Consider the following 115,343-nt stretch of genomic DNA (forward strand, 5'->3'; position numbering starts at 1 on the left):
GACATATCTTTCGTAGTTAACATTTATTAAAGCAATATTCTGCGGAAACATTTGGTTTTAATAGAGTATACGAGGAAAATATGGAATTTTTAATGTATTGATACTGAGTTATTTGTAATCTTTGATATTTGTCTTTATATTTCAATGTTAAACACTCTTGTTTTGTCTTTTTTATGTGTGTTTTAGGGTATCGAATATTTACAATAGAAAGGGCTGTTTTACGCTATTGTATATTTATTGCTATCAGTTTTGAATATAGTTCACCATAGAATGCAATAAACACAGGCTTCTATTATTTTAGAATCAGTCAGATAATAACTCGGTGTCCTTTGTGGTGAACTTATTTATTTTTAGTTTCATTTGCCGGAGAGAATAAAAACTCTCTGGCTATTGAAATTAAAATAAGGAGTTTTTGTTGCAAAGTTCAGAAATAACCATTACTTTTGCTGCCCGAAACCCTAAGGAGAGGTGCTCGAGTGGTTGAAGAGGCACGCCTGGAAAGCGTGTATACGCCAAAAGTGTATCACGAGTTCGAATCTCGTTCTCTCCGCAACAAATGAAGCCCTGCATACATGATTGTATTGCAGGGCTTTCTGCATTTTTTGTAATATTTGTTATCCGGATTAGCATTTGGCCCTTCTCAGTTGTATTAGTTAAAACGCAGATTTACTCAGATTGATTAATTTTATTACAGCGCAGCCATTTTATTAGCAAAAGTCTGCGCTCATCAATGTTTCAGTCCTAAACAATAAATCAGCATGATACAAAATAATTTTGCACATTACTCATTAAAATAAATAGTCTTTATGTTGAAGAAACTTTGCTTCTCTTTGCTGGCTATGTCAGCATACATCCTTTCTTCTTGTTCGGGCCCATCTGCCAGACAAGAGGTTGCTGTGCTTCCCACGCCCGTTCAGTTAACAACACAGTCCGGTATGTTTGTATTAAAGAACGGACTTAAGATTGGTGTCTCCGATGAGTCGTTGTTACCAGCTGCGCAGTATTTACAAACTATATTGCAAAATGCAGTAATTTCTACTGCGGAAGTAGGCGGACAGCCTGCTGATATCTTTTTGAAATTGACCGATACCAAAGGGAAAGAGGGAGCGTATAAGTTGAATGTCACTTCCGGTAATATAGTAGCGGAAGCTGCTGATTATTCCGGTATCATTTCTGCTATTTCTACTCTCCGACAGTTATTACCGGCAGCTATTGAACAATCTTCCCAGGATGCTTCTCATTCTATCCCCGCCGTAAGTATAGAAGATGCACCGCGTTTGGCATGGCGCGGGATGATGCTCGATGCTTCACGTCACTTCTGGAACAAAGAGGAGGTGAAGCACGTGCTCGATATGATGGCTCTTTACAAATTGAATAAATTTCACTGGCATCTGACCGATGATCAGGGATGGCGTATTGAAATCAAACAATATCCGCTACTTACCGCAAAAGGAGCGTGGCGTAAATTCAATTCCCACGACAGAGAGTGTATGCATCGTATGGTAGAAGAAGATAATCTGGATTTCCGGATCCCTGAAGATAAGATGGAAATAGTAGAGGGAGATACGTTGTATGGCGGATATTATACACAGGATGACATTAAAGAGATTGTGGCTTATGCCGCTCAGCGTGGCATTGATGTAATACCGGAGATTGATATGCCGGGACACTTCCTGGCAGCTATTAATCAATATCCGGAGATTGCCTGTACGGGGCTGATCGGCTGGGGAAGTGTGTTCTCATCTCCCATTTGTCCGGGAAAGGATTCTACTTTGGAGTTCTGTAAGAATGTTTATAAAGAGGTGTTTCAGCTCTTTCCTTATATGTATGTACATATGGGAGGTGATGAGGTGGATATGGCCAACTGGAAAAAATGTGCTGATTGTCAGCGCCGCATGAAGCGGGAGGGGATACAATCAGAAAATGGATTGCAGGCATGGTTTGTGCGCCAAATGGAGACGTTCTTTATGGAGAACGGAAAGAAGTTTATTGGTTGGGACGAAGTTATTGCAGATGGTCTTTCTGACAATGCTACTATTATGTGGTGGAGAAGCTGGGCACCTAAAGCTATTCCCACTGCTACTTCCGAAGGCAAGCAGGTGATTAATACGGAGAATAATTATTTCTATTTCGATTATCTACAGGATAAAACGACACTGCCTAAGTTATTGGCTTATGAACCCATACCTGCAGAACTTACTCCCGAACAGCAAAAACGGGTGTTAGGTGTACAGGCCAATTTCTGGTGCGAATGGATTCCTTCTATGAAGCGTCTGGAATATATGATGATGCCGCGCTTGCTTGCACTGAGTGAAATAGCTTGGGTAGAACCTTCTGCCAAGCCTAATATAGATGACTTTTACAAAGCCCTTATTCCTCAGTTTAAACGGCTGGATGCTATGAATATTAATTATCGTATCCCCGATTTGGAAGGCTTTTATAATACGAATGCTTTTGTGGATGAAGCCACCCTGGATATCAAATGTCCGCTTCCTGATGCTGAAATACGTTATACTACAGATGGTAAATTTCCGACAAAGGCATCTCAACTATACGAGGGGCCGCTGAAGGTGACAGAAACCACAGAGTTTACATTGCGCACATTCCGTCCTGATGGTTCGGCTTGTGATATGGTGAAAACTAAGTTTGTGAAAGCTCCTTATGCAGAGGCAGATGGTACGGCAACTGTTTCAGGAGACGGGTTGAATGTTGTATGGCATGATTTTAAGGGAGAGAAGTGTGCTGATATTGATGCTGCTCCGGTGAAGGATGCATATGTGGTTGAAACGGTGTCTATCCCTGAGGGAGTGAAAGGAGATATCGGACTGGTGTTGAAAGGCTACTTGCAGGTCCCGGTCGATGGAATATATACACTGGCTTTGCTTTCGGATGATGGCAGTACGCTGTTGATTGACGGAAAACTGCTCATTGATAATGACGGACCTCATTCACCGCGTGAAGTAATAGCTCAGGTGACTTTGAAGGAGGGACTTCATCCGATTGAAATTCGTTACTTCGACAATAATGGCGGTACGTTGGAGATGTCTTTAATCAATGAAAAAGGAGAAAAACAAATACTTGGTAAAGATTGGTTGAAGCATTAAGAAAGTATTATATATATTATCACAGAATAGCATGGCGTTTCAGAAAATGCTATTTCTCTGATTTCTAGCAATAAAACTCTGCTCCACTCTGTGGTGAGTTCAACTCAAAAGGGAGAAGTCCTGTTGTATTTAAAAATATAGCGGGACTTCTTCCTTTTTGTTAATGAACATGAAAAAGAATCCTTCCGGTTTAACTTTCCCCTTCATCTGAGTTCTAACCTATAAAGCCCAGAAGAACAGATGATAAACGAAAATAAAATCAGGGAGACTTGTGCTTCCAATCCTGAAAAGGGGTTCAGAATGCTGGTAGACAGTTTTCAGGAACCGATATATTGGCACATACGGCGTCTTGTTGTGTCCCATGAGGATGCGGAAGATATTATTCAGGAAGTTTTTATCCGTATTTTCCGGCATTTGGAACAATTTCGTGAAGAGAGTTCGCTTATTACCTGGATTTATAAGATAGCCACTAACGAGAGCCTTCGCTTCTTGAAAACCCGCAAAGCAGAGGTTGTTTCTGCTGAAGAGATACAGGAGGAATTGCTCGATAAGTTGAAAACTTCCGATTACGTAGACTATGAAAATGAGTTGGCTGTGAAGTTTCAGACGGCTATTCTGAAATTGCCGGAAAAGCAACGGGTGGTGTTTAACCTCCGTTATTATGACGAACTGGACTACGAGGCCATTAGCCAGATAACGGGTGACCGTGCGGAGACACTCAAAGTGAATTATCACTATGCGAAAGAAAGAATAAAGGAATACATTGTAAATAGTTAGAGTTATGAACAGAGATTTTGATTTTGATGACATTGGGAAGCGGATGCCTTATAAAACGCCTGAATCTTTCTTTGAAGACAACCGGCGTAGGATACTAAAGCATACGTGTGGAGAGGAACGCCGTGTGAAGAATCGGTTGCACATTATCATTCCGACTGTATTGGCTGCCGCTGCGCTATTGGCCGGATTGTTATTCATGCCACTGGAACCGGGGGGGGGGGAGGTACCTACTGCATCACCGACTCTTGTACTGATGGCTGAAACGGAGTCTGCTAACTCGGATGCGATGGATCATTTTATAGAGAATCTGTCGGATGAAGAACTACAGGAACTTGCCGAACTTTCGGAAACTGATATATTTTTATTTTAATAGATAATTAAAAAAGAAGGAGAACAAATGATGAAAACAAGAATTATTATTATGCTTTTGGCTGTTGTTGCTATGTGTAACCAGTCCGCTTTTGCACAAGAGAAAAAACGTCCGGATAGAGAACAGATTCAGGCCATGCAATGTAATCAGGTAGTGAAGGCGTTGATGCTCGATGATGCTACTGCTGCTAAATTCGTTCCTGTGTATCAGAAATATCTGAAGGAGTTGAGTGAGGTACGTATGGAGAATGCCCGCAAACCCAGAGTGAAGGATGCAGCTGCTACACAGCCAGCTCCGAAGGCTATCCCTACGGATGCGGAAGTAGAAAAAGCGATTAAAGATCGTTTTACACAGAGCCGTAAATTGCTGGATATACGTGAGAAGTATTATAATGAATTTCGTAAGATACTTTCCCCTAAACAGATAATGAAGATTTATCAATTAGAGAAAGGGAATGCACATAAATTTCAGAAAGAATGGAAAAAACGCCAAGGACAAAAACAGGGACAACGGGCGGAAGCAAAGAAGGGTAATATGCAACGTGGCAACAACAATGTGAAGTCGCAGAAATAAGCTCAATTTGTGATGAATAATAAGAATGTACACTTTTGTCATACAAGAATGTACATTCTTGCTATATATAAGTGTACACTCTTGTATGACAAAAGTGTACATTCTGATATTTGTTGATTATCAGTGTGTTATGTTTTTGTATTGAAACGCATATAGCTTTGTTTTTATTGCATGCAGGCGAGGCGTAGTCTCCAGGCAGGATGAACCATTTCTTTATTTGTTGGTTCATTCAGTATAATATTAAGTATCAATTTATGACTCAGATAAAAATTAAGCGGGTATATGAAGAACCTGCCGATACAGATGGATATCGCGTTTTGGTAGATCGCCTATGGCCTCGGGGGATGAAAAAAGAGTATTTGAAATATGATGTCTGGGAAAAAGACATCACTCCTTCTCCGGATCTGCGTAAATGGTTTCACGGAGATATTGCCGGACATTGGAAAGAGTTTGCAGCAATGTATGAAAAAGAACTGGAAGGCTCTGCTGCTGTAAAGGAGTTTCTTACAAAAATAGCGTCTTATAAAGTTGTTACTCTACTGTATGCTTCCAAAGAACCTGTATATAATCATGCTCGTATTTTGCAACAATATTTAGAGATACACCTTAAGTAATAGTTACTTATTATCGTTTTTTTGCTACTTTTGCCCTCCGGGGCGTTAGTGTTTTTTGCTTTTCAGTTGTATTATATACTGTAAGAGGCCACACTTTTGTCTTCTTAAAACTAATATGTATTGAAACATTTCAAAAAAACGAATAGATATGAGACTTATTTCTGCACTAATCGGATGCTCTTTGTTACTGGGAATGGCCGCTTGTACTCAGACATCTACATCGCAAGACTACACGGATTTTGTAAATCCTTTCATCGGTACCGGAGGACACGGACACACTTATCCGGGAGCGGTGGTTCCCAATGGTATGATTCAACCGAGTCCGGATACACGTATTTATCAGTGGGATGCCTGTTCGGGCTATTACTACAATGATTCTACCATCAATGGATTTTCGCACACTCATCTTAGCGGTACAGGGTGTGGCGATTATGGTGATGTACTACTGATGCCTACTGTTGGCAAACAGGATTATCAGGCTATGGGTTCGAAAAGCCAGCAGATGGCTTATGCATCCGCTTTTTCACATCAGAATGAAATGGCTCAACCGGGGTATTATTCTGTAGTGCTGGACCGGTACAATGTGAAAGCAGAACTTACGGCAACTAAACGCGCAGCCATTCATCGTTATACTTTTCCACAATCTGATGAATCGGGTTTTATTCTCGATTTAGACTATAGCCTGCAACGCCAGAAGAATGAAGAAATGGAATTGGAGGTAATCAGCGATACAGAAATATGCGGACGTAAGAAAACGGTTTACTGGGCTTTTGATCAGTATATCAATTTCTATGCAAAATTCTCTAAACCATTTACTTATACAATGGTGACTGATTCTATGGTGCTCGACGAAGGTGGTCCTTTGTTGCCTACTGCTAAAGTTTTGCTGCATTTTAATACCAAAGCCGGTGAAGAGGTGTATGTGAAAGTGGGTATTTCGGCTGTTGATATAGATGGAGCACGCAAGAATGTAGAAGCTGAGATTCCCGAATGGGATTTTAATGGCGTTCGTAAAGCGGCACGTGCTTCATGGAATGACTATCTGGCAAAAATAGATATTGATACTGATGATAAGGATCAGAAAACGATGTTCTATACCGCTCTTTATCATACTGGTATGCAGCCCAATCTCTTCACTGACGTAGACGGTCGTTATTTGGGTATGGATCTGAAAGCTCATCAGGGTAGTGTGAATGAACCGATGTATACTATATTCTCTTTGTGGGATACGTTCCGTGCTTATCATCCGTTGATGACCATTATTGATCCCGATTTGAATGAAGCATTCATTCGCTCTCTTATCCAAAAGCAACGTGAAGGTGGTGTATTCCCCATGTGGGAACTGGCTGGTAACTATACCGGTACAATGATTGGTTACCATGCAGTGCCGGTCATTGTAGATGCTTATATGAAAGGGTATCATAACTTTAATGTAAATGAGGCTTATAAAGCCTGTTTACGTGTGGCTGAGTATGATACGACAGGGATTAAGTGTCCTCCGTTGGTACTGCCTCATCTGATGCCACAAGCCAAATACTGGAAAAATAAAATAGGTTATGTACCTTGCGATAAAGACAATGAGGCTGTAGCCAAGGCGTTGGAATACGCCTACAATGACTGGTGTATCTCTGCATTTGCCGAGAGCCTTGGAGATGCTGCCAATCATGAGAAGTATGCCAAATTTGCCGAAGGGTATAAAACTTATTTTGATCCGTCCACACGTTTTATGCGTGGACTTGACAGTAAGGGTAATTGGCGTACACCGTTTAATCCCCGCTCTTCTACACATCGCAACGATGATTATTGTGAAGGAACAGCCTGGCAATGGACTTGGTTTGTACCTCACCAGATTGACGGACTGGTTGAACTGATGGGGGGCCGCGAAGGGTTCATTAGCAAACTCGATTCATTGTTTACTGTAAGCTCTGTTTTGGAAGGTGAAAATACTTCAGCTGATATCTCCGGTCTGATCGGACAATATGCTCATGGCAATGAACCCAGTCATCACATTATTCATATGTATAATTACGTGGATAAGCCTTACAGAACACAGGAACTTGTAGACAGCGTATTGCAAACGTTGTATTTCAATGATCCGGATGGGCTTTCGGGCAATGAAGACTGTGGTCAGATGTCTGCATGGTATATACTCAATGCGATGGGATTCTATCAGGTATGTCCCGGAAAACCAGTGTATTCTATCGGTCGCCCTCTTTTCAACAAAGCTACGGTGAATCTGAAAGATGGTAAGAAATTTACGGTTATAGCTAAAAATAATAGTCGTGAGAATAAGTACATCCAGTCTATGGTGTTGAATGGAAAACCGCTGGATAAACCTTTCTTTACACATCAAGACATTGTAGATGGGGGTACATTGGAATTAACAATGGGGAAGGTAATTAAAAAATAAAAATTAAAAAATAAAAGAGGAGCTGCGCTGTAGGTTGAGAGAACAACTACAGTGCAGCTTTTTTTTCCTCCCCTCTCTTTCCAATTAATATTTAATTTTCAACTTTCAACTTTCAATTTTCAATTAAATAATCCTACCTTTGCTGTCGGAACCCCAAAACCAATAAGTTATGAAGTATAAATTATTAGTTCTTGATGTAGACGGAACGTTGCTCAATAGTGAAAAGGAAATCAGTAAACGTACCCTTGCCGCTTTATTGAAAGTGCAGCAGATGGGAGTACGTATCGTATTGGCTTCCGGCAGACCTACATATGGCCTTATGCCCCTTGCCATGAAGCTGGAACTTGGAAACTATGGAGGCTTTATTCTGTCTTATAATGGTGGGCAGATTATCAATGCGCAAAATGGTGAACTCCTGTTTGAGCGTAGGATAAACCCTGAGATGTTGCCTTATCTGGAAAAGAAAGCCCGTAAAAACGGTTTTGCTATCTTTACCTATCATGACGACACTATTATTACCGATTCACCCGAAAATGAACATATACGCCAGGAAGCTGAGCTTAATGGTCTGAAGATAATCCCTGAAACGGAATTTTCAATTGCAATAGACTTTGCTCCTTGCAAATGTATGCTTGTCAGTGATGATGAAGAAGCCCTTGTGGGACTTGAAGAGCACTGGCGCAAACGACTGAACGGTGCGTTGGACGTATTCCGTTCCGAACCCTACTTCCTCGAAGTGGTCCCTTGTTCTATTGATAAAGCGAATACCTTGGGAGCTTTGCTCGAAACACTGAATATCAGTTCAGAAGAAGTTATCGCTATTGGTGATGGTGTTTGTGATGTTTCTATGATACAGTCTGCCGGGCTGGGCATTGCTATGGGTAATGCGCAGGATTCAGTAAAGGTATGTGCTGACAGAATCACCACTTCTAATGATGAGGATGGAGTAGCGATAGCTGTAGAGAAAGCTATTCTCTCAGAAATACGTCCGGCAGAAGTTCCTTTGGACGAACTTAATCAACGGGCTCGCCATGCCTTGATGGGAAACCTGGGCATTCAATATACTTATGCTTCTGAGGATAGGGTAGAAGCTACTATGCCGGTAGACGAACGTACCCGTCAGCCATTCGGTATCCTTCATGGAGGGGCAACGCTGGCACTGGCCGAAACAGTGGCAGGACTCGGTTCGATGATACTCTGCAACCCCGACGAAATAGTAGTAGGTATGCAAGTCAGTGGAAATCATATATCCTCTGCTCACGAAGGAGATACGGTGAGAGCTGTGGGAACAATTGTTCATAAAGGACGCTCTTCGCATGTCTGGAACGTGGATGTGTTTACTTCTACAGCCAAGCTGGTGTCTTCAATACGGGTAGTAAATAGTGTATTGAAAAAAGGATGATTAATACAGGAGAACAGGAAGCCTATATCCTCGTGGATCGTTTTATTGAGACTGGAATGCCTTTTGCCATGTATCGTATACCGGGAGAAAAGGTTATCCATTTGATGGTACAACTCAACAGTGAAGTAAGTCTGTTTAATGATATAGAAGAGTTGAATGGACGGAGTGGCTTTGTGATAGCCCCTTTTCGGATAGGGAAGGATGCACCGATTGTGTTGCTGAGGCCGGATGAAGTATGTGAAATAGAGTTTGACTCAACGAAAGAGTGTTCGGATGACATAAAGCCGGATTATTATAGTCCGGTAGCGGAACGGGCGCCAAAGTCTGTTCATTATGCGCCATGTACGGACAAATATGCCGGTTGTTTTGGCATTTTCATCAAGGCATTGCGTCAAAAGCAGTTCGATAAGTTGGTACTTTCCCGTGATCAGAAACTGGACGTTCCATCGAAATTTTCACCGGCAGCAGCTTTTCATGAGGCTTGTAGGAGGTATCTGTATTCCTATGTCTATTTATGCTATACTCCACAAACCGGGGTATGGTTGGGTAGTACTCCGGAAATTATTCTTGCAGGAGAAAAAAATGAATGGAGCACGGTAGCACTGGCTGGTACACAGTCTCTTCAAAATGGAAAATTACCACAAGAATGGGATGATAAGAACCGTGAAGAACAGGAGTACGTTGCTTCGTATATTCGGAGCCAGCTTCTTTCTTTTAATATCCATCCTGAGGAAAACGGTCCTTATCCGGCATTTGCCGGGGCACTGTCTCATTTGAAGACTGATTTTCATTTCTCATTGCCGGATAGCAATAAACTGGGAAATTTGCTGAATTTGTTGCATCCCACACCTGCCGTTTGCGGACTTCCCAAAGAAGAGGCATATCGGTTTATTCAGGATAATGAGAAGTACGATCGTCGATATTACTCTGGTTTCATTGGTACATTGAATCCCAGTGGAAAGACTGATTTATATGTTAATTTGCGTTGTATGAATATAAGTTCTGAACAATTGACTCTCTATGCCGGTGGCGGATTGCTCGCTTCTTCCGAATTGGAGGACGAATGGTTGGAGACGGAAAAGAAAATGCAAACAATGCTTAATCTAATTGAAAGTTGAAAATTGAAAATTGAAAGTTGGCTGCACTATCACGCTGCATAGCAACTTTCAATTTTCAACTTTCAATTTTCAATTTCAACTAAATAAAGTGTATACAGATAAGAAGAATATTCTCCAATTAGTGGCGTTGCTCGAAGCACATGGAGTGACGAAGATTGTATTGTGTCCGGGGAGTCGTAATATTCCCCTTGTTCATACCCTGTCCACCCATCCTTCCTTTAAGTGTTATTCTGTAACGGATGAGCGTAGCGCCGGGTTTTTTGCTATTGGGTTAGCTCTGAATGGTGGAGCACCTGCTGCCATATGTTGTACTTCCGGTACAGCTTTGCTCAATCTACATCCGGCTGTAGCCGAAGCTTTTTATCAGAATGTTCCTTTGGTTGTCATCTCTGCTGACAGACCTGCTGCCTGGATAGGGCAGATGGATGGGCAGACTTTACCGCAACCGGGTGTTTTTGGCACGCTGGTGAAGAAATCAGTAAACCTTCCGGAAATCTATACGGATGAAGACGAATGGTATTGTAATCGTCTGGTTAATGAAGCTTTGCTGGAGACACATCATCATGGCAAAGGACCGGTACATATCAATGTCCCTGTCACCGAGCCGATATTCCGTTTCACTACTGAGACACTTCCTGAAGTACGGGTTATTACCCGTTATCAGGGTTTGAATATTTATGACCGGGATTATAACGATCTTATCCAACGGCTCAATCAATATCAAAAGCGTATGATTATTGTCGGACAGATGAATCTGATTTATTTGTTTGAAAAAAAATATTCGAAGCTACTTTACAAGCATTTTGCCTGGTTGACAGAGCATATTGGAAACCAGACCATTCCAGGTATTCCTGTGAAGAATTTCGATGTGGCAATTTATGCAATGGACGGAGAGATGCAAGGAAAAATGGCACCGGAACTATTGATTACTTACGGTGGACACGTTGTATCCAAACGTCTGAAGAAGTTTTTGCGGAATAATCCTCCAAAAGAACATTGGCATGTATCTCCCGATGGAGAGATAGTCGATCTTTATGGTTCATTGACAACTGTGATAGAAATGGACCCCTTTGAATTTCTTGAAAAAATTGCATTTTTACTTGAGAACAAAACACCTCAGTATCCTTTGTTGTGGGAGAACTTCTGTAAAACATTGCCACAACCCGAGTTACCTTATTCGGAGATGTCTGCAATCGGAGCATTGATACAAGCATTACCCCAACAGTGTGCGCTTCATTTAGCTAACAGTTCGGCGGTGCGTTATGCCCAGTTGTTCACTGTTCCTGCAACGGTAGAAGTTTGTTGTAATCGGGGGACGAGTGGTATTGAAGGTTCTTTATCCACTGCTGTTGGCTATGCTGCGGCTTCGGACAAATTGAACTTTGTAGTCATTGGCGATCTTAGTTTTTTCTATGATATGAATGCTTTGTGGAATGGAAATTTTGGTGCGAATCTGCGTATTCTGCTGTTGAATAATGGAGGAGGGGAAATTTTCCATACGCTGCCGGGATTGGAAATGTCGGGTACATCGCACAAATTTATTACTGCTGTTCATAAAGCATCTGCCAAAGGATGGGCGGAAGACCGCGGTTTTCTTTACCAGAAAGTGGAAGATGAGGTGCAATTAGAAGAAGCAATGCAATTGTTTACACAACCGGAGCCTATGACGCAACCGGTATTGGTAGAGGTCTTTACCAATAAGAATAAAGATGCAAGAATTCTGAAAGACTTCTATCATCAGGCTGCCGGACGTGAAAGTGCACCGAATAAAGAGAAGAAATAAATAGTACTTCAAATTTCATTCATAGTTATGGCAGCGTTTTATTGAAACGCAAATAATCGCATATTAGATGGTTTGCTGTATTTGAGGGGATGATATTCTTTGCGTGAATTTGCGATAATCTGCGTTTCAATGATACGGTTATTTAATTAGGATACAGTACTTAAATTTATAAAAAAGAAGAATATGTCAGAAAGAAAATGGGAAACAATCAAAGAATACGAAGATATTCTTTTTGATTACTATAACGGCATTGCCCGTATTACTATCAATCGCGAACGGTATCGTAACGCATTCACGCCTACTACTACCGGTGAAATGAGTGATGCGATGCGTATTTGCCGTGAAGAGGCCTGTATCAGTGTAGTTGTTATTACCGGAGCAGGCGATAAGGCTTTTTGTAGTGGTGGCGATCAGAATGTAAAAGGTCGCGGAGGTTATATTGGAAAGGATGGGGTACCTCGTCTGAGTGTATTGGATGTACAGAAGCAAATTAGAAGCATTCCTAAACCTGTTATTGCTGCTGTAAATGGTTTTGCTATTGGTGGCGGACATGTGCTCCATGTGGTTTGTGATCTTAGTATTGCGTCAGAGAATGCCATCTTCGGACAGACGGGGCCTCGTGTAGGTAGCTTCGATGCTGGTTTTGGATCCTCATATCTTGCCCGTGTGGTAGGACAGAAAAAGGCACGTGAAATTTGGTTCCTTTGCCGTAAGTATAATGCACAGGAAGCACTTGATATGGGATTGGTGAATAAAGTGGTACCTTTAGAGCAACTCGAAGATGAATATGTTCAGTGGGCAGAAGAGATGATGCAACTCAGTCCGCTTGCTCTTCGTATGATTAAAGCCGGATTGAATGCTGAGCTTGACGGACAGGCAGGCATTCAGGAGTTGGCGGGTGATGCAACGATGCTGTATTATATGACTGATGAGGCTCAGGAAGGAAAAAATGCTTTTCTTGAAAAGCGTAAACCAGATTTTAAACAATTTCCCAAATTGCCATAATAAAGAAGATCGGCTTTCTTTAAGAGTATAAATGCTATGTACGATATAAAGATTCATCCTCATAAGCTCTATTTTAAGCAGCCGGCGGGTACATCACGAGGTACTTACGTCACTCGTGATGTATGGTATCTTCATCTTACTTCTGATATGTATCCCGATAGGATAGGTATTGGTGAGTGTGCTCCGCTCCCTAAACTGAGTTGCGATGATATTCCTGATTATGAATCAGTCTTATCCCGAATCTGTAACCGTGTGGCTGCCGAAGGGACTTTTTCGGTAGAAGAACTTCGGGAGTATCCTTCTATTCTCTTTGGACTCGAAACTGCTTTCCGTCATCTGGAGGTAGGGAGTTTTGCACTTTGGAATACGCCTTTTTCACATGGAGAAGTTGGAATTCCTATTAATGGTCTTATCTGGATGGGCGATTACAAAAAAATGCTTGAACAGATTGAAATGAAGATGCAAACAGGATTCCGTTGTATCAAATTAAAAATAGGTGCTATCAATTTTGAGGAGGAACTGACTTTATTACGTTTTATTCGTTCTCATTTCTCTGCAAAGGAAATAGAGCTTCGTGTGGATGCTAACGGTGCTTTTTCTCCGGTTGATGCAATGGATAAGTTAAGCCGTTTGGCGGAGCTTGACCTGCATTCCATAGAACAACCTATTCGTGCCGGACAGTGGGAGGAAATGGCACGTCTTACTGAGGTAAGCCCTTTGCCTATCGCATTGGATGAAGAGTTAATCGGAATCAATACTTCAGAAAATAAGCGGCGTTTGCTTGAACAGATCCGTCCTCAGTATATTATCTTGAAACCATCCCTTCATGGAGGTATTGCCGGTGGTGACGAATGGATTCGTTTGGCTGAGGAGCTGACAATCGGCTGGTGGATTACTTCTGCTCTCGAATCTAATATTGGATTGAATGCTATTGCTCATTGGTGTGCTACATTTAATAATCCTTTGCCACAGGGACTTGGTACCGGTGCCTTGTTCACTAATAATATAGAGATGCCTCTTGAAGTAAGGAAAGATTGCTTGTGGTATTCTGTAACACATTAATTATTGATTTGTCATGCAACTGAATAGATGTGAGCAGAGTTTGACATTAGAAGGCAAAAAGTACTCCCGGGAAGAAATAGTGCATCTGATTAGTAATGTTTCAGAAGTGACTTCTCCTTTTTTGCTCGATTTATATCATTTTCTTGCTGATTGGTTTAATGACTCCCCTTTTATAGAAGTCCATACTTCGGGCTCTACTGGGGCACCCAAAGTGTTGATGGTCCGTAAAGAACAGATGATGCAAAGTGCCCGTTTGACTTGTGAGTTTTTGAATCTTCGTATAAATGACACTGTTTTACTCTGCATGCCTTTACAGTATATTGCTGGTAAAATGGTAGTGGTTCGCGCATTGGTGGCTGGCTTAAATCTTATATTACGTACTCCCTCCGGGCATCCGCTTGCCGATGTGGATATGCCACTTCGTTTTGCGGCAATGGTACCTTTACAGGTTTTTAATACTTTGCAGGTACCACAAGAGAAAGAGCGTCTTAGTCACACAGATATACTTATTATAGGTGGAGGTGCTATTGATGCAGCTCTTGAGGCAGAGATACGTTCATTACCCGGAGAAATTTATTCTACTTATGGCATGACAGAAACACTTTCACATATCGCTTTGCGCAGGTTAAATGGTATTTCTGCCTCTTTATATTACCGGCCGTTCCCTTCAGTCGAGCTTTCATTATCTCCTGAAAGTACATTAATGATAAAGGCACCCTTGGTTTGTGACGAAGTGTTGGTTACAAATGATGTGGCACAACTTTATCCGGATGGTAGTTTTATCATCATTGGAAGAAAGGACAATATTATTAATAGTGGAGGAATTAAGATACAGGCAGAAGTAGTGGAGGAATTATTGAAATCTCTTATAACAGTTCCTTTTGCAATAACCTCCATTCCGGATTTAAAGTTAGGACAGGCGGTTGTACTTCTGTTGGAAGAAGGAATGAATACAGATATGCTAAAAGAAAAGATTCATTCTGTATTACCTAAATATCAATGCCCCAGGCAAATACTTGTAATTTCTCATCTCCCTCTTACAGGTAGTGGAAAAATAGATCGGGCTAACTGTAGATTGTTTGCGGAAAAAATGGTACAAATATGATCCTTTTTTTATCTATTACTTTATAAGGATCGAATATAATATATGAAAATTAAAAATGGTAGATAATCCTTTAATTCTACACGTAAAATTTTAAGAGCCTGACCGATTCGGTAATTAACAGTCTGTGGAGAAACTTTTAATTTGAGGGCAATTTCTTTATGGGTGAGATGATACTTCCTGTTTAATTCATAAGCCTCCCGAAATTCAACAGGTAGTTTTGCTAATGCTTTGTCATAAAGTCTGAATAGTTCGTTTTCTAAATAAAAGTCAGGACTTATGAACTCTTTCTCGTATTTATCGGCTATTTCTTGGTGGACTTTTCGTTTAATTTCATGATGAGTTATACGATTTAATGCCTTGTTTTTTACTATGGTAAAAAGCAGAGTTTTTAGTGTAAGTTCTGCAATCAGACTTGAACGGTTTTCCCATAACCACATCATGGTATCTTGTACGATTTCTTCTGATTCAATTTGGGAAACATATTGAGAACAAAACGCACATAATCCTCGAAAATAATAACGGTATACTTCTTCGAAAGCCTGTACATCGCTGTCCTTTAATGCGGCGATTACGGTACTATTATCATTTATATCTAAAGGTTTAGTAAAGTTCCCCATTCTTTTTAATTAAATATACAACAAACATACTTATAATTTCTCCATTCTCAAAATGAATCATTAAATAATATTTTTTTTTCTATTTCATTTAGTATCTTTGCTGCCACAATTGTATTACCTACGACAATAGTATATATTAGGTATAAAGATTGAACATGATGGATGAAATGAAATTACTGAGCTACTTCAATGGAGAACTCAGTGAAGAGGAAGTTTTACAAGTAGAGACTTGGTCCAAAGCTTCTGAAGAAAACCGGAAGCTACTTGAACAAATATATTATACAGCATTTGTCGGGGATCGCGTTGCTGTGATGAACTCAGTTGATGTAGAAGGTTCTCTGAAGAAGTTGAAAGTTGCAATGAAGCCCAAAGAGAGTGCAGTAAAGAAGCGTCGCTCTATTGGTTGGAAGCGTTATGCTATTCCATTGGCTGCTTTTCTCACTGGAATTGTATTTACTATCGGCTTTTCTTATTTGGCATTAAATAAAACATCGAATTATATTGTGGCAACAACAGCTGGACAGCGTGCGCAGTTTGTGTTGCCGGATGGTTCTAAGGTATGGTTGAATGCCTCTACTCAGTTAGCTTATAAATCTTCTTTATGGAGTCGGGAACGTCAGGTAAATCTTACGGGTGAAGCTTATTTTGAGGTGGCACGTGATGAACATGCTCCTTTTATTGTAAACAGCAAAAACATAAAAACGCAGGTGTTGGGTACGAAGTTTAATGTACGTGCTCGTGCTGCAGAAGAGAAAGTTGTTGCTACTTTGCTGAAAGGTTCTATTCGTGTTGATTTACCTCGGGAAAATAATGAGGGTTTCATTTTAAAACCAGGACAGATTCTTAATGTGAATACTTCAACTCTGCAGGCAGAACTTACAGAATCTTCTTCACCCCGGGATGTACTTTTATGGATACAAGGAAAACTTGCTTTTGAGCAAGCTACGTGTTTAGAAATGACGCGATGTCTTGAACAGCACTTTGACGTTCATTTCTATTTTAAAGATGAACAATTAAAAAAAAGAACGTTTTACTTGTGAGTTCCGTACGGATGATAATATAGAAGATATTCTCTCTGTATTATCATTAACCAAACGTTTCCAGTATAAAATAGACGGAAATAAGATCTATTTATCTGCCGGGAAATAAAAATAGATAAATTCTAAGTACTCATCAACTAATAAATTAGAGAGAGTATATCAAAGAAGAGTTTGCATGTGATGTATGTGTCTCTCTTTGATATACTCTCTTTGTTTTTTTATCTATCTTTTATTCATATCTTTTTTAGACTATTGGGGTTTTTAACGTCCTTTTTTTCTCTTTTCTTTTAAATTTTTCTTTTTTCTTTTAGTAACTATGCTTTGTTAACTGTATTATTTTAGTAAAAGCGAAATAACAACCAATATAATAACCTAAAATAATTATAGATAATGAAAGATATTCCATAAAAAAGATTTCCTGTATTGGATTTTATATTGAGATGGTTTCTTAATCTGTTAATGTTAAAAGAATACGAAATGAAAAAAATTACAAAGTACAAAATTAAATTCTTGTTGGGGTTCCTTTTCCTTTTTATTCCAGCCTTTTTAAGTGCATCTGCACAAAATGTACTGTTAAATCTGGATTTTACTAATGTCCCTTTGAGTAAGGTGCTGAACGAAATTGGTCGGCAAACTTCTCTGTCAGTTGTATATAATACTAAAGATATTAATCCTGATAGAGTAGTGACGATTAAAGCTAATCGTGAGAAATTAGGGACTGTTATGAATCGCTTACTTAAAAATACTAGTGCCTCTTTTTCAGTACGGGATAAGTATTTGGTGCTCTTTACAAAAGAAGTGGATGAAGTGAGAAACGTGACACAGCAGAACAAACGTATAATAAAAGGAGTAGTAACGGATGAAAACGGTGAGCCTTTGATTGGAGTAAGCGTACTGGTTAAGGGAACTACTACAGGAACTATTACTGATATGGACGGAATTTATTCCCTTGAAGTGCCTGAAGATGGTGTATTGGAATTTTCCTATATTGGTTATCAAAAAATATCATTATCGATTGCAGGGCGTACCTCTTTCAATGTAACAATGAAAGAAGATGCACTACAATTAAATGAAGTGGTAGTTACTGCTATGGGTATCGAACGCAAAGAAAAGTCCTTGACGTATGCAACTCAAAAAGTGAGCGGTGAGGAGCTAATGAAAGTGCAAGATGCCAATTTTGTTAACTCACTGCAGGGAAAGGCGTCTGGTATTACAATTACTCCAAGTGCCGGTGGCGCCGGTGGTGCATCAAAGATTTTATTAAGAGGAAACAAGTCAGTTTTAGGAAACAATAGCCCTTTAGTAGTGGTAGATGGGATTCCTATGACCAACAATATTAGTGGACAAAAAGGCTGGGGGGATGGTTCTGGTATTAATTACTCAGGTACATCTGAAGGTTCTGATCCTCTTTCAACCATTAATCCTGATGATATTGAGAGTCTTAACATTCTAAAAGGCGCTAATGCAGCTGCTCTTTATGGTAGTGCAGCTGCGAATGGTGTCATTATGATCACTACTAAGAAAGGTAAAGAGGGACGTATCGATGTCAATATTTCTTCTAATGTTACATTTGAAAAACCATTATTAACTCCTGAAATACAAAATATCTATGGTGCGTCTCTTAATCTGTCTGCGAATACATTAGCTCTTGATAGTTGGGGCAAAAAGTTGACGGATATGACATCAGAAGAGCTTGCTTATGAAGGAGCTCATTTACGCAATTATGCAAATGATGATGTTGATGATTTTTTTCAAACAGGTGTTACTGTGAATAACTCAATATCATTGAGTGGAGGATCGGAAAAGATACGTTCTTATTTTTCATTTGCTAATTCTCATTCGGATGGTATGGTTCCCAGGAATAATTACAATAGAAATACGCTTTCTTTTAGACAGAGTTATGCGCTATTTAATAAGAAATTGAATATTGATGTATCTGTGAATTATGTACATACTGTTCTGCGTAATCGACCTGGTGGTGGTACGGCATTAAATCCGTTGTATGACCTTTATACAACTCCTCGTAATATCGATATGCAGTATTATAAAGACAACTATATGATAGAAAAGGGGCAATGGTTATCTAATCCGCAGGGATACTATAAGAAAAACGGTAACTCTTATGAGTGGATTTCTGACGTTCAGGTACCCTTGGAAGGCAAGCAACAACAATGGGCTTATACCTCTAAAGGTCATAATAATCCTTATTGGTTGGTAAATGAATGTACGGGAAAAACGGAAGAAGAGCGATTATATGGATACGTAACTGCTAAATATGAATTACTTGCAGGGTTGAATGTACAAGGACGTTTGAGTATGGATCGTACCCGTACTAAAGGAACATCCAAGCGTTCAGCTACAACATGGACTCCTGCTGCAATGGAAGATTATGGTATATTTGGACAAGATATCAACCGCAGTAACGAGATTTATGTAGATTACTTGTTGAGTTATAATAAAGATATTAAAGATTTTTCTGTATCTGCTACAGCCGGATGGGTAGGACATACTATTAAAGGAGAGATTCAGAAAATATGGACTCAAGCTACTGTTGCAGATCCTCAAAAAAGGATATTGCCAACCCAGGTTAACTTTTTTGAGCCTACAGCTTCAGACGGATCTTTGGGTAGTAGAAGTTTTTCAAAATCTTCAGATTGGGATAAAGCTGCGTTATTTACTGCACAGTTAGGATATAAAGAGAAAGTTTATATTGACGGTAGTTATCGTAGAGACTGGTATCGTGCTTTCAAACAATTTGAAGGTCGTGGTACTCCTACTAATTATGGTTATTTTGCTGTGGGTGCAAATGCTTTGTTGAGTAAAATTTTCTCCTTACCAGAAGTTATAACTAACTTAAAGTTGAGAACCTCGTATAGTGAAGTGGGTAATTCTATTCCTAATATAATATTTTCTAAGAGTACAGAAAATAAACTGACAGGATCAGTAACAACCTCTAATTATGGATATTTTGCTAATCCTATACCTGAAAAAACGAAATCATTTGAAGCAGGTTTTGATCTTTCATTATTTGGCAATTCTTTAGATATGGATTTTACCTATTATAATACAGCTCTGCATAATGGTTATTTGTTGAATGCAAGTGGTAGTGGAAAAGCCATTCCTGTTAATACCGGATTAATTCGAAATTCAGGTATTGAAACTACTGTAGGTTACTCTTTAAATTTGGCTAAAAATTTATTGTGGAGAACAACTGTGAATTTCTCTTACAACAATAATAAAATAGTAAAAACCTATCATAATGAAAATGGTGGTGAAGTCTTGATTGAGCAAAAGATAGCAGGTGGAAAAGTTCAAGTTAAATATGTTGAAGGCGGATCTTATGGAGATATGTATGCTACTGACTTTTTACGTGACGAAGATGGAAACATTTTGTTAACAGATGAAGGTAAACCACAACTATCTGGTGAGCAATTTGGTGTTTATATTGGAAATATGAACTCAAAATTTCAATTGGGATGGAGTAATACTTTCACGTATAAGGATTTCTCTCTTTATTTCTTGATTAATGGTAAAATTGGCGGTAAAGTGATTTCCTTCACTGAAGCGGAATTGGATAAGTTAGGAGTTTCTCAACGTACTGCCGATGCACGCCTGGCTGCTGAAAACAATAATGATTTAATATGGAATGGAAAACCTGCTATGTATATGCCAGATGGAAATCTCGCACCGATAAATGCTTATTACCAAGGAATTGGCGGTGATGTAAATGCAACACAATATGTTTATGATGCTACAAACTTCCGTTTGAGAGAATTGTCTTTGGGATATACATTCCGTAATTTGTTGGGTGCCTCCAAGAATGTGTCATTGTCTTTGATAGCGCGCAATCTGTTCTTTATCTATAAAGATGCACCTGTAGATCCGGATATCTCTCTTTCTACTCAAAATGGTTTAGGAGCTTTTGAAATATTTAATATGCCTTCTGCCCGTTCGTTTGGTATTTCACTGAAAGCTAATTTTTAATTAGTATATATCGTTAAAAATGACAATTATGAAAAAATATATATTATCAGTTGCGTGTGCAGTATTTGCCACGTTTGGACTACAATCTTGTTTGGATTTTGATATTCCGGGAGATGAATTTACCGGAAATGATGAACTTAAAGATGATGTCGTATATCATGGTCAGGCAGATTTGATTGATTATCATAAAGAAATCAGTGAGGAAGGATTTGCAAAAGCTGAAACTGCATTAAGTAGAACATTTGGACAATTATTGACTGCTCAATATAGTATGCGTGGAGGAAAAGAGGGGAATATGCCCGGTGGCCATGCGTATCAATATCAATTCAGTCTGGGAGTTGATAATTACGCAGGATATTTATGTCTTCCACATAATTTCGATGGTCGCATAGCGTCTACTTATTACGTAAACAGAGATTTTAATTCCGGTCCTAATGGTTCGTTTACAATTACCAAAAATAATCTGACACCTATGCTGAATCATCCGGATATTGATTCTATTCCTGAGATAAAAGCAATTGCACTTTTATTATACGATTATGCTTCCCAAGAAATGGCTGATATATACGGACCTTTTCCATATATAAATTATAAAGAGAACAAGGAGGAGCATCCGTTTACTTATAATACATTATCTGAAATTTACGCAACAATCGTTGATAATATTGACACCATATCTGCTTGCTTTAAGCACTATCCACAGCGTCCGGAATGGTATAAGAAAAAGGTGGATAAGTTATTGATGAGTTATGATGCAATAACAACCGATTGGAAAATTGATACATGGGATCGTTTTGCCAATTCATTAAAGCTGAGAATGGCTATGCGTACAGTAAAAGTTAATCCTGAAAGATCAAGAAAATGGGCAGAAGAAGCCATAGAAGCTGGTGTTGTTGAAAAGTTGTCACAAGAAATAGCTTTGGATCCTATGTTTGTCGGATTTTCGAATCCTTTGCTTGAGATTTCTCAGACATGGGGGGATACTCGTCTGAACGCTTCTTTTGAGAGCCTGTTGATGAGCCTGAAACACCCATATACAACTTATTTGTTTGAGAAGAACTCTAATCCGTTAGTCAATCGTGATGATAATAATAAAATACTTGCAGCAAATACGCGCGTTGTAGGTTTACGTGCGGGTGTGCGTATGATACCCGGACAATCTTATGATAATAATCCTCGTATTGCATATTCTCGTATTGGCAGTTCTTACATAGCTATGGCTCCACTTTATTTTATGAAACTTTCAGAAGTTGATTTTTTAAGAGCTGAAGGAGCGATACGTGGCTGGAATATGGGAGAAAGTGCACAAGTACTTTATGAACGTGGTATTGATAATGCCGATGTAGAAAACAGGGCATTGGGGAGTCGGTACGCTACAAAACTACCTGAATATAAATCTTTAGATACACCGGTTGCTTATGTGTATGAAGATCCGATGGATGATGCTAATAATATGGTTAGTGTCACAAAAATAGGTGTGAAGTGGAATGAAGGCGATGACCTTGAAACGAAGTTGGAAAAAATTATAACTCAAAAATATATTTCTCTTTTCCCATATTCATATGAAGCATGGAGTGAATTACGTCGTACAGGGTATCCTAAGTTATTTCCTGTGTTGAATGTTGAAGATGGTGATAGAAGCTTAAAACAAGGAGATTTACTTCGCAGAATGCCTTATCCGGGAGATACGGACGCTATTAAACAGGATATAAATGATACCGGATTGAAAGCATTGGGAGGTAGTGATGTACAGGCTACGCGTTTATGGTGGGATATTGATAAACCCAATTTTTAATATGGAGTGATTTTAAAGTAAAAGGATGGTACTATGAAAAGTACCATCCGGATACCGATTGTATAATTTAAATTTTTTTATTATGAAAAGAATTACATTGGCATGTATGGCAGCTGTGTGCTGTTTATCGTGGGGAACGCCGGTAATGGCTGAAGGAGATATACCACCTTCTGCTTCAACGGAATTATTTGATTTTACCCCTTTCAATGATAGGGAAATGTTGGAGCTGTTTTTGACTGCTCAGGAAAATGGACGTAAATATCCAACCGAGGCGGAATTTGAAGCAGCAGGATTCAATTTGATTGATTTAGAGTTTGCACGTTCTCATGTACGTCCACGAGCTATTTTGAAAGATAAAAGTAAAAACTTATATCCGAATATATACGAAAACCGTAATTTGTGGATGAATATTCCAATGGGAGTTGGTAAAGCAATTGGTGGGTATCCAAGTTCTACATTCAGTGATGATACATATTCTATGTGGAATTATACAAATTTATTCGGATCATGGAACCATGGTTTATTTCAGGCACCAGGTTCGTGGGTAGATGCTGCTCATAAGAACGGTACGGATATTTTTAGTGGAATTAAGTTCTTTGAAAGTTGGACACCCGGAAGTGAGTCTGCGAAGTACAGAGAAATGATAACCGCGAAAAATCCAGACGGATCTTTTAAATATGCCGAAGCATTTATTAACTGTTTAATGTTTTTTGGAACAGATGGTATCAATTATAACTGGGAAGATACCGGTTATGCTGATGCTGATGTAATGGCTTTCCATAAAGAATTGTATAAAATAGCTGAGCGGGAAGGATTTAAAAATTTCCATATTGGTATTTATACATCTAATTCTACACTTAGCCAACGCTATGTTGACGCATTGTATGGAACAAAAGAGACAGGCAAAACCGCTGATTTGATGCTTAATTATGCTGGTGGTGACTTTTCTTATGGAATTGGGTCCTCGGTTGATATTGCCGAAGCAAATTATGGGAATGCCGATGGAGTATATACTGGAGTTTGGATTGTTAGCATGGATAGACGCTGGAGCGCTTTGAACGAAAATGAATCAGCCAAAAAAGCTGGAGTATGCTTATGGGGCGAACACGGTCAGAGTCGTTTTATGAGTTATAATGTGGGTGCTACATCTATGGAATTTCAGTCTAATTATCAGAAATTATTAGAAAGAACTTTTTCCGGAGGTAACAGAAATCCGGCCAATTTATTGCCAGTTTCCAATACAGGAAATAATTGGGAACAGGATGGAGACAAAGAGCCCTTAGAAAGTTTTTGTGGATTAGCAACTTTTATTCCTGAACGTACGGCTATTCAGGGAGATCTTCCTTTCAATACATTCTTCTCTTTAGGTAATGGAGAACGTTATAACTATAAAGGAAAGAAAACTTTTGCCAGTTGGTATAATATAGGGGCACAGGACGTAGTTCCTACTTATCGTTGGTTGGTGTATGATGCGGGTACTACAACTGTTTCTACAAAAATTCAACCTTCATTTACTCATGAAGATGCTTATATTGGTGGGTCTGCCTTACGTTTGGAAGGTTCTTCAACGGACAACGGTACGGATATTGTTCTCTATCGTTCTAAGTTAAAAGTGTCAGGTACAGATCCTGTAGTCAAAGTTGCTTTGAAATCAGGTGCAACAGGTACAGAACCTTCACGTTTATATGTGATATTAAAGAAAGAAAATAATGACCAATGGTTTGAGTATGCAGTTGGTGAAACTAATGGCCCAACATGGGAAGAGAAACAGATCGCTTTAGCAGGTTTTTCTTCTAATGATGTTATAGAATACATAGGATTCCGTGTGAAAGGTGCATATGCTGGTAATTATAACATGTTGGTTGGTAAGTTAGAATTGAGTGATAGTCGTATTGCTACTCCTGCTAATATAAAATCTAACAGTTTAGTTGTTGAGGTAAAAGAAGAAACGACCAAGTCTCTTTCATTGAAATTGAATTGGGCGGTAGATCCTACAGGTCTTAATTTCAGCCGTGCAAACTGGGGATTACTTTATAATGATGAAGCTAATATAGATCATTTTGAGATCATGTATAAAAATGGCGAAAACGGTAAGATCTCAGAGATAGCACGTACAACCGGATGGTCTGGATTTGCTGGTAATATTGTTTTTGAAGGAGATAGTGATGAACCTTATGTTGGAGTACGCTCAGCATCTGTTGACTTCAAGACCTATTCTCCAATACAGTGGGTGAAAGTAGAACGCTCTACATCTCCTAATTTGCCTGCACCAAAAGATAATACATATTGTGAATCTGTTGTAAATCCTGCGGCCGAAGGAGTTGATATTGCCCGTGAACAACGTTATGTTGAATCATTTACTACAACTGGTGCTGACCAGAATTTAGATTACCATGCAAGTGCTCCTCAACCGGACGGAACTCAATATGTGAATGCTACTGATCATGTATTAAAAGTAAAACAAGGACAAACCATTACATTGTCTTTCAAAGCTTACGATACAAGTACATTGTCTAAAGTTGACGGGTTACGCTTCTGTTTTGCAAAAGGTTATATGGATTTGGATAAGAGTGATTCATTTGAACCGGATGGTGATGAATTATTGTTTGACTTAGGTACTGTAAGGAAGGGTACGCCCGAATTCGAAACTGTTGGATACACAAAAGAATTTACGATTCCTGCTGATGCTGCTGTTGGAAAGAGTCGTCTTCGTGTTGTATTCTCTGATGCATGGTTTGCACACCCTGGTCCTTGCGGACAAACTGCTAAAGGATTTTCTATTGACTTCGGTGTAGAAATTACAGGTGATAATCCTCAACGTCCTGTTGCTCCTGATTTGCATGATCAGGGAGAAGCTGACGAACCGGATCGTGTAAGAGATGAAGATCCGACTACTCCTCCTTCAGGTGTTGAGAATATAAAAGAAGGATATGCTGGTTTCTCAAAATGCTGGATGGATCCTGCAGAGAATGTAATATTCTTCCAGGATGTAGAAAGAGCTTGGATTTATACAACTACAGGACAATTGGTTAAATATGTGATTGGTAATCCGGAGAGTTTGAATGTGGCAGAACTGACATCTGGTGTTTATATTGTAAAAATGGAATATAACAATGTAATTCGCAGTCAGAAGTTACTTAAACAGTAAAGGTCTTTTTTATATTAAATATAAGAATCTATAATTGATAGATTGCCCGAAAATACAGTGAACGTAAAAGTTCGCTGTGTGGAATATTCCACTTCGGGCAATCTTTTTTTTATTTTATGAATATACTAATTATGAGAAAAGTAAAAAACATATTTATAATTGGGCTATTTCTCTTTCTGGTTGTTCTTCCTTGTAACGGTTTTACTTTCAACCCTTCTATCCCCTTGGAGGAACGTGTTCTTTTATTTGATATGGGAGATGGCGGCTCCCGCTTTTATCGCATTCCGGGAATTGTAACGGCAGCTGATGGTTCTTTGGTAGTAGTGGCAGACAGGCGTTGGGATAAAATAAATGACCTTCCGGCACATATAGATGTAGTGTCCCGCCGGAGTGAGGATAATGGTAAAACATGGTCAGAAACTGTGACAATAGCAGGTGAAGGAACGACTGTTGGTTGCGGAGATCCGGCTATTGTATTGGATAGGAGGACCGGACATTTACTTTGTATTTTTGCTTCCGGTAATGGATTATGGCAATCGGGGGAGAATAATCTGATGAGAATTAATATTTCTAAAAGTGTTGATAATGGTAAAACGTGGAATGCTCCTGTGGATATCACTTCGCAAATTTATGGAAAAGACTGCCCTGATAAAATTAGAAGATACTGGTATGGGGCTTTTGCCTCTTCCGGAAGAGCTTTACAGTTACAGGATGGCCGGATTATGTTTTGTATAGCTGTAAGAACTACATCTGATTGGGGAGGGCCATTAAGTAATTATGTCTGTTATTCTGATGATGGTGGAAGTACCTGGAAGGTTTCAGAGAATGCAGCCGATAATAATGGTGATGAAGCCAAACTAATAGAACTGAATAATGGTGATATTTTAATGAGTATTCGTAATAGGGAAAAAGGAGTCCGTAAATTTTGTATATCTCAGGATAGAGGAATGACATGGGGAAAATCATACTTGCAGTCAGATATTCAGGATCCGGCTTGTAATGGCGATATTATGCGATACTCTACCACAAAAGAAGGTGCCCTTAAAAATATAATTCTTCATTCTATCCCCGATGATAACCGCATCCGACAAAATGTTTCTGTTCTTTTAAGTTATGATGAAGGAAGAACCTGGCCGGTAAAGAAAACAATATTATCCGGATTATCAGCTTATTCATCAATGACGGTGTTGCCGGACGGAACTATTGGCATTGTAGTGGAAGAAGGTAAATGGGATGATTCATTACCGGGCGCTGATGGCTTTAAACTTTGGTTTGTTCGTTTTACATTGAGTTGGCTTATGAGTGAAAACTGATTTAAATCGTTACAAACCTGGATATAAAAACAGGATATACTTTAAGGTGAGATTATCTTATGGATTTCTTTGATTGTAAAATTAGTATTTTAACAGTGACTTAAAATACATATTAACAGTGCGTTAAATACGTATTTTAGCAACACAAAAGTACGTACTTTTGTGTTGCTTGATTATCATTATTTTATGATCGTTCTATAATCATAAAAGAACATTTATTCTACTATAACTTCATCTATAAACATGTGTGCCTTCTCCGTGTGTGCACCATGCCAATCAGGGATAGAGGAAGTTGTATTTACCAATATCCGTATACGGTCAGCTTCTACTTCCTTAAACTGACAACTATACTCTGCCAGTCCATCTTTAACATCAGTTGTAGCAACGGGAATATCTGTCTCTCCCTGCTTGATAAATTCACCATTTTTTCCGGTGGCTGTCCATACGGTAATCTTTGTGGGCGGGAAGATATATTCACCAAATTGTATCATAGCTCCCACTTTGACAGAAGATACAGGAGTTGCTTTTCCCAAATCAATGGTAATATCCATTGGTTCATCCATGAATCCCATCCAATAACCTGTGCTGTAGTTGAAATCTCCACGTAGGCCGTCTGTAAGGATGGAAGCTCCGGCAAATGTATATTTCTCTGTTGGAGTAGTTGCCAGAGTTGCCAGTTTACCGGTTGCTTTGTTGAAATTGAATTCTTTCTTGAATGTACGGGTTTTCACATTGTCTCTTACTACGATTGCCTGTAACACACAGCTTTTGGAAATTGCTATTGGTTGGGTATAACGGGTACTTTCTTCTGTAGGCTGACTTCCGTCCAGTGTATAATACATAGGTGAGTCTCCCAGTGTCGATAGAGTTACTACTACTTTGCCTTCAGAAGCAGTAGGTACATCATATTTTGCTGCTATTTCATAAATATGCTTTCCATAATTCACACCCATTACATTATAAATAGATATAATGTGGCTGAGGCTGTTTTGAAAACGTTCCCAGCTTTTATTTGCAGGTTGTGTCCATTGTACTTCACTTAACGCAGCCAGGCGGGGGAGTAGCATGTATTCCAACTGTTCATTGCTCAATATATATTCTGTCCACAGATTACCTTGTGCTCCGATAATGTAAGCACGCTCCTGTTCGTTGAGTACGGCAGGAACCGGTTCCAATGAATATACCTTTTCGACAGGGTTGTATCCGCCGATGGCTAAAGGCTCATCCTGTGTATTCATGGTCGGATAGTAATCCAGGTATACATAGTTGTTAGGAGTCATGATGACAGGGTGTTTCAAACGGGCTGCTTCGATACCGCCATCCATTCCACGCCATGACATAACAGTGGCGTTAGGTGCCAGTTCACCTTCTAAGATTTCATCCCAACCGATAATTTTCCGTCCATGATCATTCAAAAACTTCTCAACACGGGCAGTAACATAACTTTGCAGGAAGAACTCGGCTTTATGTTTTTCATTGGCTTTCAATCCTTCAGCTTTGATGCGTGCTTGACATCTGGGACATTTTTCCCAACGTGCTTTGGGACATTCATCCCCGCCGATGTGTATGTATTCCGAAGGGAATAGTTCCATGACTTCTGTTAAGACATTTTCAATGAAAGTAAAGGTCTCTTCTTTGCCCGGACATAATACATCATCGCGTACACCCCATTGGCCGGATACTTCATACGGTCCACCTGTACATCCTAAATTGGGGTAAGCTGCCAATGCTGCCATCATATGGCCGGGTAGGTCTATTTCCGGAATAACATTGATGCAACGTTCATTGGCATATTCTACAACCTCTTTTATATCTTCCTGTGTATAAAATCCGCCATATGGAGTAGTGTCATAGTTTTCCCATTCTTTGCGTATCATCGTTTTATTACGGATACTGCCTATCTCTGTCAGAAGGGGATATTTCTTTATTTCAATGCGCCATCCCTGGTCGTCCGTAAGGTGCCAGTGCAATTGGTTTTGTTTGTGAAGAGCCATAAGGTCGAGTATCTTTTTCATCTCTTCTTTAGGAAAGAAATGACGGGCTACGTCAATGTGCAAACCTCTATAGCCGAAGCGTGGGGCATCTTTTATTTCTACACAAGGCAATGTCCACTGAGTATCAGCAACAGGCTCGTTTCCGTAAATGGCTACTGGTAATAATTGCTTTAATGTCTGAAGGGCATAGAATACTCCGCTGCGGTCAGACGCTTGTATCATTATTTCGTCGGGTTGTATATTGAGTTCATAACCTTCGGGAGCTATTTTTTCATTGGTTTTGAAAACAATGCTTTGTTTGGAAAGTGTTTCGGTCTCATTGAGAGGTTGAACTGCTGTTTGAAATCCGGATACTGTGTTCAGGTTTTCACTGAAGGATTCGATAATGGGAGTGCTGTTTTTATCTAATTCCGGAGATACATAGAAAACAGTTGAATTGTTGAATGCGAAATGTCCTGTATTTGTTTTTAATTCATTAGGTTGGGGAATGAGAGAACATTGCTCTTTGTTTCCTTTTTCCTGACAAGAGGTCATGCTTAGCATGAGGGTACATAACGATGCGGACAGTATTCCGCAAAAGTGTTTCGATAAACTCATAAGTAGTAATTTAATGGGTTATTGATAATTCCTTTATTATATAATACAATTATAAAGCGGGTAGTGCTAACCTAAAAGTCATTAATTTCTTTGTTGGCTTTAAAATAATTGATTTCTACTATTTTATGAGTTTTAAATTAGGATTGTTGAGTTAGTTTTCTATATATTTGTCTACCCTAAAACAGCTTTTATTTTTTACATTTAATTAAAATACCATGAAGAAACCTTTATTTACTACTATGCTGGCACTATTTTTTTTAACACACGGCCAAATGATATGGGCGGTTGATAAAACAGCATCAGTACATACCCGTTATACCTTTGAAAGAGGGTGGAAGTTTATTCGTTCGGATGATGCGAATTTTAGTCTCTTTGATTATGATGATAGTAGTTGGCAACAGGTGACGGTTCCGCATGACTGGGCTATTTATGGCCCTTTTAGTATTCAGAATGATCGCCAGAAGGTAGCAATAGCACAAGATGGACAGAAAGAAGCTATGGAGCACGCCGGCCGTACGGGAGGACTACCTTTTGTCGGTGTGGGTTGGTATCGGTTGGATTTTGAAGCACCTGCGTTTGCGAAGGGTAAAAAGGCTACATTGGTCTTTGACGGTGCTATGAGCCATGCACGTGTTTATGTGAATGGAAAAGAAGCAGGTTATTGGCCATATGGTTATAATACATTTTATTTAGATGTTACTCCTTATCTGAATGCTGAAGGTAAAAACACCCTGGCTGTTCGTCTGGAGAATGAAGTGGAGTCATCCCGTTGGTATCCGGGTGCCGGGCTCTATAGAAATGTACATTTGATAGTAAATGAAGAGGCACATATCCCTATGTGGGGTACGCAGTTGACTACTCCGGTGGTAGAAGATAACTTTGCACGGGTACATTTGAATACATCATGGGTAATGCCGGAAGGCAAATCTCCTTCATCCTACCGTATTGTTACTGAAATAAAAGATGCAGATGGAAAGGTGGTCAGTAAAGAGAGTAAACAGCTTACTGATTTCGATAATCAGATATTCAGTCAGGAGTTTGTGGTTGAAAAACCGATGCTTTGGACCCCGGATACTCCCTATTTGTATATTGCCGAATCAAAGGTATATGAGGGTAATACATTGAAAGATGAATCTGTTACTCCGTTTGGTATTCGTTCTATTGAAGTGATTCCCGATAAAGGTTTTTTCCTGAACGGAAAGAAAACAGTGTTTAAAGGCGTCTGCAACCACCATGATTTAGGTCCATTAGGTGCTGCTGTGAATGACGCTGCTATCCGTCGTCAGATACGTATTCTGAAAGATATGGGGTGTAATGCTATTCGTACTTCCCACAACATGCCGGCTCCTGAACTGGTGAAAGCTTGTGACGAAATGGGAATGATGCTCATGGTAGAAACTTTTGATGAATGGAAGACTGCTAAATGTGAAAATGGTTATCATAAAGAGTTTGATCAGTGGGTAGAGAAGGATCTTGTGAATGTGTTGCGCCACTATCGCAACAATCCCAGTGTAGTGATGTGGTGTGTTGGTAATGAAGTACCCGACCAGTGGAATGGTGACAGAGGTCCGAAGCTCTCCCGTTATTTGCAGGATATTTGCCATCGTGAAGATCCTACCCGTCCTGTGACGCAGGGAATGGATGCTCCGGATGCTGTGATAAATAATAATATGGCAGCGGTGATGGATGTGGCGGGCTTTAACTATCGTCCCCATAAATATCAGGAGGCTTACAAGAAATTACCTCAGCAGATCATTTTAGGAAGCGAAACGGCTTCTACTGTAAGTTCAAGGGGAATTTATAAATTTCCGGTTACCCGTGCCTGGATGAAGAAATACGATGATCATCAATCTTCATCCTATGATGTGGAACATTGCGGATGGTCTAATTTGCCGGAAGATGATTTTATACAACACGAAGATTTACCCTATTGTATTGGCGAATTTGTGTGGACCGGTTTCGATTATTTAGGTGAACCCACTCCTTATTATACGGATTGGCCCAGTCATTCTTCTTTGTTTGGTATAATTGACCTGGCAGGATTGCCCAAAGATCGCTATTATCTTTATCGTAGCCATTGGAATAAAGAGAAAGAAACATTGCATATCCTTCCCCATTGGAACTGGAAAGGACGTGAGGGAGAGGTGACTCCGGTTTTTGTTTATACCAATTATCCTTCGGCCGAACTGTTTATTAATGGCAAAAGTCAGGGTAAACGCACAAAAGATTTATCGGTTACAGTATACAATAGTGCCGATTCTGTTTCGATGATGAGTTTGAAACGCCAGCAGCGTTACCGTCTGATGTGGATGGACACTAAATATGAACCGGGCACAGTAAAAGTAGTTGCCTACGATGAGAATGGGAAGGCTGTGGCTGAGAAAGAAATACACACAGCCGGTAAGCCGCATCACATAGAGCTGGTCCCGGATCGCCGGATGTTGCAGGCAGATGGAAAAGACCTTTGCTTTGTAACGGTAAAAGTGGTGGATAAAGATGGAAATCTATGCCCGGAAGCTACTGATGAAATTCGTTTCAAAGTGAAAGGATCTGGCGTGTATTGTGCCGGTGCCAATGGAAATCCGGCTTCTTTGGAGTCTTTCCAAATCCCCCGGATGAAAGTATTTAGTGGAATGATGACAGCGGTTATTCAAACTACCGATAAAGCCGGAGCCATTGTTCTTGAAGCTACAGGAAGTGGACTTAAGAAAGCAACTCTTACGGTTGAAAGTAAATAATTTGCGTTGGAATTAAAAAAAAGTAGTATATACAAGTTAGTATTTTATCGGTTTCGGTTGTATTATATACAAATGCATTATAATCGTTAACCGATAAAATACTTATTGATGAATAAAAAAGCCTTTAACCCTGTTTCATGGGTTCCTACTGTGTACTTTGCCATGGGGTTGCCTTTTGTCGTATTGAATATGGTATCCGTTCTGATGTTTAAAGGACTGGAAATCTCCGACGCACAAATAGCCCTTTGGACTTCGTTGATTATGTTACCATGGACTTTAAAGTTTCTCTGGAGTCCTTTTCTTGAAATGTTTAAGACGAAAAAGTACTTTGTTGTCCTCACCCAGATTGTTTCCGGAATAGGTTTTGGGCTTGTTGCCTTATCGTTACAGCTTCCTCATTTCTTTGCTTGTTCCATAGCCCTGTTGGCTGTAGTGGCTTTCAGTGGTGCTACACACGATATTGCTACTGATGGTGTTTATATGACTGAGCTCAGTAAACCGGATCAGGCTAAATATATCGGTTGGCAGGGTGCTTTTTATAATATAGCCAAGATTGTCGCTTCCGGTGGATTGGTTTACCTGGCCGGATGGTTAGTGAAACACTTTGGAGGGGTGGAAGGAGCTTCCGGAGAAGTGATGTATGAAGCCAACGTACATGCCTGGATGATTGTCATGTTCATTATGGCGGCTGTGATGATATTGTTAGGACTCTATCATACCCGGATGCTTCCTTCCGGTGGAGCTGCTGTTACCGAAGCGACCTCATTTGCTGAAACGTTTAATAAACTGGTAGAAGTCATCCTTGATTTCTTTAAGAAGAAGCATATCTGGTATTACATCGCTTTTATTATTCTCTATCGTTTTGCTGAGGGATTTGTGATGAAGATTGTACCGTTGTTTCTGAAAGCAGGTAGAGAGATAGGTGGATTAGGATTAAGCGAACAGGAGATTGGCATTTATTATGGCACATATGGAGCAGCAGCTTTTGTATTAGGTTCTTTACTGGCCGGTTACTATATTTCGCACCGTGGTTTGAAGAGAACACTGTTTTCTCTTTGTTGCATCTTCAACCTGCCTTTTATGGCTTATACGTTGCTGGCTATTTATCAACCTACCAATGGAATGCTGATAGGTGGTGCTATTGTATTAGAATATTTTGGATATGGGTTTGGATTTGTGGGGCTCACCTTGTTTATGATGCAACAAGTGGCTCCCGGAAAACATCAAATGGCCCACTATGCTTTTGCTTCCGGCATTATGAATCTGGGAGTGATGCTTCCGGGAATGGTCAGCGGGTTTGTCAGTGACTGGTTGGGTTACCGTGATTTCTTTATTTTTATCCTGTTTGCTACTATTCCGGCTTTCCTGATTACCTATTTTGTGCCGTTTACATATCCGGACGCCAAGAAATAAGTAAATGTTCTAAATTATATGATATTATTATTGAAACGCAGAAACTCATAGATTCACGCAAAGTATATCATCGCTCAAGTATAGCGCAGCCATTTAATCTGCGAAAATCTGCGATCATCTGCGTTTCAATAAAACGCTGTCATAGTATGAACTAAATTTGAAATGCTACTTAAACATTAATATATTAATATAAAGAAAAGTATGAACGAGAAAATTAATATGCCCTGGGAAGAACGTCCCGCTGGTTGCACAGATGCCATGTGGCGTTATTCAAAAAATCCTGTTATCGGACGTTATCACATTCCGTCATCAAACAGTATTTTTAATAGTGCCGTAGTGCCGTTTGAAGATGGATTTGCCGGAGTATTTCGTTGTGACAACAAGGCAGTACAAATGAATATCTTTGCCGGTTTCAGTAAGGACGGCATCAATTGGGATATCAATCACGAACCTATAAAGTTCAAGGCAGGCAATACGGATATGATTGAGTCGGAGTATAAATATGATCCGCGTGTAACCTGGATTGAGGATCGTTACTGGATTACCTGGTGCAATGGCTATCATGGTCCTACTATCGGCATTGCCTATACGTTCGACTTCAAAGAGTTTTTCCAGTGCGAGAATGCTTTCCTTCCGTTCAATCGCAACGGGGTACTTTTCCCGCAGAAGGTAAATGGAAAATACGCCATGTTGAGTCGTCCCAGCGATAATGGACATACTCCGTTCGGTGATATCTATATCAGCTATAGCCCGGATATGAAATATTGGGGAGAACATCGCAATGTGATGAAAGTGACTCCATTTCCTGAAAGTGCATGGCAGTGTACAAAGATCGGTGCAGGTTCGGTTCCTTTCCTGGTTGATGAAGGCTGGCTGATGTTTTATCATGGAGTAATTACCACCTGCAATGGTTTCCGTTATTCCATGGGAGCGGCTATCTTGGATAAAGATAATCCGGATAAAGTGCTATACCGTACCCGTGATTATCTGCTTGCACCTGCTGCACCTTATGAGCTACAGGGAGATGTACCTAATGTTGTATTCCCTTGTGCAGCATTGCAGGATGGCGAGAGAGTTGCCGTATACTACGGAGCAGCCGATACTGTAACGGGACTTGCTTTTGGCTATATTTCCGAAATCATTGAATTTATAAAAAGAACAAACATTGGATGATTTACGATTTTACGATTGATGTTAGAGTAGAAGTTAGAGTTAGAGAGAATATAATAGAGAGAGTTCCTTCAATCGTAAATCGTAAATTGTCTAATCGTCAATCTTTCTTGATCCTTTCAACTTTCAATTAAATAAATGAAACGACTTTTATTGACTTACACATTGGCTGTCTTTCTGCTTCCGGCTTTTGCCGGAGGTGGAGAGAAGCTTTCCCCTGTTGATTATGTGAATCCTTTTATTGGTACCACCAACTTTGGTACAACAAATCCCGGAGCGGTTTGTCCGAATGGGATGATGTCTGTTGTACCTTTCAATGTGATGGGTTCCGCCGATAACAAGTATGATAAAGACGCCCGTTGGTGGTCTACTCCTTATGAGTATCATAACTGTTTTTTTACCGGATACTCCCATGTAAATTTGAGTGGAGTGGGTTGTCCGGAGTTGGGCTCTCTTTTGTTAATGCCTACCACAGGAGAGTTGAATGTGGATTACAAGGAATATGGAAGCCGTTATAAAGACGAGCAGGCTTCGCCGGGTTACTACACAAATTATCTGACTAAATACAATGTGAAGACTGAAGTAACTGCCACCCCCCGTACGGGCGTTACCCGTTTTACATTTCCGGAAGGAAAGAGTCATATATTACTCAATTTGGGTGAAGGGCTTACCAACGAATCGGGTGCCATGCTTCGCCGGGTGAACGCCCAGGAGATAGAAGGAGTTAAACTCTTAGGCACTTTCTGTTATAATCCTCAGGCGGTATTTCCTATCTATTTTGTGATGCGTGTCAACAAACTCCCTTCGCAAACAGGGTATTGGAAGAAACAGCGTCCGATGACCGGCGTTGAAGCCGAGTGGGATCCGGATAATGGTAAATATAAACTTTATACCAAATATGGAAAAGAGATCGCCGGAGATGATATCGGTGCCTTTTTTTCATTCGACACCGAAGACGGTGAACAGGTAGAAGTAGAAATGGGTGTTTCCTTTGTAAGTATAGAAAACGCCCGTCTCAATCTGAACAAGGAGCAGGAAGGCCGGGATTTTGAGAAAGTACATGCAGAAGCCCGTGCTCGCTGGAATGATGATTTATCCCGTATTCTTGTAGAGGGAGGGACAGAAGATCAGAAAACCGTTTTCTATACAGCCATGTATCATTTGCTGATTCATCCCAATGTTTTGCAGGATGTCAACGGAGAATATCCGGCTATGGAAAGCGATAAAATAATGACTGCCAGTGGCAATCGTTACACGGTATTCTCTTTGTGGGATACGTATCGGAATGTGCATCAGTTGCTTACGCTGGTTTATCCGGAGCGGCAGATAGACATGGTACGTACCATGCTTGATATGTATCGTGAACACGGCTGGCTTCCGAAATGGGAGTTGTATGGTCGTGAGACGCTGACAATGGAGGGAGATCCCAGTATTCCTGTGATTGTAGATACCTGGATGAAAGGTTTACGCGATTTTGACATTAATCTGGCTTATGAAGCCATGTACAAATCGGCCACTCTGCCCGGTGCTGAGAATCTGATGCGCCCGGACAATGACGATTATATGTCTAAAGGTTATGTGCCTCTGCGCGAACAGTATGATAATTCGGTTTCTCATGCATTGGAGTATTACATAGCAGACTTCGCTCTTTCCCGGCTTGCCGGTGCTTTGGGAAAGAAAGAGGATGCCAAACTGTTCTACAATCGCTCATTAGGATATAAACATTATTACAGTAAAGAGTTTGGCACGCTTCGTCCCATACTTCCTGACGGAACTTTTTATTCTCCCTTCAATCCGAAAGAAGGTGAAAACTTTGAACCCAGTCCCGGATTTCATGAAGGTAATTCGTGGAATTATACATTCTATGTGCCCCATGATGTATATGGACTGGCGCGGTTGATGGGAGGGAAGAAGTCTTTCATCAACAAACTGCAGATGATATTTGATGAAGGTCTTTATGATCCTGCCAATGAACCCGATATTGCCTATCCTTATTTATTCTCTTATTTTAAAGGAGAAGAATGGCGCACGCAGAAGGAGACACAACGTTTATTGGCTAAGTATTTTACTACTCAGCCGGACGGTATTCCCGGGAATGATGATACGGGAACGATGTCTGCCTGGGCCATCTTTAATATGATAGGTTTCTACCCGGATTGCCCGGGATTGCCGGAATATACTCTTACCACTCCTGTTTTTGATAAAGTGACCATCCGGCTTGATCCGAAATGGTACAAAGAACGTGAGCTTGTGATAGAGTCTACCCGTCAGAAACCCGATGCTTTGTATATTCATAATGTAAAAATAGGTGGTAAAAAGATAAACCGCTTCCGTATCACTCATGAGGAGTTGGTACACGGCGGGTTGTTAGAGTTTTCTATCAGGTAAATGTTTTTCCCCAATTAGTTTAGTAATGAAGGTAAAAAGGAGAGACTGTCCAGACATTGTTTGTTAGGGCAGTCTTGTTTTTATTAGCACTTTTGTTTTCTCAATTGTATTATTAGTACGAACCGGGGGCACCACCACAGAGGACACAGAGAACACTGAGTTTTAAATTTCTGATGAAACGCGGATGATCGCAGATTAAAAGCTGTAGTTCTTTATTTTAGATTAATTTTTCTTTGAGAAGCTCTGTATCCACTGTGTACTTTGTGGTGAAATACATTCACATTATTAGTACGAGTATTTATTTATTATATTTGATAGTATGAAAAAAGGATTTGTTTCATGTTTATTGTTTATGTGTCTTGGGATGGCAGGATGTCAGCAGAAGGATGTTGAGAAACGGATCATTCCGCAACCACAATCGGTTGAAACTACTTCCGGAACTTACCGGTTACAAAAACAAGCTACGTTTACTTCTAATCTGCCGGAGACAGAGGGAAAAGAGTTTGCAGAATATGTGCAGGCTTCTCCTTTGGGTTTACAATTGAGTACAGAAGAGTCCGAAAAAGCGGCTGTTCAGTTTGTGATAATTGCTCCCGGCAACGAACATGATTCGACAGAGAGCTACCAGTTAGAAATAACTTCAAAAGGTATTGTTGTGTCTGCTCCTTCCGGTGCCGGGCTGTTTTATGGCTTTCAAACATTGTTACAATTGGCAGATGCCGATACAGACGGTACCTATACCTTGCCATTGGTTGATATCAAAGATGCTCCTCGTTTTGCTTACAGAGGTTTGCACCAGGACGTATCCCGTCATTTCCGAACCAAAGAATTTATAAAGAAACAGTTGGATGCCATGGCACGCTATAAGCTGAACACCCTTCATTGGCATCTGACAGATGGTGCTGGCTGGCGTCTGGAAATTAAACGCTATCCGGAACTGACGGAGCAGGCAGCTTATCGTCCTTATCCTAACTGGAAAGCATGGTGGAAGGGGGGCCGTAAGTATTGTACAAAAGATGCTCCGGGCGCAGACGGAGGATATTATACACAGGATGATGCACGGGAGATTGTGGAATATGCGCGGCAACGTCATATCACCGTTATTCCCGAGATAGAAATGCCGGGACACTCGGAAGAAGTGTTAGCTGTTTTTCCTCAGTTGTCTTGTTCCGGCAAACCCTATGTAAATTCGGAATTCTGTATCGGCAATGAAGACACCTTTACTTTTTTGCAAAATGTATTGTCGGAGGTGATGGATATCTTTCCTTCTGAATATATTCATGTGGGCGGTGATGAGGCGAATATGGAAAGCTGGAAAAAGTGTCCTTTGTGCCAGAAGAGAATGAAGGCGGAGGGATTGTCTGATGTGAAAGAACTGCAAAGCTATCTCATTCATCGAATGGAGAAATTCCTCAATGACCACAACCGTCAGTTATTGGGATGGGATGAAATCTTGGAAGGTGGACTGGCTCCCCGTGCCACTGTGATGTCATGGCGTGGAGAAGAGGGAGGAATTACTGCTGCCCGTGCAGCGCACGATGTGATAATGACTCCGGGAGAGTTTTGTTATCTGGACGCTTACCAGGATGACCCGACCAGTCAGCCCGAAGCTATCGGAGGCTATCTGACTTTGGAGAAGGTATACTCTTACAATCCTGTACCTAAAGTACTGACAAAGCAGGAGGCCGCTTATATAAAGGGGGTACAGGCAAACGTATGGGCAGAATATATATCTACTCCCGAACATATGGAATACATGATTTATCCCCGCTTGCTGGCATTGGCAGAAGTAGCATGGACACAGCCGGAACAGAAAAATTGGGAACACTTCCGGCAGTCTGCCCTGAAAGAGGTTAACTGGTTGCAGGCTCACGGATATCATCCTTTCGATCTGAGTAAAGAAGTAGGAGAGCGTCCGCAGGCAGCCACACGCATTGAACACTTAGGGCTGATGAAACCGATTCATTACACAACTCCGTATGCACCTCAATATACAGCCGGAGGTGACTCGGCATTGGTAGACGGGGTTCGCGGCGGATGGACGTATGGAGATAAGCGCTGGCAGGGATTCCTGAATACAGATATGGATGTTACGATTGATCTGGAGAAGGTGACGGAAATTACTTCGGTAGCTGCCGAGTTTATGCAACTGTCCGGCCCTTATGTATGGTTGCCGCGTGAGGTGATAATTTCTACATCAGAAGACGGAAAGACGTTTACAGAAGTGCAGCGTTTATTTACCGATGTTCCTACTACTGAAGACCGATTGGTTTTCCGGACTTACCAATGGGAAGGAAAAGCATCAGCCCGTTACGTTCGCTACCAGGCTTTATCCAATGGGATAGAAGGAGGATGGCTTTTCACAGATGAGATTGTGATTAAATAGGGATGACTGAATGTATGTATTTGACAAACAATAGGATAATTTGATGCATTACCTTGTTGTCATACAATAAAAAGAGCCACAATAACCGTAAATTGTGGCTCTCTCGATTTAGAAACAGTTTTGTTTTAAAAAAAGGAATCAAAACTTGCTGTGGGGGACTTACTTGTTGTTATAAGCTGTCAGCATCCAAACCATTTTCTCTTGTTCTTTCAGGTAATCGCTCATCAAAGCTACTGTTACTTCGTCACCGGCTTGTGAAGCGATGGACAACAGTTTGCGTTCTTCGCCGATCAGATGGCTGTAAGTCTCCAGAATATTCTCTAAAGCTTTCTCACCATTACTCACCCGGTCTACTTCGTTGATGTTGGACATCTTGAGGTAATCACTGAATTTATTGGCAGGAGTTCCACCCAGCATCAGGATACGTTCGGCTATTTCGTCAACTTTCTCGGCTGCATCGTTATAGAGATCTTCGAACTTGCTGTGGAGTACAAAGAAATCATGTCCTTTAATGTTCCAGTGGAAGCCGCGAAGGTTGGTGTAATATACCTGGAAATCTGCTAATAATTGTTGCAAAGATGCTACTACATTGTTCACTCCCGATTCGTTCAACTTGATGTAATCTAATGTTTTCATAACTTGTTTTATTTAATTTGTTTATACTATTTTTCTTTTTCGTATTGCAAAGATAGGGCGAAAATGTATGCGTGTCAAACTGATAATTTCTATCTTTGCATAGACAGAATCTATAACCTATAAAACTTTGATAGATGACAATACAACAGTTAGAGTATATACTTGCTGTAGATCAGTTCCGGCATTTTGCCAAGGCGGCAGAATATTGCCGGGTGACGCAACCTACTTTGAGTGCCATGATTCAGAAACTCGAGGATGAGTTAGGAGTTAAGCTCTTCGACCGTGCAATGCAGCCGGTATGCCCCACGCGGGTGGGAGAGAAGGTAATTGCTCAGGCCCGTGCCGTACTTGCCCAGGCTTCACAGGTAAAAGAGATTATCAGTGAAGAGAAACGTTCGCTGTCCGGTACTTTCCGTTTGGCGGTATTACCTACTATCGCTCCTTATCTGTTGCCACGTTTTTTTCCGCAACTGATGGAAAAGTATCCGGAGCTGGATGTACGGGTGACGGAGATGAAAACGAAAGATATCCGCCAGGCATTACGCGACGGAGAAGTTGATGCTGCTATTTTAGCAAGTCTGCTCGAAGATACTGCGTTGTCAGAAGAGATTCTTTTCTATGAACAGTTTTATGGATATGTATCCCGCAAGGAGCCGTTGTTCAAGCATGACGTGATCCGTACGTCCGATATTACGGGAGAACGGTTATGGTTGCTCGATGAAGGGCATTGCTTCCGCGATCAGCTGGTGCGTTTCTGCCAGATGGAAGCTGTGAAACTGCATCAGATGGCATATCACCTGGGAAGTATGGAGACATTTATGCGTATGGTAGAGGGCGGGAAAGGAATTACATTCGTCCCGGAACTGGCAGTGTCTCAACTCTCCAATGAACAAAAAGAGTTGGTGCGTCCGTTTGCCATTCCCCGTCCTACAAGGCCCATTGTGCTGACCACCAATAAAGACTTTATCCGTGGTAGCTTGCTTTCTGTACTGAAAGATGAGATACGTGCAGCTGTGCCTAAGGAGATGCTTAGTTTGCAGGCTGTACAGTGCTTGGTTTAATGGACAGTGGACAATTGACCGTGGGCGGTGTAACTAAACGGAAGTACCTATATAAACGGCATCATTACCCTTATCCGGTGTTGTATTTTGTCCTTCTCAGAAAGGAACGCTCTTTTCCCCGGTGCACAGTCTTGTTTTACATGTACATGTAAAGCTGCATAAGATGTACATGTCGTACTGTCCCACATGCACATGTCGTACTGCTTTACATGTACATCTAAAACAGCGTTACACACCGGGGCTTCCTACGTTACTCTACGAGATAGAGCTTTATCGATACCGGAGAAAGAGATAGATGGTAATGGCAGACAGCACTTAGCACAAAACTGAATAGCTTTAGTCCAAATGATAAGATAAAAAAAGAACGATGACAATCATGGGAAGTTGTCATCGTTCGTCACATTTTATTATATCAGAATTAGTAGTTCGTTTTAGCCGTGTATGCAGAAATATTTAGTTGTTGTGCAGTAGGTATTTGACTGCTGCTTTTGGATTCTTTGAAATCCATCTTTATAAACTGTATATTGTCGTATATCGTCTTTACACGAACTTTCAGTCCTTTGGCTGTTTTCATCTCTTCGGCTACTTTATCGAGATTGAAGGAGACGATGCCTTCACCCAAGCTACCGCCGTTATCATCAAATGCATTGTGGCGGAATTCTAAATTGATGTAACCCTCTTCGTCCACAAGCTCCATGTCTTCGTTGTGAACCAGATTGAGCATGTGTTTCTTGTTGGGGTTCCGTGTACCGTAATACTGGAATTCCATTGTAAGATATCCCTGTGCAATCCAATGGTAAGTGACGTTTATCTTATTATCACCGATGCTATCTGCTGTAGCTTTCGTAAGCGGGATGATATCTTTGGTCAGGATAGAGTCCATTTGTACTACTTGAATGTTATAATCATATCCCGGAACTTGCTCTTCGAGCTGGTGAAACCATACAAATACACGTTTTCCATCTACAATCGGATAGTTGCGAACTGCAGAGTCATCACCCGGATACATCTTTCTGCCACTATCCAGACCAAAATAATAACTGTCGGCATCAGTGGCTTTGAGGGTGGCAATGGTCAAATCAGAATAGCTTGGTCCGTCATCGTCCAGACATGACTGGAGGAAAGGAGTAAGGACCAGAATCATTGTTGCTGCAATAAAATTTAATTTCTTCATAAGTTTGTTTGGTTTTCTTTTTACAGTTACACTTAATTAATGGCTATCATCGCCCGGCGTACCTCTCCGTGTGGGAGGCACACTGTATGAAAAATACAGGATATAAAAGAATATTGCACGACAGACTGTTAAAGAAATAAAAGCAATAAAAGACTTGCTCTCTCTATGCAGTATTTCTATCTTTGCTGCATTTATAAGATAAACACGTGTTAAAGAGAATGGAAGAACAGGAGCTGACAGAGCTATGCAGGCAGGGAAACAACCGTGCCCGCAAAGAACTTTATGAGCAGTATTCAGGGAGGATGCTTGGCATCTGTCTCCGGTATGCCGGAGACAGGGACACAGCACAAGACCTGGTACATGACGGTTTCCTGAAAATCTTTGCTTCTTTTGATAAGTTCACCTGGCGGGGCGAAGGTTCTCTCAGAGCATGGATGGAGCGTGTAATGGTAAATGTGGCATTACAGTATTTGCGTAAAAATGATGTGATGAATCAGGCAATGGCGCTTGATGAAGCCCCCGAAACTTATGAAGAGCCGGATATTGCGGCAGTGGAGGCTATACCGCAAAAAGTACTGATGCAGTTTATTGAAGAGTTACCCGCAGGCTATCGTACCGTGTTCAACTTATACACGTTTGAAGATAAGTCGCATAAAGAGATTGCTCAGTTACTGGGTATAAATGAAAAGTCCTCGGCTTCGCAGTTGTTTCGTGCAAAGAGTGTATTGGCCAGGAGAGTGAAAGAATGGTTAATGGTGAATGACAGATGAAAGATGAGAAGATGAAAGATAAAGAAATGTGGATGGACAAGCTGAAGGAGAAGTTGCAGGACTACTCCGAGCCTATGCCCGCTTCCGGTTGGGAACAACTGGAGAAGGAATTGGTGCCGCCTGTTGAAAAGCGGATACTGTATCCTTATCGCAAATGGGTAGCAACAGCAGCGGCGGTATTGCTGGTGGCTGCTACATCCTTGAGCATTTACTTCCTGAATACTCCTACTGCTGAAGAGATTCGTCGTACAGCTACCCCGATGTTGGCTGCTGATCCGGATATATTGCCTCAAACGGATGCGCCCGATGTACAGGTGGTGAAAGTAGAGCCGGCACGTGCTATCCGTCCGATAGTTGCACAAGCGAAGAAAATAGCGGAGAGACAGGGAACCGAACCCTCGGTACCTGTTGAGGTTGTTCGTGAAATAGCCGATGGAAAGGAGGCTGTGCAGCAGATAGTCAACGAGAAAGAGGAAATTGAAAAAAAAGAACCGGTAGTAGCGAAAGAAGAATCACCTGTGGTAAAATCACATAAAAGATCCGGACAGGATAAACTGCATATCCCGGTAGAAAAGCCGGAATCTAATAAAGGACGTTGGTCACTTGGTGCAGCGGTAGGCAACGCAGGAGGAGTCTCTCTTACAGGCAATGACCTGGCGGGTGGTGGTATACCTAATGAACAACGGCTCAACCTGGTATCCAATGCCGCTGAGGGAGAGATTATTCGCATCCCCGACAATCAAATGGTGGTATTTAAAGAAGGGGTACCTTACTTGAAACGTATGGATGAAATTGTGGACATCAAACATCATCAGCCTATCTCTTTTGGCTTGTCGGTACGTAAAGGGTTGGTAAAAGGGTTTTCGGTGGAAACCGGGTTGACGTATACATTACTTTCTTCGGATGTCGAGATGAGTGGTGGTAATGCCATGATCGATCAGAAATTGCATTATATAGGTATTCCTGTCCGGGCTAACTGGAACTTTTTCGATAAGGACCGTTTCACATTGTATGTGGCTGCCGGCGGAATGATAGAGAAGTGCGTATATGGAAAATTAGGGAGTGAAAAGCAAACAGTGAAGCCGGTGCAGCTTTCGGTAGCCGGTGCAGTGGGCGCACAATTCAATGCGACAAAGCATGTGGGTATTTACGTGGAACCCGGAGTGGCATATTTCTTCGATGATGGTTCCAATGTGCAAACCATTCGTAAGGAAACGCCGTGTAACTTCAATATACAGGCAGGTATTCGCTTCACCTATTAAAAATAGCATTAAATATAAAATGAAACGGAGGCTTTTTTAAGTCTCCGTTTTTTTTGTGAATTACACCGCTTGGCGTACTTCCCCGTGCGGGAAGCACCTAATTTATTTGTACTGTTTTGAAGTATTTTTTGAACAGGTTGGCAGCCTGTTCGATTTGTTCCGGTGTATTTTCTTTTATTCCTTTTAGCAGATACTCTTGTTTCATTGCCTCATATTTGTGTACACCTAATGTGTGATAGGGGAGTATTTCTACTTTTTGGATCATCTGGTAACTACCCAGTTGTTGTCCCATTGCACGGATATCTTCTTCAAAATCACTGTATCCCGGCACCAACACATAGCGTAACCAAAAGGGACGTTTATGCTCTTCCAGCCAGGCAGCTGTATGTAGCGTTTGTTCATTACTTCGTCCGGTAAGCTTTTGGTGATGTGGAAGATTGAATTCTTTAATATCCAGCAAAACGAGGTCTGTCAGTTTCAAAAGTTTCTCTACATGTTCGTTCCATAATCCGCCGTTGCTGTCGAGACAGATATGGATACCCTCTTCTTTCAATCGGTGAAACAGGGGTAACAGCGCTTCTGCTTGTAGCGTTGGTTCACCTCCGGAGAAAGTAATCCCTCCACGCTTTCCGAAAAAAGGTTTCTGATTGATAGCCATGCGGACAATTTCTTCCGGGTCAGTGGCTGTTCCGCCTTTTACAGCAATTGTATCCGGATTGGCACAATAAAGACAACGGAAATTACAGCCTTGAAGAAAAACAACGAGCCGTAGTCCCGGCCCGTCGAATGTTCCCATACTTTCATAAGAATGAACTTTGATTAATTGACAGTTGACAGTTGACAGTTGACAGTTCATGGCTATTTATTGAGTGATGTTTTAGTGGTTCTTACAATGCTGATTAATAATTTTATGATTTCACTACAATCTTCATGGATCGAAGTAAAGGAGCAATTAGTGATGAATTCGCTGTCTCTTAAAAGCATAAGCCAATATTCTGTTTCATTGGCTTCTTTCAGAGCTATATTCATCTTATTTAAAAAATCAGCTTTGCTTTGAGCATGTTCTGCTTCACGACATAGTGCTCCTATCGCCGTACCACTTCGCAATATTTGTTTAGATAATGTATATTCCTTTTTGTCATTATATAAATACTTATATAATTTAATGATCCGAAGTGCAAAACTGTAAGACCTGTCCCCAATAATACCTTGTCCCATAACTGTCAATTGTCAATTGTCCACTGTCAATTAAAAACGTTCATGGAACGAACGGCTCAAAACCTCCAGTTGATGTTCGCGGCTCAGCTTGATGAAGTTCACTGCATAACCTGATACACGAATAGTCAGTTGCGGATATTTCTCCGGATGCTCCATGGCATCTTCAAGCATTTCGCGGTTCAATACATTGACATTCAGGTGGTGTGCACCTTTGGTGAAGTAGCCATCCATCATTGTTATTAGGTTCTCTATACGATCTTCGGCAGAAGCTCCGAGTGATTTCGGTACGATGGAGAATGTATTACTGATACCATCCTGCGAGTCACGGTAGCGTAACTTTGCAACAGAACTGAGGGAGGCGATAGCACCATTCTTGTCGCGTCCGTGCATCGGGTTGGCTCCCGGAGCAAAAGCAATACCTTTGGCACGTCCGTCCGGAGTGGCACCTGTCTTTTTGCCGTACATCACATTGGAAGTGATTGTCAGCAATGAAAGGGTAGGACGGGCATTCTTGTAAACCGGCAGCTTTTTCAGCTCTTCGCTAAAGTAGTAAACGAGGTCTACACCTAAGTGATCTACTTTATCGTTGTCATTACCGAAGCAAGGGAATTCGCCGTTGATATCAAAACCTTCTGTCAGGCCGATGTCATTTCGGCGGGCTTTTACCGTTGCATATTTAATGGCAGACAGAGAGTCGATAGCAATAGAAAGTCCGGCTACGCCATATGCCAGGTTGATGCGGGGATTGGTATCGATAAGTGCCATCTGTGCCTTCTCGTAGTAATACTTATCGTGCATGTAGTGGATGATATTCATTGCATCATTATACACGCGGGCAATTTCAGTCAACACCTTCTTATAGTTGGCCATTACTTCTTCGAACTTCAGTACATCACCTGTCAGCACAGGAATATCTTTCACCATAACAGTACCCGTGTTTTCGCAACGTCCGCCATTAATAGCAAGTAACAGAGCCTTTGCCAGGTTGGCGCGTGCACCAAAGAACTGTATCTGTTTTCCTATTTCCTGATAAGATACGCAGCAGGCAATACCATAGTCGTCCGATTGGCGTACTTCACGCATCAGATCATCATTTTCGTATTGTACAGAAGAGGTGTCGATAGAAACTTTTGCACAGAATTCCTTGAAACCTTCTGGTAGATCGGGACTCCACAATACAGTCATATTAGGTTCCGGAGATGCTCCCAGGTTGTATAGTGTTTGTAAGAAACGGAAAGAAGTCTTAGTCACCTTTGTACGTCCGTCGTTGAAACGTCCGCCTATGGATTCGGTTACCCAGGTGGGGTCTCCGGCAAAAATATCGTTATAAGATTGCATGCGTAAGTGACGTACCATACGCAACTTGATAACAAACTGGTCAATTAGTTCCTGTGCAAATGTCTCGTCGATATTACCATGAGCTAAATCGTATTCAATATAAATATCAAGGAAAGACGATACGTTACCCAATGACATAGCAGCTCCGTCCTGTTCTTTTACAGCTGCTAAATAAGCCATATATACCCACTGAACTGCTTCCTGTGCGTTGTATGCCGGGCGGCTGAGGTCGAGTCCGTAGTATTCACCCATTATTTTCATTTCCTTCAGTGCCTTGATCTGTTCGGCCACCTCTTCGCGAAGCCGGATACGTGCTTCGGTCATGGGACCGGTTAATCCTTTCAGGTCTTCAAGTTTGGCTTCAATCAGACGGTTGATACCATAAAGGGCCAGACGACGATAGTCACCAATGATACGTCCGCGGGCATAATTATCGGGAAGTCCGGTAAGGAATCCCAATGAACGGAATGAACGGATCTCTTCGGTATATACATCAAATACTCCGTCGTTGTGAGTTTTGCGATAATGAGTAAATATATCTTTTACGCGTTCGTCTACCTCTACACCATTTTCATGGCAGGCTTTTGCTACTACATTGATACCACCGAACGGCTTGATGGCGCGTCTTAACAGTTCATCTGTCTGTAATCCGACGATAAGCTCGTTTTCTTTATCAATGTATCCGGCTTTATGAGAGGAGATGGTTGAAACGGTCTGGTAGTCAAGAGAGCGCACACCATTGTTGGCTCTTTCTTCTTCAAGTGCTTTGAGGCAACAGTTCCACACTGCCTTTGTACGTTCTGTAGGTCCTTGCAGGAAGGATGCATCTCCATAATAAGGAGTAATGTTATTACTGACGAAATCTCTTACGTTGATTTCTTTGCTCCAAAGTCCGTCATTAAAGGTTTTATTCAATTCCATACTTAAATATTAGTTAGTGGTTGGGTTATCCATTCTTCTTTAGAGCACGCAAAGTTACAAGCATTTTTTCATATTATAAGTATAAATATCCTCTATTTTGTGTTTAATAGCATAAAATACCTATAAATAAGGAGAGAAAATAAAAAGACTTATTCTTTTTTTTATAAAATCGTTTGGAGGTTTAAAATCTCTTTGTATCTTTGCACCGCTTTTAACAACAAGCACCTTTATACGAGTCTTGGTAGGCTGATAATGTAAGCCTTGATAGAGGAATAAAAGAGGACATTTTGGAGAGGTGGCAGAGTGGTCGATTGCGGCGGTCTTGAAAACCGTTGTACTGCGAGGTACCCGGGGTTCGAATCCCTGTCTCTCCGCAATAAATGCTGAAAATCAGCAAATTGTGAAATAAACACCCAATTTTACACCCAAGAATGTAAAATTGGGTGTTTTTGCATTATTTAAGATTAGCTTTATTGCAGTTATATAAAGGTAATCAAATGGAGTTTAGTATACTATCATTTGACTACCTTTTTTGATTTATTCTATGATGCCGGGTTTAGGGATTATGTGCATAACGAATCGTTGGTTATCTTTATTCCCTCTAATATCAGGTTGAACTCTAAATTTACTTGATTGTCCACTTCCTGAAATTAGAACCTCACAATTGCCAAGTGAATCGAACTCAATACCATTACTTGACCAGAATTTAATTAAAGCTAATGCTCTTTCATAGCTAAGCTCATAATTTCTTGTATAATAATCTTTTGATGATTGTCCTTCTATGATAAGCATATATTGAGCTTCTGGAATTTTGCTTTTGGCACTATTCATAAAATGGGCGATTGCCAGACCTGCTTTTAGTAATTTATCAAGTTGCTCTTGCTCTATATCATAAATATTAGAACTATAGGTATTAAAAGATACTTCAATGTCTTTTAATGTATGCCTCTTAAATTGCTCATCGTATGCGAAATACTTATTATCTATCTCTTTAATAGAGTTATTTAGTTCTTCGATTTTTCTGAGCTGTTCTTCTTTAGCATTTACCTCTTTATCTAATTGGTCATTAATGCCTTTCATTTTAACAACGCACACTATAAATAAAACAAGCATAATAAAAAATAAGCTTGTCATGAGGTCAGAATAACTTAACCAGAAAGTGTTACTTCTGTTTCTTGGCATAATTACTTTTCTTCTTTTAAGTCCTTAATAGATTTTGTCATTGTTTCTATTGCCTTAAGAATAGATTTGTTCAATTCTATGCTATCAAGTTGAGCGTTATGATAATCTGTTCTAAGGTTTAAGATTTCGCCTTTCATATCCTTATAACATTCCGCTTGAACTTGCGTATATTGTACCATTGTATCAAGCACTTCTTTCAATTTATCAAATGTATCAAAGAACTCTTTATTATTAGCCACAAAATTTTGTATATGTTCTGTTGAAGCCGTAAGTTGGGTAGATAAGCTTTCAGATACTTGCTTCCCTTCAGATATAAACAAGTCAAATTCCTTTCTCCAAATATCCCTTGCTTCTGCTCCTGTTGGAAAATGAGTCGTTATGGCTTCTTGAAATTCGCGTTGAAGTTCTGTTGTCTTGTTTTGATTACTGACCACCACAGACAATCCTGTAGAAAAGTCCTTGAACTTATCAATGATTGTTTGAGTTTGATTAACAATACCTGATACATTTGCTATGGTAGAATTAAGTTGTTCTTGATAAGATTTGAAAACATTTAAAGAATCGGCAGAATCTTTTAACTGCATAAATGTTGCAGCTATTTTATTAGCCGTTTGCGTAAGGCTCAGTTTATTTATTTCGGCTAAGACAAGATGCTGTTTTTCAAGATTGTCATTCAATAATTCTGCCGAATTAGCATACGCATCAAGATTACGTCCGAACTTGTCCACAAAATGTCCAAGCACACCTTTTAATGAATTTAGACTTGAAGCCATACTATTTGATAATAACGGCATCAACTCTCTTCTTAAAAAGTTCATGTATTCTTCTTTGCCCTCATTGGATTTGGCTACAGCAGATTTATATGATATAGCGCTATTATATACAGTAAAGCCCAATCCCAGTAAACTTGCGCACATGGCTGCTATAATACCATACAAAAGATGCTGCAATCCACTTAAATTATCAGTTTCGCCAAAAATCTGATTGAAATCAACCCCTATCAGCCCCGTAATTATACCAACGAATGTTCCTGCTAAACCTAAATAAAGAGGAACGTTAAGGCTATTATGTATTTCATCTTCTAATGCTCCTTTTTGACTATCACAAATATCTTCAAGTATTCCCAAATCTGCGCTTGTTCCAGTGTTTTTGCACAAATATTCATTAGTGCGATAAATAATCAATCCTAATTTCCCATAGATATTTTTGTTTTGAGGAACTATCAACGACAAATCTGTATATTCATCACCGCTATCATCTTCATCGCTATAACGGGAAGGTATGTTCTGCAAGAACTTCTGTAATGAGGACTTATTTTGCAAGATACCAGATGTTATCGATGTTTCTTTGAGAGACAAATTATCAACATCTTCAAATAGACCTTCCAATTCTGAAATTTTTTTCTTTGTTTTAAGAAAGCTATAGATTTGGGCTGCAATAACAATCAAGACAACTATTATAGCAATAATCAAGCCGATATATTCATGTAAATTATTCATTGTCATTATATTTTTTGATTATTTGATTTCGTCGAACAAATTGTTGGTTTGTTCCTTTCTCTTTTCTTTCGCTTTTTTCTTTAACTCTTTCTTAAATTCTTTTTCTCTGATTTTTTTCTCTTCTATTTCCTCCTTGTTCATAGGCTTATAATTATCCATATTATCAGGATATTTACCCTCTATATATAATTTTACCAAGCCAGCATGAGACATAGGTTTTGAAATATCACGAAAATCTATATTTGTATTATAGTCAAGTAAGACTATATCTTGAATTTTGCTTTGTTCCTTTATTCTCTCTACAACATGGTGGACTTCTGGCACATTATCTAACACCCATTTATAGGTAGGAAGATAAATGAGCATTCTTGCTTCAAAATACCCCAACAGCTCTTTGCTGTATGCACCCTTACTGTGCCCTTTGGGTACACCATATTTCCGTACCGTTCTTTTCAAATCACGCATGGTGTCATTCTTAAATGTTGCAAAATCAACGCCTACACCTTCAAAGACCTTTAACCCTTGCCACACAGCTTCAACACAAGTTGCCTTTAATCCGTCAGTAAAAGGAATAGGAATGTTCCCATGAGGATAAAATGGACTCAGAATCTTTGCATACCGAGTCTCTGAGTTAGAAGTGATATCCAAGATTACAGCGTCTGGATATTCTTCTTTTATCTTCTCCAATTTTCGTTTCCTACTTTCTATGTATATCATAATCAAAAAGTATCAAGGTTTATAATATATTTCTTGGGAATGAATGTCATGACCATTACTTCCGCTTGGAAATACGGTCGTTCATTTTCGTCTAAATCAAAATGTTTATGTGCCTTAACGGTGGAAAAATGTATTTTCTTAAAATCTTCCAAGGATTTGCCTATATTAGGTGTTCGTTTCGTAGTTGTAGCATTCATGTCTGCATACATTGTATGCTGCAAATATACCACACTTGGATCTATTCTTAGAATGACAGGATTACTAATTCTCCCATCTTTCATGGCAACATACATCATAGGATGTTCTGTTGTGAAGCTCAAACGAACATAGTCTTGTAAATTCCGCATCTCATCCAAATTACGGCTTAAATTTCCGCCTCCGGGATTCGGTATGTCGATTTTATGCTTTTCACAATAACTCCAAGACAACAACCCTCCATGCCGTTTAATGGATGGAATATTCCTTCTATCTGTAAAATGATACAAATAGCGGATACCATTGTTTTCCAATACTTGCTTGAATGCAAGCCAATTTTCTTTGCGTTCAGCAGACAACGATTCCAATCTTTGCCTTTCCGCTTGTTCGGCTTGTTCTTTTTTTTGGGCTTCTTCCGCAAGTCTATTTGCTTCCTGCTGTCGCCGTATTCGTTCTTCTGCTATTCTTTTTTCATTCTCTACCTTTTCCTTTTCTTCTCTTTCTCTTTTCTTACGTTCTTCTTCCTCTTTGCGTTTTTGCTCTTCGGCTAACTTAACAAATCTTTCATGTTCTAATTCTTTTTCTAATTCAGATAATGATTTTTGTATATTCGCATATTGTTTTATTATAATCGAATCTTTTGTACGCACTATTTCATGCGTAATTTCATCCATTATTTGCTTTGCCTCTTGACACTTTCGCTGCGCAATAAGGATTTCAAGTTTATCCAATAATAATTTTGCCTTTTCCTCTCGTACTTTTAATTCATATGCCTCTTTTCTTAATCTTTCATCTTTTAAAGCTTGGAGAGAAGGTATATTCTCAAATTTATGCGGTGAAAAGACACGAGTTTGTAATTCATCTTTTTGGGGAGGAATATTTAAAACATACCAATCAGTTGATGATTGTTTAAGTTTGTCCCTATTTTGCTTTACACGTTCTTTTCTTTTGTCAAATTCATCACAAAGCGATTTAGGTGCAGATGGCTTGAGTTCACCATTTGAAAGGATTTCAGTTGGTGAACTATCATATAATCCAAACAGTTTTTTAAGCCATTTAAAAATCATACTATATACCTTTTAACACGAAGCGTGGAACTGTATGCCACACTCTACTTGAAGGTCGTAGGAAACCTTGGATACAGATGTAACAATAGCAGCCCACGCTATAGCGTGAGAACCACTATGCTATCCTTGTATCCAATTTGAAAATTTCCTACGTTTTCAAGTACAAGATAAGCATAACGCTTCTTCTTTTTCTTCTATGTCTTGGAAATGGTTGCCCTAATCCACTTACAAAGATATGGAATTTTATTGAGATACAATCAAATACTATCAAGATTACATTCTGAATCCTCTACTTTTTCTTGGTTCTTCTGCTGATTGTCGCAAACCATGCCTTAATTTCTCCCATTGCTCCTTGAACCATTCTCCTATCGGCTGTTTGTTTATAGTTAGTATTAATTTACGATTATCGGTCGGATTTTTTTCTACTTTGAAGATGTCGTTTTTGATTTCAAATCTTCGTCTATGTTCTTCGGAATAGATTTTTCCATTACATCTGATAGCTTCCTTTTTTGTCAAAAGGCTATTTACCATATCTTTGGTAAATCCGATGGCATAACATAGTTTTTCCATTCTCAACATTTCCTTGAGCAATGGAAACCAATTGAACGCTTTTTCAAGGATGGTATTCAGTCGTGATATTTCTCTGTCTTTGGTTTCAAGTTCTTGGTTGTGTATTCCTTGAAGATTGCGTATCTGTTTGCCGTGCTGTTCCTGCATTTGTTGCATCTTGGCTTTTAGTTCGTCAATACCCTTATTGCGCTTGACCACTTCCTGACGCAATTTCTCGTTGGCTTGTTCCAGCTCTTTCAATTTTCCACTTCCGAAAAGAGAACCGACACCGCTTGCTATGGCGGTGGCTGCATTGGTGGCTGTTTTCTTTAGCCTGTCAGTGCGTATTTCTGATTTCACCTGTTTCAGCTCCTGTTCAGCAAGATTTATCTGTTGTTCCTTGTGTCGCTTGGTTTCATCTATACGTTGCAGTTCGGCTTTCTGTTTCTCGATGATGAAATCGCTTCGCTCCAAATGCTCCTTGCCTGTAATGGTTTTGGATTTTCCACGTTCCATAAATAGGATGTCGGATGCCAAGGTCTGCATTTCCATCATATCATTGTCATTGAGCTTTCGGCTCTTGCCTGTGTTGTGGTTCATCCAGTCGAAAACGATATGAGCATGATAATTTGGCTTGAACCATTTTTTACCTACTTGGAAACTTTCCTTGTCCTCTGCATTAGGCTGTCCGTTCAGCCAATGCCCTTCATCTTTGTGCAGGAAGATTTGAAGCGGAGTGATGCCCCAGCGTCTTTGGCATTCTTCGCCAAATTTCTTTACGTCTGCCAGTGTGGTGTCCGGTTTGATGAGCAACACACCCTCACGGATAGGCGAGCATCCTGCCACTTTTATGATTTTTCCGTTCTTCCCTTTGCGCTCACGCTCTTTCTCCTGCATGGCACGACCTGTCTTCTCCTTTACCATCCGTTTGATGTTGTCGTAGTGCGTCTGCAAATTCGAATTGCCGAAGTCCGGGTTTACCCACTGCTCGTTGTCGGCAGAGAGTTCGGACACAATGTAGATTCTGGACTCTCCGATATTACGCATATACTCGGCAGTCCTCCTGTTGTGAGCCTCGCTTGATTTGGTGTTGCAAGGTTTGATATGTATGCTTGATTTTATTGCCATACTACTATTCAGATTTATTGTTTACGATAGATTGTTTTGTTCGCTTTCGCAGAGGGGTTCTTAGGGGTGCAACCCATAAGCGGAGTTTCCAAAGAGAGGGTCACTCTTTGGTCTGGGTTCTCAGGGGAGAAACGCCCTGAGTGGATCATTAGGGCAAAGCCCTAATCCCCTCGGGAGAGCCCACAACTACGAAAGCGAAGCGTGTAGTTATAGTGGGCTATAACCGAAAGCCGTTTTTCTTTTTCGGTGGTCGGCTGTGCGTTTCCTTTGCAGACCGGACTTGCCTGTTTCTTTCAGTCTGTTTCTGTAAGTATTCGTTCAAATCCTTGCATCCGCTGTAGGTCTGCGAAGCATCACGGATATATAAGTCCCTGCCGTATTCCATACGGATTTGTTGGAGTGCTTCCATCCCTGTACGGTCATTGTCAAAGAAACAATGGATTCGCTCGTAGTTCCCCAAAGGATAGAGGGCTTTGGAAACATTGGCTACGGAGTTCAGCACCATATAATCTTGCCTGTCCAGTTCGGGATATTTCGGGCAATTCTCCAATCTCAAAGTAAGGAATGAAAGATAGTCCATAAAACCTTCGAACACATAACACGTTTCCCTTGCTGTCCCCGATTGTCTGATGTGGGATATTTCCTTTGGGGCAATACAGCCTTTGAAATATCTGTTGCGGATTTCATACCCACCCGATACATTAGGAAAGGCGATGGCGAAATACCGTTTGCCGTTATGGGTGAAGTGCGCTTCACTGCATTCTCTTTTCGCCAGTGCAATGTTTATTCCCCTTTCCTGCAAGTAGGTGAGCAGGAAAGGAGAAGAAAGCGGCACAATCTCCAGTTGTTGAAAACTTGGCTCGGAAGATGACTGCTTGCCAAAAGAAAAAGATACGGGACGAATACGGGGTGTCTGTTCTTCGATTCTTTGCAGGAGAAATGGCACATGGTCGGAACAATAAAGTTCCTGTGCCAGTGCGATGATATTCCCACCCTTGCCGAGTGCAAAATCATACCATTGGTTGCGTTCGGTATTCACCTTGAACGAGGCTTCCGTTTCTTCCCTTAGCGGTGATTTGTACCACAGGTTTATCCCTTGCTGTTTGACGGGAGAAAAGCCCAGACTGTGCAGATAATCTGCTATCTTGATTTGTTTCGCTGTCTGTATATCCATAAAATGAAAGGTTTAATGATAATTGAATTGGTTTATTTCTCTTTTCGCCCGTACCTCTTTATGAAGTACGGTCTATAATCACTTCACTTTATTTTCGTATATATAGAGTACGGTAATAAAGTGAAGCGGTTTTACCACATTCCGCAACCACTTCGCTTTATCCCTAATATATAGACCCTCGGAATAAAGTGAAGCGATTGCAAGGTGTGGGTTAATAGTGGAAGTCGGGCATGAACGTGTACTTTCTGCCGTTCTCCTGCACTATCATCCGTTTGTTCCGAAGCATGGTGATGAGCGATACCGCCTTTTTATGGTTCAGCTTTACACCCACTGACACGTATGTCTTGATTAAGGTGTCTTCCAGCTCCTTGTAGCCGTATTCCTCTTTCAGCCCGAAAACAGCTTCCAGTGCGATTCGGTGCTGATGTTCGGTGATATGCCTGTAAGGGTCGAACTTTTCCTCTTCCGGTCTTCCCGGTTTCTTGGCTTTGGGCTTGTACCCCTCCATGAGTTCGGGCAGGGCGTTGTCATTGATACGGAATGCGAAAGGCTCGAAGTCCATTGCCCGTATGTGCATGGCTGAAACATTGCTTATATCTCCATTGTTCTTGTCCTTTTCCACAAGGAGTACGGTTTCTGCCTTGTTGTTCAGTTCAGTACCGATATGTCCCCTCGCGTTCTCATCCCCCTTGTTCTGGTGGAGTATCGTGTGGATATGTATCTGCCTGTCGTCCGTCCACTGCATCAGTTTGGATATGATGCGTGTCGATTCACCGGGACTGTTGATGTCATATACCATGTCACGGATGCCGTCTATGATTACAAGGGCTATGTCAGGCGTATTGTAGATAGCCTGCTCTACAATCCTGATACGCTGTTCGGGCGTGTATTTCCTCAAAGCGAGAAATTCAAGATGCTCATTGTCCCTGTCATCGGGAAGTCCTGCCATCCGTAAAATACGTTTCATGACTTTCAGGCAATGATAAGGGCTCTGTTCCGTGTCCACATAAAGGATTTTCCGTTTGTCTTCCGGAAGTTCCGCCACATATCGCAATACCGTACCGTTCTTCAATGTGGCGGCTACGATAGCCGACACATTGAAAGTTTTTTTGCTCTTGGCTTTGCCGATGGATGCGCTGAAATTCCCCAATGTTCCTATGACGGAACCATGTACTTTGAGAATTTCAGGTGCTTTCTCGTAACTTTTCGACAGGCTCAAACGTGAGGCTTGCCAAAGGATTACGGCTTCTTCTGCCGATATTTCCTTGTTGTCTTTCGTATAATCCATAAGTACACCTCCCGTTATTTCCGTCCTCCGGTTTTCTTTCCGGCCAGTTCAAGGGCAAGTTCCGCATCCACGATAATCTTGCGTCCTATTTGCGTAATGGCTTTGTCAATCTTTCCGCTTTTCTTTATACGGTTGGCGGTGGGCAGACTGCACCCGAACAGTTTGGCAATGCCAAGTATTCCGTACACATACTTTCTTTCTGTGTCCGTGACGGGCTGCGGTTGCGCTTCCGTTTGGTTGGAAGCGTGCTTGCTTAGGAATATGAACTCTTCGCCTGTCATCTGCCAGACGGGTTTTAATAATAACTCTTGAAGATTTGTCATCATCCAATCTATTTAGTCGTTTAACAATCAGCCCTGCGCACTGGCTGTTATTTCTGTTCTCGAACGATGCAAAATTAGGTATGGTTATAAGTGGTAAGGATGTGGATGATATAAATCTGAAGTCGTTATATATCGCTGAATATCAAATAATAAAAATACCACTCAAAAATTAATTTGAGTGGTAAAAGTGGTAATTCGTGGAATGTCAGGATATATCACGGATTATCTGAATATGCTTTCCATTTCTTTGGCGAATTTCTGGTTGCTGTCACTCGGAAAATCGGAAACGGGTTCTTTGTACTTCGACCTGTAATAGCTCTCGTCAATATCCAGTAGTTTCAATATCTTGTCTCGCCATTCATCCCTGTATTGCTTGGATAGTTTTTCGCTCATCAGGAATATCAGGTAACACACCCGTATCTTTTCCCTTGCCTTGATTTTTAGTTTGTTCTTGCAGGGGTACAGGTTTATATTGGCATAGAAGTCCGCTATGGTAATGGCTTCGAACTGTTCCCCGACACAGGTTCCATGAATGGGCGAAAGCGGCTTCATGTCAAAATATTCATGCTGTTCCTCCGGTGTATTCTGTACTTCTTCTTGCGCATTTTGCTCGACAGATTCCTCCGGTCGTTTCTCTTTCACATCATCAGGAAGGTACTTTTTCAAGATTTCCATAAAAAGAATACTCAGGCGGTAAACATTATCGGAAAGGTTTTCCGTATATTGAAAAGCCTCTTTCCTGTCTTGCTTTTGCAATTCATAGAGTTTGTCCAATTCCTTCTTTTCCTTGTCGTATTCAGCCTTGCAGCGTTCATACTCCTTCTCGGCTTGCTTCTCTTCCTCTGCCGTATGTTCCCTGTAGCCAATGGAATCATATCTGTTATATGCTTCATTCAAGGGCTTGCTTAATTTTTGTGTAACTCTCAACTGCGCTTCTATATCAGTGTCATATCTGCCAGCGAAGTTGTAGCATACACGGGAAATTATCTCATCATCAAACAATGGATGTTTTTCGTAAATCAGTATGTTCTTCTCTATCTCGGTTCTCAGGCTGTTGAGAATCAGAGTATATTGTTCTTTATGTTTGTCAAGCACCAGTTCAAGGATAGCGGCTTCAAAAGCTGTTGTATCATTGTATTGCTTATAGAAGTCCGTGATGAATTTCTGCTTGTCAAAAGAGAAAGTATGGCTGATTATAAAATCGCTGTATATTCGATTGAGTTCGCCATATTGGGGAATCATAATCTGTATTTCTACTGCCATGTACACTTAGTTTATGGATTCTTATCTTTATCAAGAAAGGAAGTCAGTTCTTCCTCTACTTCTTCTATACTTGGCAGAACTGATTTTAAATTCTCAGGTATAGCCTTGCTCAACTGATAATCGCTGATACCTATCGGCTGGTCGTAGCCTGTCAAGGCGTATTGTGCTACAACTTCGTCTTTTCCTTTGCACAGCAACAACCCGATAGTCTTGTTGTCATTCTCTCCCCTCATCTTGTCATCCACCACATTGATGTAGAAGTTCAGTTGTCCTGCATACTCCGGTTTGAATGGGGTAGCCTTTAATTCCACTACGATGTATGCGTGTAGGGGAATGGAATATAGAATAAGGTCGGCAAAGAAATCGCTGTTGCCTATTTGAAAATGCTTTTGTCGGGCGACAAAGGCAAAACCGTTGCCCATTTCCAACAAATAACGGGTAACGTGCTTTACCAGTTGCTCCTCTATGTCCCTTTCGTCTGCCTTTTCTTTCGCTCCTGCCAAATCGAAGATATACGGGTCTTTCAGTAGGTAATTGGCAAGGTCGCTTTGTGGTGCCGGAAGTGTGGCTGTGAAATTGTTTACCTTGTTGTTGCTGATTTGTCTGTTATATAGGTTGGTTTCAATTTGTATTTTAAGAACATTGCTGCTCCAGCCCATTTCTACCGATTGCTTCATGTACCAATATTTTACACCTAATGGAAGCGAATTATTGAGCATGATTACATGGCTTGCCCAATTTATTCTGGCAACAGGGGATGCCAAAAATAATTTTTCTATATCCTCAATCGTTATCCGGTAAATGGCAGATACAGTTTTGGCAACATTCTGAATTTGCGCAAGAGGTTCTTGCGTAAATTCTAACAACTGACTATCAGTGGATTGTATTTGCGCAGTAAGTTCTTGCGTAAATTGTCCGTTGTTTAGTTTCAAGACTTCATCCGTGACATTCTGTATGCTTGGAACAGATAGCCTTGCATCCGTATCAATGAAACTTCGTAGCACGTTCAGCGGATATGACCGTGCGAATTGGCACATATAAGTAAGGTTACGTTCCGAATAGCCTTTCTTTTCAGGATAATTGAATCGGATAGCCTTTGCCAGTTGCTTGATGATTTTGCTTCCCCAGCCTTGTAAGTTCTGATGATACAGGATATAGTTGCCCATTTTCCAGTAATGGAATAGCATTTGCGCATTGGCTGCGGTAATCAGCCGGACTTGCGCTTGTTCTATTTCCGAACCGACAGCATGAACAAATGCGTCAAAGTTCGTTCTTTCTATATGATGTTCTTTGTTGTTTTCCATGTTTCAATGTTTATTGTTGTCGCAAATATAATTCAAATAGTGGATAATTTATGAAACTGATTGATACTTTTATAGTTGGTTAAACTTGTTCATGGCATTTGCCTTAATATCATCCGCTATGTCAATATAAGGTTTCATGGCTTTATAGTCGCTATGCCCCGTCCATTTCATTACTACCTGTGCCGGAATACCGAGAGCCAGCGCATTGCAAATAAATGTTCTTCTTCCTGCATGGGTGCTTAGCAATGCGTATTTCGGGGTGACTTCATCTATACGTTCATTTCCTTTATAATAAGTCTCCCGTACAGGCTCATTGATTTCAGCCAGTTCCCCCAATTCTTTCAAATAATCATTCATCTTTTGGTTACTGATGACGGGCAGTACCATATGGTTTTCAAAATGAACTTCCTTGTATTTTTCAAGTATGGCTTTGCTGTGGTCGTTAAGTTCAATTATCAGACTGTCTGCCGTTTTGACTGTGGTAACTTCGATATGGTCGGGTTTCACATCGCTTCTTTTCAGGTTACGAACATCTGAATATCGCAGACTTGTGAAGCAACAGAACAGAAAAACGTCCCTGACACGTTCCAGATATTGTTTGTCTTTTGGTATCTGGTAATCTTTCAGTCTGTTCAATTCGTCCCAAGTCAGGAATATCACCTTTTTAGAGGTGGTTTTCAATTTGGGTTTGAAAGTATCGTATGCCATGTTCTGATGATGCCCTTTTTTGAAGCTCCAGCGCAGAAACCATTTGAGGAATCCCATCTGTTTGCCGATGGTGCTGTTCCTCATATCCTTTTTGTCACGCAGGAAATTCACATACTCGTTCAAGCCGAACTCATTGAAGTATTCAAAGGTTACATCTTCCTTGAACTCTTTGAGGTGGTTTTTCACTGCTGAGAATTTCTCGTAGGTGGATGCCGTCCAATTATTCTGATTGCCACACTCCTTTACAAATTCATCGAATACCTCCCAAAAGCTTATCTGTGTTTCTTCCTGCTGCTCTTCGTTGGCATCTTTCATCCGCAGGTTGAACGCATCCTTTAGCTGTTGGGTGGTTGGCATGGCTTCCTGTACCTCAAATTCCTTGAATACGTTTTGAATCTCGGCATAGTATTTCAGCAAGTCCGCATTGATTTCGGATGCGCTTTGCTTTAGTTTGTTGGTGCATCCGTTCTTTACCCGTTGTTTGTCGGCATCCCATTTGGCTACATCAATCCGATAGCCTGTTGTAAACTCGATGCGTTGGCTTGCATATATGACACGCATACGGATGGGTACGTTCTCCACGATTGGCACTCCGTTCTTTTTCCGGCTTTCCAATGCAAAAATGATGTTACGTTTGATATTCATAATTGGGTGCGTTTGAAATTCTACACCCAAATATACACCCAATATTCGGAATAGCAAAAGGCATTTAGAAAGATTTAGATTTACCCTATACTTTGGATAGTATATGATTATCAGTGATTTGCAATTTTATGATATTTCTTGAAAGTATAGGTTCAAGAGCCTGTCTCTCCGCTGAAGAAGTAAAAAACATGAAACTCCCTGTAAAGCATTACTTTACAGGGAGTTTGTTTTTTTTGAATAATAGAATAATGTAGCTTTAATTCTGATTTGTTGAGGTTTTTTCACTATAATCGGTTAAGCTCATTTCTTATTTGTACACTCTGTTGTTCGAATTGCTTTTGACTGTGGTCTATATCAGCAATACCTGTGTCAGGGTTTGAATTCTTTTACTGCTCGTTCCAGTCTTTCCAGACTTAATTCTCCGGATTGTCTCCACAGTTGTTCGCCCTTTCTCATTAATATATAGGTGGGAGTATTTTCAATGGTATACAGTTCTGCAAGAGCACGCTCTTGATCGATGTCAATTTGTACTACCTCAAGAGTCCCTTCCATTAATTTTTTAAACTCTTCTATAACAGGATGCATTCTCTTGTTTTCAGGTTGCCAGTGGGCATAAAATTCGGCCATTATCCAATCGCCGTGAGTTAACTTTTCTTTGTTCCGTTCTTCACGGGCTTCCTTCTTTTCTTTCATATCGATAAAGTTTTAAATGATTAATTGTTGTTCCAACAATAAAGAAAGAAAAAATGTTTGCGGGAGGAGTGAGAATAAACATAGATTAGGGCTTAATTACTTCTCATATTATCTTTTATATGAGTGTTTGTTTAAATACTTGTTATTCTATATAATTAATTTTACTTTTAAAAGTTATATCATTTTCTAATATCGAAACTTTGTTATTTTGTTTATGCGATTTGTGCAAAACCTTTCTTGTCTAACCTTTTTTTTTTATATTTAGCAACTTCGCTGACTTTTACTCTCCTTTTTATTGGTAGTATGGGGGCTTAATTGACTATATTAGAAATGAATACAATTCCGCATTTCCTACAATATCACGATCTTTGTAATGTGAAGATCAGGTAAGTTTCCGTACCGCGTGATACATAAAGAACGCAAAGAAACTTCCTTTAAATGCATCGCTATTTGGCGGATGCATACACTAAACTAAGAAAAGAAAGTTTGATAGGAAATGAAGAAAAGTGGAAACATATATATTAAAGGCTTGCTCTATTTTTTATTATTGATGATGTTTTCATCTTGTTTTGATGATACTTTCGCTGATAATAAAACAAGCGATAATTCATATATAATGATTGGAGGAACAATGACGCGGGCTGCAACCAACCCGGGAACTGTTCCAGATGACTACATCGTTAAATCACTTCGTGTTTTGGCATTTGAACAATCTACCGGAAAGTGTGTATCTAACAAACGTTATACTGCTGAAAATGGAGATGTTATAAAGCACTCTATTGATGCCGGCGATTATAATTTTGTTTTTCTTGCTAATGAACCGCCCCACGAGCTTATCATAAATGAATTGAATGGAATCACGAAATATACGGATCTGGATGAGATTGCATATCCGGAATATTTTTTCTCGTCCGAACAGATTATTCCGATGATACAGGAGATTAAAGGTGTAAAAGTCCTGTCGGGTGGACAAGGTGCTGTATTAAGTGATAATACAACAGTGAATCCACTGCAATTGGCTCTTGAAAGATTGGCAGTACGGATTGATGTGGTATTAGAGTCGGAAGATGATCTGGAGGACATTTTCTCTGGACTTGTATTTGAGAATATTCCGGATGTAGTACCTCTTACTTCCAATTATCAAGGTGTGGTTGGACAGAACAATACCCGTACTTTATCTAAAGATGATGATGGAAGTTATTTCTCAGACGAGACTCCAACCAGTGGAAGAGTCTGGGCGAAGAGGATAAGTAGAATTATTTTGCCTGCTAAGGAATTAAGTACAGTAGGTGACAAAACGAAGGCAGTAATTCTTACAGTGGATATGGGGAGTCACTATAGTCCTTTTTGTGAACTACAGATAGCTTCTAATCCGGTGAACTACAGTTTACCTGGTAATACAATGCTGGATTTGCACGGTATTATTAAGGAACCGTTGGAAATGAATATAAAAGCTTCCAAATGGGTAGATGTAGATAATAATTGGAACATAGATAATCAGCGTATATTAAGAGTTTCGCATGTGGATGCATCGATAACTGACTTTAACGGTAGCCGGATTTCATTTTGGTCAAACATGCCTGTAGTCAAAGTACTGCCCGAAGCATACGATGTAGATGCTGGTAAGATGGTGGAAACCAACCGTATTTTCAATAGTCTGGCATCTCAACGTACTTCGGACGGGAGTACTGCTCCCGAGCGGTTCATGTATACAGTTAAATACGAAAATGGGCAAAGAACAGGTACGGGATATATGGACTTATTGGCTGACGGATGGGTTGAAAAAGAATACTGGGGAGTTGGAGTTAATGATTATGTCAGTTTGGCCAGAAATGTGAGTGGTACATATAAACTTACGTTGTCGGCTGAGAATGAAGATGGCAGTAATGCTTTACAAAGGGAAATTACAGTTAAGATAATACAAAACGGTAAACGTCTTCAATTTTATCATCCGGCAGTGGAACCGTCAAATGGTGCTACGGGCTATGCTGGTGCCTTTTGGAAGAACAATCAGCGTGGAGAACGTATTATCATGGGACAACATGCCAGGGCGGGAACAGATGCTGAGACAATTGCGGATTGGAGTGCATGGGTGGACGATGACCCCAATAAAATGGTTATTTTGAGTACAACACCCAGTTTAGATCCTAATGTCGGAACGGCTAATCCTGGATATGCCGAAGATTTCCTGGTAACACCCAATTCCCAAAAAGGGGAGGATGGTAAAAGTGTAACAGGTAAAGGACGTATTTATTTCCGTATTGGATTGACGGGAACAAATACTACGAATACTCCAAGATACGCAACAGTAAAATTGAAATATTACTTATGGGGATGGGGGGATCCTGTAATAGCAACCCTCTACTTAAGGCAAGGCGAACAACCGGATTATTTATATACCGGACGATCAGGATCGAGAGCATTTGCTGTTTACAATATGACTCATAGCAGTTTCTTGACTGCCCCTGCAACAAGTCCTTTTAGCATTGTTGTGAATAGAGGAAATGCTTCGGAAGTAGATTTTCCGACGAAAGCAGGAGCCCATTTCCAATGGGCAAGATTGAAACCGGGATCATATGGTAATTATTCCGGTGGAACGGAAACGGATGCAAGCTATGACAGTTTTGGTTATAGGGCATTGAATCCGCGTCCTGATATGAACGCGGTTAATTTTACAGGTTGGGGATGGAGCTATTATAAAAATTACCAGTACTTGATATGGGATAATGGAAACGCGTCTGAAAGTTATAGTACTGATTATGAAATCTGCCCTAATGGTTATCACCGACCGAATGACGGAAGCATATCCGGAGGATCGGTGGCATCGCATAACAGTTCACAGGCGGATGCGAATGCGTCGGAATGGAGAGCATCCATTTTTGCGAATCCGATGACGGGTGATGGAAATGAATTGTATAATCCGAATCATCCGGATTATAATTCGAACCGTACGTCTGATGGTCAGCCGACATCGCCTTCGTATTATGCTCCTGTACCTCTTCCCGAGAATATGACATTCGGGTTTTATGCAGATGGGTATTTTGACAGGCACCCAATAGAACAGAATTTTCTTCCTGGTAATAATGTGCAATTTGGAGTTACGATAAATAGTGCGGATGCCGCATATTGGGGATGTCTTTTCTTTAATGGTAGTAAGTCCTTGTTTTTCCCTGCTGCGGGTAGGCGGAACTATGGCGTGAAAGGAGCAGATGGGGCTGGTATGTTGGAACATCCGAGTGCTGGATTTTATATGACAGCGTCAGCTGCTGATATTCCTGAAGATAAAGGTACAACCCATATTGATTGGAGCTCCGTATGGAACATGGAACTAAGCTATATGGAAACGGCACCTATTAGTACTTCGTTTAAGAATGGATTTTCTCTACGGTGTGTGAAGAATGAATGAATTAATGAGTGAAGAATGAGATTACAAATTAAGATATATATGCTCTTCTGGCTACTTTTCTGTATGGTTTCATGCGTACTGGAGAAGGAGATTGATCCGGCAGAACCCAAGGAGGAAGTCGGCCAGGTCAGCATCGAGCTGTTTACAAGACTAAGATCATACGATACTCCTGTGTCCAGAGCGGAAGCACTGGAAGACGTAGTATCCAAAGATCCCTGGGTACTTGTATTCACTGATGCCGGTGATGGCATAGCTGATAATGCTGTATTTGCAGAAGCAGCACAAGCGAACATTAATGTTGGTAACAAAAGTTATGTTTTGCTTAAGCCACAGAGTGTTACATCCTGGATTTTGATATTAGCCAATCCGCAAGAGAAGTTCTATAGAGGTAATACGCCTTATGACTTTTCGGTTGCTAATTTCAAAAGCCTGTTCACGGGGCAGAGGCTTACTGATGTGACATCTCAGATGTCAGCTATACCATTAAACACTGTAAGTGAACCTCCATTCGTGGGAAAAACGTTGCCAATGAGCTATCTGTACAAAGCTATCGGGGGGATTAATTTAAATACGAAAATAGGTACCGATGATGTTCCGTTGGAGTTGACGCGTGCGGTAGCCAAGATCGTTGTTAAGAGTAATGCTGCAGACTTCACCTTATGGGGGATACATTCGGTACATAATCTGAATAAAAATACGGTATTGCATAATCTTTCCGGCAATTTGGAAACGGCGGCGAATATGCTGAGTTATATTAGGAGTAATACGAATGAAGATTTAGTTTCTGCAACTACTAATGTGGCCGATCCTATATATGTATATGAAGCAGAGGCGAACAGCAGTGCTTATGCTTATATGATCATACGTGCATCTTATAAAGGAGTTCAATATTATTATAAGATGGCTATAGCTGATGGTGGTCTCAACTATATGGATATAAAGCGTAATCATGAATATGAGTTTACGATCGTATCTGCCAACTCTCCGGGGTTTGCCACTTATGGTGATGCCATGTTGTCGAAGCCTAATAATATGAATTTAAAATATGAAGTTACGATAACAGATATATCTTCTTATGAAATTAAGGCCAATAGTGAATATTTTCTTGCTGTAAGCAATCGGCTTTGTATCATTTATGATAATACGGTGAGTTCTGGAAATCAGTATGTTGCTTTTACATTAACAACGAATTGTACTTATGCAGATCAATTCTCGAATGGAAGCAATTATCTGAAGGTAGCGAGTGGTGGGATGACGATTGTTTCGCCGTCGCCTGCAAGAATTCCTTCTGCTACGAATCTGGCTCCTCTGGTCACAATGAATGTGATAGTAAAGCTTCCTGCCGGTAGTGATGATAACTCAAGTATTAACATAAAGCTTGGTAATATCGAGCAGACAGTCAGTATTGTGAGAAAACCTATTATTCCGGCTGCAGGAGCAGTTATAAACTATTACACGGAGAATTCCAGTACTTATGATTTTGAATATTATCTTCTTACAGCAAAAGTGGATAATTCAGCCAATGTACCGTGGATTACAATGAAAAACAAATATGGTGTGGTTAGTGCCGATCCGAATAGTATTTTGGTAGAAGACGGAGTAATTGATATAAACGTGGCTTCCACTTCTTCTGCAAGAAACCAGGTGATCTATCTTACAACGATACAAAATCCGAGTGAACCTCAGGATGATAATGAAGATATGCCGAGGCGAATCAAAGTATTTTTATATCAACAAGGATCTTGATAACAGAAAAAATAAAAACTTGATAAATGAAGAAAGTATTCATACTCATATTAGTCATACTTTGCACTTTTGCGGTAAACAGCAAAGCGCAGAAAGTTGCCGTCAAAAGTAATCTGCTTTATGATGCTACTACTACCCTGAATCTTGGTCTGGAGGTTGGCCTGGCACGCAAGTGGACGCTCGACGTACCATTCAATTATAATCCGTGGAAATTTAATGATGGGGCCAGGCTCCGGCATTGGGGAGTTCAGCCGGAAGTCCGTTACTGGTTTTGCGAAAGCTTCAGACGTACATTTATAGGAGTACATGGTCATTACGCTGATTTCAATGTAGGAGGATTTCCCGACTGGTCGTTTATCAGTGAGAATATGCAGAACAACCGATATCAAGGCCACCTGTACGGTGGAGGTATCTCCGTAGGGCATTCGTGGATCCTGAAAAAACGCTGGAGTTTAGAAGCATCTGTCGGAGTAGGATATGCGCGTATTGTGTATGAAAAATACCCTTGTGCAGAGTGTGGTACTAAAATAAAGGATACGAGTAAGAACTATTTCGGGCCTACCAAAGCGAGTCTGTCACTTATTTACGTAATAAAATAAAAAGAGAATGATGAAAAGGAATTTACAATTCATCGTATTTGTATTAGCTGTTTTATGTCAGAATATGAATCTGGCTATGGCTCAGGACCGCTCTTATGAGGGCGTTGTGTCAGTGAAACCGATGCAGCTGGAACAACGGGGTGATTTTCTTCATATAGATATTGACTTTATCATGAATAATGTGAAGGTTAAGACAGCCCGGGGAGTCGATTTTATTCCGCAGCTGGTTGCTCCGGAACGTACGTATAATCTTCCGATAGTATCTATCAAAGGAGGTAACGAATATAAGGCCTACGAACGTCGGCTTGCGGTGATGAGTGCTAAAGAGAGCAAAAACTATGAGTATCCTTATGTTGTGAGAAAAGGTAGCAAAAGAAAAAATGACACCATTCAATATAGATATATATTACCTTATGAAGCGTGGATGGAAGATGCTAAACTGGTTTTACAGCGTGATGAGTGTGGCTGTGGTGAATCGACCTTGATGAGTGTAGAGCCACTGATTGATAAGGTTACATTAGAGCGCATACTATTCCCGTATGTTGTGGCACCTTACCTGGCTTATTTACAACCGGTGGCCGAAGAAGTAAAGCGGCGTGATATACAGGCAGAATGTTTCCTGGACTTTGAGGTGAATAAGGTAAATATTCGTCCCGAATACATGAACAACCCTAAAGAGTTGGCTAAGATTCGTACGATGATTGACGATCTGAAGGCCGATCCGAGTATCAAGGTAAACAGACTGGATATTATTGGTTATGCTTCGCCCGAAGGATCATTGGCGAACAACAAACGCCTGTCTGAAGGACGTGCCATGGCATTGCGTGATTATCTGGCAACCCGGTATGATTTTGCCCGGAATCAGTATCACATCATCTTTGGCGGTGAAAACTGGGAAGGACTGGTGAATGCACTTGATACCATCGATATAGAGTATAAAGATGAGATACTGGACATCATTGAATATACTTCTCTTGAACAGGGAAGAGAATCTAAGTTGATGAAGCTTCGCGGAGGTGTACCTTACCGTTATATGTTGAAAAATATATTCCCGAGCCTGCGTGTTGCTATTTGTAAAGTGAATTATGATATCAAGAACTTCGATGTAGACGAGGCACGGGAGGTGATAAAGAAACGTCCTCAGAACCTGAGCCTGAACGAAATGTTCCTGGTGGCCAACACTTATCCGGCAGGTTCGCAAGAGTTTATTGATGTATTTGAGACCGCTGTCAGGATGTATCCTGAAGATGAGGTGGCTAACATGAACGCCGCTGCTGCAGCTCTTTCACGCAATGACCTGATTTCTGCAGAGCGTTATTTAGGTATGGTAAATTCTAAAAAGCATTTACCGGAATATACAAATGCTATGGGTGTATTAATGTTATTAAAAGGAGAGTATGACGATGCGGAGAAGTATTTGAAAGCCGCTGCCGAATCGGGTCTGGAAGCTGCCGGACACAATTTGGAGGAACTGGCTACGAAAAAAGCGAATGCAGCTGAAATTGAGAATAAAAACCAAAAACAAAAGAGATAAATATTTTAGTTATAAACACTTTAAGTTAATTGTAAACAATGAAAAAGAAGAATCTTTTTATGCTGGCACTTGCATCTTTGGCATTTGTAGCATGTAGTAATGAAGACATCGTACCGATAGAAGATATCGATTATGATGTAGCAACCGATCCCAAGGGGGATGCATGGGTAGCTGTGGGGATTATAACTCCGTCTCAGTCTCGTGGCTTGAATAATCCGGATTATCAGAATGGAACTGCCGTTGAATCGGAATTGAAGAAAGTAAGAGCTATTTTCTTTACGGATGATGCTGATCCGAAAGTGACAGCTGATATATTATTGACATCAGCCCAGGCAGGTGTGGATGCCACCGGACAACCTACAGGAAGTGCGGGTACTGCATTTAAAGTGCCGGGAACCTCTAAACGTATTTTGATTGTAGCCAATCCTTCTCCAACCTTCCAGAATGATGCTGTCAAAGAAAACTGGTCTACCAACACAGCGTATTCCGTTGTTAATGCTGCTCTGACAAATACAGCGGCCAGCATTTCTTCAACCAATGGGTTTATGATGACGAATGCTAAGGGAGAACTGGAACCTTCGATTACTGCTGCTGATGTTACTGCCGGTTTGGGTGCTTTGGGTGATCCGAAACCTCTGACTCTTTATAAAACAGATGCCGGAGCAAAGGCCAATCCATTGACTATCAATATTGACCGTGTTGTAGCAAAAGTTCGTGTTACTATTACGCAAACAAGTTCTAAGGCAGATATATCCGAAGCAAAATGGGTATTGAATACAACGAACAAGAGTTATTATCCTCTCTCTGAGAGAACTCCGACATGGCTGGAACAACAGAATGTTCCTTCAGGAGGTTTCCGTGCTCCGTTTGACCAATATAAGAAAGGTTCTTATAGAATAGACCCTAATTATGATGGGAATCATGCAGGTGCTTACAATGTATATGATGAAACTCATGATGAAGTAGCTAATCCGATTCCCTGGCATACAACAGGCGAAAGTGAATATTGTCTTGAAAATACTCAGAATCAGGCTGGTAATACGCATGATAATACAACGCAGATATTGGTGAAAGCTAAATATATGCCTAAAGAGTATAAGAAAGCAGATGGTACAACTACTACTACTCAGGAAACCAATGGTGACTGGATGTTGATTGATGGTGGTTTTTATACCTTTACTACATTGATGGACTGGATTGAAAGAGAACTGAAGTATAAGTATCTTAATAATCATCCGGATCCTACTGTAATCACTACACCTTTGACTACTGCGTTCAACAAATATCTGGAAGGAATAAGTCTGACTGCTGTATCTCTTCCTGCTACAGCTGACGCTGCCGCTATTGCAACTCTTAAACAAGCTTTCGTGGATAAGAAAACCGATATATTGAATGAAGATGACAGAGCCAAAACGGTAGATGTTCTTACTTATTATAAGGGAGGTTATAGCTTCTATAAAGCGATGATCAAGCATGATGATACCAGTTTAGCTACCAATGAATTGGGTGAGTTTGGTGTAGTTCGTAATTCTGTTTACGATATTAGTGTCACTAAATTCAATGATCCTGGATATCCTACCATTCCTCCTGTAACAATAGATCCGGATGAAGATGATGATCTCCGTATGTCTATTCTGATTGATGTTAATCCATGGACATGGTATGTTCAGGAAGTAGAATTCTAATTTCAGATTAGTAGTTTTATTTAATTCTTTATTTAAGTGTTGTGGGAGATAAGTATGCTCCCACAACCTTACTTTCAACTTTAGGAAGTTTCCGGTAGCTCTTCTATAAAAATTCCGGGATATTATAGCTTGATAGAACAGTTGTTTGGGTTCTATCCCCAAAATTGGAAATAACGAGAAAAGAACCCGTTTCTTTTCCACTCTATATATGATTAAATTAGAAAAATAGAAACTATGAATCTGAAAAGCCTTATACATTACATTGCCCTGGGACTTCTTGTTGCCTGTTCCTGGATGATGACCTCATGCGATAGCTTTAACGAAGATCTCCCGGAGTGCCGTTTATTCGTTAAGTTCAAGTATGATTATAATATGCTTTTTGCCGATGCATTCCATACGCAAGTAGATAAAGTGGAGCTTTATGTATTTGATGAAGAAGGTAAATTCATGTTCAGGCAGGCAGAGGAAGGCGCTTCACTTGGAACCGGTTATTACCGCATGGCTGTAGAACTGCCTGTGGGAAAGTATCAGCTTATGGCATGGGCAGGAGCACGTGATTCATACGACATAACTTCACTGACGGCAGGAGTCTCTACCCTTACGGATTTGAAATTGCAACTGAAACGTGAAGAATCTCTCATTATGAGCCGGAAGCTCGAACCGTTGTGGTATGGTGAGATTATCGATGTGGAGTTCACAGGTACCCGTAACCAGACGGAGTTGATAAATCTCATAAAAGACACGAATAAGGTAAGGTTCCTGTTTCAGGGATATTCGGATGACGACTGGGCCTTGAACATGAATGATTATGATTATGAAATTATCGAATCAAATGGTTATCTGAATTACGATAACTCTTTGCTGGATGATGATGTTCTGAGTTTCCGCCCCTACCATATGGAACAGAATGATCTTTCACTTGTAGCGGTTGAACTCAATACAATGCGGTTTATGGCAGATCGTCCCACCCGCTTTATCGTGACGGAGAAAGCTACGGGACGGAAAGTGTTCAATATCAATCTGACCAATTATTTGAAAATGTCTGCTATGGAAGGGAGCTTTCCTAATGCGCAGGAGTATCTGGACCGTGAAGATGAATATAAGATATCCTTTTTCTTTTCTGAATCGTGGCTGGCCGTACAGATCAATATCAATGGCTGGACGTATCGCTTTCAGGATGAAGACGATTTTTGATAAAAAGGGTATAGGCTGACATATTGAATAAAAAGATAAAGAGAATGTATATAGTATTCTCTTAAAGGCACTTATACTTCTTCGATGTGAATCGCGGGGTATATTATATTGTTTGTTTTGTTTGTGTGTGCCCCTATTTCCTCTAAGTGTAGATGTGTAATAGGGGCTTTTTTACAAAACAATTAAAAGAATATTAATAATCAAAACCAACTGAGGAAAATAATAATGAATTCAAAACTTGAAAAAATTCTGATGCAAGAAGCATCCAATACCAACCGTATCTATCTACATTATAGCCCGCAGCACGGGCATTGGGTAGCTTATGAGCAGTCGGCACTGAATCTGCTGTCGCTTGCTCCTCTGTTGTTACCCGATGAAGAGATATTCTCCGATGCAGAAATACGTCTTCGTTATGCTACTATCAATTTTGAGCAAATGGATCGTTATAACTTACCAGCCTACTGCACCTTGTTGGGAGACGATATAATGGTGCTGGGCACCGAACTTCCTTTAGAAGAAAATTAATCTGTTAACAGGAACTGCGTTGCCTGCTTGCAGGCAAGGCGTAATCTCCATGGAGGCAAGGCGTGGTCTGCGTGGAAGCAAGGCGTAGTCTGTAAGCAGGCTTTACAGGCTCTGTGGAGGGGGTATGTCATTCCCCTTTTTTATCTTCCGAATCATTCTATGTAGTTATGGCAGAGTCTGTTTTATATATCGGCCATATCCATTTTTGCTGTCTGCCTGTTTGGTGTAATATAAAGGCGATATTTCTTTCATATTAACGGTTTTTTATTGATACAGGAAGTGTCAATAAAAATAAAAAATCTGTTATTATGAAGAAACAAAAATACACATCGTCTCCAGGGAATAGACCGGATCATCTGTGGAGGTCTCTGGCCCCAGATTGGATTATTGAGTACTTCCAAAGTGTATAAAGAGTTTAAACTCTCCCTTTCTGAAGAGTGTATGAAACGGTTTATGCAGACAGAGCACCTACGCTGGAATACCGAACGTACAATTGCCGGATACAAGGCAGGTGAAGTAAGAGATTCGGTATATAAAATACATCCGCATATCCGCCCCTATTGTGAACTGTCGAAAGAGGTTCTGATGAATGATCAACGAGTGATAGATGCTTTGCCAAAACTGGTACAAATGGAAGGCTATGAGATTGAGCGAAGTTAAAAGAAATGCTCCATGAATATATATCCATAGAGCATTTTTTTTCATTGGTTTCTTTCTTTTATTTTACTCTTACGATGTCATAGTTTAAATCGCTGACAGCTTCTTGCAGACTATCGTTTGATAATGTCAGAGTCGTATCATTGGCAATAACGAAGTATACAGGTTCGCTACCGTCACTTGGGGTTAGTTTCAGAGCGGCTTTCTTTTTGTTTTTAACCGTTTTCTGAATCATCTGTGGTTTACCTTTTGAACTGAATGTTTTATCTTTGCCCTGGCCTTCTGCATCCAGATAAGTCATATCCAGTGTGTAGGTAGTATCATTGGCATCGGCAAGCATATTCAGGGTCAATACGTAGCGAATACCCGGACCGTCAGCAGCAGGAAGGGTACCTTCATAAACTTCGGTTGCTTCTACTGTGGGTGACATTGCCTCAATGGCAAGACTGTCTGCTTCAGCCTCTGCGGCTTTGTTTGCTTTTGATTGGCATGATGCCAAAGCAGCTACGACGGCTGCCAACATAATTACTTTTTTCATTGTTAAGTGCTTTAAGTTAATATAAAAAGTGAGTTGCTTAATTACTCTTCTTCTTTTCGTATGACAAGCAGCTTATCAACTCGTCCGCGGTCCATATCTACTACTTCAAACAACAGATTTTTATAAGCGAAGGTATCTCCTGCTTTCGGGATACGTCCTATGAGGAACATTGCCAGTCCGCCTAAAGTGGTGAAGTCTTCCGAGTCTATATCGTCATAAGAGAGGATACCCATTTCTTCCATAAAATCACCTATATTCATCGAGGCTTCTACCAGCATAGAACCATCCTGTCTCCGCACAATCTCTTCTTCTTCCGTATCATCTTCTTCAAGAATGTCTCCAAAGATACTCTCGGTGAGGTCATGCAGGGTTATAATACCCTCTGTGCTGCCATACTCGTTAACAACAACTGCGAACTTGTTTTTGTTCTTCTTGAATAGCTCTAAAACTTTTTTAGCATACAAACTTTCGGGGATGAACAGTGCCGGGCGGGCTATTTTACACAAGTCGAACTCCTGATGACTTCCTATCATCAGTATGATGTCTTTTACCGAAACAACGCCTACAATGTCATCTTTATTTTCGTTCACCAGCAGATATTTGCTGAAATGCTCATTATCAATAATTCGCAATACTTCTTCTTTTGTTTCATTGGCAGACAATACAACAATGTCACGGCGATGTGTCATTAGTTCATTGGCCCGTTTATCCGAGAAGCGAAACACATCTTTCAACATTTCTGTTTCATCTTTATCAATCACACCCTGTTCGGAGCTTTGGTGAAGAATCATTTTAAGCTCTTCTTGTGTCATCATGCGTTCTTCGCTTTTCAGTCCGATGAGCTTGTTGAGAAGGCGGGTTGAAATACTCAGCAACCATACAAAAGGGTAAGAGATTTTGGTGAGTAAAATCATGATGGGGCTTAACATCGTTGCATATCGTTCCGGATTACTCAGAGCGATAGATTTGGGTACCAGCTCGCCGACAATCAATGAAAGATAAGTGATGACAGCTACGGTAGTAATCATTGCCAGGTTTTTAGCATAAGGTTCTGCTCCCGGAATCATAGCGAAGAGTGGTGCTACGTCATCGGCGATAGCTACACCACCGAAGGCACCCGATACAATACCGATTAATGTAATACCGATCTGGATAGTAGAAAGAAACTTTTCGGGTTCTTCCAATTGTTTCAAAACTCCACGCGCAGATTTGTTTCCTTTTCCGGCAAGAGTTTCGAGACGTGCTTTACTTGAAGATACTAAGGCGATTTCGTACATGGCGAAGACGCCATTTAAGAGAAGTAAAAGAATAATAATTATAAATTCCATATAATATATGAATGATTTCTGTCCCGAAAATTACAAGAATCTATTGAATTAGTTTAGATATGGAATGGATATTAATGAATATTTAACGTTTACGGAGGATTCATCTAATTAAACAAAAAGAGTAGTCTCTACGACTACTCTTTTTAAGTAGTATTTCAAATTTAGTTCATACTATGACAGCGTTTTATTGAAACGCAAATGATCGCAAATTTTCGCAGATTAAATGGCTGCGCTATACTTGAGCGATGATATTCTTTGCGTGAATCTGCGATAATCTGCGTTTCAATAATAATATCATATAATTTAGAACGATTACTTACTTTTATTTCTTAGTATATTCATCAGCTTTGGCCTTCATACGTGCCACTCTTTTCTCTGTTTCGGGATGTGAAGAGAATAACTGACGGAATTTGGAAGACTTAGGTGCATCCTCCGAAAGTTTGAGTAACTTGCTCAAAGCATTGTGCATAGCATACGGATCAATGTTGTTTTTGATACAGAATTCAAAACCATAATCATCGGCCTCATTCTCCTGTTTTTGTGAGAATTGTGCTCCTGCCAATGATTCGGCAAGTGCACCCAAATCGGAATCTGTCATTTTGGCTACCGTTTCACTGGCGGCACCCGCAGCATTCTTAGCTGCCGAACGTAAATAGGCATTTTTCATAGCATCTTTAGAGTCAGTATGGATGACGTGTCCTATTTCATGACCTATTACAGACATTACTTCGTCATCTGTCATCAGGTCCATCAATCCGGCACAGATACGTACGCTACCGTCACCACAGGCAAATGCATTTACATCTATTACTTCATAAACGCCGAAATTTACTTTCAGTCCGTCTACCTCTTTTATATTGCCTACCAGTTTTTCAAGCCTTTTGCCGTATTCACTATCTGGTGCAGTCAGTGGGTTGTGGGTATCCATCCATTGCATATATTCCTTACTCATAGCGGCTACGTCAGCATCCGACAGGGTGATGGCTTTTACGGCATCGGTTCCGGCCTGTACAACTTTGCCTACATTGATTTTTTTTCCTCCGATCTTAAACTGAGCCGAAGCACTAAAACTTACTCCACAGATCAGTGCAGCCATTAATACAAATCTTTTTTTCATATAATTTTCTGGTTTTTGATTAATAATATAGTTGATTTTCGTGTTAATATTCAAATGTAATGCCAAGCGTAGGCATCAATGTACCGCTTTTCTGTTCGATATATTTCATTTTGTAACGTTGTTCGGTTATGGGGGCTGACAGGTTTTCAATAACTCCGGTACTCATATATATATCCGGTTGTTTGAAAGTACTCTTCGTTACATTTTGCAGATCGATGTAGAATCCTAACATACAACGTTTGAGGTAGAATGTTTTATCTACCCGTACATCTATCTGTCCGAAAGCCGGTAAACGCCCCGTATTATATTTACTGTAATCATAGTAGGGCCTGCCTTGTGCATTCCATGCAGTGACTAAAGAAGATTTATCCGTATCATAAGGTGTATAGGGGGCACCTCCGATACAGCTTACTTTCATTCCAAAACTCCAGTGGTGTGGGAAGTTGTATGTTCCACTCAGATTGAAGATGTAGCGGTTGTCCCATGCTGAGGCGATGTATTCGCTTTCTTTATTGTTTCGGTATTCACTCTTGAAGAGTGTGAAAGAGGAGGCTAAATTTAACTTTTTGGCAATGAGCCATCTCAATAATACTTCTACACCATATGAGCGACCCTGTGCGGCCGAAGTCAATTCTTCGTTGCCTATCACTCCATAATCATTGCCTTTACAAGCAAGTGGGATACCGTCTGATACGGAGTAGGGGATACGGTCATATTCTTTATAGAATCCTTCGGCGGATAGCTCAAAATTACTACTTGTTTGCCAGCTTAGCCCTAAGCTACCCTGACTGACGCTCATATAGCGAAGCCGTTTATTTATCAATTCTCCGCTGTTACCTTTGAAGCCAAGGCCGGTGTAAGGAGGCAACTGGTAGTATAATCCGGCACTACCACTGGCATATAACCCGTCTATAAGGCGGTAGGAGAGAGACAAGCGAGGAGAAAGTTGCTCCGAAAGCTTGTTCATGCGTGACGAATAATTGTTGGCATCCGTACGTACGCCTAACGATGCGGTAAATCGTTCATCGGGTGATGCGTAACTCATTGTTCCGAATATTCCCCAACGTACAAGCCCCAGTGCCGTGTGATAGTCGAATGTTTCTCCTTTCTGGATGTAAACACGCTGAAAACTGGTATTGGTATACTGACTGTAGTCCAGGTTCAGGCCCAAATTCACTTTCCATGCTCCAAAAGTAGAACTATTCTCTAATCTTAATTTTGTCTCCTGCTCTACAGAACGAAGCCGGAGGGTAAGATTCTCTTCCGTGGATTCGTCATTGTGTAGATATTTGGTATTACGGTTGTTCAAATAGCTATGACTGATAACCACTGACTGTACGTGTGCTCCTGCATAGTGGCGATAGACAGCTCCCAACGTGAATGTTTCCTGTTGTATTTTGGGGAGATAACTTAATATATATTCTGCTTTCTCGCCTTCCAGACTGGTGTTAAGTTTCATGTTGTCAATGCCGGCAAGACCTAATACTGTCAACTCATTGCGTTCATCAAAGCGAGTTTTTAGTTTAAATTGTGCATCCGTAAAAGTTGGGAGGAGAGGCAATCCTAACATATCGAATAAGAATTGCAGATAGGACTGACGGACGGAAACCAGGTAAGAAGTCTTATTGCCCAGATGTCCGTTGGAGGCAAGCGATACTTCCGAAGCACCGAGGGTAGCTTTCAGAGAGTTCCGTTCCATATCTCCGTCGCGGAGTTTGAAATCGAGCACCGAACTGAGTGAATTACCCCGGTCGGCAGGAAAAGCTCCCGTATAGAAATTTACTTCCCTGATAAAATCGGCATTGATAATGCCTACAGGACCACCCGAAGCACCTTGAGTACTGAAATGATTGATGTTCGGTATCTCAACTCCATCCAGATAGAAACGGTTTTCGGAGGGCGAACCACCCCGTACAATGAGATCGTTGCGGTATCCGGCAGGTGAAAAGGCTACACCGGGATACGACTGCACTACACGCGAGATGTCACGATTGGCTCCCGGACTTTTCTCTATCTCCTGCAATCCGATAATACGTAGTCCTACCGGACTTTCCAGGTCACGTCGGAAGGGAGAGGCGGTAATAGTGACACCCTCCAGTTCGGTCGGGTTTTCTTCTATCTCTATATCAATGTTGAGGTTTCTTGTAGAAAGGATATATTCGGAAGTTAGTGTGGTCTTATATCCTACGGCAGATGCCTGCAAACGATAGATACCGGGAGGGACCTCTTCGATGGTAAAATGCCCGATGGAATCTGTTACGCTTCCCATACCTGTTCCTGTAATTAATACATTGATAAATTCCAACGGTTTACGACTGGTTTTATCAATGACCGTTCCCTTAATTTGGTGAACTGGTTGTGCTGTTATTGTAGCGAGAAGGCAGAAACAGAACAAGATAAATAGGAATCGCTTTTTCATTAGCTCGGGTTTGTTTTTTTCTGATTGAAATGCAAAATTATATAAAAAATAGTTTGCTTCTTGTTTTTATCTGGTATTTTTGTTTCCTCTTAACTATTAAAGTCGGGTATAATTATGAAGACAGTCCGGTTAATTACATGCAATGATGCCATGCAAGCACATATCTTGCAGGGAGCTTTGGAGAACGAGGGAATAGATTCGTTGTTGCATAATGAGAATTTTTCGTCGTTGCTGAAGAGTTATGTAAGCAATATCTCCGGTGTTGATATATTTGTCAATGAAGATGATTATGATCATGCTCTTCAGGTATTGCGTGACAATCAGAGTCTTCCTGAAGAGTTGAAATATTGTCCGTTTTGCGGTTCGGCGGATATTACATTTAAGTTACGAAAGGATGGATATATGAAAGCGGCTTGTGCCGTTGTTTTCTCTTTGTTGGCTGCCACTCCTCCCGGAGACAATCATTGGACGTATGAATGCAGGCAGTGTAAGGCCTTTTTTGAGAGGCCTGTTTCGGCTACATATAAACAAGATGAGGAATCATAACTTCAATTTAAATACAGAAATTTTAATACGATGAAAAGAAAAAGTTTATTGTTTGCCTGCCTGCTGTTACTGGCACTTCCGTTTTATGCAGCACAGGTAGACACGGTGATGGTGCAAAGTCCTTCTATGAATAAAGAGGTACAAGTAGTGGTAGTCACACCCGACGTTGCTTTGGGAAAGAAAGCCGTAGCGTGTCCGGTGGTTTATCTGCTTCATGGTTTTGGTGGCAATGCCAAGACATGGATTAACACGAAACCGGAGCTTCCGCAGATTGCCGATGAAAAAGGGATTATTTTCGTTTGTCCCGATGGCAAGAACACTTGGTATTGGGATAGTCCGAAGAATAAAGACGTTCGTTATGAAACATTTATCTCCTCAGAGCTGATCAAGTATATAGACGGGCATTATAAGACAGTAGCCGCACCTCGTGGACGGGCCATTACCGGACTTAGTATGGGTGGACACGGTGCACTTTGGAATGCAATCCGCCATACGGATGTATTTGGTGCTGCCGGAAGTACCAGTGGCGGAGTGGATATTCGTCCTTTTCCAAAGAACTGGATGATGCCCGAACAATTGGGTGAAATGGAAACGAATAAGGAAGTGTGGGATCAACATACGGTTATCAATCAGGTTGATAAGCTACGGAAGGATGATTTGGCAATGATAATAGATTGTGGAGAAGCCGATTTCTTTTTAGATGTGAATAAGAATTTGCACAAGCGTCTGTTGGAGTTGAAGATTGATCATGACTTTATCACTCGTCCGGGAGGACACAACGGGCAATATTGGAATAATTCTATTGATTATCAGATTCTCTTCTTTAGCAAATTCTTTAAGAAACAACTGCCGGCAGGGAAGAAATAATCACTGAAAAGCTTGACTTTTGCTTTGCAATGCGTTATCTTTGTAAGCATAATCATAAAGTAGATTCAGTTAGATTGCATATAAAGGAGGAAGTGGCTGCTTTCTCCTTTCTTTTTTTATATACGCCTCTCAAAGGGTGTGAGTAGGGTTGTGCTGATATGGTTTTTCCCGATATTGATGTGATTTTTCCGGTATGTTGCGGTTCATGACATACTATGTTATGATGCATATCATAGTATGTTGCGATGCATTTCATACTGTGTTGTGACGTAATGGGTATTTTGTTGAGAAATAACTGCTTTTTAGTTAAGAATCAATAAATCGGCTCTTGACAAGAATTCTAATAAGATGTATATGCATATTGAACGTAGCGGCTCCAACTACGACCGGATGATACGCTTGTTCTTCCTGCACAGTCAATAATGTATCCATTCTTGTCTGCATTATAGCTGTACGTTGTGATTTCGTCGCTACCCTCTATGTCCAAACGTCCCGGAAGTATAGGAAGAGGTGCTCCGAGAATATTGGCGTATAAAGCTTCTGTGTGAAGAGATAGCGGATAACGTTCTGCTAAAAACAACCAGGGAAGCCGGCTTATTGTATTGGAGATACCGGGATAAGCACTATTCGTACTGGCGATAAATGTATTCTGATAATTATTGCTACTTTCTGAGATGTTGATTGTTCCCTCCTGTAGGAATGTAATTGTGATCTCAGAATATGGTTTTCCATTGATGTTTTCTTTAATTCCGGTGAGAATACCGTCTTCCGAGGTAGAATAATTAAATGTATAGGTACGGATATTTCCCCCGGGTTCGTTACGGGTACAGTTCGTAGCGCGTCCTTTATCATCCATAATATAGATTGATTCATTTCCTGCTTCATCTGTAATGATTACTTTTCCGGGTTCATAACTAAGTTGTGTAGCTATAGTGTGTGTGTATTTTGCTTCCAACCACAGGTCTGTATAGGTTTGTGTGGTGGTGTGTTTCTGCAAGAGTTCGTTGTTAAAGGCAAATTCTTGTTTCGTGGTTACTTTTTCTGAACCACTGCCAGTGGTTTCCGTTACAGTGAGAAGTTTTGTTCTGTTTTCAGTCTCTTCTTCGTCTTTATTGCAGGCAGCTACTAAAGATAGGAGAAACAATATAGACAAGTAGAGTCGTGTTTGTTTCATGGATTATTGGGTTCTGATTTCATTTTAGTTTTATTCCTCCTTTTACCCTGTAGCCTTGTGAGTGATATACATGTTTAAGCGTACGGATTTCGGGCTTTTCTTCCGTTGTTCCTTCGTCCGGTTTCTCTTCTTCTTTAGGAGGGTAAGTGCCGTCAATAATACCAAGGGCCATACTGAATAATGTCTCTTCTTTATCTCCTAAAGGCAAGAAAGTGACCAGATTCGTTAGGGAAGTTTCATCCACAGTATACTTAGCTGGGAAACTAACTCCACCATGCGATTCTCCGGCAATATTATAAACATTGCATACCACCGGATTCAATGACCAACCATGCTTCGGATTAATAAAACTTTCTGTTGCTACTCCTGTGGAAGGTAAGGCTGCACCGAGAATCTCCCAATTGGCAACCGGATACAAACAGTCGTAGAATGTTCCTGCAACTCCGGTAGTAGTGCTACTGGTCAGTATATATCCTCCTTCAATGTTCATATTTACGCCACTACCTATTAAATCCGGGTCGAAAAGCAGGCTAAAGTCTTTGTAGGACTGTTTGTTGTTATGCTTTAGTTCGGCAAAAATATGACCTACCGCCTCCTTTGGGGCCAGTAAAGAAGCTAATAACTGGGCACATTCCAATGAGCCTCCGGTATTATAACGCAGGTCGAGCACTACTTTGGTTACCCCTGCACTGGCAAATACGTGAGATATTTCGCGAAGTTTATTATTGTATTTATCTTTCTCAGTAGCAGTGCCTGCTGTGAAGTGGTTGTAGACCATATAGCCTACTGTTACCCCTGTAGCACTGGTCATTATTCTGTAGACAGGAATCGGGTCGTCTTCTACCATTCGTTCGGCTCCCATGTTTATGGTTCTGGTTTCTACCACTACTCCTTTATCCTTTTTAGTCTCGCTGTCTTTTTGTAATTCATACTTACCCAAAGTGAGTTTCAAAGCATTGCCCGATTGCAGGAGCTGGGTCTCATTCTTTTTGGTGATATGTTTATCGTCTACTTTTATAATCCATTCACCACGTTGCAGTTTGGCATCTGCAGCCGGAGATCCGGGAAGAACATTCGTAACTAATGCGTTATAGAGCGTATCTACATTTGAATTTTTTATCAGTGTATAGTCAAATCCATAATTGGGTAACTCCACTTTGTTCAATGTGTCTATGTAGGAATAATTCTTATCGAGAGTAGTATAAATTAATTCTTTTAAGAATTGCGCGGGCGCAAGGAAATATTTGTTGGGAGTCACTGTTGGTATTTCTTCGTACCAAAGATACTCTTGGCGCATCACGCTGTCTATCCAAGTATCCAGTTCTGTTTCGGCTGCATATTCCGGCCAGCGGTCTACTCCACATGAGAACAGGGCAGACATCATTACTATGAACAGGGTAGGGGTGAACAGTATGTTTCTTATCTTCATATCTTTATCATCTTTATAAACTGCAAATGTAGGAAATACTTCGCTTATCTACCACATTTGTGGTATAAAAATGCCTTTAATGTGTGATAGCCTGTAAATGTTTTCGTACCTATCTTTGCACGTATGAAGAATATAGCAGCTTTATTATCCGGTGGTGTAGACAGTTCGGTGGTTGTACACCTTCTTTGTGAGCAGGGTTACAAGCCGACTCTTTTTTATATTAAGATAGGTATGGACGGTGCAGAGTATATGGATTGTTCTGCCGAGGAGGATATTGAACTTGCCACTGTTACTGCCCGCAAGTATGGTTTGCCTTTAATAATAGTAGATCTGCATCGCGAGTATTGGGATAATGTGGCAGCCTATGCCATTGATAAAATAAAGAAAGGACAGACTCCCAATCCGGATGTGATGTGCAATAAACTGATTAAGTTTGGTTGCTTTGAGCAGCGCGTAGGCAAAGATTTTGATTTTACCGCTACCGGGCATTACGCTACAACCTTGCAAAGGGATGGTAAAACCTGGCTGGGTACAGCCAAAGATCCGGTAAAAGACCAGACCGATTTTCTTGCACAAATAGATTACCTGCAAGTGTCTAAGTTGATGTTTCCCATTGGGCATCTGATGAAAAATGAAGTTCGGGAGATAGCTCTGAAAGCCGGGCTTCCCAGTGCCCGTCGGAAAGATAGCCAGGGTATTTGCTTTTTGGGAAAGATAAATTACAATGATTTTGTGCGTCGCTTTCTCGGAGAGAAGGAGGGAGCTGTTATAGAATTGGAAACAGGTAAAAAGATTGGTACTCACCGAGGGTATTGGTTTCATACCATTGGGCAACGCAAGGGGCTGGGCTTGAGTGGAGGTCCCTGGTTTGTGATAAAGAAAGATATACAGGATAACATTGTTTATGTGTCTCATGGCTATGGAGTGGAGACACAATTTGGGAATGAGTTTTCTTTAGGTGATTTTCATTATATAACCGATAATCCATGGCGGGAGAGTGAAGCCGAAGGAGTGGATATTACTTTCAAAATACGCCATACTCCGGAGTTTATTAAAGGAAAGCTTTTCAGGGAAGAGGATCGTTATCGTATCCTTTCTTCCGAAAAGCTGCAAGGTATTGCTCCCGGACAATTTGGGGTGGTGTATGATGAGTTGGCTGAAGTATGTATCGGGAGTGGTGAAATTATTTAATTAATGGAAAATTGAAAGTTGAAAATTGAAAGTTAGCTACGCCACTATCACGCTGCATAGTAACTTTCAATTTTCAACTTTCAATTTTCCATTTTCCATTAATTAAATATAGTATTCCGCCAAATCCACAATTCCCGCCCGCATTGCATATTTGGTTGCTTCATGTACATTGTTTACGCCGAGTTTCCGGAATATATTCTTACGGTGACTATTGATGGTATGAAAACTCAGGTTCTTTTCGGTTGCAATCTCTTTGGTTGTTTTACCTGACGCTATTTCTTTAAGGATGTTTTTTTCTGTAGTTGTCAGCAGATGATCTTCCTGTGTGTGAGTACCGGAAGTGGGTTGCTGGTTATTACCCGAAAGTAACAGATTGCTGACATGATTGCAGATGAAACGTTCTTTGCGCGAAGCACATTGCAGGGCAGTGAGTATTTCTTCTTTAGAATTATCCTTCATCACGACACCGAATGCCATGCTGCTAAACAGTATCTGACGAAGGAAACCGATACTTAATTCATCAGAGAACAATAACCAATCTACCTCTTTGAAACGTTCGCGGAGTACAATCAATTCATCTGCTCCGGCAAAATCAAATAAGGTATAATCCAGAATTACTACGGCCTGTGGATGCAGACGTAATTCTCTGATTAATTCTGCTTTATTATCTGCTGTCAGTAGTAAAGATACATCTTTCTGCTTGCTGAGCAGAAACATCATTCCTGCTTTGGTAATGTCTTGATTATCTGCAATGATATACTCTCTCATACTTCATTCCTTTTTATAAAGGTAGCCATCGGCTCATATTTCTTTCGGTAGCACTAAACTCTACACCTATTTTTATCAGTTCACGTCCGTCTGCCTGGTATGGAATCAGATATCCTTTATCATCTATTTGCTGTAAGGCTTCTTCGGCTGTGCCATTGAGCTTGAATTCAAAAACATAGATGAATTTGGGAGTTTTTACTACAGCGTCTGCCCGTCCGCGTGCACTGCGTATTTCAACATCAGTAAACTGGCCCATTAGTTTAAAGACAAGGTAGAACACTACTTGGTAATGACGCTCGGTTTTATCGTTCAATTCATAAGGGAAATCAGCAAAGAAGGCTTGCAGGCGGGTGAGGAAGGAGTTATAATCACCTGCACGTAACTCCTGGATAAATTTTCCGATGTAGAAACTTTGGTCATTGTTTGCCATAGAGGTGTAAAAGGGTACTAAGAAATTGATGAAGCCATATCGTACCTCATCATTCGGAAATTCCAATAGATAGTTCCCAAATTCTTTATCATAGTCTTTTATCGTCAGATAGCCGCTCTGGTAAATCAATGGAATCGGATTATTAGCATCCACTCTGTATTCTGTAAATGAAGAGGCGGAGGCCTCTACTCCGTCAATCAATGTACGCAGATCGTACTCACTTCTTTGCAACAGTTCCACAAGGAAGGTCGGAGTACCTGTCTGAAACCAGTAATTACTAAATTTATATCCGTCAAAAACGTTGAGAACGCTAAATGGATTGAATACTCCTTCTGTAAACTCGCAGAAATGATAGCCATCATACAAAGCTTTCATCTTATGAAGTGTCTCTTCTGGAGTCAACTGATTCGTTTCTGCCAGTTTCTGTAGTTCCGGAGTAAAAGTATCGATTAATTCTTGCTTAGTAATACCACATACTGTAGCATACTGAGGCTTCATACTAATATCATTTAGCTGGTTCAGATCACTGAATACACTTACTTGTGCAAACTTCGTCACTCCGGTGAGGAAAACAAAACGCAAATAGCGGTCGTAACTTTTTAATACACCATAAAAGGCTTTTAGCGTCTGGCGATAATTATCCAGCAAAGACATATTGTCCAATGCTTGTAGCAAAGGTTTGTCATATTCGTCTACGAGTACCACTACACCACATCCCGTTTGCTCACTGGCACGACTAATGACATAACCAAATCGTTCTTCGGGGCTACGATCTTTTTTCTCATTACCATACAGGCATTCCCATTTCTCCAAATGTTGGTTGAGTATAGCAATTAAATCGTCGGGTGTTTCATATTTTTTGGCATTTAAGTCCAGATGAAGTACCGGGTATTGTTTCCATTCTGTCTCTATTTGTTCAATAGCAAGCCCTTCAAACAATTCCTTTTTCCCTTTGAAGTAAGACTCAAAGGTAGAAAGCAACAAGCTTTTACCAAAGCGGCGGGGGCGGCTCAGAAAATAGGGCTTTCCTGTATTCGCTATTCTCCACACAAAAGCAGTCTTATCTACATATAGGTAATCATCTCTACGAATATCTTCAAAAGTCTGTATCCCGATAGGGAGTTTACGCAATACACTGTTCATGGTTATTTTTTTATTTATTGACCATTCAAAGATACTCATTATTTCCATAAACCATTTCCTGCTTGGGCTAAATTTAAAATACAATAGTAAGCATACAAAATTGGTTTATTGATAATCTGTGTTTGTAAATAGTAAATGGGTTAAGGTAATATGCTGATAATCAATACTTATAAAAGTGTACACTCTTGTATAACTAAAGTGTACATTCTTGTAGTGCAAGGTTGTACACTTATGCATAATATGATTGTACACTTTTGCAATCTCTCTTCATTTAATGAATACAGATAGCTTAAATTACACAGATTTTAATAAAACAGAATAGGGTGATAAATAGAAACGATCCATTATCACCCTATAGTATTATTACTCTATAACTTTATGTTACATCATCTTCTTACCAGGAACGTCCTTTGAATACGTCTGACTGATCCAATGGTACAATATTACCGCTCAGTGTAATTGTATTGTTGTTGAAGTTCGGGTTTACAGTAACAGTGGCATTATTACCTCCATTGGTCAGTGAAATGAATATCTGAGCTGAAATTCCGATACCCTGTACACTGAATGAACAGTTAACATTACCTTTTTTGTCCGTTGTAATTTTCATATCCGATGCGTTACCGTCTACTGTTACACCACCAATTCCGTTAGGACCGGGGTATGGAGTATTGAAAGCAACCTGTACAGTAGATTTCTGACCATTCATCATCACAAAGTTTGTAGTCGTTGATACAAAAGCACTCTGTCCGTTACGGAAGATCACCTGATCAGCTTCGAGCACGAACTGTTTGTTTTTCAGTGCTTGTACAGCCTGCTGATAAGCTACTGCGTCGGCTACTTGTTCTTCTGCTTTCAGTCTTGCTCTTTCTGCGTCTCTTTGTGCTTTACGATCGGCGCGACGTACGGCTCTTTCTGATTCCTGTGCATACATCATGGTAGATGCACTTACCAATACTAATGCTAATAATGCAATAAACTTTTTCATAACTTTTTTTTGTTTAGGTTTAATAACGTTGTTCGTTATTGCAAAAACAACATATAGCAAAGATTGTTCATGAACGTTTCACAATTTTATGAAGTAGTTAAGTTTGTCTATCAGTGGCAAGTAGTTTAGTGGTTATCACTTCATTAGTAGTTAAGAAGTGGATAACCTTGCCACTTGACTCCTGATTAATTCACACATCAATACCTGTGAATGTTTTCAGGGCATACCCTATAAGAAAGCTTATTCCGGCCACACTGAAACTGAGTACGGCCATTTCCATAAAACGTTTTCGGAAACTTTCACCACGTGCCACCGAGTAGTAATAATTGAACAATGCTATAATAATAAGTGCCATAGCCAACATTACTCCCAATGCTATCAGTACATTGCTGATTAAAATGAAAGGAGTTACCAGTGCAACTACCGTAATGATATAGGCAATACCTGTGTAGATGGCTGCCTTTGCCGGATGTTTGCTCTTATCACCTTCCGATTTGGTAGACAGGTATTCCGATGATGCCATAGACAGTGCAGCAGCAATACCGGTAATACTTCCTGTCAGTGCTATCAGTTTATGGTCACTCAGTGCCAGGGTGAAACCTGCCAATGCTCCGGTAAACTCTACCAAAGCATCATTTAGTCCCAATACCACAGAACCCATATACTCCAACCGTTCTTCGTTTATCAGCCCGATGAGCTTTTCTTCGTGTATCTCTTCTTCGCGTGACAAACGCTGTAAATCTTCACATTCAGTATACCGGGCATACTCCTGATGGGCACTGTTTTCGCTGGATTCCATAAGTTTAATGGCAAATGTGATACCCAGGATGCGCGCTAACCAGTAGTATTTGGCAATACGCCAGCGGTTGGGCTTCACTTCGGTATTCGTATACTTTTTGAGTGTATAGTAATGGGCTTTCTCTTCGGCAGAGATCAAGCGTAGTACCTTGCTGTTGGATGTGTTTTTTTCAATAGAAGCCAGTCGGTCGTACACAATACTTTCAGTATACTCATTTCGCTGGAAACGAATAAACTTCTCAAGATCTTTTGAGGTTAAATTCATGTTATCTTATTTTTATATTTTAGCTTTCGGGCAAAGATACTACAAATAGACTAAATGTATTCTCTATCTGTTAGTATAGCAATAAAATTTATTAAAAGTTTGCGCCCTGTTGGATTTTTGATAGTACATTTGATCATTAATTGAATTTATTGATATTATGAAGAAGATAGTAACTTTTGGAGAGGTACTTTTGCGTCTTACCACTCCCGGCAATCTGCGTTTCTCACAATCCCGTGACTATGTGGCTACCTTTGGTGGCAGCGAAACGAATGTAGCGGTTTCTCTTGCCAACTTTGGGATACCGACCGAATTTGTAACCCGTTTGCCCGATAATGATATAGCCCGTGCCTGTATCAGTGATCTTCGTTCACATGGACTCCGTACGGATGGTATTATTTATGGTGGCGATCGTATGGGAATTTATTTTCTTGAAAACGGGGCTTCTTTTCGTAACTCAAAAGTAGTATATGACCGGTCGGGTTCTTCTTTCTCTACCCTTCGCCCGGGTATGATAGACTGGGAGACTATTTTTGCTGATGCCGGATGGTTTCATTGGTCGGGAGTAGCCGCTGCTTTGTCACAGGACGGTGCCGATACTTGCCTGGAAGCTCTTCAGATGGCAGACCGGATGGGACTAACGATCTCCTGCGACTTGAATTACCGGAAGAACCTGTGGAAATATGGACGTACGGCAGCTGATGTGATGAAACCGCTGGTACAGTATAGTGATGTGATATTTGGTGCGGAACCTGAATATAAAGAGATATTAGGTATTGCTCCCGTAGGTTTTAAGGCTGTAAACACAGATTATCGACTCAATCTTGAAGGTTTTGAAGAGGTCGGAAAGCAAGTAGCAGAACTTGTTCCCCGTTGCAGGAAGATGTTTCTTGAGCTACGCAATTCTTTATCTGCCAATCACAATCTGCTTGCCGCTGTGCTTTATTCCGATGGATCGTTAAAGCATACGGGGATTTATGATATTACTCACGAAGTAGATCGTGTGGGTACGGGAGATGCTTTTGTTGGCGGACTCATCTATGGTCTGCTCACTTATCCCGATGACGATCAGAAAGCATTGGATTTTGCGTTGGCAGCTTCCTGTCTGAAGAATACTTTCTATGGAGACTTCAACCTGGCAACAGTTGCCGAAGTAGAAGCACTGATGAATGGTGACTCTTCTGGCAGGGTACAGCGTTAACTTCGGAGTAGATGGCGCCTTTGCCACCAGTAACGGATAAAGAGTGCTCCGGTTGCGATCAGAGCCAATGACAATCCGGTATAAAATACGGATATGAAACTGGTGGGTAACAGGTGCAGACTTCGTATGCTGATGCCTAATGAAATCATGAAAATCATGACAATCCAGCTCTTTACATCGAAAAAAGAGAAGGGACAATTCTTTTCCTGTTTCTTTTGGGTGATGCGTTCGGTATGTTTATAGTATAGTCTTCTGAATATAAGAATGAAGAATAGAAGGAACACTACTGTGGCTTCACCCATTTTGAACAACCAGTATTGAGAATCATTAAGCCATGTCACGATTCCTATTCGCAGTATATTTGCCCCTGCCACTATCCATACGATACCGGCAGTAATCAGTAAAACTTGTCTGTTGACTCCGTATTTCATACATTAAATTTATAGATTGATGCATTAAACAACAAATAGAACTACCATTTAGGTTCACTTACGTGAGAAAAAAGTGATAAATAATGAACAACTGGTCAACAAAACACCCGTACCTATAACTCCATACCAACCAAATGCCTGCCAAAAAGTACCTGCCAGAAAAGTCCCCATTGAACCGCCAACAAAGTAAGTAGTCATGAAAATAGTATTGATGCGATTGGAAGCATTAGGACAAAGCTCAAAGATACTGGTCTGGTTGCTCAATTGAATGCACTGCATACCAATATCGATAATAATAATACCTGCTACGATACCCAAATAGGTGTTTTCTCCTGCAAAGAGCAGAAACCACGCAAAAAGTATTAATCCACAACCGATAAAGTTGAACCGGCGGACGCCCACTCTTTTTACGTATTTACCTACCAGTGATGCTGATAATGCTCCGGCTATTCCACAAAGTCCTAACATACCGATAACATTGCTTCCGGCGTGGAAGGGAGCTTGCCCCATTTTGAATGCCAGGCATGACCACATGGCCAGAAAAGAGCCAAATGCCAATGCTGCCCGTATGGAGTAGATTCGTAGCTGTGGGTATTCTTTCAGTAACAGAAACAGTGATTTCATTAATTCACTGTATTTCCCTTTGAATGTGGGTTTTATATCCGGCAGTACTTTAACAACTACCATTCCACATATCAGCATCAGGGCAGCGGCTATGTGGTACATTTCCCTCCACCCGAAGATCTCGCCGATGAACCCACTGATTACCCGGGAAGCGAGAATACCGGTCAGCAAGCCTGAAACGACAATACCTACGTTTCTCCCTTTATTCTCAGGTCTGGAGAATTGCGAAGCTATCGGGATGAATATCTGTGGTATTACTGAACAAATACCCGTAAAAAGGGAGGCTATTAATATAACATGTATGTTCGGTGCCAGCGCAATAGTCAATAGCGAAACTATCAGTATCGCAAAGTTAATAATGATGATTTTCTTTCGTTGATACAGGTCGCCTAACGGGATGATAAATAAAAGCCCCAGTGCATATCCGATCTGTGTAATCATAGAGATGAGGTTTGTCTTAAACTCTGATACACCCATGTCGTGGCGTATCATGTTCAGTAAAGGCTGGTTGTAGTAAAGATTGGCTACTGATATACCGGCAACAATTGCCAACGTCCAAAGTACGGATGCCGGTAATCCTCCGTTTTCTTTTAAAGTCTGTTTCATGGGCGCAAAGATAGAGAATTGAGCCTACTCTACAAAGAAAGTCACCGAAACTGTATTTCCTTCATTGTCTACTGCCGTCATTGTGTGTTTTCCTGACGAGGGGAGTAGGGATATCTTGTGAAAATCCTGTGTCTCGGCCAGGTAGTTATTGTCTAAATGCCAATATACAGTAGCTTTGGGAACGCTATGCACCAGTTCAAAAGTCAGCTGGCTTTTGCTCCCGTCCATTTGTTTGGGTAGAAATATGCGGGCATTCATGGTAGGATAGACAAACTGCATCGGACGGAGAATATCTTCCCCGCATCCGGGCTTGAAGGGAGGCAGAGTTTTGTATTCCGGGTGGCGTTGTTTGTAATACCATTCCCAGACAGGAGGTAGGGTGAACCAATTCTTTTGAATGGCAGCCTCTGTATTGATACAGCTTTCGTAGATACGTTGCGTTCCGTCTGCCGATAGGTTGATTCGGTGGTGATAGGGACATGCTTCGGTTCTGAGTCCGGCAGGAAGTATCAGTATGGTGTCTGTTTCTTCACAGAAGCGTCCTTTCAGATGTCCGGACAGGTGACAAACCTCTGCGTCTACAAATCCTTCAGAAGGTCTGACGAACCAGGGGGACGATGGTAACAGATTAAATACGTCGAACATGACCGGCCCTGCAGTGCGTGCCCCGACAAGTCCCGGTTTACCTTCTCCGGTAGCATTACCCACCCATACACCTACGGCATAGCGAGGGGTGACTCCTACTGCCCATGCATCGCGAAAACCATAGCTGGTTCCCGTTTTCCAGGCAATAGTCTGCATGGAAGGAATAGTACGCCAATCAATCTCTTCCGGTCGGTTTACTTCTTTTATGGCTTCAAAAGTCTGCCATACGGCACAGGGAGAAAAGGATGAGGTTGAAACTGCAGACGAGGCATTGTAGGTAGAGTCGGAAAGTAATAAAGAGCAGTTGGTTTTATCCAATCCTTTCAGGCAGCGTGCCATATCTGTATAGGCGCAGGTGATATCCCACAAGGTTCCCTCGGCACCTCCTAAAATAAGGGAAAGCCCATAATGGGAAGCAGGGCGGGTAAGGGTACTGATTCCTGCTTGTTTCAGGAAGTTGTAAAACTTTGGGACACCGTAACGTTGCAACATTGTTACGGTAGGGATGTTGAGTGAACGTGCCAGTGCTTCGGAGGCAGGGACGGCTCCTTCGAACTGCTGGCTGAAATTCTGTGGAGCGAAACCATTGATGTTAATCGGGATGTCAGGCAATAAAGTATGTGGGAGTATACTGCCTTCCTGTAACATAGCGTAATAAAGGAAAGGTTTGAGAATGCTTCCCGTACTGCGGGGGGAACGGATGATGTCTACCTGATTGCCGCTGTTTGTTTTATTGAAATGTACATTACCGCAATAAGCTATGGGCTGATTTTTCTGAACATCAATGACTAATATGGCTATGTTGCGGATATCACTACGGGAGAACTCACCATTCCAACGTTCTATCAGTTCTTCTATCTGCAGCTGTATTCCCCGGTCGATGGTACTTACAGAATAGTTGCCGTTTCTCGTTTGGTAGAAGTAGTCAGTGAGATGCGGAGCAATCTGTGGTAGTGGTTTGGGCTCTTGGGGCAATGGCTCGCTGAGGGCAAGTTCGTAGCTTGAATCATCCAGCACTCCTTTTGTGTGTAACCGTGTGAGGAGGCGGTTACGTTTATCGAGCAATGCCTGCCGGCTTTTGGAAAGATGAATCATAGCAGGAGAATTGGGAAGTACGGCGAGCATAGCTGCTTCTGCCCATGACAGATCGTCTGCCGAATGGCCAAAATAACGCCAGGCAGCGGCATCCAATCCTACTACATTTCCTCCAAACGGAGCGTGGGAGACATATAAAGAGAGTATCTTCTCTTTTGAATAACGGAACTCTAACCGGGTAGCCCATATCATTTCGATAAATTTCTCGCTGAAGGTACGAGGATTGTTGCGAGCCAGACGGATGGTCTGCATCGTAATTGTACTACCTCCGCTGATAACTCGTCCGGCTTTTAGATTCTGATAAGCTGCTCTTCCTATTGACACTGGGTTAACTCCCCAATGGTGAAAAAAATGGTTATCTTCAAATTCAATGAAGCAGGCTTGTATCTTTGCCGGAGTCGTAGTGCGGGGAGGAAAACGCCATTGGCCGTCCGGGGCAATACGTGCCCCGAGAAGCTCATTATTCCGGTCGGTCACAACGGTAGAGTAGGGGACATGGAATAGTTGCCGGGGAAGGCAAAAGATATACCCTATTAACAGGAGGGTAATGATCCCTCCCCCTATCATTTTACCCTTCTTCCTTCTCTTTCCTTCTTCCCTCTCCATTCTCCCTTCTCTTCCCCTCTTTATTCAACTACTACTTTTCCGGCCTGAGTCCTTGTCTGTGCTCCGGAATCGTACATTGCTTCACACTGGATAGCAGGTAATATGAAGGTTCCTGCATAGGTTGCCTGCAATCGTATGGTGAAGGTTTTAGACTGTCCCCGTTTCAGATTGAAATAGGTAAGTACACGGTCATCGCGGATATCCCGATAGGTATAACTGTTGTTCGTATCAGTACTTGTGGCTTGTTCCGGATGGTCTATCATACGTTCATTATATATCTCCCAACCCGATGGTATGATATGTGTCAGTGCCAGGTCGTTGTAGTCGGAAGTTCCACTGATGTTGGCTACCGTAACTACTGCCATAAAGTCTGTACCTTGTTTGATCGGATTTATGGAGATAGCTGTACCGTTCATATCAGTATATCTCACATCCAGACGTAAATTGTTTGCCATTGCAGGTAAAGTATCATTCAGTAATTGTGTCCGGGTGATAAGATCTACATTTAATGCTCCTTTTCCATTATTTTTCACTGTAACTTCACCTCCACCAGAAGCAGTGGCAAGTGTTTTCTCAAACACGGCTTTGGCAGATTTTACAGCGGGTTGTTGTTTGCCGTGCAGCGTCCACGAAAAGTCAAGTGTGCCTGATAGTTTTTCGGCCAGTCTGCCCATTGCCATTAGAGCAAATGCAGTGGATTGGGTGCTGAACCACTCTTCACGGGATAAAGTTTGTGAAACTCGTTGTGCCTGTGCAAACGCTTCCCGTTCGCGTCCCATTAATAGCAACGTTTCCAGTATCATAGATTCATCGCGGTCATAAGATCCGTATACGTAACTTCCCGTAGAAGAGGAATAAGGCTCTACTGTAGTCTTGGCATTAAATACCAACTCATTAGCAGCTTTCATTTTTCCGTTTAAGGCGTATGCTGCCGCCAGTCTCCATTTAGCTTGTAAAGAGAGAGTTTGCTCCATCTCCTTCAGGCGGTTCATGGCCCCGTGTTCCGGTGCTCCTGCCAATGCCAGTGTGTATAGCCTGAACGCTTGTTGCAAATCTGATTGCCAGTAATATCCGGTATCCTGTTGAGGTGTACGCCAGTTTTGTGCAGCCGAACGTTGGAAACGCTTCCACTTATTGAGTACATTGGCATTTACGGCATATCCTTTTTCCTGTGCCATTACCAGGAACATTCCGGCGTAGGAGGTTATCCATTCGTTGGCAGAAGCACTCCCCGGCCAGTAAATAAATCCTCCGTTGGGTAACTGACGGGTATACAGTTGTTTGATTGCTTCCTGTACATTTGCCTTTATTTTTTGAGATTCGGTTTCGTCTACTGCTTTGAACTGACTGATAAACAGGAGTGGGAGAGCCTTGGAAGTTAGCTGTTCTGTACAGTAGTGCTGGTAGTTGTACAAGAAGTCGAATCTACGGCTGATATCTACCGACGGGATACGGGATACTTCCAGCTTGACACTGTTTTCCGGTGAACGACTACCTAGCCTATAAGATAGTTCACAATTTTGCCCGTTTTCTATCCATTTACTTTCACGCAGTGTTACCGCCGGATTAGGGTTACGCACCTCTATCTCAATTGTTTCCGAGACTTTCTTCCCGGCTCCTTCGGCTGTTACGCGAAGGGTTGCTTTACCGGATTTGCTACCAGTCTTTAGTTTGAAGAAAACTAACTGGTCACCCGGTTTTACGAATGAAACCGATTGTTGGGAGGCATCGCTGATTTGTGCACCACCCGATGCTGAAACGGATACTTTTACATTCTTCACTTCTTTCTCCATGGCAAATACATTGACCGGGAGTGATATCTCCTCTTGTGTACTGAGCACGCGGGGTAATGTTGAAAGAATCATGAGTGGGGTACGTACCGAAGTTGTCTTTTCTGCCCGTCCGTATGCTCCGTTTTCTCCTGCCACCACCATGGCACGTACTGAACCTACGTACATTGGAAGCGTGATTCGGTGTGTCTGGCTTTTACCCTTGCCAATGCTGAACGGACCGATAAAACGTACTACCGGTTTGAAACGGTTTGCTTTGGTATCTGCCGGTTTTAATGTTTCATCACCTCCGGTACTGAACAGTGAACTGTAACTACCTGTATAGGCTCCCAACACATCGTCATACATGTCCCATGTACGAATGCCTAATGCTTCCCGTGCATAAAATTCGTTCCACGGATCAGGTGTTTTGAAGTTGGTAAGGTCAAGTAATCCATCGTCTACGATAGCCAGTGTATACGTCATTGGTTTACCTGTCTTTTCGCTTACTGTCACATTGAATTCCGTTTCGGGACGAAGTACGTCGGGCATCTGAATTTGGGGCTGGAGTACAGTTTCTTTATTAGTCACAAATACCGGCATTACTCCGTACATACGGATGGGTAAATCATTTACAGTTTGTGCATGTGGTTGCAGCAGGCTGATGTGCAGATAGACATTAGGTGCCATTTCCGGGGTCACTTTGAACTGATATTTGGTGTCTTCTTTACCAGATACATCCAACCATTCACGTTGTAATACCTCTGAACCGTTTTCCAGAGCGATAAGTGCTCTGCCTCCTGCTGAGGCAGGGATAATGGCAGTTACCGTTTCACCTGGTTCGTAAGATTCTTTATCGAGAGAGAAAGCCAACATTTTGATGCCGCTTGGATCAGTCTTACTGGAACGTCCGCGCCATTCGGGCCAGTCTACATAGACTGTACCTCCGGTAGCATGTCCGCTTTCTGTGTCTTTCACATACACCAGATAACGTCCCCAATCGGGATAGTTGATGCGGAATCTGAAACTGCTCTTTCCGTTTATGGTATTCAGCTTTCCGCTGGCCACAGGGGTATAAGAACTACTGTTGACATAAGTCTCAAACGATTCTCTGGAACTTTCCCACCACCAACTCCAACTGATGCGGTAAATCTTATATTCAAGTCCCGAACGATTTACAGGTTTTCCTTCCGGATTTACGGTGACGATGTCAAATACATGATCCTTATCTGTCTCGATATATTTACCTTTGGGCTGATTGAGGTTGATACCTACATACGAACTGAAAGGAGAAAACGGTACACTTGTTGTATTGATACTTGCATCTCCGCCCGGTTCGAATACCCGGGTGGTAATATTGGCTTGTAGCATACCCGGTGCATTTCCCGATTCGGGTAGTTTGAGGGTGAACGATGCATTGCCGTTTACATCCAACATGCCGCTGAATACGTCCATGCGTGAAGAGGTGAACTCTGTTGCCGGATTATTGAATATATATTGCCCGTAATTCTTGAATTGCGTATTGACTTTGGAGAGTGACATTTCGACTTTTGTTTTCAGTCTTGAAGCCTGGGCACCTGTTAGCCATGCTGACGACAAAGTAGTACGTATCTCTCCATCCGAGGCTTTGAGTATCTCTCCCGGAAGCTGTAGGTTGATTTTCAGACGGTTGGGCTTTACCGTTTCTATTCGTAATGACTTGTGAAAGGCCGTTCCTCCAACCTTCACGTAAGCATTCCATAGTCCGGTAGGATCTTCTGCTCTTGTTGGTACAGCGAAAGTATACAGTCCGTTTACTCCGTTAGTGGAGATTAACTTATTGTAGAATTGTCCCCGCGGATTATAAATTTCCAATGCTACGGGGTGTTTATCCGGTATCCGGTTGTTACGGTCTTCAAGCATGAACGAAATGTGTAGTGTATCGCCGGGACGCCATACGCCTCTTTCGCCATATACAAATCCTTTTAATCCTTTCTGTATGTCTTTACCGCCTACGTCAAAACGACTGACTGACTGTTCTTCCCCGTCTGCCACCCGTACGTATGCTTTTTGCTTTCCGGTTTCTGCCACAACGATGAAAGGAACACCTTTAGTCTCAATGACAGTGAATCCGTTTTTATCAGTTTCGGCTTTACCCACTGGCTGTAGTTGAAAATTGTAAGCTGTTACTATAGCTTTCTCTACCGGGGTAGTATCTAATATGTTATTTACAGTAATCCACAATTTGTTGACCGAGTTTCGCTTTACAATCATACCAAGATTAGATGCCAGTACATTACATGCAGCTGTTCGGTCTGCTCCCATATAGTAAGATATGTGGCAGGGGTTGTCGCGCTCTTCCCAACGATATTGTCGCCAGTCCATTCCTTCGGAACCGTTGTAATAATAGTAGGTCTGCGGAGTATCCCACACAGCTTCATCTTCTTCTGACAGTTGTTCGGAGGATAGTTTAGTTAACTGGTCCGAACTTTCGGAGAATTGTAATTCTTTGTCATCTTCTCCGCATGGATAGGCCGAATAGGCTTGTTTGAACGAAAGGGTGATCCGGTAGATAGCTCCCGGTTCCTGATTGATCAGTCCAGAGAGGTCAATAGAATAATCTTCCCATTTGCGGATGTCTTTGGACGGGTCTTTATCCAGATGTAGTGTCTTTTTATAGACCAACCGTCCGGACCGTCTCAATTCGTTGGAAGATGAAAGAGTGTTTGTCTGCATAAACATCAGTACATTGCTTTCAAATATACGGATCACATTCAAGTCAACAGCATGCAGGCTGACAGCCCGGAAAGGGATAATCAGATTTTTGGAGTCGGGCAAAATGGCAGCATCTGTACGTAATTCCACTTGTGGTTTCAGGCTGGGTTGACTGAAGGAGATAGAATGGGAGGTGCCGAGTTTTTTTCCTTTCCTATTTTTTATACCTTCATAGATTCTCAGTGTGAGTTTATTGGAACGATTGGGCTCGAAGTATACGTTTACTTTGTCATTGATTACCTGAAATGTATACGAAGAGAGTTCCGCGATTTCAATGAGTCCCTTTAGGTCCTGTGTGGTAGATACGGGATCGGAGAACGAAATTTGTATCCCGTTCTCTGGTTGCTCTATGCGTTGTGCAGACATGAAGCGGAAGATATTTTTTGCCGGAATAGTCACCTTCTCAACAATCTTCCGGTCTATACCTGCCACTTTTCCGTTCAATGTTATTTCCAGATCGTAATCTTCCTGTGCCCTCGGTATACGGTTGATGTTGAAATTGTATCGCATCGGATTTCTTGTGCCTTCTACAGAAATGGCATAATCTGAAGAACCATTTCCATTAACTGAGATCATTTTCTCTACTTGTACGTTGTCAATCTTGTCGCTGAAACGTATTTCTCCTTTAACAGAAGCGTACTCGGGGGTAGCGGCAGTTATGTCGAGTGGTTCCATTGCCAATGAGAAATCCTTTTCCTGTACCCGGAATGAGAAATTAAATTCTTTCAGACGTTTGTCTACTTTTACAAAGTCTCCCAGTTGAAACGAAGCCTCATACATTGTTCCTGGTTTAAGCGCTCCTTCTTCGGGCAGGAATTCTATTGTATTATTGCTTATCCAATATGTTTTCCCTTTCAGTGAAGGCGAAAAGCGGAATGGATTCTCTTTGAGTTCGTTATTTAAATCTACTACGGGCTGATCTTGGGTCAGTTCTATTCGTATGGGTGAGGATTGCGATATTACCCCACCTGTATAGGCATTTACATAAGGTGTAAATTCCGAAGAAGGAACAAGTTCTTTCTGACTGCCTGCACATGAGCTCAGGCTTATGATGATGAACAGAAGAACAGAATACGCGGCTGGAATCATTGTTGTTCGTTTCATGGTAAAGGTATTAAAAGTTTAGTGACCAAAGATAATGAAAATATGCTTTTTACTATATTGATTCATCTAAAAAAATAAAACAGTCTTTGATTGGGGGGGATATCTTTTATCAGGGCAATCGCACCAATTTTAGGTTCAATTGACCATCGCTTGGCGTACCTCCCCGTGCGGGAAGCACTCAAAACTGATAAATAACTGAAGGATTTTTCTTTATTGTGGCAAGAATAAAATAAAATATTGATTTTCAAAAACTATCTTATAATTATTCTTTTCTATAAATTCATTTACCACCTGGCTCTTTTTATTACTTTTAAAAGTACCTGCTTCCACTCCGCAATCAATCAGGTAGTTCTCATCCGGTGCTCCGAACTCTTTTCCTATGCTATCAAATTTTTGTCTTAATATAGCTGGAAGTGGACCTTTGTAATTGTTTAATTTCTGTTTTAGTAGCGGTGCACTTAGTAATTCCGGCCAGGAACATCCGATGAAGGGCTTGGTTCGTGTCATATAATTAATGGCGGGTATACTGCCGTAAGCAAACAGGCAGTCATCTTCTTTAATATATGGCTTTATCCCTGCTAACAAGTCATTTATTATACCGGCTCTTTCATGAGAAGTATAAACATGTTTCGTTCTTTCGTTCCGGATAGAGAACCGCTTCTCGAAAAGTAGTCCTCCGTCAAAGTATACTCCTTCTGTTATCGTTTTGACTCCACATATTAGAATGTATATACCCAAGGTTAGCAATAACATTTTTCTTACCGTTTGTACAGATAAAGCGGGCGGAAGAATTTTGTTTTTTATGGAAAAGTAAAACGAGATGGCCATAGGTAATCCTAACCAATAGATAATACTACCGTTATTGTACATGCCCCCATCACTGCCAAGTGGTATGATCAGGATCATAGAAAGTCCTGCCCATGATAACATCTTGATTGCTTTGTCATTATTCAAAAAAATATTTCCTGCTAACCCTATCAGGCTGAAAGCACAGAGGATAATTACGGCATTTTCTTTATAGAAAAGAATACCCAGTACTGTAAAAGCAATGATTCGGATGAGTAATTGTAACAGAACATTTCTTACATATTTAAGAGATAATAGCAGAACAGCATAAAGTAAGAGTATTTTCGCTCCGAACTTGAAAATCAGGTAGTAGATTCTTACCTGAGCGAATATCATATTGGTCAGGGTATGGGAACTTGTTCCGCTATCGTCTCCTGCAGCAGAGGTCAGTTCGTGCAAATTATGAATGAAATATTCATAATGCCCTAAAATTTTCATTAGTAAAATAACACCTATAATTCCTGTGATGAACGAAAGTGTAAAGATCAGGCATCTGCCGGCACAACGACGAGCGCTCTCTTTATAATAAAGTTTATGCAGAATTATAAGCAGAATAATGCCATAATCGAGTATATTCGGAATACGTGCAAAGGTGTTTAATGCAACTATAATTCCACTGATAATGAACCATATATTATTATTGCTTCTTAACCCTTTGAATAAATAAAACACAGCAAGTACATATAGAAGGCATGTCATCAGATCATTGTAGAAAGCCATAGGTAGACCTACATAAGAAATAATAACCAGTAAAACTCCAATGATTATAGCCGATACATGGATATGTCTGCGGAGCAGTCTATATACCAGATAAACGGTAATCATATTGTTTACTACTCCCAACAAACGTATATCGAATATTCCTGCATCGGGAAATAAAGTAATGAAAGTACCTCCCACAACTCCGCTTAGATAATACATAAAGTTGTATTCCACACTTTCGGGGGCTTTGAAGATATGATCGTAGAAAGTCATATAGAATCCAGAATCGCATAATTCGAACCCCCAAAAGACAGATATCAATTGATAGGCGATAAGAAAAAGACAAGTAATTCCGAAAGCTTTTCCCGGATTGTTCTCAATAAGATGATATAGTTGAGAAAGTGTTTTCATTAGAGAAAGTTTATTATATATCTCTGATAAATGAGCAATCAGATTAAATATTATACTTCTTTAATAAGAATTATATGCAAATATAGTCATTGTTGTTAACATAGCAACACTATGGAGGGTAGATTATCATTGTATTGTTAATGTGGCTATGTATTGTTAGGAAAGAGAAATAACGAGCATGATATACGTGAACTAAAGTTGGAAAAATTAGATATATGTTAAATAATAAAATATACTAATTGCATTTTATAATGATTTTATTGTTAATAAATTAGAGCGATATACCTTTATAAATTTTACTTTTTATTTTTTTTAACTATATGCTAAGTATATATTTTGTATATTTGAGGTAGAGATAGGATGTTAAGGTACATCTTTATGTTCAAAAAATTGAGGAGCGAGGACGCTTTTATTAGATGTCATTGAGACAAAAACCAGTACATAGAAGAATTAAAACCAAAGATAATATGCTTATTAATAGACAAAGAATTTATTTGCCTTTATCTGTCCTATTTATGTTTTCATTATTAACTTCTTGTTTTGACGAAAAGTTAGAAACGAATGTGAAGGAAGGGCATGTGACAATAACGGGTATTAATACCCGTAGTTATGCGGGATCGAAACCGGGAGATGGTATTGATGATAAAGTTGAAACACTTCGTATATTGGCTTTTGATAAAGCTACTAATGTATGCAAAAGTAATGCTTTTTATTATGGCGCTGCATTGACTGGAACTACGTTGCAGCATCCTATTAAACAAGGAGAATATAATTTTATTTTTCTGTGTAATGAACCTCTCCACCAGGATATACAAACATTGCTTGATGGTATTAATCACTATGATGATGTAAAGTCAATTGCATATCCGGCAGAGTTTTTTAATTCGGATCATGTTATTCCTATGATAGCAGAAAATAGAGGTGTAAAAGTATTGGCCGGAGGAAAAATCGAAATAAATAATACTGTAAGTACGGAGTTGATTGTAAAATTAAGACGACTTGCTGCCCGTGTTGATGTTGTCTTAAAATCGAAAATGGATTTAGGAGATATAAATTCTACTATATTTGAGGGAGTTACTTTCTCGAACCTTCCGAATCGTGTACCGCTGGTACATGGTTTACCCAGTGATCCGGTCTCTGGTTGGGTATATGATAATCCAACTTTAACTTACAATGGAACAGCGATCACCAGAAATGTGATACGTAAATTTACACTTAACCACAATGCCGATTATTTTGAGATAAATCCGGCTTTTCTAACTTCGACAGATAGGGCAAATGATTTAATTTGGGCAGCCAGAATAAAAAGGGTAATCGTGCCTTCCAGTTATTTTGCAACAAAAACTACAGAAGCAAATGCAGTTGATTTTACAGTTAATATGATAAAAGATTATAGTCCTTCATGTAAACTGCAAATTCTATCTGACCCGGATTATACATTACCGGCGAATGCCCGACTCGAGTTAACGGCCAGCATTAGAGAACCTTTAGAGGTGAATATAAAGCCTTCTCCATGGACTTCTGATGTTAATGATTGGGAAATAGTGGGTAATCGTATCTTAAATGTATCTCATGAGAAAGTTAAAATGACAGACTTGAACGGGGTTCGTATTTCTTTCTGGTCAAATATGCCGGTGGTACGAGTGTTGAATACTGTGCAAAAGCAGGGAGAGGCTACGAAACGTATTACTAATGAGGTTTTTAACTGTTTGGCGATAGATGAAATCAATAATCCCAATCCTTACCGGTTTTATTTTGATCCGCTGACTGGTAGTGGCTATATGGATTTGTTGATTGATGGTACAAATACCGTTGTTGGTTCTCCACATATCAGAACTGAGAATATGACTGGTACGTATACGTTGACTTTGTCAGCAGAGGAACAAGATGGAAAAAACGCTTTACAGCGGGAGATAGAGGTGGTGGTAACACAAGAAGGTTTGCGTTTTGTTCATGATCCTACTAAAAACGGACAGGGTTTGTTTAATGGGGTCTTTTTTAAACACAATCAGAAAGGTGAACGTATCATCACCGGGCAACATGGTGTGAACTGGGATTGGTCAGTGGAGGTACCTGCTGAGTTTCGGGATTGGCTGATAGTGAGTGCAACCCCCAGTTTTGATCCGGGTGTAGGTACAGAATCACCAGAAGATGCCGAAAAATATCACGTAGTTCCCAATCAATATAAAGGAGAAACAGGTTATAATATATCAGGTCTTAAAGGGCGTATCTATTTTCGTATTGGCGTTAAAGAAAGTGCTAATTTTGTGGCTAATAAAGATGCAACTCCCAAATTTGGATATGTCAATTTGAAATATCGTCTCTCTGCTACGTGGTCACCCACTATGACTATTTTTATTCGGCAGGGAGAAGCACCTCATTATATATATGGACCGGATGATCCGATTCCGGGAGAAGTATATAACGGTTGGAATGGTGGAACTTTGATAAGTTCAGAAGTCAGGGAGGATATGCGTCTTTTAGCTTCTGATTCACGTAATTTGGGGGCTGCGGAGTTTTCACCTCTTAATTTAACAACAGATGGATTGGCTGGAAATGGAAATCCTGCTTATGAAAATGTTGGTATAAGGGGGGCTCGTTTCGTTGATTTTCCTTCGCAGGCAGGTGCCTTTTTTCAGTGGGCGGTAGATATGGGCTCTAATACTGATTATAGTAGTTATTATCGTAGAGCTTATAATCCAACAAAATCATTGAATAGTACGGCTTTCCCGTGGGGATATGAAGAATTTCCAATTATGTGGGACGGAGCTACTGGCATATCTGTATATAAAAGCCAATTTGAAGTTTGTCCTCCGGGCTATCGTCGTCCTACAGATGGATATACAAATAAAATATCTGTAAATGGATATTATCCTTATTTACCGGATGTCGGTTCTTCGGCTACTGATTTTGAGGATCACAAAGCGGATATAAAGTATTCTGAATTAAGAACTTCTTTATTTTTAGTTCCTTTTGCTGGAAATGCCTCTTCAAACGCTGATTATAAAACAACTTATACTAATGTTGTTTCTACGAATACTGGGCCTGGAACGTATCCTTATGGTAAAAGTGGAACAGCTCGTAAACAATTAAAAAATACATCTTTTACTTTTTATTCGGATGGCTTTTTTGATCGGAGACCTATTAAGGAAGCTTCTTCAGGTAACTATGGTGTGTCATTAGGAAATAGTAAAGTTGCTTATCAGGGTGTACTATACTTTAATTTTGATACTTCAAAGAAGATATATCGTTCTGTCTTTTTTCCGGCCACCGGTCGTTTGAATAATACAAGTGGTAATTTGGAGAGTGCGGGTAGTACTGGTTATTATTGGTCGTCAAGTGTAGGACCTGGATACAATAGGAGTGAATTGATATCAGGAACAAGTGATAGAAGAATGCGTTATGGAGCCTGGTCACTTGAATCTGCCTATAATGCTCATAACATGAGACTTTCATATCAGGGATTTGCTCAGGCTATCCGTTGTGTAAGAGAGTAAAGTATATTCTATGATGAGTTTTTAATTAATAATATTCTGTGGAGAAGGCATCGTTTTTATCGATGTCTTCTCTTTTATTTAAATAAATATTTGTTTGATTCTTTATCAATTTTCAAAATAGTTTGTGTCAGTAATTCAATGGCATACTCTATATCTTCCCAGTCGCACATTTCTGTATGTGAATGCATATAACGACAAGGAATACTGATATTTGCCGTAGCTACACCATCAGCTGTCAATTGTAAGATCATGGCATCTGTACCTCCAGATAATGTGTGTCCTACTGTTTCCTGTATAGGAATTTTCTTTGACTCGGCTACTTGTTTTAGGTAATCTACTAAAATAGGGTTATTATCTGCATTATGAATAAGGCCAACACCTTTTCCTAAACAGAAAGTTGATTCTTCATATTGAGATGAACCGGGAACGTCGGTAGCGAATCCAACATCAACCACAAATCCAATAGTTGGTTTAATGTTGTAGACACAAGGTGCGATACCTCTTAACCTTATTTCTTCTTGCACTGTGGCTGCTACATAAATACCGATAGATAGTTGCTCTTTACTTAACTTCTTTATCGTTTGGGCTACAATAAACAGTCCTGTCTTATTATCTAATCCTTTCGCACAAATTCTGCTTTTTCCTATTTTCTGAGAATTAGGTTTGAAGGAAACGAAATCACCTATCCGGACTTTTTCTGTCGCTTCTTCTTTAGTATCTGCACCTATGTCTATCCATAAATCAGACATTTTAAAAGAAAGCCCTTGCTCTGTGAAATTATAGTTTTGAGCATTTCTCCCAATAATACCATTCACTGGTCCTTTCTTATTTAGTATTGTTACTTCATGACCGCAAAGTGACATTGGCTCAATACCGCCGACTCTTCTGAAAAATATTAATCCGTTAGAGTTAATATGGGTGATCTGTAGACCTACTTCATCCATGTGTGCGGTGAGGAGTATTTTATATTCAGATTGAGGATTGATACATCCGGTTACATTACCCAGTATGTCTGTAGATGTTTGGCAATGAGCTGTGCTCAACCATGTCTTGAATATTGTTGCACTTTCATACTCCCGGCAAGAAGGTGAACAAGTGTTTAGTAACTCATGAAATGAAGAACTGTTTTTCCATTCGGTATTATTATATTCAGTCATCGTATCTTTTATTATGAAATTAAAAAAAAGGAAGAGAGCCGTAAAACTCTCTTCTCTTTTGATTGTTAGCTACGCATCCAGTTTGAACCGCAATCGCCTGTACATCCACAACTGTTGGCAGATACTTCCCATTTCGTATTGGCCAATTCTTGAATTTTCTTGCTGTATTTCGTATTGATAGAAATGACAGCTTTCTGAGATAACTTGAAATTCATAGATTATAATAATTTAATGATTAAGCTTTTTTGTAGGTAAAAGCTATTAACCTGTTTCTTAACTCTGCATCCAGTTTGAACCGCAATCTCCGGTGCATCCGCAACTGTTAGCGGATACTTCCCATTTTGTGTTTGCCAATTCCTGAATTTTCTTGCTGTATTTCACATGAATGGAAGTAACAGCCTTTTGAGATAATTTAAAGTTCATGTTTCTTAATATTTATTGTAATGGTTCAATTTTACTTTGGCTGAACCGTTAACCTTCATCGAAAAGTTCCTGTACCATCATAACTCCTTTTGCAGTCATGGCGAGTTCTTCTTCACTCATATCTTTCAGGGCTGCATATGTTTGTGGGGTATTGAGCATCTGACCAATCATCCATGAGCCAGCCAGTGAACGTATCTTTGTTATTTCACATGTATATGGATCTCTTTTGGAAACATCTCTATAGCTGACGAAACTACCTCCATAGCAGGTAGGGCAGACAGTTTCCAATATGCAATTTTTACAGCGTGAATCAGAGAGTTCTTGATGGCAGTCCAATTTTATTTCCGGCAATTTCTCTTTTGTTTCTTTACTTACCTCATAGAAAAGGTGGCATGGCAGGCATTGACCGTCAGGGGTCCAGCATCTCATAATTGTTCCGGCTCCACATAGTTTGTCTGTCAGGCTATTTATACCGGCGGCTACTGCCAGGAATTTGATGTTTAGCATGTCAACAGGAAGCACTTCCGGATGTTCGAGATAATAAGTAGCCAACTTCATTAGCTGTTCTGCCAGAATTTTTTTGTAATCTATTACCTTTCCATTTTCATCTGTTTCCCAGTTTACACCGCTTGCAAATGTACAATTGTTCTTCTTAAAGCCTAATTCGTGGACATAGATAACTCCATTGGCCAGAGAAGATAAGGTTCCGGGAGACGGAGTCATCTTTACACCTTGTTCCGGCCAGGTATTTCTGAATAGATCAATATCTATTTTACTATAAGAATCGGATCTGTTCCGGTTGTGCATTTCGGGGGTTCCATCCAGGCTAAGCCCTAAAATAAACCGGTCTTTATTTTCTAAAAGCCAGTTGCGTATCTCTCCGTGTATCAGCGTACCATTTGTAGTTGCATAACAAATGTATTTCACAGGCCATTCTTGTGTCCATATCCAGTCACATATTTCTTTTATCCTTTCAAAAGCCAGAAAAGGTTCGCCCCCGTGGAAAAGAATTTCGACGTATTCTATGTTATCTCTTATAGCTCGTTCAAAGGTTGAGCGAATGCCTTCTTGGGCAATATTCATTGGCATTATGGCAGTACCTTTTTTATGTTCATAGCAATAAACGCAATTGAGGTTACAGGCTTCGGTCATATATAGGGTACAAGTGCATCGCTTTATTTTTTCATATCTGATAATTTTCTTCATCTTATGTCCTTTTTTAAGTATTAGTCGTGATTATCTTTTTGGCAAAGAAAGAGTTTATTTGTCAGAAAGTATCTTTTGAAGTGTTGACAATAAGTCACGTTTGTGTAGCTTACTTTTCACAACTTTGAAACTCTTGAAGATAATAGTTGAAGAAATTATGATTAAGTATGAGTGATATTCGTAGAAGTAATTCAGTATCAATGCTTTTTCGCTTAAATATTTTGTACACATTAGTTCTGTCGCAATAAAGCTTATTTGCGAACCATGTAACAGAACGTTCTTGTAGATGAAGTTCTTGTTCTATTATTTGACCAATGTGTATCATAAAAAAAAGGCGGGACCATTCGACTTATTTCAATCTGAGGTACCGCCAAGCACCCTGTCTGTAATAAGTACGAATAGTCCACACCCAGAAGGCGTGAACTCTCATCGACTTATTCTCACAGACTTTAAATTGGCGGTTTTCAGATTGGAGAATAAGAGCTAAAAGCTCAAATATCTTTTTAATAAGTATAAGAATGGAAACGCTATTCCAATTGTTTAATGTTTTATTATATAATAAGAGTGTATAACTTACATAGCTATAAACTATGAAGAAATACGCTCTGGTATTCTCTTAATTTTAAGTAATTGTTGATACCTAAATAAAGAATCACGCAAAGATAGTTATTTATTTTATTTGATGGAATTCTTGGTGATACTATTCTCAAACAACCTCCTAAGGGGAGACTAGTTTTGTGACAGAGATTGTTGATTTATTTATATCTAACTATAATTCAAGTTGATATATTGTATAATATTTTAAGGTGGAACTTTATAACTCTGTGCCTTATACAAGCTAAGTTTTTACTTTAAATTCTTATCTTATTGACAGATTGATTTGAAAGACAAACGCTTATAGAAGTTTTAAAAAGTTTCGGGTAACGATTTGGAGATTGTGCTAATTTCAATATTTTACAGCCTCATACTCATGAGTATAACTCTTCTTTGAACAAAGGTAAGAATATTTTTTGGATTAAAGAAAAATCCCGAAGGGAAAAATAAAAAATATTTGGGAGAAAGGATTGGAAAAATTCAAGAGAGGGAGGTTGAGGGATTAAGTGAGGGAAATCGCATAATCGATTTGTAGTTACCGAAAAAGGCATATTCGAAATCCCTGTATATTGCTTCTACCGGCGATTACACGACCGGAAATTATATTAAAAAATGACCCCAATCAAGAAGTATTTTATGTTTCTCGGTTGGGGTATAAAGGTTATTTGAATTGTAGCCATACCTCATATATTCAAGCCGCCTTTCTTTAAAGGAATATGTAGTAAAGATTTCATTTCCATATCTGCGAAACTTGGTAACAGCATCTTTTAAAGGTGTCTGAAATTGCTGGCAGTTATGTACATATCCGAATTCTGCTATTATGCGTGTTTACTCATAAAATTAGACTCTATATCTGCTTGCACTGATTATCACTATACTATTTCCTGTAAATAACATTTGGGAATATAATTGGTGGCGACCAATATCAGCAAGCCTTCAAAAGGAACAACCAGCCGTTTGTTCTTTTTGATACGTTTGTAATATCCCACTACCCCAGCATATTCCCCACCTGTCACCCGGTATTTTTCGGCGTTCTTCACGAGATTGTCATCATACGGTATCTGTTCGAAACCGTCCTCCATGGAAGAAGTGAGCATGATGAACATGTCCATCTCTTCATCCGGAATGGAAGCTGGAATCTGGGTACCGGGACGATGATACACCATGGCTTTCTCATCGAGAATCGAATTCAAGGAAGAGATATAGTCATCATCGCAACGCAGGAACATCAACATGGCGACAAGCGGAACCCGCCTGATCACGACTTCCCCATCCGGTTGCGGATAGCTTCTGGTTTTCATCGGGATATAACTCTCAATCCCGTCACGTGACAATGTGGCCTTGATTTCCGAAAAACGGTTATAGAAAACCTTCAGGGCATACCATTTTTTCATCATGACCTATTGATTCCTTTTTTTATGATTTCCAGTTCCAATCGAACCTTTCGACATCTTCCTCCACGAGCAGATCTCCTGACTGTACCTCAATAAAGAGCAGATCGGTCATGGCCTTGACGGCATGTCTCATGCCCTTCCTAATACAGACGGTGTCTCCACGGCCGATTCTAGTCATTTTCCCATCAAGAGCCAGCATACCCTCGCCATCAATGAATGTCCAGACTTCATCGCGATAGCGGTGAGCCTGATAGCTTACGCTCTTACCGGCTTTTATCTTTAACTGCCTGGTAAGGATCTCATATCCGTCAGGAAAACTCACCGTATCGATAACCTTATATTCTCCCCAGCGACGCTCCTCGTACATCGGGTGGCATTGCAAGCGGTCCGCATATGTCTTGATGTGCTCGCTCCTCCCTTTCTCTGAAACCAGGATGCCATCGCCATGAAGCGGCTATTACCATGTCTTTGGCACCGATGCACATGACAGGTATTTCCAATTCGTTGATCACATGGGTGTTTTCAGATTTCTCGTCCATCACCACGTTACCGATGCAACGCTCTTTCAGTTCATCAGTAAGCACGTTCCATGTGCCGAGATCTTTCCATTCCCCGTCGTATGGAACGACAGCCACAGACTTCGCTTTCTCCACCACCTCATAGTCAAAGCTGATCTTTGGCAGTTCCTCATATCGGAGGCGTACCTCCTCAAAAATATCGTATGCGAGATAACTCTTTACGATGTCAATCATATATCCGAGACAGAAAGCGAACACGCCGCCATTCCAAAATGCGCCATCTGCGATAAATCTTTCAGCAGTGGCGACATCCGGCTTTTCCATAAAACGCTCCACTTCATATATTCCGTCTGTTTTGCGATGCTTTTGAAGTATCACATAACCGTATTTGGCGGACGGATAGGTGGGCTTTATGCCCATCAGTACAAGATCAGCCACATTATTCTGCACTGCTTCCGCCATTTCCGCTATAGTTTGAAAATAACGCTCTTCCGTATACGGGTCGCATGGCATAACAATGACTGTTTCATTCTTGTCGCATTTCGCTGTTTTCTCCAAATAGGCGGAAGCGAGACAGATTGCAGGGAAGGTATCCCTACGGCTAGGTTCGGTGACGACAGTCACATCCTCACCGAGCTGATTGGTGATGGCATCCTTTTGAAATACACTTGTAGCGATTGTAACCGGGCAGGAAAGTCCCGATTCCTTGATCTGTCGTAGACACGCTGTACCATAGATTCCCTGCCTCCGTCCGGGGAAGGAAGCAGTCTGAGGAATTGTTTGGAGCGGGATTCGTTTGAAAGCGGCCACAGCCTTTTACCTGAACCGCCGGATAAGAGTATGATTTGCATGATTATGTTGTGAAAGTTATCTTTCCGCCCTCATCGGGTTGTTTAAGAAATCCTCGTAGGAAAGACGGATGCCTTCCTCCAGTTCCGTCTTGTATGTCCATCCGAGCGAAGTCGCTTTCGAAACGTCAAGCAGCTTGCGGGGGGTACCGTTCGGCCGTGAGGTGTCCCAGCATATCTCGCCGGTGTAGCCGATTATCTTTGCCACTAATTCTGTCAGTGCCTTTATGGTCAGTTCCTTTCCTGTTCCGGCGTTTACTGTCTCGTACCCCGAATAGTTGTTCATCAAGAATACGCAGAGATTGGCCAAATCATCCACATAGAGAAACTCTCGCAACGGGCTACCGTCACCCCAGCAGGTCACCTCTTTCAAGCCCGCTTCCTTCGCCTCATGAAAGCGACGGATAAGCGCCGGTAACACGTGGCTGTGCTCGGGGTGGTAGTTGTCATTCGGCCCATAGAGATTGGTGGGCATCACGCTGATATAGTCCGTGCCGTACTGGCGGTTGAGAAACTCGCAGTATTTCAATCCAGAGATTTTTGCCAATGCGTATGCCTCGTTGGTCTTTTCCAGTTCGGAGGTTAGCAGGCAGCTTTCAGGCATCGGCTGGGGTGCCATACGCGGGTATATGCACGATGAACCGAGAAACTCCAGCTTCCTGCAACCATTGCGCCATGCCGAGTGGATGACATTCATCTCCAGTATCATGTTCTCGTACATGAAGTCCGCCAATGCCGATTGGTTGGCGATGATACCGCCCACCTTTGCTGCGGCGAGGAATACATATTCGGGCTTTTCTTCGGCGAAGAAGCGTTCCACGGCTTCCTGGCGAGTCAAGTCCAATTCTTTGTGCGTGCGTGTGATGATATTCGTATATCCCTGGCGTTGCAGTTCCCGTACAATGGCAGAGCCTACCATTCCACGGTGTCCTGCCACATAGATTTTTGCGTTCTTCTCCATTGTTTTCTCGATTATTTTACGATTCCTTTTTCGAGATATTCGGCAAGGTTGGTTCTTACCTGTTGCGATGCACGTTCAACGGCCACTTTTGCCATATCGGCATCCACCATGATTTTTACAAGTTGCTCAAACGATGTCTTCTGCGGATTCCAATCCAGTTCACGTTTCGCTTTCGACGGGTCTCCCAAAAGATTTACCACATCGGTTGGGCGGTAGAAGTCGGGAGAAACCTCGACAAGTACTTTACCGCTCTTGCAGTCGATGCCTTTTTCGTTTTCACCTTCACCCTCGAAACGCAGTTCGATTCCGGCATATCGGAAAGCCAATTGGCAGAACTCACGTACCGAATGCTGCTCGCCGGTGGCAATGACAAAATCTTCCGGCTTGTCGTTTTGGAGGATCAGCCACATGCACTCCACGTAATCCTTGGCATAGCCCCAGTCACGGAGCGATGACAAGTTACCTAAATACAATTTATCCTGCTTGCCTTGGGCTATACGTGCAGCGGCAAGGGTTATCTTGCGGGTAACGAACGTTTCTCCGCGGCGTTCCGACTCGTGGTTGAACAGAATACCTGAACAGCAGAACATGTTGTACGCTTCGCGGTATTCTTTAGTAATCCAGAACCCATACTGTTTCGCTACGGCATAGGGAGAATAGGGATGGAAAGGAGTATTCTCATTCTGGGGTACTTCTTCTACCTTGCCGTATAGCTCTGACGTGGAAGCCTGATAGATACGGCAGGTATCAGTCAGATCACATTGGCGCACAGCTTCCAAAATGCGTAGTACGCCGGTGGCATCGACATCAGCGGTAAACTCTGGGGAGTCAAACGACACCTGTACATGACTTTGTGCGGCGAGGTTGTATATTTCGTTTGGCTTTACTTTTTTCACCACCTGTAAGATGCTCATCGAGTCGCCCAAGTCAGCATAGTGGAGGTGGAAGTTAGGATGCCCTTCCAAATGTGCAATACGCTCACGATAGTCTACCGATGAACGACGTATAGTACCATGCACGTCATATCCTTTTTCTAAAAGCAATTCAGCAAGATATGATCCATCCTGTCCGGTGATACCGGTAATTAAAGCTGTCTTCATATAAATATCAAATTTGTGATGTATTATTTCGTGAAACTTTAGTTTCGATGATCTCATATATTTTGTAAATGTATCTCAACGATTCAAGCAAAACATTACTGTAAATTCCATTATCCTTGAATGCCCGTTGGTGATCTCGCAAAATTTGTTTATGGCTGGACAATCCACTGGTCGATGCTCCTCCTGTACGCATTGTTACAAAATCCATTGGGATGTATCGGAGTCGTATTTTATGGACGAATATTAATCGTAACAGACATTCAAAATCAGCAGCAATTTTGTATGACAAATTGAAGCCGCCGTATCTCTCATATATTTCTTTGTGGCAATAAAAACTCGGATGGGCGGGCATAAAGCCGAGACGCATCCAACGGCGATGAAAAAGTTTCGAAGAGTAATAACGGGTACATTTTTGCAAGTCATTGTCTTGTACATAATGTATATCGCCATAAACAGCATCTATGTTACCGTCTTCAAATGCAGATGCCACTGTTGAAAGCACAATATCGCTGGTATAAAAATCATCGCTATTAAGTATTCCTATGATATCGCCTGTCGCCATTGCGATACCTTTATTCATGGCATCATATATTCCTTTGTCTTTTCCGCTGATATAACGTAATTTACCTTGATATTCAGGCTCTAATTCATGTACGATTTCCATTGTGCTATCTGTTGAACCACCATCCACGATAATATGCTCTATATTTGGATAGGATTGTGACAACACACTCCGCATCGTGTAACGCAAAGTTGCACTGCTATTCCATGTAGCAGTGATTATTGATATTTTCATCAGATTAAATTAAATTGATTTTGGGTAAAGAGTTTGATTACGATTCAAACATTACCCGTTCTGCGACTTTAACCGCAGGATTCCCACGATATATCGAATATGGCATTAAGTCTTTAGAGGCTATGGAACCGACAGTAAGAACACTATGTGAATGCATTGTTACTCCGGGACAAACAGTGGATTGAGCACCAACCCATGCACCATTTTCAATAACAATAGGTTTTACCATGAGGTCAAATGTCGGGCGTTTATAATCATGGTTACCACATAATAACATAGCTCCCTGGCTGATACAGACATTCGAACCAATCGCAACATGGGTAAGATTGTCTATCCATACATTTTCACCAATCCAAGAATAGTCTCCTATTGACAGATTCCACGGATATTTAATATTGACTGAAGGTTTTATTACAACTCCCTTTCCCATTCGGGCTCCAAAAAGACGAAGCAGCCGTATCCTAAGGCTTGAAGAAGGATTCCAACTGCAATTTATAAAAAAAACATTTACGAAATACCAGATAATCGCTTTCATCTTTCCAGCACCTATGTAGAACCATGAATTATCATATTTCGACAGATTTACGCTAGTCATAAACAAAATCGGGTTTAGAACGTTCACCTAATAGCCATTCATACAGTTGTTGCATTTGCATTGCTATCATAGGCGCAGTATATTTCTTCTGCACAAGCTGTTGCCCCCTTTCCCCCATGGCGAGTAGTTCCGGGATAGACATCTCCATCACTTGTCGCATTACTTGGGCAATGTTTTCGGGAGTACGGTCAATCCACCATCCACAGCCGATGGTGTTCAATTCTTCCCACGGAGTACCAAGACTAGCCATCACAGGAGTACCTACCGACAAGGCCTCGGTTACAATCATACCGAAATTCTCGAAGTCGCTCGGCACGAAAAGACATGATAATTGTGCCAATTGTTCATACTTATCCCTACCGTTAATAAAGCCGCAGAATTTAACACAATCTTCTAATCCAAGCCGTTTCGTTTCGCTACGCAGAAATTGTTCGTAAATTTCATCTCCTTTGCCCATAATCACTAATTCATAATCTTGTAAACGAGGTAGCAAGGCTACCCCATAAAGAAGGTTTTCAACTTTCTTTCTGGGGTGTAGTCGTCCGAGGAAGCCAAACTTCCTCAATCGACTACACCCCAGAAAGGACGGCTTTTTAGTCGCAATCTCGTTTAGATAACCAGGCAAATTGGCCGGGTTAGGGATAACAGCTATGGCACCACGGTATCCAAATTGGCGTACATACTCCATTTCAGGCTTGCAAGTAACATGCAAACAATCAGCATGATTGATGTCCTTACGAAAACAAAACTGTATCAACGGCCATTTCTTCCAGTAAGAGCGTTTTAACGCTTCCGGATAAAGCATTCCATGCGGCGTGATAATATAAGGTTTACGTTTATGCCTTGCAACGGAACAAGTGATGTGGTTGCAATACATCCATAACCCATTGGTGTGATAAAGGTCATACTCATTGTTTTGTAGATAGGAAGAGATGTTCTTTGAATACTCGTACGGAGTTATAGCATCATTTGGTAATGCTTTAATCCAATTTTCACCCTTACCCATCAATACATCCGATTTGTTTTTCACTTCCAAAGTCAACAAATCAATAGGAAAACCGATATTATACATCGCCAAAATTAAGTCATACGTGCAAG

General features: G+C 40.8%; 81 protein-coding genes, 2 tRNA genes and 2 pseudogenes (1 of these 85 running past the window's edge). 40 read left to right on the top strand and 45 right to left on the bottom strand.

Annotated elements, in window-relative coordinates; all coding sequences use genetic code 11:
- Positions 1-462 precede the first annotated feature (462 nt).
- The 13 genes from ACESQI_RS12415 to ACESQI_RS12475 all read left to right on the top strand — a co-directional run bounded on the left by ACESQI_RS12415 (position 463) and on the right by ACESQI_RS12475 (position 15,323).
- Positions 463-550, top strand: a tRNA-Ser gene (locus ACESQI_RS12415).
- Positions 551-806: 256 nt separating this feature from the next.
- Complete coding sequence (locus ACESQI_RS12420) at positions 807-3,104, top strand: family 20 glycosylhydrolase (RefSeq protein WP_373126208.1); 2,298 nt, start codon at positions 807-809, stop codon at positions 3,102-3,104.
- Positions 3,105-3,344: 240 nt separating this feature from the next.
- Complete coding sequence (locus tag ACESQI_RS12425; RefSeq protein WP_002561911.1) at positions 3,345-3,881, top strand: RNA polymerase sigma factor; 537 nt, start codon at positions 3,345-3,347, stop codon at positions 3,879-3,881.
- A gap of 4 nt (positions 3,882-3,885) precedes the next feature.
- Positions 3,886-4,251 (top strand): hypothetical protein, encoded by a 366-nt coding sequence (locus tag ACESQI_RS12430; protein WP_122202197.1) that lies wholly within the window; start codon positions 3,886-3,888, stop codon positions 4,249-4,251.
- A gap of 27 nt (positions 4,252-4,278) precedes the next feature.
- A complete protein-coding gene (locus ACESQI_RS12435; RefSeq protein WP_007484735.1) occupies positions 4,279-4,824 on the top strand; it encodes a hypothetical protein in 546 nt (181 codons plus the stop codon).
- Positions 4,825-5,078: 254 nt separating this feature from the next.
- Complete coding sequence (locus ACESQI_RS12440; protein WP_007484736.1) at positions 5,079-5,438, top strand: DUF488 domain-containing protein; 360 nt, start codon at positions 5,079-5,081, stop codon at positions 5,436-5,438.
- A gap of 148 nt (positions 5,439-5,586) precedes the next feature.
- Positions 5,587-7,848 carry a GH92 family glycosyl hydrolase gene (locus ACESQI_RS12445; RefSeq protein ID WP_195661544.1) on the top strand — a complete coding sequence of 754 codons (2,262 nt, stop codon included), beginning with the start codon at positions 5,587-5,589 and terminating at the stop codon, positions 7,846-7,848.
- Between the two features lie 169 nt (positions 7,849-8,017).
- Positions 8,018-9,250 (top strand): Cof-type HAD-IIB family hydrolase, encoded by a 1,233-nt coding sequence (locus tag ACESQI_RS12450; protein ID WP_007484738.1) that lies wholly within the window; start codon positions 8,018-8,020, stop codon positions 9,248-9,250.
- Positions 9,247-10,368 (top strand): isochorismate synthase, encoded by a 1,122-nt coding sequence (locus tag ACESQI_RS12455; RefSeq protein ID WP_373126211.1) that lies wholly within the window; start codon positions 9,247-9,249, stop codon positions 10,366-10,368. Before ACESQI_RS12450 ends, ACESQI_RS12455 begins: the two co-directional genes overlap by 4 nt.
- Before the next feature lie 88 nt (positions 10,369-10,456).
- Positions 10,457-12,151 (top strand): 2-succinyl-5-enolpyruvyl-6-hydroxy-3-cyclohexene-1-carboxylic-acid synthase, encoded by a 1,695-nt coding sequence (gene menD, locus ACESQI_RS12460; RefSeq protein ID WP_320908762.1) that lies wholly within the window; start codon positions 10,457-10,459, stop codon positions 12,149-12,151.
- Positions 12,152-12,334: 183 nt separating this feature from the next.
- A complete protein-coding gene (gene menB, locus ACESQI_RS12465; RefSeq protein WP_002561903.1) occupies positions 12,335-13,156 on the top strand; it encodes a 1,4-dihydroxy-2-naphthoyl-CoA synthase in 822 nt (273 codons plus the stop codon).
- 36 nt (positions 13,157-13,192) lie between these two features.
- Positions 13,193-14,218, top strand: coding sequence for an o-succinylbenzoate synthase (locus tag ACESQI_RS12470; protein WP_256143143.1), 1,026 nt, complete (start codon positions 13,193-13,195; stop codon positions 14,216-14,218).
- A 13-nt stretch (positions 14,219-14,231) separates the two neighbouring features.
- On the top strand, positions 14,232-15,323 hold the full coding sequence (locus ACESQI_RS12475) for an AMP-binding protein (RefSeq protein ID WP_195350694.1): 1,092 nt from the start codon (positions 14,232-14,234) through the stop codon (positions 15,321-15,323).
- Positions 15,324-15,343: 20 nt separating this feature from the next.
- Here ACESQI_RS12475 and ACESQI_RS12480 read toward each other — a convergent pair whose 3' ends face one another.
- The gene (locus tag ACESQI_RS12480) at positions 15,344-15,940 is read right to left on the bottom strand and encodes an RNA polymerase sigma-70 factor (RefSeq protein WP_007484745.1); all 597 of its coding nucleotides are present in this window, start codon (positions 15,938-15,940) and stop codon (positions 15,344-15,346) included.
- A 158-nt stretch (positions 15,941-16,098) separates the two neighbouring features.
- Here ACESQI_RS12480 and ACESQI_RS12485 point away from each other — a divergent pair.
- The 5 genes and pseudogenes from ACESQI_RS12485 to ACESQI_RS12505 all read left to right on the top strand — a co-directional run bounded on the left by ACESQI_RS12485 (position 16,099) and on the right by ACESQI_RS12505 (position 27,220).
- A pseudogene (locus tag ACESQI_RS12485) lies at positions 16,099-17,089 on the top strand (FecR family protein).
- Between the two features lie 368 nt (positions 17,090-17,457).
- Entirely contained in the window at positions 17,458-20,964 is a 3,507-nt protein-coding gene (locus ACESQI_RS12490) for a SusC/RagA family TonB-linked outer membrane protein (protein WP_025866913.1), read from the top strand.
- A 28-nt stretch (positions 20,965-20,992) separates the two neighbouring features.
- Positions 20,993-22,759, top strand: coding sequence for a SusD/RagB family nutrient-binding outer membrane lipoprotein (locus ACESQI_RS12495; RefSeq protein WP_195660737.1), 1,767 nt, complete (start codon positions 20,993-20,995; stop codon positions 22,757-22,759).
- A gap of 82 nt (positions 22,760-22,841) precedes the next feature.
- Entirely contained in the window at positions 22,842-25,907 is a 3,066-nt protein-coding gene (locus tag ACESQI_RS12500; protein WP_007484749.1) for a T9SS type A sorting domain-containing protein, read from the top strand.
- A gap of 131 nt (positions 25,908-26,038) precedes the next feature.
- On the top strand, positions 26,039-27,220 hold the full coding sequence (locus ACESQI_RS12505) for an exo-alpha-sialidase (protein WP_195660738.1): 1,182 nt from the start codon (positions 26,039-26,041) through the stop codon (positions 27,218-27,220).
- A gap of 215 nt (positions 27,221-27,435) precedes the next feature.
- Here ACESQI_RS12505 and ACESQI_RS12510 read toward each other — a convergent pair whose 3' ends face one another.
- Positions 27,436-29,811, bottom strand: coding sequence for a beta-N-acetylhexosaminidase (locus tag ACESQI_RS12510; protein WP_195660739.1), 2,376 nt, complete (start codon positions 29,809-29,811; stop codon positions 27,436-27,438).
- A 239-nt stretch (positions 29,812-30,050) separates the two neighbouring features.
- Here ACESQI_RS12510 and galB point away from each other — a divergent pair, with 239 nt between their 5' ends.
- The 5 genes from galB (at position 30,051) to ACESQI_RS12535 (ending at position 39,906) form a co-directional block, all read left to right on the top strand.
- Positions 30,051-32,549 carry a beta-galactosidase GalB gene (gene galB / locus ACESQI_RS12515; RefSeq protein ID WP_373126252.1) on the top strand — a complete coding sequence of 833 codons (2,499 nt, stop codon included), beginning with the start codon at positions 30,051-30,053 and terminating at the stop codon, positions 32,547-32,549.
- 108 nt (positions 32,550-32,657) lie between these two features.
- On the top strand, positions 32,658-33,962 hold the full coding sequence (locus ACESQI_RS12520) for an MFS transporter (protein WP_007484754.1): 1,305 nt from the start codon (positions 32,658-32,660) through the stop codon (positions 33,960-33,962).
- A 201-nt stretch (positions 33,963-34,163) separates the two neighbouring features.
- Positions 34,164-35,135, top strand: a complete 972-nt coding sequence (locus ACESQI_RS12525) for a glycosidase (protein ID WP_373126216.1) — start codon at positions 34,164-34,166, stop codon at positions 35,133-35,135.
- A gap of 135 nt (positions 35,136-35,270) precedes the next feature.
- Positions 35,271-37,520: a GH92 family glycosyl hydrolase gene (locus ACESQI_RS12530; protein ID WP_002561889.1), complete on the top strand. Its 2,250-nt coding sequence runs from the start codon at positions 35,271-35,273 to the stop codon at positions 37,518-37,520.
- 319 nt (positions 37,521-37,839) lie between these two features.
- On the top strand, positions 37,840-39,906 hold the full coding sequence (locus ACESQI_RS12535; RefSeq protein ID WP_373126218.1) for a family 20 glycosylhydrolase: 2,067 nt from the start codon (positions 37,840-37,842) through the stop codon (positions 39,904-39,906).
- 159 nt (positions 39,907-40,065) lie between these two features.
- On the opposite strand, the gene ACESQI_RS12540 is transcribed toward ACESQI_RS12535, so the two are convergent.
- On the bottom strand, positions 40,066-40,542 hold the full coding sequence (locus ACESQI_RS12540) for a Dps family protein (protein ID WP_025866908.1): 477 nt from the start codon (positions 40,540-40,542) through the stop codon (positions 40,066-40,068).
- Positions 40,543-40,676: 134 nt separating this feature from the next.
- On the opposite strand from ACESQI_RS12540, the gene ACESQI_RS12545 reads away from it, so the two are divergent.
- Entirely contained in the window at positions 40,677-41,603 is a 927-nt protein-coding gene (locus ACESQI_RS12545) for a hydrogen peroxide-inducible genes activator (RefSeq protein WP_195660742.1), read from the top strand.
- Positions 41,604-42,021: 418 nt separating this feature from the next.
- On the opposite strand, the gene ACESQI_RS12550 is transcribed toward ACESQI_RS12545, so the two are convergent.
- A complete protein-coding gene (locus ACESQI_RS12550; RefSeq protein ID WP_007484763.1) occupies positions 42,022-42,777 on the bottom strand; it encodes a NigD-like protein in 756 nt (251 codons plus the stop codon).
- A gap of 218 nt (positions 42,778-42,995) precedes the next feature.
- On the opposite strand from ACESQI_RS12550, the gene ACESQI_RS12555 reads away from it, so the two are divergent.
- Both ACESQI_RS12555 and ACESQI_RS12560 read left to right on the top strand, forming a co-directional pair.
- Positions 42,996-43,547 (top strand): RNA polymerase sigma factor, encoded by a 552-nt coding sequence (locus ACESQI_RS12555; protein WP_007484765.1) that lies wholly within the window; start codon positions 42,996-42,998, stop codon positions 43,545-43,547.
- Between the two features lie 11 nt (positions 43,548-43,558).
- Complete coding sequence (locus ACESQI_RS12560) at positions 43,559-44,809, top strand: outer membrane beta-barrel protein (RefSeq protein WP_195660781.1); 1,251 nt, start codon at positions 43,559-43,561, stop codon at positions 44,807-44,809.
- Positions 44,810-44,906: 97 nt separating this feature from the next.
- Here ACESQI_RS12560 and pflA read toward each other — a convergent pair whose 3' ends face one another.
- The 3 genes from pflA to pflB are packed head-to-tail and all read right to left on the bottom strand — an operon-like array spanning position 44,907 to position 48,286.
- A complete protein-coding gene (pflA, locus tag ACESQI_RS12565) occupies positions 44,907-45,665 on the bottom strand; it encodes a pyruvate formate-lyase-activating protein (RefSeq protein ID WP_196039233.1) in 759 nt (252 codons plus the stop codon).
- Between the two features lie 2 nt (positions 45,666-45,667).
- The gene (locus tag ACESQI_RS12570; RefSeq protein ID WP_122202183.1) at positions 45,668-46,027 is read right to left on the bottom strand and encodes a four helix bundle protein; all 360 of its coding nucleotides are present in this window, start codon (positions 46,025-46,027) and stop codon (positions 45,668-45,670) included.
- 30 nt (positions 46,028-46,057) lie between these two features.
- Positions 46,058-48,286, bottom strand: a complete 2,229-nt coding sequence (pflB, locus tag ACESQI_RS12575; protein ID WP_195571716.1) for a formate C-acetyltransferase — start codon at positions 48,284-48,286, stop codon at positions 46,058-46,060.
- Positions 48,287-48,575: 289 nt separating this feature from the next.
- On the opposite strand from pflB, the gene ACESQI_RS12580 reads away from it, so the two are divergent.
- Positions 48,576-48,660 (top strand) — tRNA-Ser (locus ACESQI_RS12580).
- A 163-nt stretch (positions 48,661-48,823) separates the two neighbouring features.
- Here ACESQI_RS12580 and ACESQI_RS12585 read toward each other — a convergent pair.
- From ACESQI_RS12585 to ACESQI_RS12640, 12 genes are all read right to left on the bottom strand, one after another.
- On the bottom strand, positions 48,824-49,468 hold the full coding sequence (locus tag ACESQI_RS12585) for a hypothetical protein (protein ID WP_007758894.1): 645 nt from the start codon (positions 49,466-49,468) through the stop codon (positions 48,824-48,826).
- Between the two features lie 2 nt (positions 49,469-49,470).
- Positions 49,471-50,967 carry a hypothetical protein gene (locus tag ACESQI_RS12590; protein WP_225982657.1) on the bottom strand — a complete coding sequence of 499 codons (1,497 nt, stop codon included), beginning with the start codon at positions 50,965-50,967 and terminating at the stop codon, positions 49,471-49,473.
- A gap of 18 nt (positions 50,968-50,985) precedes the next feature.
- Positions 50,986-51,684: a hypothetical protein gene (locus ACESQI_RS12595; RefSeq protein ID WP_015532738.1), complete on the bottom strand. Its 699-nt coding sequence runs from the start codon at positions 51,682-51,684 to the stop codon at positions 50,986-50,988.
- 2 nt (positions 51,685-51,686) lie between these two features.
- Positions 51,687-52,946, bottom strand: a complete 1,260-nt coding sequence (locus tag ACESQI_RS12600) for a DUF4433 domain-containing protein (RefSeq protein ID WP_007758897.1) — start codon at positions 52,944-52,946, stop codon at positions 51,687-51,689.
- Between the two features lie 273 nt (positions 52,947-53,219).
- The gene (locus ACESQI_RS12605; RefSeq protein ID WP_007758898.1) at positions 53,220-54,623 is read right to left on the bottom strand and encodes a hypothetical protein; all 1,404 of its coding nucleotides are present in this window, start codon (positions 54,621-54,623) and stop codon (positions 53,220-53,222) included.
- A gap of 217 nt (positions 54,624-54,840) precedes the next feature.
- The gene (locus tag ACESQI_RS12610; protein WP_007758899.1) at positions 54,841-55,797 is read right to left on the bottom strand and encodes a toprim domain-containing protein; all 957 of its coding nucleotides are present in this window, start codon (positions 55,795-55,797) and stop codon (positions 54,841-54,843) included.
- A 211-nt stretch (positions 55,798-56,008) separates the two neighbouring features.
- Entirely contained in the window at positions 56,009-57,085 is a 1,077-nt protein-coding gene (locus tag ACESQI_RS12615; RefSeq protein WP_373126222.1) for an AAA family ATPase, read from the bottom strand.
- 14 nt (positions 57,086-57,099) lie between these two features.
- Positions 57,100-57,408, bottom strand: coding sequence for a DUF3853 family protein (locus ACESQI_RS12620; protein ID WP_005856031.1), 309 nt, complete (start codon positions 57,406-57,408; stop codon positions 57,100-57,102).
- A gap of 222 nt (positions 57,409-57,630) precedes the next feature.
- Positions 57,631-58,671 carry a hypothetical protein gene (locus ACESQI_RS12625; RefSeq protein ID WP_007758904.1) on the bottom strand — a complete coding sequence of 347 codons (1,041 nt, stop codon included), beginning with the start codon at positions 58,669-58,671 and terminating at the stop codon, positions 57,631-57,633.
- Between the two features lie 11 nt (positions 58,672-58,682).
- Positions 58,683-59,975 carry a YhcG family protein gene (locus ACESQI_RS12630; RefSeq protein ID WP_007758905.1) on the bottom strand — a complete coding sequence of 431 codons (1,293 nt, stop codon included), beginning with the start codon at positions 59,973-59,975 and terminating at the stop codon, positions 58,683-58,685.
- 69 nt (positions 59,976-60,044) lie between these two features.
- The gene (locus tag ACESQI_RS12635; protein WP_015532754.1) at positions 60,045-61,328 is read right to left on the bottom strand and encodes a site-specific integrase; all 1,284 of its coding nucleotides are present in this window, start codon (positions 61,326-61,328) and stop codon (positions 60,045-60,047) included.
- Positions 61,329-61,697: 369 nt separating this feature from the next.
- A complete protein-coding gene (locus tag ACESQI_RS12640; RefSeq protein ID WP_122202291.1) occupies positions 61,698-62,021 on the bottom strand; it encodes a co-chaperone YbbN in 324 nt (107 codons plus the stop codon).
- 496 nt (positions 62,022-62,517) lie between these two features.
- Here ACESQI_RS12640 and ACESQI_RS12645 point away from each other — a divergent pair, with 496 nt between their 5' ends.
- The 8 genes from ACESQI_RS12645 to ACESQI_RS12680 all read left to right on the top strand — a co-directional run bounded on the left by ACESQI_RS12645 (position 62,518) and on the right by ACESQI_RS12680 (position 73,370).
- Positions 62,518-65,427: a fimbrial protein gene (locus tag ACESQI_RS12645; RefSeq protein WP_373126224.1), complete on the top strand. Its 2,910-nt coding sequence runs from the start codon at positions 62,518-62,520 to the stop codon at positions 65,425-65,427.
- Positions 65,428-65,442: 15 nt separating this feature from the next.
- Positions 65,443-67,173: a hypothetical protein gene (locus tag ACESQI_RS12650; protein ID WP_234130498.1), complete on the top strand. Its 1,731-nt coding sequence runs from the start codon at positions 65,443-65,445 to the stop codon at positions 67,171-67,173.
- A gap of 26 nt (positions 67,174-67,199) precedes the next feature.
- Positions 67,200-67,772: a DUF3575 domain-containing protein gene (locus ACESQI_RS12655; protein WP_122202288.1), complete on the top strand. Its 573-nt coding sequence runs from the start codon at positions 67,200-67,202 to the stop codon at positions 67,770-67,772.
- A gap of 7 nt (positions 67,773-67,779) precedes the next feature.
- The gene (locus ACESQI_RS12660; protein ID WP_195350390.1) at positions 67,780-69,306 is read left to right on the top strand and encodes a DUF3868 domain-containing protein; all 1,527 of its coding nucleotides are present in this window, start codon (positions 67,780-67,782) and stop codon (positions 69,304-69,306) included.
- A 38-nt stretch (positions 69,307-69,344) separates the two neighbouring features.
- Positions 69,345-70,991 (top strand): Mfa1 family fimbria major subunit, encoded by a 1,647-nt coding sequence (locus ACESQI_RS12665; protein ID WP_373126227.1) that lies wholly within the window; start codon positions 69,345-69,347, stop codon positions 70,989-70,991.
- Between the two features lie 234 nt (positions 70,992-71,225).
- The gene (locus ACESQI_RS12670; protein ID WP_256143152.1) at positions 71,226-72,185 is read left to right on the top strand and encodes a FimB/Mfa2 family fimbrial subunit; all 960 of its coding nucleotides are present in this window, start codon (positions 71,226-71,228) and stop codon (positions 72,183-72,185) included.
- A gap of 225 nt (positions 72,186-72,410) precedes the next feature.
- On the top strand, positions 72,411-72,710 hold the full coding sequence (locus ACESQI_RS12675) for a hypothetical protein (RefSeq protein ID WP_263664154.1): 300 nt from the start codon (positions 72,411-72,413) through the stop codon (positions 72,708-72,710).
- 441 nt (positions 72,711-73,151) lie between these two features.
- The gene (locus tag ACESQI_RS12680; protein WP_278511506.1) at positions 73,152-73,370 is read left to right on the top strand and encodes a RyR domain-containing protein; all 219 of its coding nucleotides are present in this window, start codon (positions 73,152-73,154) and stop codon (positions 73,368-73,370) included.
- Positions 73,371-73,428: 58 nt separating this feature from the next.
- On the opposite strand, the gene ACESQI_RS12685 is transcribed toward ACESQI_RS12680, so the two are convergent.
- The 4 genes from ACESQI_RS12685 to ACESQI_RS12700 form a co-directional block, all read right to left on the bottom strand.
- The gene (locus ACESQI_RS12685) at positions 73,429-73,905 is read right to left on the bottom strand and encodes a copper resistance protein NlpE N-terminal domain-containing protein (RefSeq protein WP_007484795.1); all 477 of its coding nucleotides are present in this window, start codon (positions 73,903-73,905) and stop codon (positions 73,429-73,431) included.
- 41 nt (positions 73,906-73,946) lie between these two features.
- Positions 73,947-75,233 carry a hemolysin family protein gene (locus ACESQI_RS12690; RefSeq protein ID WP_373126230.1) on the bottom strand — a complete coding sequence of 429 codons (1,287 nt, stop codon included), beginning with the start codon at positions 75,231-75,233 and terminating at the stop codon, positions 73,947-73,949.
- A gap of 322 nt (positions 75,234-75,555) precedes the next feature.
- Entirely contained in the window at positions 75,556-76,350 is a 795-nt protein-coding gene (locus ACESQI_RS12695; protein ID WP_002561869.1) for a M48 family metallopeptidase, read from the bottom strand.
- Between the two features lie 43 nt (positions 76,351-76,393).
- A complete protein-coding gene (locus tag ACESQI_RS12700; RefSeq protein WP_373126232.1) occupies positions 76,394-78,769 on the bottom strand; it encodes a carboxypeptidase-like regulatory domain-containing protein in 2,376 nt (791 codons plus the stop codon).
- A gap of 114 nt (positions 78,770-78,883) precedes the next feature.
- Here ACESQI_RS12700 and ACESQI_RS12705 point away from each other — a divergent pair, with 114 nt between their 5' ends.
- Complete coding sequence (locus ACESQI_RS12705; RefSeq protein ID WP_002561867.1) at positions 78,884-79,315, top strand: DUF2007 domain-containing protein; 432 nt, start codon at positions 78,884-78,886, stop codon at positions 79,313-79,315.
- 30 nt (positions 79,316-79,345) lie between these two features.
- On the top strand, positions 79,346-80,182 hold the full coding sequence (locus tag ACESQI_RS12710; protein ID WP_002561866.1) for an alpha/beta hydrolase family protein: 837 nt from the start codon (positions 79,346-79,348) through the stop codon (positions 80,180-80,182).
- 340 nt (positions 80,183-80,522) lie between these two features.
- On the opposite strand, the gene ACESQI_RS12715 is transcribed toward ACESQI_RS12710, so the two are convergent.
- Both ACESQI_RS12715 and ACESQI_RS12720 read right to left on the bottom strand, forming a co-directional pair.
- Positions 80,523-81,356, bottom strand: a complete 834-nt coding sequence (locus ACESQI_RS12715; RefSeq protein WP_256143157.1) for a DUF4595 domain-containing protein — start codon at positions 81,354-81,356, stop codon at positions 80,523-80,525.
- Between the two features lie 19 nt (positions 81,357-81,375).
- On the bottom strand, positions 81,376-82,785 hold the full coding sequence (locus tag ACESQI_RS12720; RefSeq protein ID WP_373126235.1) for a S41 family peptidase: 1,410 nt from the start codon (positions 82,783-82,785) through the stop codon (positions 81,376-81,378).
- A 123-nt stretch (positions 82,786-82,908) separates the two neighbouring features.
- On the opposite strand from ACESQI_RS12720, the gene mnmA reads away from it, so the two are divergent.
- The gene (mnmA, locus tag ACESQI_RS12725; RefSeq protein ID WP_122202275.1) at positions 82,909-83,976 is read left to right on the top strand and encodes a tRNA 2-thiouridine(34) synthase MnmA; all 1,068 of its coding nucleotides are present in this window, start codon (positions 82,909-82,911) and stop codon (positions 83,974-83,976) included.
- A gap of 102 nt (positions 83,977-84,078) precedes the next feature.
- On the opposite strand, the gene ACESQI_RS12730 is transcribed toward mnmA, so the two are convergent.
- From ACESQI_RS12730 to ACESQI_RS12745, 4 genes are all read right to left on the bottom strand, one after another.
- The gene (locus ACESQI_RS12730) at positions 84,079-84,744 is read right to left on the bottom strand and encodes a response regulator transcription factor (RefSeq protein ID WP_122202274.1); all 666 of its coding nucleotides are present in this window, start codon (positions 84,742-84,744) and stop codon (positions 84,079-84,081) included.
- 13 nt (positions 84,745-84,757) lie between these two features.
- The gene (locus ACESQI_RS12735) at positions 84,758-86,317 is read right to left on the bottom strand and encodes an ATP-binding protein (RefSeq protein ID WP_373126238.1); all 1,560 of its coding nucleotides are present in this window, start codon (positions 86,315-86,317) and stop codon (positions 84,758-84,760) included.
- A 394-nt stretch (positions 86,318-86,711) separates the two neighbouring features.
- Positions 86,712-87,302: a DUF4251 domain-containing protein gene (locus tag ACESQI_RS12740; RefSeq protein ID WP_002561860.1), complete on the bottom strand. Its 591-nt coding sequence runs from the start codon at positions 87,300-87,302 to the stop codon at positions 86,712-86,714.
- Between the two features lie 190 nt (positions 87,303-87,492).
- Complete coding sequence (locus ACESQI_RS12745; protein WP_007484807.1) at positions 87,493-88,365, bottom strand: VIT1/CCC1 transporter family protein; 873 nt, start codon at positions 88,363-88,365, stop codon at positions 87,493-87,495.
- A gap of 157 nt (positions 88,366-88,522) precedes the next feature.
- Here ACESQI_RS12745 and ACESQI_RS12750 point away from each other — a divergent pair, with 157 nt between their 5' ends.
- Complete coding sequence (locus ACESQI_RS12750) at positions 88,523-89,563, top strand: sugar kinase (RefSeq protein WP_195660758.1); 1,041 nt, start codon at positions 88,523-88,525, stop codon at positions 89,561-89,563.
- On the opposite strand, the gene ACESQI_RS12755 is transcribed toward ACESQI_RS12750, so the two are convergent.
- From ACESQI_RS12755 to ACESQI_RS12775, 5 genes are all read right to left on the bottom strand, one after another.
- Complete coding sequence (locus ACESQI_RS12755; RefSeq protein ID WP_002561857.1) at positions 89,560-89,994, bottom strand: hypothetical protein; 435 nt, start codon at positions 89,992-89,994, stop codon at positions 89,560-89,562. The genes ACESQI_RS12750 and ACESQI_RS12755 overlap by 4 nt on opposite strands.
- Before the next feature lie 54 nt (positions 89,995-90,048).
- Entirely contained in the window at positions 90,049-91,224 is a 1,176-nt protein-coding gene (locus ACESQI_RS12760; protein WP_234130494.1) for an MFS transporter, read from the bottom strand.
- Positions 91,225-91,248: 24 nt separating this feature from the next.
- Positions 91,249-93,531 carry a penicillin-binding protein 1C gene (gene pbpC / locus ACESQI_RS12765; protein WP_373126253.1) on the bottom strand — a complete coding sequence of 761 codons (2,283 nt, stop codon included), beginning with the start codon at positions 93,529-93,531 and terminating at the stop codon, positions 91,249-91,251.
- 59 nt (positions 93,532-93,590) lie between these two features.
- Positions 93,591-99,197 carry an alpha-2-macroglobulin gene (locus ACESQI_RS12770; RefSeq protein WP_373126240.1) on the bottom strand — a complete coding sequence of 1,869 codons (5,607 nt, stop codon included), beginning with the start codon at positions 99,195-99,197 and terminating at the stop codon, positions 93,591-93,593.
- A 210-nt stretch (positions 99,198-99,407) separates the two neighbouring features.
- Positions 99,408-101,156, bottom strand: coding sequence for a glycosyltransferase family 39 protein (locus ACESQI_RS12775; protein WP_281962383.1), 1,749 nt, complete (start codon positions 101,154-101,156; stop codon positions 99,408-99,410).
- Positions 101,157-101,671: 515 nt separating this feature from the next.
- On the opposite strand from ACESQI_RS12775, the gene ACESQI_RS12780 reads away from it, so the two are divergent.
- The gene (locus tag ACESQI_RS12780; protein WP_229127655.1) at positions 101,672-104,653 is read left to right on the top strand and encodes a FimB/Mfa2 family fimbrial subunit; all 2,982 of its coding nucleotides are present in this window, start codon (positions 101,672-101,674) and stop codon (positions 104,651-104,653) included.
- A gap of 74 nt (positions 104,654-104,727) precedes the next feature.
- Here ACESQI_RS12780 and ACESQI_RS12785 read toward each other — a convergent pair whose 3' ends face one another.
- From ACESQI_RS12785 to ACESQI_RS12835, 11 genes and pseudogenes are all read right to left on the bottom strand, one after another.
- Complete coding sequence (locus tag ACESQI_RS12785) at positions 104,728-105,810, bottom strand: M42 family metallopeptidase (protein ID WP_007484818.1); 1,083 nt, start codon at positions 105,808-105,810, stop codon at positions 104,728-104,730.
- 65 nt (positions 105,811-105,875) lie between these two features.
- The gene (locus tag ACESQI_RS12790; RefSeq protein ID WP_007484819.1) at positions 105,876-106,025 is read right to left on the bottom strand and encodes a hypothetical protein; all 150 of its coding nucleotides are present in this window, start codon (positions 106,023-106,025) and stop codon (positions 105,876-105,878) included.
- A gap of 58 nt (positions 106,026-106,083) precedes the next feature.
- Positions 106,084-106,233 (bottom strand): hypothetical protein, encoded by a 150-nt coding sequence (locus ACESQI_RS12795; RefSeq protein WP_007484821.1) that lies wholly within the window; start codon positions 106,231-106,233, stop codon positions 106,084-106,086.
- Between the two features lie 48 nt (positions 106,234-106,281).
- A complete protein-coding gene (locus tag ACESQI_RS12800; protein WP_195570663.1) occupies positions 106,282-107,439 on the bottom strand; it encodes a radical SAM protein in 1,158 nt (385 codons plus the stop codon).
- A 1,466-nt stretch (positions 107,440-108,905) separates the two neighbouring features.
- Positions 108,906-109,430, bottom strand: coding sequence for a UpxY family transcription antiterminator (locus ACESQI_RS12805; protein WP_032953552.1), 525 nt, complete (start codon positions 109,428-109,430; stop codon positions 108,906-108,908).
- A gap of 19 nt (positions 109,431-109,449) precedes the next feature.
- Positions 109,450-110,796: pseudogene (locus ACESQI_RS12810) on the bottom strand (sugar phosphate nucleotidyltransferase).
- A gap of 16 nt (positions 110,797-110,812) precedes the next feature.
- A complete protein-coding gene (locus ACESQI_RS12815; protein ID WP_032953550.1) occupies positions 110,813-111,754 on the bottom strand; it encodes a GDP-L-fucose synthase in 942 nt (313 codons plus the stop codon).
- Between the two features lie 11 nt (positions 111,755-111,765).
- Positions 111,766-112,854, bottom strand: coding sequence for a GDP-mannose 4,6-dehydratase (gene gmd, locus ACESQI_RS12820; RefSeq protein WP_004320765.1), 1,089 nt, complete (start codon positions 112,852-112,854; stop codon positions 111,766-111,768).
- Between the two features lie 7 nt (positions 112,855-112,861).
- Entirely contained in the window at positions 112,862-113,650 is a 789-nt protein-coding gene (locus tag ACESQI_RS12825) for a glycosyltransferase family 2 protein (RefSeq protein WP_004320767.1), read from the bottom strand.
- Between the two features lie 37 nt (positions 113,651-113,687).
- Positions 113,688-114,245 carry a putative colanic acid biosynthesis acetyltransferase gene (locus ACESQI_RS12830; RefSeq protein ID WP_004320769.1) on the bottom strand — a complete coding sequence of 186 codons (558 nt, stop codon included), beginning with the start codon at positions 114,243-114,245 and terminating at the stop codon, positions 113,688-113,690.
- On the bottom strand, positions 114,238-115,343 hold the 3' portion of the coding sequence (locus ACESQI_RS12835; protein WP_032953560.1) for a glycosyltransferase. The gene runs 55 nt beyond the window's last position; the window shows 1,106 of its 1,161 coding nt (coding positions 56-1,161); its start codon lies beyond the right edge, outside the window — the gene reads right to left on this strand; its stop codon occupies positions 114,238-114,240. The genes ACESQI_RS12830 and ACESQI_RS12835 overlap by 8 nt, the downstream gene beginning before the upstream one ends.

The sequence above is a fragment of the Bacteroides sp. HPS0048 genome, assembly GCF_964240755.1.
Taxonomy (GTDB): Bacteria; Bacteroidota; Bacteroidia; order Bacteroidales; family Bacteroidaceae; genus Bacteroides; species Bacteroides nordii.

Coding starts and splice junctions, on each gene's coding strand:
- ACESQI_RS12650 (WP_234130498.1), top strand. CDS start 65,443: ATGAGATTACAAATTAAGATATATATGCTCTTCTGGCTACTTTTCTGT.
- ACESQI_RS12550 (WP_007484763.1), bottom strand. CDS start 42,777: ATGAAGAAATTAAATTTTATTGCAGCAACAATGATTCTGGTCCTTACT.
- ACESQI_RS12455 (WP_373126211.1), top strand. CDS start 9,247: ATGATTAATACAGGAGAACAGGAAGCCTATATCCTCGTGGATCGTTTT.
- ACESQI_RS12745 (WP_007484807.1), bottom strand. CDS start 88,365: ATGAATTTAACCTCAAAAGATCTTGAGAAGTTTATTCGTTTCCAGCGA.
- ACESQI_RS12425 (WP_002561911.1), top strand. CDS start 3,345: ATGATAAACGAAAATAAAATCAGGGAGACTTGTGCTTCCAATCCTGAA.
- ACESQI_RS12690 (WP_373126230.1), bottom strand. CDS start 75,233: ATGGAATTTATAATTATTATTCTTTTACTTCTCTTAAATGGCGTCTTC.
- ACESQI_RS12775 (WP_281962383.1), bottom strand. CDS start 101,156: ATGAAAACACTTTCTCAACTATATCATCTTATTGAGAACAATCCGGGA.
- pflB (WP_195571716.1), bottom strand. CDS start 48,286: ATGGAATTGAATAAAACCTTTAATGACGGACTTTGGAGCAAAGAAATC.
- ACESQI_RS12645 (WP_373126224.1), top strand. CDS start 62,518: ATGAAGAAAAGTGGAAACATATATATTAAAGGCTTGCTCTATTTTTTA.
- ACESQI_RS12570 (WP_122202183.1), bottom strand. CDS start 46,027: ATGGGACAAGGTATTATTGGGGACAGGTCTTACAGTTTTGCACTTCGG.
- galB (WP_373126252.1), top strand. CDS start 30,051: ATGCTGGCACTATTTTTTTTAACACACGGCCAAATGATATGGGCGGTT.
- ACESQI_RS12530 (WP_002561889.1), top strand. CDS start 35,271: ATGAAACGACTTTTATTGACTTACACATTGGCTGTCTTTCTGCTTCCG.
- ACESQI_RS12620 (WP_005856031.1), bottom strand. CDS start 57,408: ATGACAAATCTTCAAGAGTTATTATTAAAACCCGTCTGGCAGATGACA.
- ACESQI_RS12510 (WP_195660739.1), bottom strand. CDS start 29,811: ATGAGTTTATCGAAACACTTTTGCGGAATACTGTCCGCATCGTTATGT.
- ACESQI_RS12660 (WP_195350390.1), top strand. CDS start 67,780: ATGATGAAAAGGAATTTACAATTCATCGTATTTGTATTAGCTGTTTTA.
- ACESQI_RS12750 (WP_195660758.1), top strand. CDS start 88,523: ATGAAGAAGATAGTAACTTTTGGAGAGGTACTTTTGCGTCTTACCACT.
- ACESQI_RS12780 (WP_229127655.1), top strand. CDS start 101,672: ATGTTTTCATTATTAACTTCTTGTTTTGACGAAAAGTTAGAAACGAAT.
- ACESQI_RS12555 (WP_007484765.1), top strand. CDS start 42,996: ATGGAAGAACAGGAGCTGACAGAGCTATGCAGGCAGGGAAACAACCGT.
- ACESQI_RS12740 (WP_002561860.1), bottom strand. CDS start 87,302: ATGAAAAAGTTTATTGCATTATTAGCATTAGTATTGGTAAGTGCATCT.
- ACESQI_RS12420 (WP_373126208.1), top strand. CDS start 807: ATGTTGAAGAAACTTTGCTTCTCTTTGCTGGCTATGTCAGCATACATC.
- ACESQI_RS12665 (WP_373126227.1), top strand. CDS start 69,345: ATGAAAAAGAAGAATCTTTTTATGCTGGCACTTGCATCTTTGGCATTT.
- ACESQI_RS12595 (WP_015532738.1), bottom strand. CDS start 51,684: ATGATATACATAGAAAGTAGGAAACGAAAATTGGAGAAGATAAAAGAA.
- ACESQI_RS12505 (WP_195660738.1), top strand. CDS start 26,039: ATGAGAAAAGTAAAAAACATATTTATAATTGGGCTATTTCTCTTTCTG.
- ACESQI_RS12585 (WP_007758894.1), bottom strand. CDS start 49,468: ATGCCAAGAAACAGAAGTAACACTTTCTGGTTAAGTTATTCTGACCTC.
- mnmA (WP_122202275.1), top strand. CDS start 82,909: ATGAAGAATATAGCAGCTTTATTATCCGGTGGTGTAGACAGTTCGGTG.
- ACESQI_RS12635 (WP_015532754.1), bottom strand. CDS start 61,328: ATGAATATCAAACGTAACATCATTTTTGCATTGGAAAGCCGGAAAAAG.
- ACESQI_RS12680 (WP_278511506.1), top strand. CDS start 73,152: ATGAAACGGTTTATGCAGACAGAGCACCTACGCTGGAATACCGAACGT.
- ACESQI_RS12795 (WP_007484821.1), bottom strand. CDS start 106,233: ATGAACTTTAAATTATCTCAAAAGGCTGTTACTTCCATTCATGTGAAA.
- ACESQI_RS12670 (WP_256143152.1), top strand. CDS start 71,226: ATGAATCTGAAAAGCCTTATACATTACATTGCCCTGGGACTTCTTGTT.
- ACESQI_RS12480 (WP_007484745.1), bottom strand. CDS start 15,940: ATGGGGAACTTTACTAAACCTTTAGATATAAATGATAATAGTACCGTA.
- ACESQI_RS12710 (WP_002561866.1), top strand. CDS start 79,346: ATGAAAAGAAAAAGTTTATTGTTTGCCTGCCTGCTGTTACTGGCACTT.
- pbpC (WP_373126253.1), bottom strand. CDS start 93,531: ATGATAGGGGGAGGGATCATTACCCTCCTGTTAATAGGGTATATCTTT.
- ACESQI_RS12655 (WP_122202288.1), top strand. CDS start 67,200: ATGAAGAAAGTATTCATACTCATATTAGTCATACTTTGCACTTTTGCG.
- ACESQI_RS12760 (WP_234130494.1), bottom strand. CDS start 91,224: ATGAAACAGACTTTAAAAGAAAACGGAGGATTACCGGCATCCGTACTT.
- ACESQI_RS12625 (WP_007758904.1), bottom strand. CDS start 58,671: ATGGCAGTAGAAATACAGATTATGATTCCCCAATATGGCGAACTCAAT.
- ACESQI_RS12640 (WP_122202291.1), bottom strand. CDS start 62,021: ATGAAAGAAAAGAAGGAAGCCCGTGAAGAACGGAACAAAGAAAAGTTA.
- ACESQI_RS12695 (WP_002561869.1), bottom strand. CDS start 76,350: ATGAAAAAAAGATTTGTATTAATGGCTGCACTGATCTGTGGAGTAAGT.
- ACESQI_RS12545 (WP_195660742.1), top strand. CDS start 40,677: ATGACAATACAACAGTTAGAGTATATACTTGCTGTAGATCAGTTCCGG.
- ACESQI_RS12600 (WP_007758897.1), bottom strand. CDS start 52,946: ATGATTTTTAAATGGCTTAAAAAACTGTTTGGATTATATGATAGTTCA.
- ACESQI_RS12715 (WP_256143157.1), bottom strand. CDS start 81,356: ATGAAACAAACACGACTCTACTTGTCTATATTGTTTCTCCTATCTTTA.
- ACESQI_RS12540 (WP_025866908.1), bottom strand. CDS start 40,542: ATGAAAACATTAGATTACATCAAGTTGAACGAATCGGGAGTGAACAAT.
- ACESQI_RS12805 (WP_032953552.1), bottom strand. CDS start 109,430: ATGATGAAAAAATGGTATGCCCTGAAGGTTTTCTATAACCGTTTTTCG.
- ACESQI_RS12500 (WP_007484749.1), top strand. CDS start 22,842: ATGAAAAGAATTACATTGGCATGTATGGCAGCTGTGTGCTGTTTATCG.
- ACESQI_RS12590 (WP_225982657.1), bottom strand. CDS start 50,967: ATGAATAATTTACATGAATATATCGGCTTGATTATTGCTATAATAGTT.
- ACESQI_RS12735 (WP_373126238.1), bottom strand. CDS start 86,317: ATGAACAGTGTATTGCGTAAACTCCCTATCGGGATACAGACTTTTGAA.
- ACESQI_RS12440 (WP_007484736.1), top strand. CDS start 5,079: ATGACTCAGATAAAAATTAAGCGGGTATATGAAGAACCTGCCGATACA.
- ACESQI_RS12770 (WP_373126240.1), bottom strand. CDS start 99,197: ATGAAACGAACAACAATGATTCCAGCCGCGTATTCTGTTCTTCTGTTC.
- ACESQI_RS12705 (WP_002561867.1), top strand. CDS start 78,884: ATGAAGACAGTCCGGTTAATTACATGCAATGATGCCATGCAAGCACAT.
- ACESQI_RS12630 (WP_007758905.1), bottom strand. CDS start 59,975: ATGGAAAACAACAAAGAACATCATATAGAAAGAACGAACTTTGACGCA.
- ACESQI_RS12450 (WP_007484738.1), top strand. CDS start 8,018: ATGAAGTATAAATTATTAGTTCTTGATGTAGACGGAACGTTGCTCAAT.
- ACESQI_RS12790 (WP_007484819.1), bottom strand. CDS start 106,025: ATGAATTTCAAGTTATCTCAGAAAGCTGTCATTTCTATCAATACGAAA.
- gmd (WP_004320765.1), bottom strand. CDS start 112,854: ATGAAGACAGCTTTAATTACCGGTATCACCGGACAGGATGGATCATAT.
- ACESQI_RS12830 (WP_004320769.1), bottom strand. CDS start 114,245: ATGACTAGCGTAAATCTGTCGAAATATGATAATTCATGGTTCTACATA.
- pflA (WP_196039233.1), bottom strand. CDS start 45,665: ATGAACTGTCAACTGTCAACTGTCAACTGTCAATTAATCAAAGTTCAT.
- ACESQI_RS12785 (WP_007484818.1), bottom strand. CDS start 105,810: ATGACTGAATATAATAATACCGAATGGAAAAACAGTTCTTCATTTCAT.
- ACESQI_RS12475 (WP_195350694.1), top strand. CDS start 14,232: ATGCAACTGAATAGATGTGAGCAGAGTTTGACATTAGAAGGCAAAAAG.
- ACESQI_RS12825 (WP_004320767.1), bottom strand. CDS start 113,650: ATGAAAATATCAATAATCACTGCTACATGGAATAGCAGTGCAACTTTG.
- ACESQI_RS12755 (WP_002561857.1), bottom strand. CDS start 89,994: ATGAAATACGGAGTCAACAGACAAGTTTTACTGATTACTGCCGGTATC.
- ACESQI_RS12525 (WP_373126216.1), top strand. CDS start 34,164: ATGAACGAGAAAATTAATATGCCCTGGGAAGAACGTCCCGCTGGTTGC.
- ACESQI_RS12535 (WP_373126218.1), top strand. CDS start 37,840: ATGAAAAAAGGATTTGTTTCATGTTTATTGTTTATGTGTCTTGGGATG.
- ACESQI_RS12495 (WP_195660737.1), top strand. CDS start 20,993: ATGAAAAAATATATATTATCAGTTGCGTGTGCAGTATTTGCCACGTTT.
- ACESQI_RS12610 (WP_007758899.1), bottom strand. CDS start 55,797: ATGGATATACAGACAGCGAAACAAATCAAGATAGCAGATTATCTGCAC.
- ACESQI_RS12490 (WP_025866913.1), top strand. CDS start 17,458: ATGAAAAAAATTACAAAGTACAAAATTAAATTCTTGTTGGGGTTCCTT.
- ACESQI_RS12675 (WP_263664154.1), top strand. CDS start 72,411: ATGAATTCAAAACTTGAAAAAATTCTGATGCAAGAAGCATCCAATACC.
- ACESQI_RS12445 (WP_195661544.1), top strand. CDS start 5,587: ATGAGACTTATTTCTGCACTAATCGGATGCTCTTTGTTACTGGGAATG.
- ACESQI_RS12605 (WP_007758898.1), bottom strand. CDS start 54,623: ATGGCAATAAAATCAAGCATACATATCAAACCTTGCAACACCAAATCA.
- ACESQI_RS12615 (WP_373126222.1), bottom strand. CDS start 57,085: ATGGATTATACGAAAGACAACAAGGAAATATCGGCAGAAGAAGCCGTA.
- ACESQI_RS12560 (WP_195660781.1), top strand. CDS start 43,559: ATGAAAGATAAAGAAATGTGGATGGACAAGCTGAAGGAGAAGTTGCAG.
- menB (WP_002561903.1), top strand. CDS start 12,335: ATGTCAGAAAGAAAATGGGAAACAATCAAAGAATACGAAGATATTCTT.
- ACESQI_RS12685 (WP_007484795.1), bottom strand. CDS start 73,905: ATGAAAAAAGTAATTATGTTGGCAGCCGTCGTAGCTGCTTTGGCATCA.
- ACESQI_RS12720 (WP_373126235.1), bottom strand. CDS start 82,785: ATGAAGATAAGAAACATACTGTTCACCCCTACCCTGTTCATAGTAATG.
- ACESQI_RS12800 (WP_195570663.1), bottom strand. CDS start 107,439: ATGAAGAAAATTATCAGATATGAAAAAATAAAGCGATGCACTTGTACC.
- ACESQI_RS12815 (WP_032953550.1), bottom strand. CDS start 111,754: ATGGAGAAGAACGCAAAAATCTATGTGGCAGGACACCGTGGAATGGTA.
- ACESQI_RS12470 (WP_256143143.1), top strand. CDS start 13,193: ATGTACGATATAAAGATTCATCCTCATAAGCTCTATTTTAAGCAGCCG.
- ACESQI_RS12700 (WP_373126232.1), bottom strand. CDS start 78,769: ATGAAAAAGCGATTCCTATTTATCTTGTTCTGTTTCTGCCTTCTCGCT.
- ACESQI_RS12435 (WP_007484735.1), top strand. CDS start 4,279: ATGATGAAAACAAGAATTATTATTATGCTTTTGGCTGTTGTTGCTATG.
- ACESQI_RS12520 (WP_007484754.1), top strand. CDS start 32,658: ATGAATAAAAAAGCCTTTAACCCTGTTTCATGGGTTCCTACTGTGTAC.
- ACESQI_RS12430 (WP_122202197.1), top strand. CDS start 3,886: ATGAACAGAGATTTTGATTTTGATGACATTGGGAAGCGGATGCCTTAT.
- ACESQI_RS12730 (WP_122202274.1), bottom strand. CDS start 84,744: ATGAGAGAGTATATCATTGCAGATAATCAAGACATTACCAAAGCAGGA.